Here is a 115,343-nt window from a genome sequence, read left to right on the forward strand (position 1 = left end):
TTCAATCCACGCACTCCTTACGGAGTGCGACTTGTAGATATCGTTCCTCTTTCTTAATTCTAAGAGTTTCAATCCACGCACTCCTTACGGAGTGCGACGGATGGCTTTTTTAGAAAACGTGGCCATGAGAGGAGTTTCAATCCACGCACTCCTTACGGAGTGCGACTTCCTTGTTCAACTTGGAGATACAAGTCAATATTGTTTCAATCCACGCACTCCTTACGGAGTGCGACAGCTCCTGCTATGCATTCCGCGGCCTCCGTCATGGTTTCAATCCACGCACTCCTTACGGAGTGCGACGGAGAAGCATGAGGTGTGCTGCGGTTTTACGGAGGTTTCAATCCACGCACTCCTTACGGAGTGCGACTTTAGTCGGCGTCATGATTTCACTTGTACAAATGTGTTTCAATCCACGCACTCCTTACGGAGTGCGACTCCTTACGGAGTGCGACTGCGGCCGACCTTATACATTGTTACTCAACAGAGCAAATCATACTTTGCGCCAACCTCCCTAAAAAGACCGTCATTGCACGGTTACACTTTCTGAGTATTTATCTGTCAATCTTCTATTCCCAATGCATTACACCAATCGCCGACCTGCCGGGGAATTCGTGTGAGCTTGAGGTTGACGCACAGGCCATGTTCAACAGTCTTTAAATAATCAAGGGACCGGAGATGTCATAGCTTTTCTCCTTACCCAATTGTTCTATTTTATGATGCCAATTGGACCCCATATGATAAATTCTGAGACTGTCACTCTCGTTATCAATAATCTTAAGCAGCTTGTTCCTAATGTCAACCAATTGGGCAGGAGTCAATTCACATTCAAATACGGAATTCTGCACTCTCTGTCCGACATTTTCACAGGCTCGGGCAACTTGCCGCAACCGCCGCTGCCCGGCCTTATCATCCGTAGCTACATCATACGTAATGAGAATATACATGACAACAGCTCGTTTTACTTGCCGATGAACGGAGGGTAGCAATCCAGATCTCCACGCAAATGGCGTGCCAACAAAAGGGCCTGAATATGAATCAGCAATCCCAAGGTGGTTTTTTCCTGAAGAAAAGGATGCACCAGAACGGTCTTTTTCCGTTCCTGCCAGGCATTCAATACTTTTTTACGGGAATCTTCCTTCAAAAAAACGGCTCCGGACTCTTCCTTGTCAAAATCATCTGAGGATATCTGCTTGCGGTTAATCAGGGTAAGGGCCAGGCGATCAGCGAGAGGAGCCCGGAATTCCTCCATCAGGTCCAAAGCCATTCCGGGACGTCCCGGGCGGTCACGGTGCAAAAAGCCTGCGGCGGCATCAATGCCGGAGCTTTCAAGGGCGGACCTGGCGTCATGGCACAACAAACTGTATAGAAAAGATAAAAGAGCATTAAAACAATCTTTGGGAGGACGTCTATTGCGGCTTTCAAACACCAACTCCGGATCTTCCGTCCTCTGGCAATGGGACAAGCAGGAAAAATAGGTTTCCGCTGCGGAACCTTCAATGCCCCGCAACATGTCTCCGGAATTGCATCCACGGGCCATGCGGCAAAAAGCCGCCAGACGATCGATCGCCTCCGACAAATCTTTCCCGTATGTTCTTTGCACCCTTAAAAGCAGACTGCGGCAATTCGCAATTTTGGCTCCTATCATTTCCCGGGCAACGCCAACCCATCTTGCCTCATCATCAGCCCAGCGGTATTGCTCCCGGCGCAACAGGATATTTCCCTTCATGAAGCCCTGTACGCCAGCCAGAAATTTACCGTAAGGATTGCAGAAGGAAAGCGTGATGCCGCGTTCCGCACAGGCTCCCATCAAATAAGGGGAAACTCCTATATCCCATCCCAGCGTCACAATACCCTCCAAGTTATGGAGGGGAACCCGCAGCAGACACGTTCCTTCCGCATTGACTTTTACAGTATCGCCATCCTTGGACAGCCAGCATCCTTCCAGCGTCACAAACAATATATTTAAATGCTTCTTCATAAATCATCGGCTTCACTTGTTTCCAGGCTGTCTTCAAACACACTATCCACCCGGGCTTTCATGGTCTGCCTGTGCTCCCGGCAAACGTTAGGAAGACAGTCATTGACCAAGGAACAGGATTTGCAGGCTTTGGAATACATGGGCGGCGGCGTCACTTCCCCGGTTAAGACCTCCCTGGCATTCCTGATAGCCTCGGCTGTCAGAATACGCAGCTCTTCATCAAATACCACCTCCATCCTTTTCTGGGTCTTTCCATAAAACAGAAAACCGGAGGGAATCTCCAACCCAAACATTTCTTCCAGGCACAAGGCCTGGGCGCACACCTGCACTTCATCCGCACGGTGCGGTTTGGGCTTGCCAACCTTGTACTCCACGGGCGTCATGGATACGGGAATGCCGCCTTTCTCAGCATAAACAACCTCCACGACATCCGCAATGCCGTGAATTCCCCATTGGAGGGAAGAAATATGAAGAGAACGCAGGATCCTCTTTCGCCCGCGGTTTTCCGTCATGCCGGAATCCGCCCGTTCATGAAATACATTCCCCTCCGCCGTAAATTGATTATCAGCCCACGCGCATTCCAGATGAATCAGTGCGCATTGCCTGGGACAATACAAGTAATGCTGTAATGCCGCCAGGGGCACTGAAAAAAAGGAAGAAGACATCTTGGAAATTCTGTTCAGGGTGAAACACTAAATAAAATACTAAATTAATCAATTCATATATTGCAAATGATCATATGGAACCTATGATAGTTTCACATGTATCAGGCTCGCCCCCATCAGTCTCTTTCCACTCACGAACAAGAATGTGCCCGTACGATGTCCACCCTGCTTGCTCCCTTAGGGCTATCGCAATTTGGAGCCTTGATCGGCGGCATGCACGACTTCGGCAAAATGAGTGCAGACTTTCAGCAATACATGGATGCTCTCTCTCAACATATCAGTCCTCCAATTCCAAAAGGCGGCATAGACCATTCCACTGCTGGAGCCCAGTTTGTCTGGAATCATTTTCCCATCCCGGAGAACTCTGAAGAATTTTTTATCTTCCGGCAAATCATTGCTTTATGTATTGCCTCCCATCACAACCCTGCTCTCATTGACTGCTTCCGTGGCACGATGCCCGGAGATGACGTATTCTCCAAGCGCATGAAAAAATCCGGAGAGAAAACCCATCTTGATGAAATCCTGTCCAAATTGACGTTTCAGGAGAAAGAGCATTACTACTCTCTCCTGAAAAAAACGGAACTGGCCACGGAATTCAAGAATGTTTACACCCTCCTTACCACCCTGTTTAGCCACTGTCCAAAAAAACAAGCATTCCATGCCGGACTAATCGCACGGTTCTGCTTGAGCAGCCTTATCGAAGCGGATTACACTAGTGCTTCTGGAAAAGGAAGCTACGAAAGCATTCCGGAACCGGATTGGGAAGGAATGTTAAAAAACTTGAATAAACATCTCGAACAATTCAAGGCTGATACTCCCATCAATCAAAGCCGGGCAGCCATGTCGCAGGAGTGCCTTCAAGCTGCGCCAGGACGAGTTGGCAAGTGGAACCTTACACTTCCCACCGGTGCAGGCAAAACCCTCTCAAGCCTTAGATTTGCCCTGGAACATGCACGGCGGCACCATTTGTCACGCATCATTTACATCATTCCCTATACCTCCATTCTTGACCAAACGGCCAATGCCATCCGGAAAGTACTTGGAAATGAATATAAAGACTGCATCCTGGAGCATCATTCCAATCTGGTGAAGGAAACCCTTAACAAGGAGGGAGAAATGGAACCATGGTCACCGGAAAGAAAAACCTGGTACATGGAAGCCACTCAAACATGGAACGTTCCCATTGTACTCACTACATCCGTCCAATACTTGAATGCCCTATATGCATCCGGCAAACAGCATGTGCGGCGCATGCACTCCCTGGCAAATGCCGTTTTTATTTTTGACGAAGTGCAAGCTATTCCCCCAACCTCACTACGGCTTTTTGAACATTCGCTGGATTTTCTCGCCGGCATCTGCCACAGCAGCACCATCCGCTGTACGGCTACTCCTCCGGAAACTGTCACGGAAGACGGAACGCATGCTCATCTCATCGAAACACCTATTATTCCGGACAGCCAAGCTTACTTCGATCAATTTAGCCAATTCCGTCAATGCGAGGTTGTCTGTGAACGGAAACCCTCCAATTACTGGACTGTAGAAAAAATGAGGGACTTCATCATGGAGCAAGCTTCTTCCAAAGGCCCCACCCTCGTCATCGTAAACACCAAAAAACTGGCCTCCAAACTGGCCTGCGCCTGCCGGGAGCTGAATACAGAGGCGGACGTTTTCCACCTCAGCACCAATATGTGCCCTGCCCACAGGAAAGAAATCATCACGAACCGTATTGACAAAAAATCTCTGGAAAAGGCCAGAAGGAAGGGAAAAGCCGTTGTGTGCATCAGTACCGGCCTCATTGAGGCCGGAGTGGACGTAGACTTTGACGTAATCATACGGAGCGTGGCCGGCCTGGATTCCTGCACTCAGGCGGCAGGCCGATGCAACAGGGACGCCAACCGTTCCGGGGGAAGAGTTATCCTAATTAATCCCGCAGGCAATCTGGAAAGACTGGATTTTCTACCGGAACTTGAAATCGGAAGGGAAATTGCTATGGGAATGATTTGTGATCCTGAAGAAGGAGGAATTCTGGGAAATAAATCCGTTTCGCTCTATTTTAAGGAATTCTACGGCAAGCTCACCCGCTCTCATAATCATGATCATCTGTCCTACCCGTTTATATGCTCCGACGTCGCCACCAACATGGAGGATGCGCTATCTCAAAATTTCAAACTGATGACACATCCTCGTCAACAGTCCAAATATGCTCCCCTCCGTCTTTTCCAGGCCTTTGACTCGGCAGCACGCCAATATCATCCGATCAAGGATGATACAATAGCTGTTATCACCCCTTATGGAAGAGGGGAAGAATGCAGGGAAAAGCTTTGGAATATGAATCCTCATACGGATGAAGAATGGGAACAATGGAATGAATGGCTCCAAAAAGCCAGAGCCTATTCCGTCGCGATTTCCAGCCAACTTCTTGAAAAATACTTGAATTCGGGAGACATTATGCGTATACAGGAAGGAGTGGATATTTATACAACAATACCTAATAAATATGATCCATTTCTGGGCTTTCTCACAGATCCCGGAGAGACTTCCGGGGCGCTGACCGTTTCCCAGATTTAAAAATTTCAACAGCTTTATATTCATGCTTAATCAAATCGAATTTAAGGTCTACGGGAAATATGCGCTTTTCTCCGACCCTCTCACCCGGATAGGCGGAGAAAAATGTTCTTATCAAATCCCCACCTATGAAGCCCTGAAAGGAATTGTAAAGGCGGTGTACTGGAAACCCACCCTGATCTGGTTAATTGACGAGGTGAGAATAATGCGCCCTATCCGTCTGGTTCCCAAAAATATGAAACTGATCAAATATCATGAAGCCGGGGCGGATTTATCCGTATATACCTACCTTCAAGATGTGGAATATCAAGTCAAGGCTCATTTTGAATGGAACATGTACCGTCCGGATATGTCCAAGGACCGGATCGACGGCAAGCATTATGAAATTGCCCGTCGCATGATTGACCGCGGAGGACGTAGGGACATCGCATTGGGAACCAGGGAATGCCAGGGATACGTGGAACCATGCCGGTTTGGAGAAGGAAAGGGATTCTATGATCAATATGGAGACACCTCCTTCGGACTCATGTTCCATGGTTTCAATTATCCGGATGAAACGGGAAAAGAGGAGCTTTCCATACGTTTTTGGCGTCCGGTCATGGAAAATGGAACGATCCGCTTCGTGCGCCCTGAAGCATGCAAAATTGTCAAGCATGTACGCCCCATGGTGGCATGCCCGCCAAGATCCAGCGGACTAAATGATCTGAGCCTGGGAGAATGAAAGGAAAAAGAAAACGATGAACTGGATGTACGCCTTACACGCCACCTATGAACAAAACCGTGATTATGTGGGTCGTATTGACAAAGAACCGGCCCACGGCAACAGGAAAGAACGCCTCATTACTCCTCTTCTGCCGCTGTACCACAGTATGCAGAATGCTCACATCACCATCACATTGAACAAACGGGGAGAGCTAATTAATGCATCCCTCAACAATCAGAATAGTCAACCCACCATCATCCCCGTTACGGAAGCCTCAGGAGGACGCACCAGCGGAGCCTGTGCCCACCCTCTGTGCGACAAGCTCCAATACGTGGCAGGTGATAACGCTGACTATTTCCCTCCGGAAGAATCCCCGGCCAAACGGACCAAACAACTCAAAACCCTGCAGGCATCCTACGAACAATATGAACAGCAATTATCGGAATGGGCGGCGTTTGACCCCGGGAATGTCAAACTGAACGCCGTTCTGGCCTATATTCGTAAGAAATCCCTGATCAGGGACTTGATCAAGGAGGAAATCCTACATGTGGAAGATTCCACCAACACTCTGCTTCCTGTATGGAAAGGGGATAAACAGGAAATGCCCGCTATCTTTGAAATTCTGGGAGCGTCCACCCAAGAAAATGCGTTCATAAGATGGAAGATCAACAACAAGGATGGAAGCCCTCCGGAAGTGTATGAAGACCCCGCCATGTACGAATCCTGGCGGATTTATACGGAATCCAAGGCAAACAAAGAAGGGATGTGCTATGTCCTGGGAAAAACAGCGCCTCTGGCAACCACTCACCCGGCACGCATCAGAAACGCCGGCGACAAGGCCAAACTCATTTCTTCCAATGACAGTTCCGGCTATACCTACCGCGGCAAATTCATTGAAGCGGATGAAGCGTGCGGAGTAAGTACTGAAGTCACCCAAAAAGCCCACAGCGCGCTTCGCTGGCTTATCTCTCGCCAAGGCTGGTATGATGGAGATCTTGTCGTTCTCGCCTGGTCTCCCGGTCTGTTGAAAGTTCCGTCTCCCTGCGGCAATGTGCAGGAATGGGAACACTACACGCCCGACCAGCCAACATCGAATGACCAGGTCACCCAATTGGTTAAGCAATTTAAAAAAGAACTCTCCGGAGGAGGAAAAGAGCTGTTGCGGACATCATTGAATGAAAACGATATTAAAAACCGTGTTCTTGTTCTCAGCTTGAATTCTGCGTCGCCGGGGCGCATGTCCCTCTCCAGCTTTCAAGAATTCACCGTCTCCGAATACCTTAACAACCTGCTTTCCTGGCATTCCAAAGCCAGATGGAAACAACGCCTTCCTAAAGACAAAGAAGGAAATGACCGATCTTATATTGGCGCGCCGTCTATCTCCATGATTGTCAAAGCAGCGTATGGAATAAAGGTAGACGATAAACTACGCAAACACGCCCTCTCCAGACTACTACCCTGTATTCTTCACAATCTTCCCATTCCTCCGGACCTGGAAAAGCAATGTGTTCTCCAGACATCCAAACGGCATGCCATGGAATGGTGGGAATGGGAAATGACCTTGGGAGTATCCTGTTCCGTTTATCTTTATAATCATCCACAAACAAATACTTCGTCCTCAGATACCATGAGCCTTGATCCAAAAATCACAGATCGCAGTTACCTCTTCGGTCGTCTTTTAGCCGTTGCAGAAGCCATCGAAACATCAGCATTAAATATCACGAAAACCTCCCGCCCCACCAATGCGGAAAAACTTATGCAGCGGTTCCAGCAAAGACCGTCAGAAACATGGTCCATGCTGGAAAAAAGCATTCAGCCCTATCGCAACATTTTGAAAAAAAATGAAAACACCGTTTCTTTCTTGAGAAGCTATGATGCTTACATAGACAATATCATGGAAACATTCCTCATGGGACAATTCATGGATAACGGGCCATTAACCGGAGCCTACCTCCTCGGTTACCACTGCCAGAGAGCCTTTATTTACAAAACTAAAGAAGAAAAAAATGCTGAACTGGCAAAATAAATCTTAGAATAAAACATTAATTCAACACTATAAAACCACATCATGAGCCTTAATCATAAAATCGACTTTGCCGTCATCTTTACCGTTACGAACGCTAATCCCAACGGAGACCCTCTCGATGGCAACCGGCCCAGAACCACCTTGGAAGGACTCGGAGAAATCTCCGATGTCTGTCTTAAAAGAAAAATCCGCAATAAACTGATGGACATGGGGCAAAACATCTTTGTTCAGTCAGACGACAGACGTGTAGACAACTATAAAACATTGAAAGAACGTGCTACTTCCATCCTGAAACAAAAAGGTACGTCTGCTGAACTGTCACAAAAAGCCTGTCAGGAATGGTATGATGTGAGAGCTTTTGGACAGGTCTTTGCCTTAAAAGACAAAGATGCGGCAAAAGGCACCGGCGTCTCCATAGGAATCAGAGGCCCAGTCACCATTCAACCAGCCTTTAGCAAAGATACAGTGAATATCACTAGTACACAAATTACGAAAAGTGTCAGCAATGACGGAGACGGCAGCAAAAAATCTTCCGACACCATGGGCATGAAGCACCGGGTGGACAAGGGCACCTATGTCTTCTTTGGAGCAATCAATCCACAGCTGGCAGAACTCACAGGCTTCTCGGATGAAGATGCCTCCATTTTCAAACAAGTTCTTCCTCAGATGTTTGAAGGAGACGCCTCCTCTGCACGACCGGAAGGCAGCATGTCTATTCAAAAAGTCATTTGGTGGGAACATAACTGTAAAAGTGGTCAATACTCTTCTGCGAAAGTCCACCACTCCATTGAAGTCTCCGAGGACGGAAATATTGTAAAGAAATATGATCTGCCGGGATTAACCCCGGAAATGATTGAAGGCTTCTGAGCTGTTTCTTTTCACGAATGTCAAAACACCCTTCACTAAAAATGAAGGGTGTTTTTAATGAGCTTTATAGCCAACAGCTTCTTCTTATTCCAAGGATATTAGGTCGTTCAGTCTACGACATCTAAATCCACGCACTCGTGAGAGTGCGACGCGCCTCCGCCCTGGCGGAAATGACCGACGACGTGTTTCAATCCACGCACTCGTGAGAGTGCGACATTGGCATGATTATTGCTACGAAGTAATTGACGACGTTTCAATCCACGCACTCGTGAGAGTGCGACCGAAATCGCAGCAAGTGATAGCCTCCTTCAATAATGTTTCAATCCACGCACTCGTGAGAGTGCGACCCTTGCCGCAGCGCTTCCTGCGCTATCTTCTCTTGTTTCAATCCACGCACTCGTGAGAGTGCGACCCCTTGCCGCAGCGCTTCCTGCGCTATCTTCTCTTGTTTCAATCCACGCACTCGTGAGAGTGCGACCCCTTGCCGCAGCGCTTCCTGCGCTATCTTCTCTTGTTTCAATCCACGCACTCGTGAGAGTGCGACCCCTTGCCGCAGCGCTTCCTGCGCTATCTTCTCTTGTTTCAATCCACGCACTCGTGAGAGTGCGACTTCGCGGGATGGACCTTCAACAAGACAGAGATCCGTTTCAATCCACGCACTCGTGAGAGTGCGACTTACTATCTACGGGCGATTGGCGACCTGATTGAGGTTTCAATCCACGCACTCGTGAGAGTGCGACGGCCGTGGCGGGCGCGGTCGTCGTGCAGCTGCCGGTTTCAATCCACGCACTCCTTACGGAGTGCGACTCCTGGTATTCGGCGGCCTCTCCAGGGCACACCAGTTTCAATCCACGCACTCGTGAGAGTGCGACCGGAAGACAAGTCGGCGGATCTCGCCAAAAAAATGTTTCAATCCACGCACTCGTGAGAGTGCGACCGGACTTGGGCAGACGCTCCGTGCGGACAAACTTGTTTCAATCCACGCACTCGTGAGAGTGCGACTCCTGGACGTCTATGGTTTGATTATCAACAGTGCAACGGGTGTTTTGCGCCAACCTCCCATGTGTAACGGCGCAAGATAGTTGCGATATGCGGGACAGGTTGTTGCGATATTTCGCCACTTGCGGCCAGGAAAAGCCCCTTTCCGGAAGCCTGAAAAGAGGTGAAAAAAACGCCTGAAAACGGGTGAATTTGCGTGACTTTTACCCCCGAATTTGCTATAAAAAACTCACCGGAAGGAAGGTTGATCCGTACCTTGAACCGGGGCTATTGCCGCCGCTGCCATCAGCTTTATTTTGGCGTTGCAAAGGGAGTGCATAATTTCCGCCCTGCGCTCGCGCGGCACCCCATAAGGCCGGGGGTTGCCTGTCGTCACCATCCGGAACATCCGGGCGTATAAATCAGGGGAAGCCTCGGCACTGTGCCAGCACCAGCAGGACCAGCGGGAATTCTCCGATTCCCCGCGCCGCCAGGGCACTTCAATCCGGCATGCCTCCCGTCCGTATTCTTCAATCATGGTTAAGGCATACGTTAAATCCTCCGGGGCTGAATCCGGTAAATGCCGCTCCTGAAGAACATCGGCCAAATGGACGGCCACATGGGCACGCACGGCATAGCAGCACCCATAGGTTAAATGCCGATCATCCCCGGAAGAGTACCACAGGCACTCCGGATGGTCCGTCATCCAGTGCAGCCAGTCCCCATCTAAAAGCGCCGTGTCAGCATCCAGCTTGACGAGTATATCTTCAGGGGCTGCCCCTGCCGTCATGGAGCGCAGCACTCCCACAATGGCGCCGGGGCCGCGTAAATTCCCGCCGCGCATCCAGGATGTCTGATCATAGACGGCTCCCAGCTCTTCCAAGGCCTCCACCGTTCCGGCATCCACCGGAGCGTGGCAATCATCCAGCACCCGAACCAGGGCAGACGGGCAGGCCATCCGGGCGCACCTGGCCGCCGCTACGGCTTCCGGGGCGTCTTCCTTATACGTGAATATGTGAATTCTGATCATAAAAAACTACGGTCCCCACGGATAATACGTGCCGCCCCCTACGGGAAGCTGAATGGTGCCCAGGGCATACTGGATTACCTCGTCGCCTTTAATGACGGCCAGAGGGAAGGAATAATAAAACAACCGGGACGGCCTTGCGCCGTCTATGGATGTAAGCATGAAGGGATCTACCGTCCCCGCGGAGGAAATGACGGCCATGCCCGTGATTTCCTCGTTTTCATTCAGAATCAAATTCAGCCAGACTTCCCCTTCCATCATCGGCAAATCCTTGCTTGCCGGGGCATCTCCCAGCACGCGGCCATTCAGCATGATTTTCCCGGGCGTGATGGTGGCTCCCGTCTTCTGGCCGTCTTCATCGTATTCCAGTTGAACGCGGAATCCGTAGTCGTTCGGCTCCGGCGTCGCGGATGACCAGATAACCTCGCCGCGGGGGCTAACGGTCGGGGCCTTGGGGCTGATGCGTGCGTTGGAATCGTAAGTCAGGGACAGGGCGGGATTGTCCTGCACCTGATCCTGGTTGTCCCGGCCATCCATAGCGGCCTGGTTGCTGTAAAGCTGCTGCTGTCGGTCAATCATGCTTTGCAGGCTCAAATGGTCGGGAACTCCCGTGGATATATACGTGTTGCCCGCGGATAAATCCACCGTGACGCCCTGTATGACCGTCCGCATGTCCAGCCAGGCCGGGTTGGCTCCTGCAATCGACAAGCGCCGCCCCAGCAGCAGGTCCGGGCGGATGGCCGCCAGGGCGTCCACGCTTCCGGCCCAGGGAGCCACGCGGGTCATTTGGTAATAGGCGGCCAAGACGGGCCTGTAATTTGGCCAGTCCGCTTCGCCGCTCCCGCTGCCTCCGGACGGAGGCGGGAATGCAGAACCGTCCTCCGGTCCCAGGGTGCCGTGTCGGTCCACTTTGTAAGACCGTCGGCGAACATTGGTCGTGATGCCCCGCCAAGTCAGCCAGTTATAATACCTCGTCACCTTGTCCCCGTTAATCGTCACGGTTTTTTTCCTGGGGAATATCAATTCAAACCCCTTTTTCGGAGGGGAATCTATGTAAACATATTGCTTGAAGACTACTTCGCACCACTTGATCGCCGTACAGGATTCCGATAAATCGCCAAAAGCAAGCCTGTACTTGGTGGCGCTCGTGCTATAATTTTTGGCTTCCTGCCCTTCCACGGCGGGGGTTTCCCGTTGGATCGCGCCAAATTGCGCGCCTGGCACCTTGGCTAATTCCGGAATCCAGTTAGTCCACCACTTTCGGGCATCCTCCGGCCCGGTCGGCATCTTTTCCCCCAGGACCATCATTTCCGGTTTGGCAAAATTGTATTGGGGGCCATCCACGCCATCCTCGTCGGTGTCGTCCGGGTCATCCCCCGTTCGCGGGTCGGACAGTTGCACGATCGTGCAGCCTTCCTGGTGCAAGTCCGCCCCGGCTGGGTGAACAACCGCGGACGTGGCGTACTTGCCCCGCGTCATCACCACCCCCACCGCGGGGGGCACCAGGTCCACCCGTTCCGTCAGCTGGATTTTTGACAATCTGTGCGCGATCCGGTCCAGCGTCACCGGGTCCAGGCGGTCCCCGTCCGCAATGTGCAGCACGGGGCTGGCTCCGGAATAATCAAACCAGGCCACCATGCCGGGCCGGGAACTTAGGAATTTGCGCAGCAGGGAGGCGTGCTTGTCACAGGCGACATCCGTGTCCCATATCCAGGCGGAATCATCCACATCCAGCACATAATCCGTCACCAGCGCCCCATGTTTGCGGGCGTTGTCCAGCACCGTCCGGAGGGCCGCCGCGATCTTGATGCGCCGTTTGACCGACGCCCCGGAGGATAGGCCGGAAAACGCCGCAAACGAGAAAGCAATCCTGCCCGCCCCGATGCCGGAGCCGAAAAACGTCGTGCCCTCCATCGGCTTCCAGTGGTCGCAAATTTCCACCTGCCACACGTAGCCGGACGCGGACAAGGCGGCATCACATTTGCGCACGGTGCCGTCCAGCACCGTCACGCCGTCCCACGCCACCCGCACGCGCTCTTTATAAGAGAAGGGGGCGGCATCCATCATTTCCCGGCCCAGCTGGAAAGACACCTGGGCCGCCGTAAAATTCCGCCATTGCCAGCTGCATGACTGGCTGGCCAGTCCCGTCAATTCTACTGTTCTAATGTCCATACCCCCGCTGTGAATCAATCTTGTTCAGGCGGCTTTTCAGCTCCGCCACTTCCGCGTTCAGCTTTTGCGCCGTTTCCTGGCTCCTGGAATACCTGCCTAGTATCTCCCGCACCAGCTCCACCATGCCGTGAATCGCGGGCGTTTCGTCCTGGCCGCGGTCGTTGCCAAGAAGCATTTTCAGCTGGCTGGCCAGCTGGGCACGTTCGCCCTTGTCCACCTGTCCGTCCTGTAACGCCTTGCGCACAACGTCCTCCACCTGGTAAAGGATTTCATAGTCGGAACTTCCGGCCAGATCCCCCGCTTTCTGAACAGCCCCCTCCCGGTATTTCCGCATCCATTCCGTCAGTTCCATTGCTGCCATGCTTTTGGCCTGGATGTCTTCAGGCAGGGCGGTTACTTTCCGGGCGGCTTCTTCCAGGCCCTTGATTTTCTGTTCCTGGTTTTCCTGTGTCTTTTTAGCGGTCAGGATGTCATTCATGGACTTCCAGGCTTGTTCCGCGGCTTTCACCATGCCCCGGTCGGCGTCGGAATTGTAAGCATTGCCGAATTTTTCTTTCAGGGCTTTTAAGAATTCTTCCGTCCATTTGGCGTCACTCTCGTCCCGCTTGTCCCATAACTTCTGGTCCTTGTTGCGCAAGCGGCCAATCGTGTCCCGAAACCTGGTGGCGTTCTCCTGGGCCTTTTTATTACCCTCCGCATACTTGTCCGCAAATCCAGAGAAGGAATCTAGGCTTGCTTCCAGTGTTTCCACAGCCGTGTTCATGGCCGTTTTGGTAGCGTCCAGTTCTTTCTTACGCGCTTCCGCGGCTTTGGATAGAGCTTCCGCCGCCGTCCGGGAAATTGTAGCATCCCTCCGCTGGTTATCCTGCCAGGCATCCGTCTTTTTCGTTTCCGTTTGCACGTCGGAATCTGCCTTTGCCTGGACGCCCTGCACAGTCAGAACATTATTCAGCCGTTCCTTGGCCGTCGTCACAGCTTCATCTAAAGCTTCTTGCTCTTTGAATAAATCAGCCAAAGATGCTGTTCTGTTTTTGATTACCTCTCTGGCGACTTTTAACGCATCCGCATAAGCCATATACAAGGCATCCCCGGACTTGCCGCGCACATCGCCCAGCAACCCCGTATTCTTGATGCCTTCCATCATGTTGTTCAAGGCGGCCTCCTGCTGCTGTTTTTCTGCAATCAGCCGGGCCATCATTTCTCCATTGGTGGCGGATGGCATGCTGGCATCTTTCCGCATGCCATCCATTAAAGCTTGTACATGCTTCAGGGTTTCTTCGTCCTGATTCTTTTTCTGCTGTAATCCGGCCACCAGCGGGATGCCCACGCCGCCCAGCATGGCCGCTTTAGCCATTTCTTTCGGCGCGTCTGCAATTTCCTTTTCCAGCTTCTTCTTTTTGGCTGCCAGTTCCTGCCATTGTTTCAGGGCCGCTTCCGCATTCTTGAAAGCGTCCGCCTGGCCGTAAAATTGCTTCGTGTCTAAATTCTTCACTCCCGCCGCTGCCGGGCTGGATTGGGTAAGCTCCTGCATGCGCCTGATCTGTTCCGCCTTGGCTTCGGCCAGTGCTTCGGCTTTTTTCACGGCATTTTCCGCCTGCTGCCGTTCGATAGCCCGGCGTTCTCCGGCGTCTTTGGCGTCGATGGCCGCCAGGGCGTCCCGGGCCTGGCTCTCCGTCATTTCCCCGCGAATCTGTTTTTGCCTGATGATGCTGCGGTTCTTCTCATTTTCGATGGCCAGCAGCTGGGCCTGCATTTCCAGGTTCCGGCTCGCCTTTTCGTCCAGGGCTTCGATCGTCCTTTTGCGGGCGTCGTAAGCGTCATTGATCTGTTTGACCAGGGAATGTTCCTTCTTCAGCGCCTGTTCCTGGTTCAATCTCCCCAGTTCCGCACTCATGCCCGCCTGCCAGGCTTCCACCTTCGCTTTCCCCTTCGCCAGCACGTCCGCAAGTTGCGCGGACACTTTTTTAGCGCCCAGGCCAAACGCATCATTCAGGGCATTTCCGGCAGCCCGGCCCAGCCCCCAGGCTTCCTTGCCCAGGTTGAGGACATTGGTGGCGTTTTGCAGGCCGCCTTTGAACTTGCGCCATTCCTGCATTTTATCACCCGCCCAGGTTTGAACCTGTCCGGGAAATTTGGATAAGGCGTCAATGCTGCGCTGTAGCCATCCGGACTGCTGCTTGACGGCATCCGCAGCATGGCCCACCGTTTTGTCCGCGCCCTGGACCGTTGCGCCCAGCGCGTCCAGTCCGTCAATCCTCACAGTCCAGTCATTAGGCGTTGCCGCCTGTGTCTCCGGATAAGCGGGCACGGCTCCCGTCTGCCCCCCCACGCCTCCGGATGGAAGCGCCGGAACAGACTTGACCGCCCGGGACAATTCATCCATGCCCTTGCGTACCTGGTCCAGCGTCCCCTCCGGCTTGGTAGATGCGGCCAGGCTCTTGGCCAGCGTGGCGTCCATCCTGGCCAGCAGCGCGGCAATCTGGTCCAGCCGCGCCATCATCCATTCATTCCCGCCTTCCCGGGCGGAGGGGACAGGAAGGGGGGAATGATCCGGGGCAGCAGCCCCGCGGGCCACCTCTTCCACGGCTTTGGACACCCGGGCAATTCCGGACTGCATTTCTTCCAGGGCCTTGTCCGTCCGTCCCTGGGCGGACGTTCCGTTGGCCGCCACTCCTTCCGCATGGGCGATCGTCCCGTCCAGATGGTCCAGTCCCTCCACCTGTATGGTCATCTTGCCAGGGGCGGATGCCCCGGAGAATGCCCGGGCATCCGCCACGGTTCCCACCCCTCCGGAAATAAGTTCCCGCGGCAGCCCCTTGGCTGCCGTGGAAAGATCGTCCACCCCCTTGCGCACCTGGTTAATCCCGCTCATGTCCGCCCGGGTGCCAAGCGTCAGGGATATGTCAATATTGTTGTTCATCAGTTGATTTCTCCGGTCAGGGCAAATTTGAATTCTACGGCCTGCCAGGCCGCCCCGCGCAAGTCCACCCCGTACCAGTGTTCACTGGTCAGGGGGTACGGGCGGGGAGGGTCCACGGTGGCGGCGTATTCCCTCACGCGCTGGGGGCGGCCCTGGTAATAGCAGGTCAGCCAAGTGACGCGCCCCAGCGGGTGCAGCGTGAACAATTCCTGGACGTCCAAGCCCCAGGCACGGGCCGCCGCCGCTGTCGGGAACGGATGGGCCACTGTGAAAGACAGCTGCATCAGGGCGTTGCCCCGCGCCCGCTGAAGCATCCAGGAACTGCCCAGCACGCCGTCCCGCTGCACCTGGACGGAGGCCGTAACGTCCACCGGAGCCGCCATAAGATCCCCCTGTTTGCAGAGCGTGACCGCATCCAGGCCGTCCGGACGGTAAATCACCGTGTCTGTGGATTCATAGGCCATTAGAAGGAATCAGGATTGAGTGAAATAGCGGAAAAACGCCACGGAGGCGGAATCCTTGAGAACAAAGGAAGGGTATTCAATCGCCGTGAATAATTTGCGGCCTCCCTGGGCGTTAATGGCTTCGACTGTAAGGATCACTACTTCCTTGGTCTGGTAAGATCCGGCATCACCACGCGAAAACCGTAATACCCAGTTGCGCCGCGCCCAAACCTGGGACGCCTGCCACGGTTCCGCCAGTCCCACCAGCGCGGCAACTACGGCGGCCATGGCCGGGGCCTGCTCCGCTGGTATTTCGTCCGCCGTATAGCGGGCCGGAGGGCGATAACCGCTCTTGTCCCGATAAATGGGCGTCAAAATGAATTCATCCCATTGACCCGGACGGGGGAACTGTATTTGTATTTCTGCGTCGTTCATGATTAGAGAGGTATGTTAATATCTTCAAAATCCGCTGTTTCCTCGGATTCAATGGCATTGACGGCCATTGCTTCCAATGCGTGATAGGTTGGATTGGTCAATCCATTGGCATAAAGGTGCCTGGTGCCTGTGCCCGCGTCGGCTGAAAGGGCATATGTTTTCTCATTGCGCGCGTCGATGACCAGGGTGCTTACGCCTGTTCCTGCCTCGAAAGCGATGAAGCCGCGGAGAGAAGCTATCTTGAACAGGGTATTGGCGCTGCCGCCTCCCAGCTCCATATAAAGAGCCGCCTTTTCCTCCCGCACTGTTGTACTCGGCGGCCCGCTCTGCATGTAAATAAGTCTGTTCAGCCCGTCCGGCATCAGCTCATTCGTCCCTAATGGAAGAAACACGGTTGTCGTCTTCACCTGCCAGTTCCCAACGGACGTTACATAAAAAATTTCCCTTACTCTGATTTCATACCCCTTGCGGACAGTATCGTAAGGCGTATTGATGGTAACATCGATGACTTCCCCATAGTTGACGGCCAGATTGTTCCCCGGAATTATGGAATAAGAATCCATCGTCAACCCGGTTCTGACGGTTCTTGAGCCGCGGGCCAGACCAAAAGTAAATTTAGCGAAGGCTGTCGCGTTGACCGCAAGGGAAAATCCGCACACGGAACTGTAATTAAATTGACCGTTAGGTCCTGTCAGGGGAATAACCGCTGACCCGTACGCATTGGAATCGGCAGAAGCCGCGCCCACCGAAAAATGCTGTGTCAACCCGGCAAGAGTACCGTTGGAAGATTTAGAAATGGAACCCGCGACTGTGATCGAACTGGAATTAAGGTATATAGGCTGAACCAACGCTGATACAGCACCGGCCAATCCTGACGTATAAAAGCGATTAACCGCGCCCGTATCGGTCGGCGCACCGACAGCCAGCGGAATATTGATGCCGCCATTGGCGTTAATAGCCCCCGCCGCCGTCAGACCTCCGGCCAGCGTCATGTTGCCGGATGCATCCACCTGCGGTATGGCCGCCAGAGCATTAGTCGCCGCCGTGGCGGAATTGGCCGCGGCAGTGGCAGATGTTGCGGCATCGGAGGCAGACGTGGACGCGGCAGCGGCGTTCTGGCCAGCTGTCCGCGCCGCAGCCTCGGCGGTCGCGGATGATTGTCGTACATCCCGCCCCAGACTGTTCAGCTGCCGCGCGGTGGCCAGCTCCACCCCTCCCAGGGTGATGCCGTCGTCATAGTCCACTACTACGGTCATCAGCGGGGCCATCGTGCCGTTCACGGCGGGCGGGTTGGTCACCTCCGTCACCAGGCCGCGCCCAGGGACGGACGGAGTAAGCACGGCGTGCATGCCCAGCGCGTAGGGCGTCATCTCGGTCCCTTCGCATACCTGGATGATAATGACATCTCCGCGCGTCAGGGGAACGCCCGGCGTGAATACCCACGTAGCCGTCTGGCCGCTGGTCAGGTTGGACACATAGGCGGAGGTGCCAATCAGGCTGTAATCTCCGTCCACCAGCTTCCAGACACGCAAGCAATACTGATTCAGGGCGGGGTCGGTGAAAAAATACACAGTGGAAATACTCGTCAGGCGGCAGCTGTCGGGCAGATGTCCCGCCAGAATCTCGTCTCCCCAGGTCATCGCGTAGCCTCCCACGATGGTCCAAGTGTCGGCGGCGTCCCCGCTGGACAAGGTGGATTTCCCGGTCACCGCTTCCAATTCCACGCCCGCGTCCTTGAGCGCGTCCGGCAGTTGTGCGGCCAAGGCGTCGGCTACCAGTTCGGACCAGTCGGCCAGCACCTCGTCAGGCGGCGCGTAATCCCCGGGCAGCAAGTCCGCCCGGACCGTCACCCGGATCAGGCGGGACGTGCGCTGCGCCCCATCCGGAGCCACCAGCACCACCTCGCCGATCAGGTCAATCCGGGATTGATCCCCCATGACCTCCGCCAGCTGTACCGTATTAACGGACAGGCTGCCGACATAGGCAGCGCCCAGGGCATCCTCCACATGTTCCAGCCCCGTGGCGGCCAGCACCAGGGCATCGTCCCCCAGGGATTTTTTCACGGCCAGCACGGGCACCTCGTCAGAATTCGAGGGGGTGCCGGGGCCGTCCGTCAGGACGATGCGCAGCGGCATCTTGTCGCCCCGCACCAGGGCCATGTCAGTCAGCGGCACCTGGCCCGCCGTCGTCAGGGCCAGCGTGTTAGCATCTATGTATATAATCATGATTGGAAAGATGGAAGGGGGAAAGCGGAGCCGCCGTACCCGGACGGCTCCTGGATGGGCGCAGGGTTAATCCGCCGCCAGCTTGGCCAGCGCCAGGCTCGTGAACGTAGCCAGGGGGGAATTCTTGATGGATAGCTCAAACTCGCACGTCACCGGATCGGACGCGAAATTCGGGCTGTTGGTGAGGGATAAATCCCCCATCACGCAGAAATGGGCCAGCTTTTCGGCGTTATTGCCGGAGTTGCGCAGTTCTCCATACACCCAGCAACGGATGTTGCCGGAGGATGAAAACGGCGCGGCTTCCTGGTCATCTTCCAGGTTGTCCGCCACGCCGAACGCCAGCTGGATCGCTTCGGGCGTCACCTCCTGCGTCGTGAACTTCAGCTTGGACTGCTGGGCGATCGACAAATCGCGCATTTCATAAAATCCCGCGTCGTTCACGCCTTCCACCGTCGCCGTCTTCTTCTGGCGTTCGCTGGTAGCCGTCTTGATCTTGCCCAGGGTCAGCCACGGGCCAGGCTTTTCCGGGGTGGGAGCGTCGGGCTTGGCCCCTTCTCCCACCGTGTTTCCTGCGGTGACGGTTTCCCCGAATTTTGCAATGCGGATGATCATGCCTCCGATCAAATTATCGACAAATCTTTTTTCGTATGCCATGTGCTTGGTTTGGTTAATAGTTAATTGTTAATGGTTCGTCGTTCCGGCTCCGGTCCGTTAAAATACCCGGCAGCCGGCTTTTGCCTGTTCGAGTGCCGCAGCCTGGTCGGGCGTGACGTTCACCACCACTCCGGCCAGGTAGGTCATGCCGCTGATGTTGGTGCCCGTCCTGGTCACGCGCACTTTCACCAGTTGCGGCTTGGCCTGGCTGCTGACGCCTGCTTCCCCCGCGGCGGATGCCGGGGCCGTCTGTTCTTTTTCTGTCTTTGCCATGTTGTTGCTATGGGTTCAGGGTTTCTCGGATCGAGAGGAAAATCACTCTGCCGTCCACGTTCTTCAGTTCCGGCACTTGTTCCGTGCTTAGTTCTGTAATTTCCGCCACCCAGGGGGCTGTCCCGGCCAGCTCGTCATTGTGCGGGGACCATTTGCGCAGCCGCCGCAGCACGGCGGCGGTCAGGGCGGACAAGCGGCGGATCGTGGGGTCAGCCCCCACTTGCCCGGTCGTCATGACCAGGATGGCTGCCGTGGCGACAACCACGCCGGGGTCCGGCATGTCCACACCCTTCCAGGGCGGCGGCTGGGGTGCCTGGGGCATGACCGCGATGGCCGCATCATACTGCGCCACGGCCAGGGCAAGGTTGTTCACTTGGTCGCTGGCGTCAAACGGGTCCGGAATCACGTAATTGGCCAGTTCTTTTTTTCCGGCCAGGCGGTCGATCACCGCCTGGGCAAACACGTATTCGGGGCCGTCTGGTAGTTCATCATTCATGCTTGTTCAATCGGTTGGAAATTCTAGTTGCCAGGGTGTCCACAGCGGAGGTTTTCACGGCGTCGGTCAGTTCCGCGTCCGACGGCAGCACGGTGCGGTCGGGGTCGTGCGTCACGGATTTCAAGAGCAGCCCCAGCGGCGTTATTTTCTGCTTCCGGCCCTTGTACATGCGCTTACGCTCCTGGACGCGGGCCAGGTAGGGCATGCGGCTTTTGACGCTGTACAAGACCATGATTTCCTCCTGGGGAATTCCGGCCTCGGCCAGCGTGATCCGGCGCTTGCGCAAAGGGGAATCCGGCCCGGGGACAAGCAGGCTTTTGGTGGGGCGGCCCGTCACGGGGGAGATGCGGCCAGTCGCCCGGACCGTGCCGCCCAGCAGGTGCAGGCGCACCCCCGTATGGCTCACCGTCACGCGGGCCGTGCGGCCCTCCATATGGCTTTCCGTGGCTTCCGCCGCCCCGGCCCAGTAGTTCCGCGATCCGGTCTGCTGGGATCGGTCGATAAAATGATTCTTCAGCAGGTCGCGCAAATCGTCCCCGGCGTGCCGGGTCATGGCCTGCAAATCCTCCGGCGTGACCATCCTGGCCAGGGCAACGGACATGTCCAGATTCACCTGTAAACTGATCATGCCCGGCCTCCTTCCATGATTGCCTTGTCCCCGCGGATGCTCACTTGCACATCCAGGTTGCGGCTGATCCAGTCGCGCAAATCCTGATCCACTCCTTTCATGCTCGCCTCGGCTCTGTTAAAATCTTCCCGTCCGGATGCCGCGTCCTGCAACCCGTCCGCCGATACGGACTTCACACCCATCCCACTGTTAAAGTCAAAAGGCGGGTAGCCCGTGCCCCACCGGGAAAGCAAGCTCCATATCCGGCTGGACACCAGGGCACGTTTTCCTTCAGCATCTACTCCCCGGCGTTCCGCGGGGGAAAGCTGCGCATAGGCTTCTTTCCAGCGCGTGTCCCAGTCCCGCGGTTCTTTTCTGGTTCCCACCCGAACCAGCTGCCAGGCGTGGGGCCTGTCGTCGGCCAGCAGGTTTTCTTTCCAGGCATAATTCCGTGCTTGCGCCACCGTCTGGTCAAAAATCAAATTCTGGCGTCCGGGTGTCGTCATGTCCCGGATCGTCCCCTCGGCATCCTCCGGGGCTTCGTAGTTGTAAAATTTCAGGACCGCGTTCAGGAATTCACGGGCGGAAGCGTTCAGCCATTCTCCGTTCAAAATTTTCCGGGATTCGTCCCGGATCGCCTGCACGGTCTGAAGATGGTTGCAACCAGCCGAAAAGATAGCACGCTGCGTGAATTCCCGGCCCATTTGTTCCAGCTGGGCGGAATTCAAGTTGGTCGGCATCAGCCGCTTTCCCATCAGTGTTTCTTCGGCGCTTGGCATCCTATTAACTATTCGCTTTTAACTGTTCACTGCCCGCATGCGCGGGCCTTACATCACCCCGCCGTGGCGGCTCATGCCCCACCGGATCGGCCTTCCGGAATAGTGCGGGCTGGGGGTCTTGTCGCTGGCGTCATCGGTGATCACGTAGCTGCCGGAGGATAATTCCTTCAGCACGTCATTGGCGTGCTGCCACTCCGCTTTCCGCTCGTCCGTCATGGCCAGGGCAAACCGGACCAGGACGCGGTAACGGACAATGGCCCCGGCTTCCGCCATCAGTTCCGCGGGGATGCAGTCAGGGCTTCCCTGTAACCTGGTGCGGCCTCCGGAGGCAATGCGGCTGCGGATGGTGGCCGCCGTCTCGGCCAGGATGCCGGGGATGGGATCGGGCTGCACCTGGGCGCGGTCGCGCGTTACGCTGGCCAGTTCCCCGGCGTTCAGTACCTGGTTCAGCACATCTTCAGTTAATGGGTTCCACATGGTTTTTCCTTCCGGTAAGTTCCGGGGGCGGCGTTGCGCCCCCGGAACAGTCCTCGTCAATCTGCCATTCCTGGTTACGATACTTCGATACGTGCGGCGGCTGCCGGATTGGTCACTTTCCGGTGAGTGGACCAGTACATCATGTCCACCACTTCCAGCGTCCGTTCTTCGGACAGGATTTCCGGGCCGGAAGGTTCCAGCGTGAAATCCTTGGCTGCTGACATGTCGTTGCGCGTCGGCGCGTCCTGGGAGTAGAACATGAAAATGTCCGATCCCATAATGCCCTGCATCTTGCCGGACTTCCCGCGTGCTGCGGGCTGGTAGGGCATGGATGCCAGGGACACGTCAATGTCCGGGAACACCAGCATGTTCTTCAGGATGTCCAGGCTGGCAGTCAGTTCCAACCCCTGAAGGCGATTAAGGAAGAACGGATGATTCTTCATGATCACCCAGGCTTTCAGCCCCAGGATCAAATGCGTCGGCTTGCGCCCGATAGCCGCCTGGATCGTCAGGGCCAGGTTATCCAGTTCCTGGATGATGTTGGCTTTCTGTCCGGCGGTGCTGGTCCAGTTGCCGCTTCCAGCCGTAACGGGCACCCCTGCTTTCCAGATGGTGACGGCTTCAACTTCCCTCGTGACCAGCTGGGAACTGATCAAATCCTGAAGATTGCTTTCCCGCTCATCGTCTCCTCCTCCGTCTTGTTCCATGTCGAATTTCCAACTGCCGACCTCCAATGCGTGGGGCTTGCAGTTGTAAAAATCGTCCGTGGCATTGGTGTCTATCCGCGTAGGAGAATTCCCCCTGGACAGAGCCGTTTTATAAACGCGGAACGCGTTGTCGATGTCCCGCTTCTTGTAACTTCCCACGGCGGTTTTCACCCCCACGGTTGGGAACAATTTGCGGCTGATACTGTCCGCCTCGTCCGCATAAGCGGCCTGGCACAGCTCGGTCAAATAACCGTTGTAGCTTGCAGCATTCTGAAACATATAATGTTAGTATCTATTGCTTATTGTTGGTTGTTGAGTGCGTCAGTCTCCGGCAGGGGCCGCCTGCACGGTTGGGAGGGTCAAGTAGGATTCCAACAGCTGCCCCCCGGTTCCCGGCTCGCAGGCCACGGCCACCTGGGTGCCAGTATCTCCGGCCGTAGCGGTGCCTCCGTCGTCCAGGACAAGCCTGGTTCCCTCTTCCACGCTGCCGGGGGATTCGCTCAACCGCACCCCCACGATCCCCTGATGGGCGGGCAGGATGTAATCCGTGTCTTCTCCTTCGTCTCCGCCGACGTGGACCACGCCCAGGGGGATGTCGGATTTACCGCACAAGACCAACTTGCCCGATGTGTCTTTCTTCACGAAGCAGCCTTCGCATTTGCGGAGGTCCATGCCGCTTTCCGCCCTCATGACGGCCTGTTGATGGATAATTGCCATGTTGTTTTCTGGTTATGAATAGTTAAAAGCAAATGCCAGGAGCGGTTTACTTCTGCCCCAGCCGGATCTTGGCCAGGTTCTTCGCTTTCCAAAACGAGCAAAGACGCCCGGCTGCCTTTTCTTGCGCCTGGATGTCGCGGGCCGTATTCACCAGCAGCTGGCCGCGGTCCGTCCCCATGCCTTTGCCTCCCCTGGTCGCCTGGGTTTCCCGGCGATATCCGGGCCGGGCATACTTCGGAGCGCCCCCGGACGTGCCGCCTCCCTTGCGGTTGGCCAGCAGGTTGATCATCTTGATGCCCATCTCGCGGTTGGTCAGCAGTTCTTCCTTGAGGTCCTTCTTTTCCTCGGGGGTCAAGGTCGCAAGGTCTTCGCTGTTGAGCAGCGTTTCCGCTTCCGCTTCCGCGGCTTCCTGTTCGGCGGCCATCAGGGCGTCGATTGTTGCCAGTATCTGGTCCAGCGCGGCGTCTTCCGGCAGTCCCAGCTTGGCGGCGATTTTTTTCAATTCTTCCATGTTGTTGTCTTGTTGGTTTGTGTTGTCGTTGATCGGCGCGGCCTGACTGTTGGTGATCGGGCGCTGGCCGGGGTTGTTGGGCTGGTTGGTTAGGGCCAGCCCGACGAGTTGCAGGGGGCGGAGGCGTCCGCCTCCCAGGTCCGCGCACAGCTCCACGCTGTACACGGTCGAAAAATGTTTGTAGATGCGGTCCCGGACCAGGGGGAGGCCCAGCGGCGTCCATTCAATCCGGGCGCACAGTTGCAGCCCTTCCTCCGTTGGCAGGGCGGCAAGCTCGCGCACCCAGCCGTAAGCCCGGCTATCCCGCGGCCCGGTGACGGCAACGGACACATGTTCCACGTCGGTCAGCAGCCCTTCTTCCGGGACGCCTGCTTCCACGATGGCCCGCACGGCCTCATCGTCGATGACCTGGACATATTTTTTTCCGTCCGCTGTCTGCTGGGGATGTTCCCCCCAGCGTTCGATGTTATACCAGCCGTCCCCCGGGTTTTCCCAGGGCTGCAAATCTTCCAATGTAATGGTTTTCATCCTTCTTGACTTTTTGTCTGTGTTGGTTACGGTGTTGTTACGGTGATGCGCGGCCTGGGGGCCATCCGTTAAGGCCGCGTTAGCCCGTGCGGGGAGATGGCCCTCCCGTCCGTACTTCTTTTATCTCTTGTATTTCAGGGTTCCCTTTCTCATCTTTTCGGCTCCATTCAGTCGGCGGCTGTGGAAAAAGCTTCTCACCTGGCCATCCTTGCCCGTGATAAATCCGCTCATGGCAAATTTCCCGGCGTCATCCTTGTACACGCGCAGGTAGGTCTTCTGGCCGTTGTGGGATTCCCACACTTCGTGCGGGTTTTTCACGGCACGGACTGCTTCAGATAAACGCCGCAATCTCCGGTTCTGTTCCTCGGGCGTTTTGGGGGGCTGGGTGCTTTCCCAGTGATCCAGGACACCCTTGCTGAAATGCACGTCCTGCCCGTCGATGGACCGGGCCGTAAATCCCCGCGTCAGGGCTTTCCGCGCTCTTCCCGGGTGGCTGTGGCTGCTGGCCGGGTCGGGGGTCAGGGCGGACAATTTTTCCAGTCCCAGGCTTTTGGCCGTTCCGGTTTGGCCGATGGCCTCATGCTGCCCGCGGCCCCGCTTGTCCCAGCCCTTCCTGGCCCCTTCGCTGGTGCCGTAGTTGGCCAGCAGGTTTTCCTGGTCGCCGTTTCCGGCTGAATTTGCGTTTTGCCGGGGTGCTGCCGGGGTGCTTCCTGCTTTTTCCGGGTCATTGCCCACTTCCAGCCCTGCGGCGCGTTTCATGGCCGTTTCCAGCTTCCGGGCATCATTCCGGATCATGGCCGGGTTCGGCTGTGCGTTGAGCAGCTTTTCCAGCAGGGCAAGTTCCTGGGCCGTCAGGGGGGCGTTGTTCCTGGTCTGCTCAATCTGTGCGGGGATGTGTTGCCAGTTTCCGCGGCTGTTGGCCAGCAGGGGGAAGGAGGGTTGTTCCTGGGACGGCTGCGGCGCCCGGTACGTGACCGTATAGCCGGACGCCTCGCTTACTTCTTCCTCGTCGGCAATATATCCCGCGGCGGCCAATTTCGTGATGTTGTCCACCTGCTTGCCTACGTCTTCGGCTTCTTCGTATTCCAGCGTCCAGTAGGCCAGATGCGGCCTTCCCGGGAAATGGCGGTCCAGCAGGCGGCGGCTCATTTGGCGGTTGAAGCTTTCGGAGATTTCCGCGCCTTCGCCCGCCGCCAACATGCGGAATGTTTCCTGGTGGGCGTTGCCCGCCAGCGTCCCGCTGCCGGATTCCGCCAGCACGGTCAGCTCGCCGCCCGTGCCGCGGCGCACAATCTGCTTGTCGCACCACTCGCAGCGCTGTTTGAAGGTGTCCCCTCCGCGGGCCGTCGTTTCCACAGTCTTGATGTCCCCTCCGTCCGGGTAGCCGCCGCGCCCGTCCCCGATCATCTCTTCGGCGATGCGGTCATATTCCCGTGCCTGTTCGTCAGAAGTGTTTGGCGGGTATTTGAAGAAGATGGCCGGGTTGCCGAACACGTCAATGAATCCGTCCCACCCGTCCAGGGCATGGGCCTTGGCGCAGATGGCGAACATGGCGGGCAGGTCCACGGGCCGGAGGCATTCACGGATGATCAGGCGGCTTTCATCCACGGCTTCCAGCTTGGCGCATGACCTGTCGGCGGATTCGTTGTAATACCAGGCCCCGCCCTTGACAGGCCGGGCCATCAGCCACTGGTCCACGGGTTCCATCCTGATTCTGCCGCCTCCGGCCACGGGTTCCAGGTGCGCGTACCCGCGGAAGGTAGCCGATCCCATGAACCGCACCGCATCCCTCAAGTTGTCGATCTTGCCGTAATATTCCGCCAGGCATTGCTGCTGCTCGTCGGCCAGCGTTTGCAAGTCCGGGTTGTTGCCGATGGCTTTGGCATCCACCTTAACGGCGTCAGTCATTTCCGCCAGGGCGGAGGCGCGGCGGTCCAGGACCGTGCCCAGCATGTCGTCCGTTTCTTCCAGGGCGGCCCAGCACAGCATCACGTCGGCATACTGGCCTTTCCGGTACAATTCATAGAGGGCGCGGGCTTCCTGCGGCGTCAGGAATGGCAGCGGGTTCCGGCCTTCCTTTTGAGAGCGTCGGGACAAAAAGCCGATCAGCCTGATCATGCCAGTCCGGAAATTCCCTGGCCTGCCAATCATCCTGTTCACAAATTGCGGTAAAATGTTCATCGTGTTAAAATCTCCTGGTCCTGATGCCGCCCCAGCGGCGGGTGCCGGAGGCCCGGTTACTGCTCTTCCTGCTCTTGCCCTGGCGGGACTTGTGCCGCCAGGATGACGGGCTGCATGATTCCAGCCCGGTCCCGACGTGGCCCCAGTAGGAAAGCTTGCCGCTGTCAAATGTGTCCGCGTGGTTGCCCTGCGCGTCCACATCGGCCTCGAACCGTGCGCCGTTGCGCGTCACCAGGCGGTGGTCCGTTTCCAGCCATTTGCCCGGAGGCATGGCAATGAGAGCGTCTTCCAGGGCGGAGCAATACGCGGCCCCCATTGCCGTCTTGGCGTCGGATTTTTCGCCGCAGTAGCGGACAACCTGCTGCCCGTAAAATCCCACCACCCGGACCAGGCCGGACAGGTCTTTAGCCAGTTCCCGCGCCAGGAATTTTTCATTGCTGGTGTCCACCACCAGCACGCCGCGCTGCTCGCGAGGCACGGCGCCAATGACCAGTTCCAGGATGCCCAGCATGACGGCGTAGTGCTCCGTCTTCCACCTGACCACCAGCCGCTGCCAGTATATGCGGTCCCAGTATTCCGTGGCCGTCAGGCTGGACGGGTTGGACTTCTTGCCCTCCGTGCTGGCTACGTCCAGCCCGAAACACACTTTTCCGGCGCACAGGGATTCCGCCCAGTTCGGGGAGATGGCTTCACGGATCGCGATCATGCGCACACCTCCTCCCCGGCCAGGTCCAGGCCCGTGCAATGGCCCAGGCCCATGTTTTGCGCCCGGTTCAGCCAGCCCAGCGGGATGGCTGCCGTGCCGCCCTGGATAAACTTCAGGCCATAGTTGCGATCCACCGACGCGCGGTCCAGGCTGTGCGCCCTGAATTCTTCGTAGGGCACCACCTTGCCGGACAGCGGATCATAGAGCGGCAGCCCGGCCAGTTCGGCGTCCAGGGCGTCCACGCGGTGGACCGGGTAGCCCTGTTCCGTCTTGTACCAGTTCCCGGCAGCGTTCGGCTTAAATATTCTTATGCCCGGGTTCAGCAGGTCGTAGGTGTAATGCGTATCGTCCGCGGGCGGCGTGCTGAACAGCCAGAACAGGAATTCCGGGTTGCGTGAGATGATCGGTTCCACCGCGTCCCATACGCCTTTGAAGTCCGGCCAGAAGCCGATTTCATCTCCGAACACGTCACCCGTCCAGCCCCGGGCCGTGTCGGGATTGGGGGCGAGGATCTTCGTGCGGCTGTACGCCGTCCGCGTGTGGTAAATCCTGACCTGGGCCGCCTGCTTGTCCATCAGTTCCGCCAAGTCGTCCACGTTCAAAAGTTCCTTGCTGGTCTTGTCGATGACGTTGCCGCCCAGCTGCTTGCCCAGCTTGTCCTGGCAAGCTTTCAGGGCGCCCAGGGCGTCGTGCCAGATGGTTGCCTCCTTCTCCACGATTTCCTTTCCGGTCGCAATGGATGCGCTCACAAAAAAGCAATTCCGCCAGGGCTTTTCAATCATGCGGTCGATGGCCTTGCTGGCAATCGTGTAGGACTTGCCGCCCTGCCGCCTCCACATGAAAAAGCAGATGCGGAAAGCCACGCAGAACGCGGCGTCCTGAAAGGCCAGCAGGTTGACTGCCCGGAAATTGTCAGGATGATGGGGCATCTACAAATTCGGGGGTGACTGTTTTCCGCTGGCCAAACAGCAGGGCGCGCAGCCTGGCCAGTTTGCTTTCGTTGGTTTCGTTGCTGCCGACAATCGCCTGGACTTCCGGACTGGTGGCCTTGTCCAGCAGCGCCTGGGCGGCCAGCATTTGCCATTTGTCAATGTCCAGTTTCAGCCGCTGGGCTTCCATTTGGGCCTTTTGTCCGGCCAGCACCATGCCGTAAAGGCGTTGCAAATCCGCGGCGGATTTTTTGCCCGGGCGCGTAATGACTTCGTAGCAGGTTTGCAGTACGGCGGCATGGGTGGCCTTCGTGACGTTGCCCCGCTTGATTTTGGCAAGCTGGGCGGCATTGTGGTCTTCCGCCGCCCATATCCGGGGCAGCAGGTGCAGCTTGTAGTACTCGCTGATGCTTTGCAGGGACAGCCGCACGCCTCCCTCCGCCAGAATGGCCTGTACATCCTTCAGGGTGGCGTTGGCGGCAAGGGCGTCGTCCACGGCTTGCCGCAATTCCTCCGGCAAGTTGTGGATGGTGCTGTCCGGCCTGGGCTTGCGCATGGGTGTAGGGGGGTTACTGGTTGCTAAGTTCAGCTTGTCCGGCATCCGTAATGCGCCAGCGCATTTCTCCCGTGATCTTGTTGGAGATGCCCGTGATCAGGCGCAGCGCGTCCAGTTCCTTCAGTTCGGTTTCAATTTCCGCGCGGGACGGGGACGGCACCACTTGCAGCTGCACCCGGCAGCGTATGTCATCTTCACGGCGCAGCAGTCCGGCGGGGACATGGGCCAGGTCCCTCAGGATGGCCAGTCTGATTTCGGCGGTTCGGTTCATTTCTTGTTCGGTGGGGTCAGGGTTTTCAGCATGCCGATGATTTCATGCAGGTCTCTGCCTTGTTCGTTGAGGCGGTCATATATGTCTCCCAGGTCTTCTTTCCGGTCATTTTTTATGTCTCGGATTTCTCGTTCCAGCCGGGCAATATCCTCTTTGGTGGCGTATTCGTTAGCCTTGCGGACATTGAGGGGATCATTGGACAAGGATATTTTGCGAGCCTTACCCATCACGTAGCCACCCCCGCCAATAGCGCCAGCCCCCACAAGGGTGCTTATTATCTGGCCAACCGCTCCGGCATCTATCGTGCTCGCTTCCGCCAATAGCTGCATCATCATTTCAATAATTCGGCAAGGGTGGACGTGCCCTGGGTATAGGCACGATGCAGGGCGGTTGTGGCGATTTCCCCCAGCTGGATATGGCCGGGGTCGTAGATGGCGCGGAAGTCTCCGCCCCATACCAGGCCCGCCTGGCGGGTCGCTTCGGCAAGCGGCGCGTAAATGGATTTTGGGCCTTCGCTGGGGGACCAGATGTCCTGCCCGTCCTCAAACAGGCAAAAGTCCGCGGCCAGTCCAAAATTGTGCATGCTCTGGCCGCCCCTGGCCCGGGTGACGCGGGGGCGCTTGTTATATAGCGCGTCCTGTTCATCGTAGGTCCGGACGCCGCAAATGATTTTCCAATCGGCCTGTTGCCGCATGGCTACGATCACCTGGCGTACCCGCATGGCGGCTAGCGGTTGCAAGGTCCATAGATAAGACTCGGAGCGGCTGTCCACCTGGCCGTATCTGGCTTGCAGCTGGCTGTGGCTGGTTTCCCACTGCGTAGCGGCTTCACGGGTCAACGGGCCAGTCATACCATCTAAGGCCCCACGGTAAAACCCGGCAAACTTCAGTGCTCGCTGCCAAGACAGCGTGTTCATTTTCAATTCGGCGTACTTCATGATGCTTTCCTTTCTTCACTGTTACTTATTAACTATTTTCCTTTCTGCACCACGGGCGGGGCGATCACCACTTCCGGCACGCTCTGATTCCACAGCAGCTTTCTTTCCCCCCGGTCAATCACCAGGGAGGAACCGCCGCGGACAATCACCGCCTGCCCTTCGGACAGGCTCACGCTGGTGGATGCGGGGGCCTCGCTGCTACAGGAGCCGCCCAGCAGCACCATCAGCGCGCCGATGGTCAGCAGCACGTTGCGCTTGATGGTTCCGGGCTTGGCCGGATTGGATGTCCCGGCCCCGGCTATGGACGAATTTGCCAGGTCGTTCTCGCCTGGCACCAGGGGCCGGAACTCCAATTCATTTCCGCCTCCATCGCCGGAGGCGGTATCGCTATCATCGCTGTCGGATGAAATTTGATGCTTCCCGTAAGTTACAAACCGCAGCAGGACATTCACGCCGCCCAGGGCGGTCACAAAGTCCACAGGGTTGTTTTCCAGCCACTCGCGGACGGACGGCAGGAGCAGGGACAGGAGGGCGGCAAGGTTGATCCAAAACGTCCGGGACAAGTACCAGGGCGTGGTCGTCTTTTTCGTTTGCTGGGGCGTAGTTGCCCCGGCGTCTCCCGACGCGAGGGCTTCATTCCCATGATTACCACGATTCAGTTCATCTCCGTTTTTTGTTCCGCCAAAATCTTGCTTGTTAGTCATGCGGGCACTCTAGCCCAGGCTCCGCATTCTTTATGTGGCATTTGTGGCAAATGTGCTAAAAAAAGTTGAAGGTGGATTGCATCATCTTCCCGCGCTGGATGGCTTCTGCCCGCGCTGCCGCCGCCATATCCCGCACTTGCCCCTCCCACAATAGCTTTTTTACGCCTCCGGGCACGGCAGGCCAGGCGTACAAGTCCCCCCTCAATATCATGCGCCGCACTGTTTCCCGGCTTACCTTTAATATGCGGGCAGCTTCGGCAACGCTACATTCCGGCCCATTAGCCCAGCGGCGCAAATTTTCGTCCATGTGTCCATATTACCACACGCTTAACGGTTTTTCAGGAGCAGGGACGCAAAAAGCCCCATGCTGGATTTTCAGCATGGGGCTTTGCCGGGAAAGTCTGATACTGCAAGCCTTTTGGACCGTCTGACCAGTTGTTCCGCTTCGGTTTGGTTTCAATCCGCGCATCCGCAGGGATGCGAAAAGTTACAGAGGGAATTCGTCTTCAAATGATACCGTGTCGCTCCATCCCCTGGCCGTCTTCGGTTCGGGTTCCGGGGTGACAGCCCTTCGGGCTGCTGCCTGGATGGACCTGGATACCGGGACGGCTCCCACATGATCCGCCAGCCTTCCCGGGGGAATCGTCCCCGGGATTGCGTGCGGTTCATAGGTTTCCAATCCTGTTTCTTCCGCCAGCTTTCGGGCGGCGGCCCGGCCCCGGTTGATCACTGTATAATTCAGATGGCGGATGTGTTCAGGCTTGGCATATTTCTGTAGCTGGTCATAGACATTCTTTCCCGTGCAGGGCAGATGCAGCTGGTCCCTCACCACTTCCGCCAGATAGTCCGGCCCGGTTTCAAACCGTTGCATGCTGTCCCGGAGGATGTGCAATGCCTTGTCCATTTCCGTGTAGGTGTTGTCTCTGATGGCTTCATATCCCAGGTAAGCGGCAAAACGATTGTAAATCAGCGTATAATCCTTTTGTGTTGCGCGGGTGAAAGATTCCGTGTGTCCGGTGGCTTTCCAGGTCTCGTCGTGCCGCCATTCTTACAGGGAGGCACCGGGCAGCCGTATGCTTGCAGCTGCTTGTAGGCCCGGACGGCCAGCTGCGCCAATACGGCCTTTTGCTTATTTGATAATGACTTTTCCATTGTCGCTGCGTGGTTTAATGGCTTTGATGCGTGCAGTTTCTTCATTGTATTCCCTGATCACCCGGATCAGGTTGTTTTTCCGGTCTTCCTCCATGCTGTAGATGATACTTTTTCCGCCCTCCGGCGTGATCACCGTTACGTCGTAGAGGCCGGAGGGCCGTTTCCGGCATTTGTATTTAGTCGTCACTCCTGGTGCTTCTCTCTACGTAAAACGTTTCATCCTGCTTGATCTGCATGCCCAGCTTGGCGAGTTTGTGAGGCTTGACATGCAGGCGGATCGCATCCTTGTCCGGGGTTACTTTGGTGACCAGGTAGGCCCTGCGGCGGGTGCTCTTGAGCAGGGCTACAACCTTGTCCCAGGTCCATCCCGGCGCGGGCTTGAGGGAGGGCTGCCCCAGGCGGTAGCCGTAGGTAGTCAGGGCGGTGGTGCCGGATTTACGGCCCCTGGCAAACAGCTCGTCCCTGCGGGGAGATGCCCATTGCTCGGCCATCTTGGTGAGCCGGGCAATCTCCCTGGCCAGTTCGCTGATTTTGGGATCATGCTCGGTGAGCACTTGCTGCATGGCGGTCTCCTTGGCGGCCTGCAAGGTGTCCAGTTCAACACCCTTGCGGGCGATGTCGTCCAGTGTCCGGCAGAATTCGTCCTGGTCTTTGATTACCTGCTGGTCGGTTGCTTTAGTGGTTGTGCGTATCTTTCCCATTGTTATGTTGTTTGTTGAGTTGTTTCGTCTGGCGGAGCTTGCGGACCAGCATGGCCACCACGTCCGTCCATTTCAGTCCGGGGGTATTGTGAAGCCAGGAGTAAAATTTCTCGGCGTCCACGGGCACCCACTGGACGCCCAGTTCTCCCAGTTGCACCCCGATTTCCCGGCAGCGCGGGTCATAGGTCACGTGGTAGTCATGATTCCCCGGGAACCGTCCTAGTTCCAAGTTAATCTGAAAGCAGATTGTTTCCTGTTCGATGTTATTCATGGCTGTTGGTTTCCGGTTTGTGTTCTTCCTCCATCCTGGTTCCCCAGGTGCAGCCGTCTTTCTCCGGGTCCACGTACCAGTGCCCGTCCGTCCCCAGGAGGTCGCATTCATACTGCTTCCCCGGTTGGCGGAGATGGGGCCGGGAGGGGCGGCATCGTTTACAATCCCGGCACATGGTCCAATGTTCCGCCGCACGCAGGATGTCCCCGGCGTTTTGGATGGTGTAATATGTGATTCTGCCCTGGGAGCCGTGCCACTCCCTCATGCTGGTTTCATGGCGGCGGGCGTCAGATTCGTTGGCGTAAGTGAAATACCTTGCCCCCGCACCGGGTATGATCGCCACGGATATGTACCGGGCGGCCTCCCAATAAAATGTGCTCTGCATCATTGTTGGCCCTCCCGGTTGCGATTGATGGCATCGGCCATGATTTCACCGATGGCGTCAGCGTTTCGGTTAATCACTTCTTTGAGTGTCGCAAAGACGCGGAAGGCTGGCGTTTCGTAGGCGGTTGCCCGCACGGTGTTCCAGTAAACAGCCAGTCCAAGTTTGTCGTTGTCCGTGGCAACGTCCTCAATGTGGAGGACAAAGTGGCCGCCTTTGGGGGCCGGCTTGACATTGGGGGCTTGCTGCCCCCTGTCCTGTTGATGGTTGGTGTTGGTGCTGTACATGATGGTGGTGTTGATTGTTAGTCTTGGTATCTGTCGTCTTCCAGGTCTTCAATGCCGCGTCCGGCAACCCATCTTTCCGCGTCCGGGTCATAAGCCAGGAATTCAGGTTCCCCCACCCTGGGCAGCCTGCCATAAGGCAGGCCGCCTTCGCCTTTGACAAGGTGGCGGATGATGTTATGGGCGGACAAGAGCCGTTGCGTTATGGCTGTTTTCGGGTCGCTGCCATCCGGCATGGGATTGTTCCAGAAGAGCATTCCATAGGCGCGGGACATGTCCGCATCCGCCTGGCTGATGACGTGTTGCTGGATGCCCGGGAATTGGATCATCCAGTCGTCTCCTTGCGTATAGGTGAGATACAGGCGTTCCAATTCCTCCGCCCATGTTTTTGCTTTGCCGTACCACACAGATTTGGCGGAGTAACTGTGGGGCGTGTCCATCAGGGCATGCCAGCCCAGCAGGCAGGTCATGCCGATTTCCGACAAGTCCTGTAGCAGTTGCGGATCGCGCAGGTTGTTCGGCGTTGAGGCAGTCACCCACGGGTGGTTCTGCGGTGGTGTCGTGGTATCTTGATTCATAGGATTTAGAGGGTTACACGTCATCCGGCATGTTGCCGTCTTCCATGTCTTGCAGCTTCTTGATGGCGCCCAGGTAATAATCCCAGGTCACGGGCACACCCGCGTTTTTAGCGGCTATCCGGGCCAGGTTCATGCGCTTGGTGATGACGCCGTACCCGCTGTCCTGGGCGGCGGCTTCGACGGAGGCCCGCAGGCCCGCGTCCGGTTCCGGGAATCCGTAAAATTCCCATACCTGGCGCAAGTCTTCCGTGCTGATGGCGGAGGGGAGGCGGTACACCCGGCAGGCGTTGCGTTTGGACAGCTGTTTCAGCATGTCGGACCAGACCGGGCTTTCTTCCATTGCCGCCTCAAATTCGGGGGTGGCCGTCAGCAGCAGTCCGCAGCCGGACATGTCCCGCAGTTCCCGCACCTGCTCCACGCCTTTCATTCCCATCTTGTCGCTGCGCAAAACATGGTGAATTTCGTCGATGATTAGTAAATGATCAGGGGTCAGGTAGCGCAGGATGCGGTCGATCATATCTTCCGGTTTCAGCGTCGTTCCCGCTCCGATCTGCTTGGCAATCCGGTAAAGCAGCCGCGTAGGACTGGCTGACACGGGGCAGCGCACCAGCACCACCTTGTCCGGATGCCTCCGGGCGTATTCCTTCACGGCTTCGGTCTTGCCCCACTGCGTCGGTCCGATCATCACCGCCGCGTAATGGTAGCGCCGTGTAAATTCGGCAAGATCCATCGTATAACGGGCAAGTTTTGTTTCCACAAATGGCAAATCTTCGCCCGCCTGATCTACAGTTAGCCGGGCGCGGAGTGCGGCCAGGGCCAGCAGATGCGGTTCCGCATTGGCTTCGTAGGTGCCTTTTAGTATGGAGCGCATTGTCTTGGCAGACACTCCGGCCTGGGCTGCCATATCGCCCAGGGTCCAGTTGTGTTCTGCGGCGTAGGAGATAAGCCAGGCTAATGTCTGCTTCGCTTCCTGGGGGTATGGCCCGCTGGTAACGGCAGGCAAAAAGCGCCGCGGGTCGCTGTCGTTTTTTGTATATGTTATTCTGTCCATAGTATTTATAAAAATGAAATTTTCGGATGGCTTTCTTTTTGGGGGGATGCCGTTTCCGGTATTTCCGTTTCCGGCAACAGGCTGATGCCGGGCAGTTTTTTCACGGCGGCCAGGGCGGCGGCATCCGTGCCTTCGGCGTTCAGCAACCCTTGCACCGTAATGGGCGCCCCCTTCGCCACCTGGCGGTTGTACAGGCGTGTTCCGACGATGGCCGCTTCTTTCCGGGCGTGGTGGACGCGCGTTTCCTGCAAGGTTGCCGCCGTGGCTTTCTTCTTCCTTCCCATAGCCGCCCGCACCTGGTCCTCGTCGTAGTAGGGCGCGCGTTGCTGTAGCGTGCTCATGCCCAGGCAGCGGCCTTTTTCGTCAATGATGTACAAGTGCTGATCGTCAAACATGTTGAGCATCACCCATACATCCATGCCGCTGGGCAGGATGCGCTGATACCCTTCCGGCGTGACGATGCTGGCCGGGTAGTACAGGCGGTCCATGCTTACCGCCTTGTTTTGCAGGATGATGTAGGAGCCTTTCACCACCGTTTTCACGGCCAGGTCGCGGGATAGCAAATCCACGATTTCCCATTGCGTCGCTTTCCGCAGCGGGGGCTGGTGCTGTAGTTTCAGGTTCCAGGCTTCCGCGGGGGACAGGCGACGGGAACTGACCAGCCTTTCCGGATCGCGGGCGGCCATGTTCAGCAGCGTGTGGCGGTCCGCTTCCGGTATGCTGTCCGTCAGCGTGATCCAGTCGCTGTCCGTGGACAGGCGCACCATCGGCACCACCAGCCCCATCCGTTCCCAGCCTTCCAGGGCGTGGTCGGTCCGACTGTTAAAGGCATCGTACACGCGCCAGGCTATATCGGTTGTAAGTTGTTCAAAGGTTGGCATCAGATGCCGCAGCATGGCGGCCCGGTCCGGATCCCTGATTTCCAGATAGCCCTGCTTTTTCAGCAGCGCCTTTTGCTCCTTCATCAGGCCCGCCAGCCATTCCGGCTCTGTCCGGTCATGGCCGGACGGAGCGGGCAGGCAGGAACTCCATATATTGGCCGTCAGGTTCCACACGGATTCCAGGTGCGCCTTGCCGCGGGGATTGCCGCCCTGGCGGCCTTCATACCCCCGGAGCAATGCCTGGGTTTTCCCTTCCATGCCGGAACGGTGGACCTTCACCGCGCCGTCAAACAGGTCCAGCAAGACTTGCTCCATGTGCGCCCGGATGGCTGCCGTTCCGTTTTCCACCACAAGGGTGGTTCCCCGGGACGTATTGATGCCGACATTTGCCAGCAGCCCCGCCACAAACATGCGCATGTAGCGCTCCGTCAATCCGGCGTGCGTCCCGTCCTGGCGCATCATCCTGGGCATCATGCCCCAGTGCACCATTTTTCCGGTGGCAATATCCAGGCAGCCCAGCTGCAAGGGGCGCACAATCTGCTTGCCGCAGATAACGTGCGTGTCCAGCCAGTTGTCGTCGGACACGTAGTATTCCCCGGCCTCCATGCCTACGCGGGTAGTCAGCACCATCGGCAGCAGAGGGGCCGCGGCCTTGATGCCTTCCCTCATCACCCTGGCTTCCAGGGCGGCGGGTTTAATACGCATCAGGTTTTTCTTGCTCCACCCCACGGGAATTTGAGGATGACCGGGCCAGCCTTCGTAACCGGGTATGACTTCGGATTTTTTGCGCCAGATGTCCAGCAGCAGCGGGTAAGCCTGGCCGCCGTTGCGTTGGCAGCGCGTTTGCAGTTCCGTCCAGTAAGCGACAAATCCCGGATGCTTCACCCGTGCCCGGGTGGGACGCATCCCGGCCATCCTCAAATCGGCAAGGGCCAGCAGACTGCCGCTTGTTTGCCACGCCAGGAATTTGCGTTGGACGGACTGCCAGGACATGGGATGCCCCGCGTCTTTCATTGCCTGGGCCGCCAGTTTGTAAGCGGCCATTTTGTTCGGAGCCGCCGCGATTTCACGGCAAGCCGCGTGCAGTTTGCGCACCTTCAGCCGCTCTTCCGCGGGCAGGGCCTCCCAGCCGGGCAGCCCTTCAATGGTGGATAATTCATTCATTTTCCTTCCTTGATAATCCGTTCAACGTTCTTCAGGCACAGGAGCAGGTAATCCCGGTCGGGGCCGGGCAGATACTTGTGCAATTCCTCTTTGGTGAATTCGTCCAGCATGATCACAATGTGGTGGGCGTCTTTGATAGCCACCTGCTTTTTCTGTTCCCTCAATTCCTCTTCCGGCTGCACGCCCGCCACGGCGGCCATCATGGCCTGTTCCGGGCTTACGGGGGCGGCGGCACGGCCTTTCCCCCGGTTCCGCAAGATGGTTTCGTGCTGGGCCAGACGCGCGGCTTGGGCGGCGCTCTTGCTGCCGTCTTTCACCACTTGCAGATTCAGCATCATTTGCCGGGGGGTAACGGCGTTCCCGGTGGCTTTTTTCACCAGTTCCGGCAGGGTTTCCACAGCTTCGCCGTCCAGGCCCATGTCCAGCGCGGGCCGTTCGTTCTGCCCCAGTCGTGCCGCTGCTTCCTGGTAGCAGCGCATGTAGCGGTTGGCTGTTTGTCGGTTAAAGTTCAAATGTAGCTCATGGGCTACATTTGCCTGTGTTTCAAATTGAGCGCATGAGCTCAATTTGGTATTAGATTCTTTCTTAAACAGTTGTCCCCACTCACCGTGAACGGTAGCGGCCTTCAAATCTTTCAACAGCCTGCCAAGCCGCAGCACGGCCAGCACGGCATTCTTTCCGGCTACAACGGCCATTTCCGCCTGGGCGGTGGCGTACTTGTGCAGGCGGTTCGCCTCACTCACCCCCAGGGCAATCCGGGTTGCTTCCGGGATGCTCAATTCACATTTTTTCATGGTCCGCAAATTCTTTCAATAGGGCTTCTTTCAGTTTCAGTCTTGCGCGGGCTTCAATCCCCTGGATGGTCTGCGGGGACACGTCCAGACAATCGGCTATTTGTTGCAGCGTCAGCGGCCCGGATTCGGGCAGCCCGGCCCAGCGTCGGAACTGGGGACGGCTAAGCAATGCCAGCACCACGTTTTTTTCAAGGGGCGTCAATTTTTCATCCTTCATCGGGTAATACGGGCAAAACAGCCGTTCGGGGGTCTTTTCTTCCTTCCCTTACTTGCCGGGCTTCATCGTCCAGGCAGTAAACCCCGCACCAGGCTGCCACTCCGGCCATCGCCGCTAGCACGGCAATTTCCAGCAGCCGGGCCAGGGCTTTTTTAAGGTAAGTAGTCATCATTTCCGTTGTCCGGTAAGTTGTTTTTCAGGTAAGGCTCGGAGCAACTTTGCAATAGTCTTGCTCTTCCTGTCCCCAATCAATACCCGCCGCACATGACTGGGATCCCGTCCAATCGCCTTAGCGGCCTCCGTGATGTACCAACCGCGGGCAAGCAACCACTGCGGCGTGATGCGTTCTTGTGCTGTTTTCGTTGTCATGATAGGTTTTGCTCATGGCGCGCCGTTCTAAGGCGCGCCTATGAGAAAACTCATACCACACTTCTAATGACAGGCAAGAAAAATATTAAGAAACTGTTATTTCATGACAATTTGAAATCCCTTATGAAGCAACGGGGCTTCTCACAGATGATGCTTGCTGAATCTACCGGAATATCACAAAGTGCTATTTCTCTTTATATTACAGGGAGATCAATTCCCAAGGCAGGAGAGCTGCAAAGAATGGCTGATGCTCTAGCCGTGTCTATGGATTATTTGTGGCGTAAAGTCGGCCCTGAAACGATACAAGAATCCTCATATTATGAAAAAAAGTGGAGAGAGACAGAGAAGGAACTAGTAAAATTAAGAGAAGCCTTGAAACTTCTAGTCAATAACGTCAGTCAATAAAAAATACAACACCTATAAATTGTATGAGTTATAAACAAGCAAATATTCTGATCGTACTGTTGCTTCTCATAACTGTTTTTTTAGGGATTATTGCTTTTCGCTCAAATGATCCTGCATTTCGAGCTCCCATCTATGAATACAGAGAAATAACGGCTAATGGAATTGATGAAGACTATTCCGAACATAATGCTTGGATCAAAGACGGATGGGAGCCGATCTTTCTTTTGCAAACTGATGGTGTGGATGCTCGTTACCTAATGCGTCGCCTTAAGCGTTGATTTTATGACACATCTGCATAAAATTCATGGTCAGCATTTTATGTTAGATTTTTCATAACAAATTCATCATAAATTCCTTGCGCTCCTTAAAAAGAACTGTGCATAAGTTATGCTTATGCCCCTATGACCAACACTCAAACAATGATTCAAGGGGATTGCCTACCCTTCATGAAAGCTATGCCGGATGCGTCTTTTGATGCAGTCATTACTGATCCTCCTTATGCGTCCGGGGGGCTAACAACAGCGGATCGTAAGGCTTCCCCTGTACGCAAGTATATTTCCCGCGATAGACATCCTTCTTTTGATTCCGATACCCGCGACCAACGTTCCCATTTCATGTGGTCGGTCTTATGGATGGCGGAGGCGCTACGCCTGACGCGCGAGGGCGGCTGGCTGATGGTGTGTTCCGATTGGCGGCAACTGCCGACCACCAGCGACGCCTTGCAGGTGGCGGGCTGGACATGGCGCTCCGTGGTCACTTGGGACAAGACGGAGGCATGCCGCCCCCATCAAGGCATGTTCCGCAATCAAGCCGAGTTCGTCCTGGTGGCCACCCGCGGCAGCATCGGCAAAGAGCAGGACCGTCCGCGCGTGTTCCCGGCAGGCGTTTTCCGTCATTACCTCAAACCCTCTGATAAGCACCATCTCACGGGCAAGCCCGTTGCTCTAATGGAACATCTCATGACGGTTCTGCCTGCGCAATCCAAGATTCTTGACCCGTTCGCCGGGTCAGGTTCTACGCTGGCAGCGGCACAAAATTTAGGACATGCCGCAACCGGGATTGAACTATCTCCGGAATATTATCGGATCGCCTGTAATCGGCTTGGCCTTGCTTTGGCCTCGTAATATTAACGCCCCTCTTCGGAGGGGCTTTTCATATCGCAACAACCTGTCCCGCTTCGGTAGTTTTATGTTCCTTCATCGCAACTACCCGTCTCTTCTTTCCATCGCCGTAATCCCACGCCATTGCTAGCTTTCAAGCTATTTCACCCCTAATTCACCCTATTTCAACTATACTGTCCCTTTTCACATGGGAGGTACAAAGATTCCAGGCCGTGAAAAAGAGATGATAGTTGTCAAGATTAGAACCCCAACGGATTACGAAAATCGCCGGTGTCCCGGGAATTTTCTGTGAGCTTGGGGTCGGCGGAAGGGAGACCGGGAAAGGAGCTTTTCATGCGTTAAAAAGCCCGCCTCTCCGGCAACCTAGGCCTGTACACGATGCAGGGACATCCTAGCCTGTTCCCTCTTTCCCGTCCAGAATTTTGCAGGCTTCTCCCTAGAAACCGTTTTATTCTCTTTTCCACAAAAGAAGAGGCGCCCCGGTACTGCCGTGCCCTCGAAGCGACCTGCGGAAAATATCTGCGGTTTACATGATACCTTTGCGCGTCCACCTGTTCAGGCTCAACAGCCATACCAACGCCACGGAGACAGCGGAGGCCAGACAGGCCATCAACGGAATTTTCACGGCGGAGGGCAAACCTCCCAGCCCGATGAAATTCACGAAGTCATAGGAGCACTGGACAAAGAAGAAGTGGCACAGATACACGCCGAAAGTAAGCGCCGCCGCCTTGCTTAGCCTCGGATCTGCCTTGATTTTTAGCCGGCTGACAATGACAAAGATGGCAAAGGTCATCAGGAATACATTGATTCCGGAGAAATACCAGAGCACTTCCAACTTGGAGTACTGGCCGGGGAAGTGCTTCTGCGTTTCCAGAAAGCCGAAGAACGTAACGGCAAAACCGATCAAAAAGAGGGGAATCGTAATGGCCAGCGTTTTTTTCCAGCTCCAGGCCAGCGGGTATTTGGTCAGGTAATGCGCCAGCACCATGTATCCCAGGAATCCGGAAAAGTTATAAAACATACCGTACGGATTCCAATCGCAAACACCCAGAATGCCCATATTGCCATAATTGCCCTCATAACCCAGCGCCGGAGCAAGCATCTGGATGTAGGGAAGAGTCATGCTGAATATCCAGATGCCCAGAAAGATTTTCACGTCCTGCCTTTTGGCTTGCGTCAGCCACGCGCTCATGATGGGCATGAAGAGGTACAGGCCCACCAGCATGTATACGTACCACAGGGGCGTGGTATCATAGTTGAAGTTGAAGAAGAAGGTGTACAGCTTGCCGACGGTGGCGCTCCAGGTGTAAGTGTCCATCACGATATTGGGACTGGCCGTTTGAACGCCTGCGGCAAAGTATCCGAAGTAGAGCAAGGGAAGCGCCAATGACCAGACAATGAGCGGAACCAGTACCCTTTTGAGGCGCCTGGAGTAAAAAACGCCCATTTCCAAGGTGACCGGAAAGAGCAATACTCCGGAGATCATGGCGAACAGAGGCACGCACGGCCGTACCAGACTGCCCCAGAAGACAGCGGATTTAAAGTTGAAGGAACCGTCAAAACTTCCTACGAACGGATCACAGCAATGGGCCAGGACAACGAGGAAACAGGCCAGAATACGCAGAAAGTCCACCCAGGCAATGTGGCTGCCGCAAGAATTCGGTGATTGGTTGATGTTCATGGTTACGTGGGAGAAAAAGGCGCCGCGTCATCGCAAACGTGTCTGATAATATACCCGTTTCCCGGAAACGTTCTATCATCAAATGGGAAAAAGAAATAAATTCGGAGAAGTTTATCTCTCCTTCAACAGGACACGCCGCTTCCTTCCCTGCAAGGGAAATTTTTCCGCCGTATTCCGATGAAGAACTATTCTGAAACAGAAGGGGAGCCCCATCCAAACGCCCATGTTTTCCTTTTGAATTTGTAGGGGGGGATTTTCATTCATGCTCATGGCTAAGATTCCCGGAAACCGGAATTCAGGCCCTCTCCCTCCTTCACACGCTGTCCGTCTTAAAACTGCCCGGCGGCGGGATGAGATTGCCGTAGCGGTGAACGGTTTCGGAAACAGACTGTTCCCGGAAATATCCCAGCAGTTCCAGCCGCCCATTGGCAAACACGGGACGGTCCAGCACTTCCGCATCACATGCACGGGCGGCATTGGCCAGAGCCTCGGAAACATCTGTTCCACGCAGGAATCGCACGCCTTGAATCGCTTCCGGCATCCGTCCGATCAATTCCGTTTCCGTTTCCACCGTCAGGGAAGCATAGTAGCCATTCATTTTCCGAATCCAGGGGCGCTCTTCCCCTACGCTCAGATGCAGGAGCACCCCGCACAGTTTCGCCCCCAGCAGCAGAATGGCGACGTCATCGTCGGACATGTTTTCCACACGGGCCAGAATCCCCTTCACAGGGATATAGCGGAAGGTATTATTTTCTCCGTAAATATGGGAGGGATCATGCTCCACGCCGAATTCCTCCATCCACCACTTGGCCTGGGAACCGGCCGCGGAACGGATGCGCTTGGCGCAGTCCGGCAGCTCGGAGCACAGTTTTTCCACCAGGCCGGAGATACGCTCACCCGGCGTGCGCAGCTTTTGGGGCAGCGCCTTTTCCTCCCAGCTTCCCAGCATGGTAAGGTAGTTGGGACCTCCGGCTTTGGCTCCAGGTCCCATGGAGGAATGGTTCCACCCGCCGAACGGCTGGCGGCGGACGATGGCGCCGGTGATGACACGGTTGATGTACGCGTTGCCCACCTGCACTTTAGTTTTCCACAAGGCAATTTCCCGTTCATCCAGAGACTGAAGGCCGCCGGTAAGGCCAAATTCGGAGTCGTTCTGGATGTCAATGGCTTCCTCCAGGTTTTCCGCACGGATGATGCCCAACACCGGACCGAAGCATTCCGTCTGGTGGAACCAGCTTCCCGGTTTCACGCCCAGCCGGATTCCGGGCGACCAGAGGCAAGGGTTGTCTTCCGAGGGTTCCGGCTTGAGCAGCCATTCCTCTCCGGGCTCCAGCTGCGTCAGCGCACGGAGCAGATTTCCTTCCGGCTCCCTGATGAGCGGCGTCACCACGGAGTTTACTTCCCAGGAACCGCCTACCTTCAGGCTGGCGGCGGCATCCTTCAACTGACGCAGAAAAGCAGGATTGTCATAAACGGAAGCCTCCACAATAGCCACGCTGGCGGCGGAACACTTCTGTCCGGAATGGCCGAAAGCGCTTTTCACCAAATCCTTCACAGCCTGGTCCGGGTCAGCCGTAGCGGTAATGATCATGGCATCCTTTCCGCTGGTTTCAGCCAGCACGTGCAGGTCAGGCCGCAGTTCGCGCAGCATTTTTCCGGTGCGGTAGGATCCCGTCATGATCACGCCGTTCAACCGGCGATCCATCAAAAACTTGCGGGAAATTTCATTGCGCGGCATCGGCACGAATTGAAGGACGTTTTTAGGAACACCGGCGCGCCAGAACGCCTGGGCAATCTGCCAAGCCGTATAAACGGCCAGTTCGGACGGTTTGAACACCACGGCATTTCCCGCCATCAGGGCGGCAGCTACTCCGCCCGTCGGAATGGCGAAGGGGAAATTCCAGGGAGACATCACGCAAATGATACCCAGCGGGGACATTTCCACGCCGTCGTTCATTCCGTCGCGGTCCAGGCCTTCCGCGTAATAGCGGCAGAAGTCTATGGCCTCGCTCACCTCCACATCAGCCTCCGTGGGCGCCTTTCCGGCATCCCTCACCATGGCCGCAATGGCTTCCCCCCTGATTCTGGACAGCTCCTGCGCCGCCCGGTGCAGAATTTCAGCTCGCTCGCCAATGCTCTTGGACGCCCAGGAGGAACGGGCCCTGTCCGCCGTGTCCAAGACATGTTCAACCTGCTCAAAGTCCGCATAAGCGAATTTATAGGAAACTTCATTATGACGGGACGGATCGCGCCCCACGCCCCATAGATTAGTCGTAATTTCCTCACCATCTATAACCAGAGGGATTTCCTCGCCGGATTTTTCCTTCTCCGCGGCAATCAGTCCGTTGATCCATTCCGCATTCTGCCTCAGAGACCAGTCCGTATCCCGCTCGTTGGCAAAGGCGTCCCGGTAATGTGAGGGCTGGATGGGGTCCGCAGCGCGGTTCTGCGTACGGTTGGGGCCGTACTTCACCTCATCCTTTTCCTGACAGGCCTTCAAAAACCTCTTTTTCTGAACCTCCCAGCTCCGGGACCCCGGCGTCATGCCGAAGAGATCATGCAGGAAGTTTTCCTCACTGGTATTTTCATCCAGCCTCCGCACCAGGTAGGCAATGGCGCTGTGAAAGTCTTCCTTCAGAACCACGGGGGCATAAAGGAGCAGACCGTCCGCCGCCTGGCGGATGACCCGCGCCTGATGGTTCGCCATCCCTTCCAGCATTTCGAATTCCACCTGGTCACGCACGCCTTCCCGCTCACGCAGCAGCATGGCATAACATAAATCAAACAGATTGTGGGAAGCCACGCCGAACTGCACATATCTGGCATTATCCGGCATGCAGCCGTAATGGAGCATTCTCTTGTAATTGGCATCCACCTGGGCTTTCGTGCCATACGGGGCCTGCGCCCAGCCATGCATGGAGGCCTCCACCTTCTCCATAGCCAGGTTGGCGCCTTTCACCAGGCGTATTTTGATGCGCGCCCCCCCTTGCTCCACGCGTTCCTTCGCCCAGGCGCACAGCTTCATCTGCTCCTCCCAGGAATCCGGTAAATAGGCCTGGAGCACAATTCCCGCCTCCAGATGCATGAATTCATCCTCCATCAACGTACGTTTGAACGCTTCCGCCGTCAGATGAAGATCACGGTATTCCTCCATATCCAGATTCACGAACTTGGGCTTTCTGGAACCGTCCGGCAACGTTACCGCATTGGTAATGGCCGCCCGGTACAGGATACGCAGGCGCTCCTGAATCAATTTGACGGTTTCTTCAAAGGCTACCAGATGAATCTGGCTGAAAATGGCTGAAATCTTGACGGAAATATAGTCACAGTCCTTGTCCGTCAGCCGGTCCACGACCTGCTGAAGACGGTGGTGCGCCTCGCTTTCACCCAGAATGGCCTCTCCCAGCTGGTTGATGTTCATCCGGATGCCGGCCTTGCGCCTGCGGCGCAGGTGGGGGCGCAGTTTTCCATCCTCAGCAGGAAGAATGACATTGGAGCTTTCCTTTCTCAACTGGCTGGTAATCATGGGCATGACCACACCCGGAAATTGATCGGAAAATCTCCCCCCCATCTTCATGGCGAAACGGTCCGCCGCAGACAAATAACGGGGAACGCCATATCCGTCCAGAAGATAGCGGAACAACTCCGCGCCCCGCGCCGGAGAAGAAGGACGGAACACCCGATCCGCCAGCGCCAGCGTAAACGCCTTGCCCGCAGGATCATTCATCATCCGCTCCATTTGCTGCGCCTGCCTCTTCTCCGTCCCTCTCATCCCGGAATTCGACTGCCTTAAAATGGATTCCGCCAGTTCCACAGCCTTGGCTGCCAGCTGCTGGTCAGTCCATTGGCCTCGGCGAGCCTCCGCCATCATGTCCGGGATGGATGAATCTGTCATAACGGTTCGAAGACTAGCCCCGGACATGGGCAAAATCAAGCCAATTTGCCCGGTCCTTCCTGTGGAAAGAGGAATCACGGAGGGAAACGCATCCTTTGATTCCGTGGCGGAAGCAGGGGTGCTTCCTGTCCATTTCCGGCAACTCAGGAAAGACGCATCAATCATACCGCGCAGCCGCCAGACGGGCTCTCCTCAGCTCTTCCCTGAGCTGGTGCGCCCGTCTGCCGCAAACGCTGGAACGGTTCATGTCCCGAACCTCTTCCAAAACCGCAACCGCATGGTTGAAGGCATCCTCGCTTTCCGGAGTATGGGCTTCCCGGTACAGAACCTCCTCCAGCCGCACCCAGAGGGGATGCACCATGGAGAGCAGAATTAACTGGCGCTCCTCCACGGATAAGGAGGGATCATCCGCGCAGGCACGCCACGCTTCCAGGCATGTTCGCATGGAAGAAGCTTTGCTGGCCCGGAAAGACTCGCCAAGCAATTCAGCCGTTTTCCTGTTTTTCTCCAGACGAAGGGCCGCCTCCCGGGCATTCAGAAAAGCCGGAGCCGTACAGTTCAATTTTTCCAGACGCTTCATGGTGCCCGGATAATCCCGGAACCAGGCTTCCGGAGGCACCTGTTCCAGCTCCCGGCAAATAGCGGAAGCCTCTGCCGCAGGCTCCCCGCCCTTGGGAATATCATTCACCCGCGTCACCGGCCGCACGCGTTGCGCTTTTTCCGCAAGCAGGGCCACCTTTTCCCGCAGGGAAGCTGCAGAAGCCCCTCCCTCCACCAGGTCGAACACGCGTCCCTTGGAATCAAGAAAAACCACGGAAGGCAACATGCGCACACCATGCATCGCCGCCCGGGAAAGGCTGCCGCCTTCTTCCCAATCTTTCACGGCAGGATGTCTGGGAATCGTGACAAACTGCACGTCACGCACATATTCATCCAGCGCGCGGCGTTCTTCCGAGCCCGGCTGGAGCGCTTTCAACCAACGGGCTTCCGCTGAACCGGGTTCCGCTGAACCGTACACGACCAGAACAGGGAATGGAAGTGAAGAAGCCGCAGAACAGGAGACGGCAAGAGCATCCGTTTCCGCATGTCCCGGAAACGCCAGCGCCAAAAATGCAATGGCCGCCAATGTCCTCATGAATAGACTGCCAGCCATCAGCCCCTCCTGATGGTAATGCGCTTGTAACGGCTGTCTCCGTCTTCGGACTCCGTCACAATTCCTTCCATGGACTGAAGGGCATTATGCACCAGGCGGCGGTGGTAGGCATTCAACGGCGGCATCTTCATCGGCCTGCCGCTCTCCTGGACGCGTTCGGCCAGGGAACGGGCCTTTTCCAGCAGGCGGGCTTCGTTGCGCTCCCGGTAATGGTCGCAATCCACCTTCACGCGGGGAGCATTCTCCATCTTGCGCTGGATCATGCGGTTGACCAGGTACTGAAGGTCATCCAGCCTGTCCCCGTCCCCCCCAATGATGTACTGTGAATCCGGAGAAGCAATATTCAGGCACACGATGCCGTCCGTCTCCGTTACTTCGATATCCGCGGAAAACCCCAGCGAAGCCAGAAGGTTCTTCAAACTCTGTTCAGCTATTTCTTGCACCGTCATTACTTTAAATTAACAGGAAAAAGGTTCCATACCGGAAAAACCGTCTCGCGCCGGACGGCGCGGGCCTTGTCTCCAATACCCGATTGACGTAAAAATCATAACCTATTTATTCCCCTCGTCTATGAAAATTTGTGGAAGCTCCGTTCCATTTCATGTACGCAAAGCCGTCCCTGCCCTGCCGTTCCGGCAACGCGGTTCCGTTTCTCCCTTCGGCGCCAGATGCAGGAAACACCGCTCAGAAAGGAAATCGACTGTTTTCTGCCAGCCCGCGGCCGTACCCCGGTTATCTCCGCTTCTCCCTGCCGCCAATGAAACATGGGATACAGGCATCACAGTCATGCCAATCAAAAAGGCATCTCCGCACAGCCCGTTCTTTATCCCATAAAATATTAAATACCAGTTTCTATAAAAAATTTTTCATCAGCTCCGGGGAAATACTGATGACAAAACAGGGCGGAACATCTCCGGAAAAAGGGAAGTCGAACTATTACCCACATAGAAAAATTCGATCCCTCATGAACAAGCCAATGAAAAAAAAGAAGCCGCCCATGGAAAACAACATCGCCCCTTTTCCCAACGGAAAAGAAGCCGCTCCCCATTATACGGATACGATTGATCCGGAGCTCATCAAACCCACTCCGAAACCTACGCCGCCCAATGCGGAACCTTCCGCGCCCGGTTCCATGAAAATGCCGGATAACGCTACGGAAAAAATCAGGGCGTTGGATGCCATGCGCTCCAACGGCATGGGACAGGCCCTCACAAGCAACCTGGGAATTAAAATATCCGATGATCAAAACACACTTAAAGCAGGAAGCAGAGGCCCATCTCTGCTTGAAGACTTCCACTTTCTGGAGAAAATGGCTCATTTTGACCAGGAGCGGATACCGGAACGCGTGGTTCACGCAAGAGGTTCCGGGGCACATGGTTATTTTCAGGTGTATAAATCCCTTTCCAAGTACACCAAAGCGGCTTTTCTGCAGGATCCGGGAGAAAAAACCCCGGTCTTTGTGCGTTTTTCCACCGTGCAGGGCTTCAGAGGATCTCCGGATACAGTAAGGGATATCCGCGGTTGGGCCACCAAATTCTATACCAAGGAAGGCAACTATGATCTGGTAGGCAATAACACGCCCGTCTTCTTCATTCAGGATGCCATCAAATTTCCGGATTTCGTCCATGCCGTCAAACCGGAACCCCACAATGAAATGCCCCAGGGACAGACGGCCCATGATTCTTTCTGGGACTACGTCTCCCTGCAGCCGGAAACTCTGCACAACGTCATGTGGGCCATGTCGGACCGCGGCATCCCCAGAAGCTTCCGTACGATGGAAGGGTTCGGCATTCATACGTACAAGCTGGTCAATGAAGAAGGAAAAAGCACTTTCGTCCGTTTCCACTGGAAACCGCTGTACGGGAAAAAATCCCTGGTGTGGGATGAAGCCCAGGTATTGACAGGACGCGATCCTGACTTCCACCGCAAGGATCTCTGGCAATCCATTGAAGCCGGAGATTATCCGGAATACGAGCTGGGGCTGCAGCTCATCCCGGAAGAGGACGCAGACCAGTTCGACTTCGATATTCTGGACCCTACCAAGCTCATTCCTGAAGCACTGGTTCCCGTGGAAATCGTCGGGAAAATGGTGCTGAACCGCAACCCGGACAACTTCTTTGCGGAAACGGAACAGGCAGCCTTCTGCCCCGCCAATATCGTGCCGGGCATTGACTTTTCCGACGATCCTCTGCTCCAGGGCCGTATTTTCTCTTACAGCGATACCCAGCGGCATCGGCTGGGTGGAGCCAATTTCACGGAAATTCCCATCAACCGCCCCATTTGCCCCTTCCACAACAACCAGAGGGACGGCTTTCACCGTATGCAGATAGACGCCTCTCCGGCCAACTATGATCCCAATTCCATCGGGAACAACTGGCCGAGAGAAACTCCCCCGGAGAAAGGCGGCTTCACCACCAGCCCCCAGACGGTAAGCGGTGTCAAGGAACGTCTGCGGAGCCCCTCCTTCGCGGAATACTATTCCCACCCGCGGCTGTTCTGGATGAGTCAAACTCCCGTGGAACAGGAGCATATCATCAACGCGTTCAGTCTTGAGCTGGGGAAGGTGACGCGCCCCTATATCCGGGAACGCGTGGTGGACCTTCTGACGCGCATTGATCCGGACCTGGCAAGCGGAGTGGCCCGCAACCTGGGAATTGAACTCACCAGGGAACAACTCGGCAGGGAACTGCCCAGGCCCGTCTGCGGACTGGAAAAAGATCCGTCATTGAGCTTGTACGCCCATACGGACGGCAACCTTAAAGGCCTCCGCGTCTCTTTACTGGCAGCGGACGGCGTCAGCCTGAAATCCGTGAAAGAAATCTGCGACGCCCTGCATGAAGAAGGTATCCATCCCCAAATCATTGCCCCGCACATGGGAAGCGTAACAACGGAAGAAGGGGAAATTCTGCCGGTTAATGGGACTCTGTCCGGCACTCCTTCCGTCCTGTTTGACTCCGTCATCGTCCCGGAAGGAGAACAAAGCATCGCAGCGCTCCTGAAAGACGGAGATGCCAAGTATCATTTGCGCCAGGCCTACAGGCACCTGAAAGCCATCGGACTGCCCGGCAACGCCAAAGCCATGCTTGAGGCAGCCTCCCTGCCCCAGGATATGGATGATGCCGGACTGCTCATGCCGAAGGACACCAAATCCCTGATGCCCTCCTTCATCACGGCCATGAAACAGCACCGCGTCTGGAGCCGCGAGCCTAAAACCCTTGATTTCGGCGCCTAGATTCGTTCCTTATTCAGGAACCGCTTCCCAATACAGGCTGCCCCGTCGAAAGGCGCGGCAGCCGTTTTTATTAAAAAATCCGAGGAGTTATAGCATCATAACCAACATCAAAAAGCAACTATTCATATCCCGTCATACCCTGTCACCTAACAAACTATTCATTAATTAACCCTCTAAAAAACAACGAAAAAGCCCGCACTTTCATTGTGCGGGCTTTTTATTCAAAAAGAAAGCTTTTGGTACACGGAGAGGGATTCGAACCCCCGACCAACTGTGTGTAAGACAGCCGCTCTACCACTGAGCTATCCGTGCATGAGGTGGCGGGAATATATACCGGAAAACCGGACCCGGCAAGGAGAAAATGAGAAAAATGCGTTTTCATCTCCTTGTTCTCCGTATCAGTAAACTCCGGAAAAAGAAAAGAAGGCAGGTGAAAATTTCCTGTTCCTTTCCGGGAATATGCTTGCGAATTATCTCTGAAACCTGTTTCCCTACCTGACGTCCACACGCCGGAGCGCACGGTAATGCAGGATAATGAAGAGGACGCACAGTACAGCCTCGGCCCCATAGAACATGTCTAACGCATCCCGACCGGAGGTGAACCCGTAGGAATGCAGCCCCACTCCCAGCATATTGACGCCCCACCAGGCAAAGGCAATGATAACGCCGCCCACCACATTGCTGAAGTGGAGTAGCCAGGAAGACAGCCATCCGGCTTTCCGGGCATGCAATACGGTCAATTGCCACAGAACAATCATCAACGCTCCGTTTTCCTTGGGATCCCAGCCCCAGAAACGCCCCCAGGATTCATTGCCCCAAATACCCCCAAAAACCGTTCCCACCAGCGTAAACACCAGGGAAAAACACAAGATGCCGTAAGCCATGCGGTCCAGGGATTGTTCCGTTTTTCCGCCGATCAGGCGCAGGGGGGAAGCCAGGAGGTATATATGGGAGAGCACCGCCGCCAGCAACCCGGCCGCGTACCCCAGCACAATGGTAATGACATGGGTGGAAAGCAGGAAGTTGGAGCGCAGGATGGCCACCAGGGGATCCATATGGTCCACAGCCTGGGAGGATTCATACAAAATCCCCATCTGACAGGAGAAAGCCCCAAGCAAAAGCCCCGCCGCCAATACGATTCCCTTTTTACTGAAAAGTTCCACCACAAGAGCGCAGAGCACCCCCATGCAGGCGATGAAAGCGATGGTTTCATACGTATTGCCCACCGGGGACCTCATGGTGATGAGCACGCGGATGACCAGCGCCGCAGCCAGCACTCCGGCTCCGCCCGCGCCTGTCAGCCACGCCAGGCTGAAACCTCCGGGCCGGAGAAAACGCCGCCAGAGAGGAGCGTTGGCAACCGGGCGGAAAAGCGCGCAGAGCAGCAGGCACACGAACGCCGCCACAAAGACAGCCAGGGAAACATAAAGCGGATCCAGACGATAGTAGAAAATTTCTCTTTCCAGGCCGTGCCGCTCTCCGGCGGAGGCGGCTTCATTGGGCTGAACCAGCTTTTCCAGCAGCAGGCCTTCCGCTTTCATCCGCAGTGCGGAAGCCTCCGCCCCTGCCATGCCGACTGCCTTGCGTTCCAGCAGGGACGCCATTGCCAAAAAGGCTCCGGCAGCTTTGTCCGGGGCAGCCGTCCACAGGCGTTCTCCATCACGGCCGACAGCAGGAAACCAGCGCGGGAATTCCATCCGTTCCATGGCGGCGGGGTCTTCCAGCATGATCCGGGAGCCAAGCATCCAGCCCCGTACCACGTCAAAGTTGCGGGCAAGGGACAGAATTTCCTTCTGGGCTTCTGTCAGATTCGTTTCTCCCAGCAACCGGATTTCCCGGACGGCACGGGTCATTTCCTCCCAGCGTTCCGCAAGCTGCGCATAAGAGTATTTTTTCCGCTTGTCTTTCTGGTCCGGCAGGTGCAGGCGCCTGACCACCTCTTCCCGATTGACCAGAAAAACAGGGTATTGTTCCGCCAGCTCCGGACGGAACATGCTGTCCAGCATCCATTCCACTGGGGAGAGCTTCCTTTTCCCTTCCGGCGTATCAATCACCAAGCTTCTTTTACCCAGCGTCCGGAGCAGATGGAAACCCGCATAAGTAGAAACAGGTTTCAGGCGGCCGCCGTCCTGAACGGCCATGGCCCCGGCCCGTTCCACCAAAAAGGAAGACCAGGGCACATAATGTTCCACCAGAACCGGATGGACGGCAGGCCGCGCCGCCAGCATGCCGATGCCGAAGATGGCCGCTACCAGCAGGCAAATGCCTGCCAGGCGCAGACGTTTTTTTCCGCCGGAGGCGGAAGCAGCCTGCGGTTCCTCCTTCACCTCCGGTTCGGCAGCCGCAAGCCCGGGTTTACGGCGCAGGTATCTGCCGAAAACACAGCCAAAATGCCACAGCAACCCTGCAGCGATGATGTAGGAGGACCATTTGGGCATCTGCTCCAGGGGATTATGGGAAGCGCGGAGAATGGAGATAAGCCTGCCCGGATGCAGGGAATCCTGACCCCAGCTCATCTGGTACAGCGTCCAGCCGGAAAGGCGCAGAGGCTCGTTCATGCGGATAACGGCGTCATACTGACCGTCGGATTCCGGGAAGACGGTTACCTGGGATTCATAGGATTTAGGTTTGGAAGTTCCCGGATAAAACTCCGGCACAAAGCGGTTCAGGCGCAAATCAAACGGAAGGGAAGATTCGTGCACCCGGTCCCCCTGGGGCAGTTCCACCTGTTCCACGGCCACCGTCATTTTGTTGCCCAGCATGATGCCTGCCAGCAGCAGCAAAATACCCCCATGAGCCACCAGCACGCCCGCGTGCCTCCAGGTCCACCGGATGCGGAACATCCCGCCTATGAGCAGGTTGATGAACAGTAGGACGCAGGTAATGCCCATGCCGGGCAGAGGCAGGGAAATCAGGGAGTTCTCCCCGCCCAGCGGTATCAGCACATACGCCGCCCCGAAAAAAGACTCTATGGCAGCCTCCGACCCCATGGAGGAAGACAGTCTCACCTGGTGCAGCGTTCCGGCAAAAGTCAGCGCCAGAAGAATCAGCATCAGGGCGATGCCCAACCCGTAGCTTCCGGCAACATTCCAGAGGCTGCGTCCATATTTTTCCCAAGCCGCATCCGTTCGTTCCCTGTCCATCAGCGTAAGGCGTCCGTAGTCCAAAAAGAGGGCCGATTGCACGATCAGCTCGTGAAACCGGCCTCAACCATATCTCTGGATAAAAAGTTATTAAAAATTGTCCGCCAATTCTTCAAAGAATGCCTGGGGATGCGCGCAGGCCGGACACACCTTGGGGGCAGTGGTGCCGGTATGTACATAACCGCAGTTGCGGCACTTCCACTGGATTTCCTTCTCCTTGGCAAAAACCCTGCCTTCGCGCACGTTTTCAGCCAGCTTGAGGTAACGGGCTTCATGGTGCTGCTCTACGGAGGCAATCTTGCGGAAAGTTTCCGCAATGGCGGGGAAGCCTTCCCTGTCCGCCACTTCGGCAAATGCAGGGGACATGTCGGACCATTCGTCATGCTCGCCGGCGGCTGCGGCCAGCAGACAATCCTCCGTAGATTCCAAAGGAGCCGTGCAGACGGCGTGTGTTACTTCAATGCAGGCGTCTTTCAGCAGTTTGAAAAATACCTTGGCATGTTCTTTCTCATTGTCGGCCGTTTCCAGAAAGATAGCGGCAATCTGTTCGTAACCGGCCTTCTTGGCTACGCCGGCAAAGTAGGTGTAGCGGTTGCGCGCTTCAGATTCCCCGGCAAAAGCCTTGAGAAGATTCTTTTCTGTTTCTGTCCCTTTGATGGATTTCATAAATTAGTCATCTGGTTGCGTAAACGAAAGCATCCTAATAAGACGCCGCGAAAAAACAAGCAATTATTGAATGAATCTAAAAAATGAACATATCCGGAAAAACAAAAGAGGTACCAGGAAGTGTACAAACGGCCTTACGGGTATCATTACGCCATCTGCCCGAAAAACAGCAACCTCCCGGCAGTGTATATCCATGCAGGCACGGACGGCAGCCATGACCTCGGCTACGGATTGCTTAAAGAGTTCCGGCACAGAGGCTTTGCCACGGAGGCGGCCAGGGCTGTTGTCGCCCGGTTGAAGAAAGACGGCATGCCCTACATCACGGCCACACACGATATCAGGAATCCCCGCAGCGGAGGCGTCATGAAACAGCTGGGCATGCGCTACTAGTATTCCTATGAAGAGCTGTGGCAACCCAAAAATATTCCGGTCACTTTCCGCATGTACCAGTTGAATCTGGATGGACAGGAGGACCGGGTTTATCAGGAATACTGGAACAAGTCATCCGTCCGTTTCAAGGAAACCGGTATCTGAATTCCCAATACCCGGCCTCATCCACAGGAGCGCCTTCCCGCCCTGTGAAACATGGCGGCTACCTCCGCATCCGGTCACCTTCCCGCCGGTTTTCCGGAGAAAGTCCTGCTCCACGGTTCTTCCAGCTTGTCCGGAACGCTTTCCAGCTCCCGGAGTATTTTCTCCCGCTCCCGGGAAATCCGCTCCTGATCCGCAGAAGCCGGAACAGGCTGATCCCCGGGCAGCGGCATCAGCCCGTCCGCCGTCCTGCCACCATTCGGGGCAATCGGCGGAGCAACAACCTTGCTGTCCTCATCCGGTTCCGGGCTGACCGGCTTCTGCTCATCCATCTTTCCGGAACTTTCCGGAACAGCCAGGTTCCGGTACAGGAACACCAGGTCCCCCGCCTCCACGGCGCCGCTGCGGATATCCGCAGGAATGCGCGCACGTCCCATCCGCTCCTCCGTCACGATCAGGTTGGCGACTCTGCATTTTTCCTCCCGTCCCGGAGATTGGGAGATGAGCACGGTCCCCGGTTCATAAACGTTCCCGGCCAGCGCAATCAACACATAATGATGATTGGGATACACCTGCTCCACCTTTCCCACATATACGGGGGGAGGGGCTGCTTTTTTAACGGGCTGCTGCACCTGCTGGGAACAGGAAGCGCCCAGCAGCACCAACGCCGCCAGAACCGGCAGGGAAACAATTCTCTTCATGGGGAGTTTCTTTCGTCGTTTCATTCCACCAGCACCTTGCGCGGACGGTTGGTATTATCCGCCGGGGCAATAATGCCGCGGGATTCCAGCAAATCCATCATGCGCGCCGCACGGCCGTATCCGATGCTCAAACGCCGCTGCAACAGGGAGGTGCTTACTTTACGCTCCACGACGGCCACTTCCAGACACTTGGCATAACATTCCTCCTCCGCGTCGTCCAGCGGACTGTCCGCTCCCCCCCGGGAAGGCTCGTCCAGGGATTTCTGAACCTCTTCATGGAATTTCTGCTTGGCCTGGGAAGCGCAGTGGGCCACCAGGGCTTCCACCTCATCGTCAGAGATAAAGGCACCCTGAGCCCGTTCCACCTGGGCGGAACCCGGCGGCAAATACAGAAGGTCCCCCTTGCCCACCAGTTTTTCCGCCCCCTGCCTGTCCAGAATCACGCGGCTATCCGTACCGCTCGCCACCTGGAAGGCGATGCGCGTCGGGATATTGGCCTTGATCGTCCCCGTCACCACCTGCCTTCGGGGCGTCTGCGTCGCTACAATAAGGTGGATGCCTGCGGCGCGGGCCTTTTGAGTAAGACGGCCGATATTCGTTTCTATATCCGCTCCCACTGTCTGCATCAGGTCCGCAAGTTCATCAATAATAATGACGATATAGGGGAAGCGTTCGGGGATAACTTCGTCGTCCTCCAGATCCAGTTCATCATCTTCTTCCACGGGCCATTCCCCCTGGGATTCCAGGTCTCTGGCAATGGATTCCGCCAAAGCTTCATCCCCCTGCCCGTCTTCCGGTTCCTCCGCCTCTTCCGCAGGAACATCCGGCGGGCGCTTGTTAAAAGCTTCAAAATTTCGCACGCCCACCTTGGCAAAGCAATGGTAGCGGTGCTCCATCTCATTCACGCACCAACGCAGGGCATTGGGAACTTTCTTGGGATCCGTCACCACCGGAACAATCAGATGCGGCAGCTTGGAATAAGGCTGCATTTCCACCACCTTCGGATCCACCAGGATGAGCCTCAGTTCATCCGGACGGAATTTCAAAAGCATGGAGGAAATGATGCTGTTGATGCACACGGATTTTCCGGATCCGGTGGCGCCGGCCACCAACAGGTGCGGCATAGACGCCAAATCCCCGATCACGGTGCGTCCATACACGTCCTTCCCCAGAGCCAGCGGTATCTTTTTCTTGGGGGAACAAAAGGCCGGGTCCTGCAAAAGCTCCCGCAGGGGAACAGCCACCTTCTTCCGGTTGACGATTTCAATTCCCACCGTATCCTTGCCCGGAATGGGGGCCACGATGTTCACGCTTTCCGCCTTGGTCGCCAGCGCAATATCCTTCGCATACTGGTCAAAAGTGTTTACGCGCACGCCGCGCGCGGGATAGACTTCATAACGGGTGATGGTCGGGCCGCGGGTAATATCCCCCGGCGTCACGTCCACGCGGAATGTCGTCAGGGTATCAATAATTTTCTGCTGTATTTCCAGCATCTCTTCCTTGTCTTCCGCCGTGGGGCCTTCCGGCTTTTCCTCATAATGCAGCAATTCAAAGGGGGGCAGCTCATACTCGCGGAATTCTTCCGTGGGCGGCGTGGACAATCTGGAAAAAGGCTGCTCTTTGGGCGCGGGCTTCATTTCCGCCGGTTCCGCAACGGTAATCCTGGGCCGCGGAGCCAGGGGAAGACGGCCCTGGGCGCGCGGAGCGCCGGGAGGAGGGGCAGAGTCCTTCGGCCGGGACGGAGAAGCGGCAGCCGCTTCATGATACAAACTTTCCAGATCGTCCCCGGTGCGCTGGAGACGGGGAACGGAAGCCCGGCCCTTTGTAACCGGTCTGGGGGCGGACAAAGCGGCATCCTGCATGCTGGCCCTCACGCGCGCAGCTTCCCTGGCAAGCTGGGCGGTCTGGCGCGCCAGCATTTTTTCCTTCCTGTTCATACGCCAGGCCCTCCATTCCCGCAGCATGGCCCGGCAAAACGGCCGGGGACGCATCCCTGCCGCATAAACCAGAGCCATCAAATAGCCAAATCCGGAAAGCGCCAGCACAGCGGATCTGCCGGCCAACGGGAGAAACAGACCGGTTCCCAGCAAATGGCCCGCCAATCCTCCCGCCCCCTGAATCTGGTGGCGGGCCACCCATTCGTTTCCCGGCACATGCCCGGCCGTCAGAAACAGGCATCCGAACAACAGCAGGCATAAACCTCCGTAAACCACGCTGCGGGGCAGTCTTCCATGGTGGAGCAGACGATAAAGCCCCCACCACTCCAACAGAATAACCAGCATCCAGGCCATGCCTCCCAGCGTCCAATAAAAAATCCCCGCGCCATATAATCCCACCGTTCCCAGCACATTGGACGTACCCGGAATGACCTGCCCGGAACCATTTAAATAACTCCAGCCTATTTCCCGCACATCAAACGTCAGCATGGCAGCCAGAAGAGCCGCCCCCCCCAACAGAGACACGACGCCCCATGCCATTCCAATCCAAACAGGGGAACGCCCCTCTTCATGCTCAAATGCATGATGCTCCTGCGTATCCAATGCCATACCTGTTTTTATTCTAGCGGCTCTTCGCCCTAAACTCAAGGCCAAACCGGGAAGAAGAGGATTTGCGCGAATCAACTTCCCTCAAACCTGGAAGCGCCGAGTTCCGGACCGGAAGAGCATCGCAGAAAAACGCCCTTTCCCTACCTGAGAAAATACTGGCCTTACCCCCCCAAAATCAATAAAACCGAAGCAATTTCAATGCTTATTTTTCATATCTGTTTGATTATTTATTATTAGCATAAATTTTTATTATAAAAAGACATATCGTTTGACATTTTGATGATTCATGAAACATTCAGCGGATTTCAAATCCTATTAAAAAAATAGGAATATTGTAATTTAACTCAACTTTCTAATTGTCAGAATTTTAGTGAACCAAAACACATAATTCCTACAACATTCGCCTCTTATTGTTATATTCATAGATAATAATAAGCAGTTTTTTTTGAGGGATTACTATTGACACCGAATTTGAAATCCGTTAATTAGAAATCTCCCCCCATGATACAGCAATTACAGTCTGTTAACCAGGTACAACCCTTATATGCGGGAGTGTCAGCCAATCTCTCCCCAGCACGTCCGGCGGGACCAATCCTGCCGGCCGCTTCTCATTACTGCTGATTATTCCCCTGCCTTTTTCAAACACTTTCTTATTTCGAACAAAAAAATCAAAATCATCAAATTTAACATCATGACTGAACACAAAGCGGCCTTTTTCTTTCAACCCTCCGGAAAATCGCAGCCACGGAAGGCAGCACGCCATTCCCGCAGCGCTTCCGGCACAAGAAAGAAAACCCTTTGATCCGGAATAATATCTTCCCCTGTTTTCCGCGTTCGTCTTTCCCTCCCAAAAGCAACGTTCCTCCTTCCTCACCAAATGAACACAAACAACCTCATCAATAAAGCCATTCTGTGCTCCCTGGCCATGGCCGGAGCCGCTCTCCTGCCTTCCTGCGTCAGCCCCAAGGAAGTCCTTTATATCCAGGACGTTTCTGAAAATTCCAGGGAAAACATCAAGGCAAACTACCAGACAACCATCCAGAAAGACGACCAGCTCTACATCGCGGTCAGCAGCAAACAGCCGGAGCTCACCGCACCTTTTGCCGTGTCTGAAATAGGCTCCGCCTCCGGCAGTTCCAGCAACAAACCCAAAGGATATCTGGTGGACGCCCAGGGCTACATCGTCCTGCCCGTCATCGGCAAAATGAAAGCTGCGGGCAAAACCTGCTCCCAACTGGCTTCCGACATTGCCGCGACCCTCAAGAACAATGACTACATCCGGGACGCCTCCGTCAATGTGCAAATCATGAATTTCAAATTCTCCGTTCTGGGCGAAGTTAATGCCCCCGGAACCTACACCATTGAAGGACAGCGCCTGACAATTCTGGAGGCCATCAGCCGGGCGGGAGACCTGAATATTGACGGCAACCGGGACGTCACGCTGATCCGGGAAACCAACGGAACCCGTCAAATCGCCAGCATTGATTTGCGCAGCAAGGATCTGTTCACTTCTCCCTATTATTATATCCAGCAAAACGACATCATTTACGTGACCCCCTCAGACCGCAAGGTCAACACGCGCAGCGACGCTGCCCAATGGTACGGCTGGGGACTCTCCGGGCTTGGCATTACTCTGGCCGTGGTCGCCCTGTGCCTGTAGCGGACATTCAGCCGCTTTCCCGTCCGGTTAATCATACCTGAGAACGGAAATATAGGGACGGTTCGGTTCAACCGAACCGTTTTCCTAGGGATTCAGTCTTCCCACACAACCTTCCACCTTCTTTCCTCTATGACAAAAAATACAGCTCCCACCCCTCCTGGTACGGAAAACACAGAAGAAACAGCGCTTTCCCTGGATACGGTGCTGATGATTCTGCGCCGTTACTGGTTCATCATCATTCTGGCAGCCCTCGCCGGAGGCACGGCGGCCTATTATCTGGCCGGCAAACAGAATTATATTTATCAGAAAAAAGCCAGCGTTCTGATGCGCGACTCCAAAACAGGCAGCGACGCTTCTTCCGAACGCATCATGGCGGAATTGAACATAGACCCCAACGCGGCCAACCTGGCCAATGAAAGCCTCGTGCTTAAATCCACCGCATTAATGAACAAAGTGGTGGAAGACCTCAACCTCAACACATCCTATTGGCAAAAAAAAGACTTCAGGGAGCTGGACCTCTACCATGCCAGTCCCTTATTGGTGAACTTTGAACAGATCGACAAGCAGCGCGCCTGCACTCTGCACATCACGCCGCTGGATGAAAAACGCTTCACGCTTGGCCATCCCAATAATCAGGGGGAACTCATCCTGCTGGAAGGTTTTTACGGCAAACCTCTCACGCTTCCTTTTGCCACCGTTTCCGTCCATCCTACTTCCCTGATGACCGACGCATGGAACGGAAAAACCGTCATCGTACGGCACTCTCCCGTCCTTGAAACCGCCAACGCCCTGCTCCATGGCCTGACCATTACCCGTCCGGACTCCAAGGAATCCAGCCTTCTGGAGATGACTCTGACGTCCAGCAATCCTCAGAAAGCCGAAGATACGCTCAACCACCTCATCCAGGTTTACAACCAAATCTCCAAGGACGAACGGAACAAGGCTTCCCTTAAAACGAAAATCTTCATTAGGGACCGGCTGCAAGAACTTGGAGCCTCCCTGAGCGACGTGGACAAGAAACTCACCGAATTTAAAACGAAGAGTGACATCGTTAAAGATACGGACACAACCATGAGCGCGGATTTCAGCACCTCCCAGGCGCTGGAAAAGGAAATCTTTGATCTTGAAACTCAAATAAAACTGGCGTCCACCCTTGCTGACAATCTCAAGGAAAGCGAACGCAAGCAGGGGCTGATCTCCGTAGAAACCGGTCTGCCCGACTCCGGCATCGCCCGGCAGATAGAACATTACAACGAGGCTTATCTGGAATATCAGAAAATTGCCGGAAGCGCCGGCTCCCAAAACCCGATTACCGTGAGCCTGAAGGACAGGATGAATTCCACCAGAGCGGCGGCTAACAAAGCTCTCTCCAACTACCGCAGCAATCTGGACCTCAAACTTAACCAGCTTATCGACAAAAGGAATTCCCTGACTGAACGCCTCACGGAAACTGCCATCAAGGAACAGGAAATCATTCCGCTCATCCGCGAACACAAGGTTAAGGAAGAACTGTACCTGATGCTGTTGAGCAAGGAACAGGAAAACGCCCTAGCCATGGCGGTAACGGAATCCAATGCCCGGGTTCTGGAAGCCGCCCATGGCCCCAACCTCCCAATCTCTCCTAAAACCATTAAATACGTCGCTGGAGGAACGGCGGGCGGGGCCCTGCTCAGTATCCTGGCTTTCATGGGAGTGGCCATGTTGAACAATAAGGTCAACAATAAACATGATCTCCCCTCTGTAAACAGGCAGCCGGTCATTGCCGAACTGCCCCAAATGAGCAAAAAAGAAAGCAGGAACACCAAACTTTTCATTCAGGACGAACATTCCGTCATCGCGGAATGCTTCCACATCCTGCGCAATAACGTAGATTCCATGCTTCCCAGGCCGGAACAGGGGGGGCACGTCATTCTGGTCACTTCCACCCTCCCCGGGGAAGGGAAAACCTTCACTTCCGCCAATCTGGCAGCCGCTTTCGCCTATGCCGGCAAAAAAGTCCTTCTCATTGACGGGGATTTACGCAAATCCTCCCTGACCCGGCGCCTCGGCGGCTCCGGCCGCAAAGGGCTCACCTCCATCCTGCTCCGCCAGAACCCCGACACCGCGGGCGTCATCCGCCCTGTAGGGGAAGACACCCGCGGCATGGATGTCCTTTATACCGGTCCCACGGTGCCCAATCCGGTCACCCTTCTCAGCCATCCCCTGCTGGGTCAAATCCTGAGCATTCTGAAAAAACAGTATGACGCCGTCATCATTGACGCTCCGCCCTACGGCATTCTGGCAGATACCGCCATTCTGGCATCCCTCAGCGATATCACCCTGTACACCTTGCGCAGCGGGAAAATAGACAAACGATACTTAACCCAGATCCAGCAACTGGCCGATCAGGGAAAACTGCCCAATATGGCGTACATCATCAACGGCGTCAACTTCAAGTCCGCCAGCTACAGCTACTATGGCTACGGCTACGGTTACCAGTATGGCTACGGCGCCAAAGACCCGCAGCAAACCGCCAGGAAACGGGATTAACAAGAGCAGGCCATGCATAAGCCCAAGGCTTTCTTCCCTTCTCTTTAATCTTTTTCGCAGCAACCATGTTCGGCAACCTGTTCACTCCCCGGTACACCACATCCAGCCTCTTTCCGGACGGCATGGATATGCATACCCATATTCTATGGGGAGTGGACGACGGAGCCTCCAGCCTCAAGGAAAGCCTGGGCATCATCCGCCGGCTCAAAGCCATGGGACTTAAGGGAGCCTACTGTACCCCCCATATCATGGCGCGCTATCCGGAAAACACGCCCGACTTCCTGCGCCGCCGCTTTGACCAGCTGCTTGCCGACGCCAGGAACGAACACTTCCAGCTCCGGCTTGCGGCGGAATACATGCTGGACAACCAGTTCAGCGAACAGCTGCGCCGTTATACCCCTCTGACCTACGACGGCACCCACCTGTTGGTGGAATTGCCCCAGTACTACCTTCCCGGCGCCTGGAAGGACATGATCAGCGCCGTCCGGGACAGGGGTTACATCCCTGTCCTGGCGCACCCTGAACGTTACGGTCGCATCCTGCAGCAGGAAGAGTTTCTCCAGCTGGCCCGGCAGGAAGGCGTCAAATACCAGGGCAATGTCGGCTCCCTGAAAGGGTTCTACGGCAAATCCGCCGCAGCCCTGGCACAAACGTTCCGCACCCGCCAGCTTTATGAATGGTGGGGGACGGACAGCCACAACATCGCCATGGCCAACCGCATACCTCTGAAAACCTGACTCCTCCTACCCTGTCAACACCCCCTCTCGTACAATACTCATGACAATCCCTACAACTAATGTCCGCGTCAGCAAACCGCTGCATAACAGTTTCTACCAACGCTACGGAAAACGCGCCCTGGATTTCACGGGCGCGCTCTTCGGCCTGATATGCCTGTTTCCGGTATTGGTCATTCTGACTGTTCTGCTGGCCATCATCCAGGGCACTTCACCCTTTTTCTTTCAAAAACGCATCGGGCTCGGCCTCAAACCCTTTTATATCATCAAATTCAAAACCATGAAAGACACCAGGGACAGGGAAGGCAACCTGCTCCCGGACGAAGAACGCACGACGCACCTAGGCTCCCTGCTGCGCAGCACCTCCCTGGACGAACTGCCTGAACTCATCAACGTCCTTCTGGGGGATATGAGCTTCATCGGCCCACGCCCCTGGATTCCCGATCAAATGGACATCTTCACGCCTGCCACCCGGAGAAGAAGAATGTCCCTGCGCCCGGGCATCACGGGGCTGGCCCAGATTCGCGGGCGCAATAACCTCACCTTCCGTCAACGGGTATCTTATGACCTGAGCTACCAACGCCACCTGACCTTCAGGTACGACCTGAACATCTTTCTTTACACCTTCCTCAAGGTCATTGAGAGAGAAGGCATCCAGCAGCGTCCGGACGCTCTCAGCACGCCGGTTCGGGTACTGAAACCAAGGGATATGGCTACCTCCGGTTTGAAAGAAAATACGCAGCTTATCTTGAGAACTATCCGAAAGGAACCCCTTCCCTCCTTCGGAGGGCCTGATCACACCCCCTTGGTTCCCAAAGACCTGCCGACCAGAGGCTTGAGAGCAAATACCCAGCTTATCATGAGAAGCCGCCGGAAAGACGTCCAATAAAATTCATCCACTCCCCTCCACCACCGAAAAATGAAAATTTCAGTCATTACGGTTTGTTATAACAGCATTGCAACGCTGCAAGACACGCTGGAAAGCATTCTGCGGCAAACTTACCCGGACGTGGAAAACATTGTCGTGGACGGGGCCAGCAAGGACGGGACCGTGGAATTGATTGAAAAATACAGTCCTCAATTTTCCGGCCGCATGAAATGGATATCCGAGCCGGACAAGGGGATTTATGATGCCATGAACAAAGGAATAAGCATGGCTACGGGAGATATCGTCGGCTTTCTGAACGCGGACGACTATTACCAGGACGGAGGCGTGCTGGAAACCATTGCCGAGGCGTTTGCCCGGCATGGGGCGGATGCCGTACATGGCAATCTGCACTACATCAACGGGGCAAGGGAAATCGTACGCACATGGCGCGGAACGGAGTATCGTCCCGGCTCCTTCCAGCGCGGCTGGTGCCCGGCGCACCCCACATTCTATTGTAAAAAGGACTGCTTTACCCGTTACGGCGGCTTTGACCCCGCTATCGGCAGCGCGGCGGATTTTGAGCTCATGTTGCGCTTTATAGAAAAAAACCATATTTCCACCGCCTATATCGACCGCGACATGGTCTTCATGCGCACCGGAGGCTCCAGTACGGCGGGCCTGCGGGCCATCCTGAGGAACACGCGCCAGAACAAACAGGCATTCAGGAAAAACAACCTCCCTTACCCGTGGCATTATGGAGTAACCCGGCTGATGGCCAAGGCGGGCAGCACGCGCAATCCCATCCATTACCTGTTCAAAACCCGCTGAATTTTCCCAGTCCGCACCTGTCCGTCACTCCGCCATGAACCTGATTTTCTATTTTGACCAGCCTATCCTGCCCCATGCGGGAGGAACGGAACGGGCGGCGTATCTTCTGGCGCAAGCCCTGTCGCAGCACGGCCACCGGGTTTCCTTCCTGTCGCTCCGGCAGGCGGCGGACACACCTCCCGGGGCCCCGCCTTACTTCACCCTTCCCCGGCAGGACACGCTCTTCTGCCAGGAAAACAGGGAATATGTGGAAACCCTGTGCTCCGCACAAAAGACGGACGGCATCATCAACTGCGGAGCCAATCAGGATGACTCCTTCTTTTTCAGCCATGAACACCTTGACATCCAGGCTTCCATCATTTCCTGGATTTCCTTTGACGTCCGCACAGGGCTGGATTATTTCTCCTGCCTGCTCCGGAAGGATTTCTCCACCTGGGGAAATACCATAAAAACGCTGCTGCGCCATGCGCTGCTGCCCTATAAAAAACATGCGGCCATCAACAACAAGAAGAGGAAATACAGGGACATGTTCCGCGGGTCAGACAAGGTGGTTTTTCTTTCCCGGCATTACACGGAAGACGCCCTCCAGCTGGCGGGGCTGCCGGAAAGAGCCCGTCTGTACGCCATCCCCAACCTGCTGACTTATGCCCCCGTTCAGCCCGACCTTTCCGGAAAGGAAAACGCCGTTCTTTATGTGGGGAGGCTGGCGGATTCTCCCAAAAAGGTGGATCGCCTACTGAAGGTTTGGAAAAAAGTGCAGCCGCTTCATCCGGACTGGCATCTGTACTTGGTGGGGGACGGCCCGGAACGCGGCAATCTGGAACGGATGGCGGAACGGCTGAAACTGGAAAACGTCCATTTTGAAGGGGTTCAGGAACCCGCGCCCTATTACCGCAAAGCCAGAATACTCTGCCTCACCTCCACCCACGAAGGCACGCCCATGGTGATTAACGAAGCTCTTTCCTACGGCTGCGTTCCTGTGGTTTTCAACAGTTTCCACGCTGCCGAAGACATGCTGCCGGACCGGGAGACGGGACGGCTCATCCCGCCCTTCAGCCTGCGCCTCTTCGCGCGGGAGCTGGATGAACTGATGAGCGGCCCCTACGTCCCTCCCTCCACCAGAGTATTAACGAACTATCAACCAGAAAAGGTTATTCCCCTGTGGATGGAATGCCTGCAAGACCAGTTATGAAAAACATTGTCATCTATCTTCCCAATGAGCCCCTGGGCAAACAGGGCGGCATGGAGCGGGTCACTCACCACCTGGCCGCCATGCTTGCCGGTGAAGGCCACCGGGTAACGCTCCTCTGCAGAAACAAAAACAGGCTGGGGGAAGAATACGTGCCTCCGACGGATCTCGTATTCATTCCCGCGTCCCTCAGCCGGGAGGAAGAACAGAATTTTCTGCTTAACTTGATTAAGGAAAGAGGAATTGAGACCATCATCGACCAGACGGAAGGAGGAATTGTGGGGCGGTGGGGAATTTTCCGGCGTCGCGGGCACATGAACGGGGTTTCCGTTAAACTCATTGCCGTTCAGCACAACTCCCAATATACCTACCTGAAACATTACCGGACCGTCAACCGGAAGCCCGCCGGACGCGGCCTGATCGGCAAGACACGCTCATTTTTCTATAATACGTTTATCCTGGCATTAAAAAAATGCAGGGCCGTTTTGCTTCAGCGCAGCCTGTTCCGGGAACTGGCTTCAGACTATGACCAGATAGTGACGCTCTCGGAAGGGGGCATTAAAGAATTCAAAAAACTGTATCCCTCCGTCCCCGGGAACAAGCTCTCCTGTATTCCCAATATCGTGGAACCGTCCTCTCTTCCCGGGGAAGAGAAAAAAGAACCGCGCTGCCTGTTTGTCGGCAGGCTGGATAACGCCCCGAAAGGAGTAGACAGGCTCGTGCGCATATGGGAAAAAGTGGAAAAAGCATGCCCGGGCTGGCATCTGGACATTGTGGGCGACGGACCGGATGCGGAGCTGCTTAAGGATTCCGCCCAAAAACTGGGGCTTTCCCGAATTGTCTTCCACGGCTTCCAGAATCCGGAACCTTACTATTCCAGAGCCTCCATATTCTGCATGACTTCCACGTTTGAAGGATTTGGCCTCGTTCTTGTAGAAGCCATGCAGCACGGATGCGTTCCTATTGCCTTCGACAGCTACCCTGCCGTCCGGGATATTATCTCCCACGGGGAAAACGGCATCCTCATTCCCCCCTTTCAGGAAGAAGATTACTCAAACGCTATCATGGCCCTGACGAATAATCCCGACGAGCTGAAACGATTCAGCCTCCACAGCCTCAGCATATCCCCAAAATTCAGCCCCTCAAACCTGGCATCCAGGTGGAACGCCATTTTGTAGGATCAGAAAAACGTTATCAAATCACTGGCAGAAATGAAAATTTGTTTTGTCGCATGGTCGGATTTCGGAATAGGAGGAGTTCCAAGGGTTCTGACAGGCCTGATGAATTCCTTGTCGCGCGAACATGATGTAAGCCTTTATTCTTTGAAAAACCTGCCGCAGTCAGATGCCTACGTAATAAACCGGGAACAAATTCATATTTACTGTAGAGAAATGACTCTATATGAGAAAATTCGCCGTTCGGCAGTGGATTTTCTTGTCAACAAAACTCCCCTGTTCAGCTCATCGCTGGGGTGCAGAATGTATGCGTCTGCGCGCTATACATCCAGCTTTAAAAAAGCGCTAGCTTCCCACATCAATGAGCATCAATATGATGTAGTCATCTTCGGTTCCGGTTTGGAGGACTCGCTTCTACTCTCTTTGGTTCGCCCTCACATTCCTCTCCACACAAAAACTGTTTCATGGTCTCATACTTCCTACGAAGATTACTTTAGAATCAAGGGTAATTATTTCTCCCGCTATTTCCATCATGCACTTAGAATGTTTTACCACCGCTTCGACCAAATCGTCGTGTTATCAAATGACGACCAGAAAAATTTTAAAATTCATGACCAACTGACAACGCAACGCATTTATAATCCATCAAGTTTCAAACCAAAAAAATATTCTTCTCTAACATCAAAAACGTTTGTCTTTGCAGGCGCTCTATCCTCCCATAAGGGGGCAGACATAGCCTTAAAGGCATTTGAGGAATTCAGCAAAGATAATGAAGAATGGAACCTGCACTTATATGGAGATGGTCCTTTGCGCCCATGGATAGAAAAATTCATCTGGCAACACGATCTCCAATCCCGCGTACATTTACACGGCAACCAAGGCAATATGGAACAGGAATATCCTAAACACACTATTTTCCTGTTTCCATCTCGCTATGAAGGCTTTGGTCTCGTACAAATTGAGGCTATGAGCTGTGGTCTTCCCATCATTGCAGCAAACCTCCCTATTTGCCGCGAACTCATCAAGGACAGCGGAGCGGGACATCTGTTTCCCGCAGGAGATAGTCATGCTCTGTGTAACATCATGCACTCTATGGTTGATGAGGATCTGACGCCATATGCTTTAAAAGCACGTGCGCAAGAGCAGTTTTTTACGCAGGAACGAATTACTGGTGAATGGAATAATCTTCTCAAGAGCCTGAACTCATGAAAAAACTTCTACTGCTAGAACCTATTAGAAAAGAAGGCAATTACCAATTCTTCATGCAATGGTTCGCGGACGCATGGACAACCAGCGGAGGACAAACGGTCAAGGGAATCTCCGCTCCGTGGAATCTGCGTCTGTTGATCGCCAAATCCCGGATTTCACGGAATTTCCGCCTGTTCACCAGTTCCCGCAGGGCGCTGCTGGTGCCGGGAGCCGGTTATCCGGATTCATTCGCGTGGCCGTTTGGTTATGCAAATGAAATCGTGCCCATGCTGTGGGACGTCTGGCCCCGGTACTGGCCGCGCCTCATCTCCTCCCTGAAACGCCACCATGTGCAAACATTGTTGTGCACCTCATCCCAGGTTTGCGAATACGTGGCGGAAAAACTTCCGCATATTCACGCGGTTCATGTTCCGGAAGGCATAGACCCCGCCGGCTACCGGGACGGAGGCCCCCTAGAGGGACGCCGGACGGACATTCTCCAGATCGGGCGCCTGATGCAGCCCGTGCACGAGGCCATTCTTCAAATGCGGCAGTCGTCTCCCCGCCTCAGCTATCTTTACCCGGAAGAGCCGGGCCGCCTCGTTTTTCCGGACTTTCCTTCCCTGTGCGAAGGACTGGCTTCCTCAAAAATCGTCATTTGCTACCCGCGCTGCCGAACCCACCCGGAAATGGCGGGCGATGTGGAAACGCTGACGCAGCGTTACTGGGAATGCATGCTCTCCGGAACGCTCATTGTCGGCCATGCCCCCAAAGAACTGGTTGATCTGCTGGGGTACAATCCCGTCATTGGACTGGAGACGGATGAGGACATCGGCAACCGGCTCTCCCAGATTCTGGACAACATCTCCTCCTATCAGGAACTGGCGGATAAAAACCTGGCCGCCGCCCGGGAAAACGCATCATGGGATACAAGAATGACCCGTATTCTCCAGCAACTGCGCCAACTGGGATATATGCAGTAACAGTCTTTTTCAGTTTCATTCGAATTCAGCGGATCCGGATATGGCCACACTCTGCAAATACTGGGCTTTCGCCTTCATTCTCTGCCAGCTTGGCCAGCAGCACATGTCCTTAAACGGCATTGGCTCCATGGGGTCTTTCCTCCTGCTGGGTCTGGGGGCTCTTTTGCTGCTGATCAACGCCGGACGCGTACTTGACCGGAAGACGATCGCATCATCCTCTTTCATTTATTCCTTCGTCTTCATCTTCATCCTGTACCAATTCACCTTCGGTATTTTTAACCTCAATGAGAAAACGGGGATTTATCTGCTTGCCAAGGTGGTCTGCTGCCTGATGATTGCGCTTTCCGTCCAGAAGGACCCGTCACTTTATTTGCAGCGTCTCATGCCGGTTCTGGCGACCGTCACCACCGTGCTCATCCTTATCGGCTTTGTCCACAATAACCTTGTTTTTGAGGGACGCTACACCCTGGGGTTCTGCAACGCGAATGGTCTGGGAGCCGTCTCCTCATTATGCGCGGGGGCCATGATTCTGGATTCTTCCGACCGCTCAAAGAAAAAAATCGCCATCATTCTTCTGTGCGCCCTGGCCACATTCCTCTCCGGCAGCCGGGCTTCCATAGGCATTCTCTGTTTGACCTTCATCATCAAATACGGTCTGAACATCAAATTTCTGGCGGTGCTTCTGGCCGGAATCCTCACCTGGCAAATCATCCTGCCCATGACGGGAATCTCTTCCACCGGCCTGAACCGGTTCACGGAATCCGTGGAACATATGGATTTTTCATCCTCCCGGGAAGGAGAACGGAAAGCGACCCTCATCATGATTGCAGAATCCCCCATCCTGGGAAACGGCTTTGACGTGGAACAGAGTGAAAAGGCCAAGGAGGTAAGCGGCCTGGGCTCCCATAACGGCTATCTTGATATCATGAAAATGATAGGCATTCCCTACTCCATGTTGCTGTTTGCGTTCATGGCGTATTATACCTTCACCGTCTGGCGGAAATTCCATAAATCCGCTTGCGATTATGACAGGATACACCTGTTCATCATTATCTCCGTTCTCATCGCCGCCAACTTTGAATCATATCTGTGGGGGATCAACCAGGTAGTCACAACCCTGTTGTTCACCTCCTTCGCCGTATTACAAAAACGCATGACAGACCTTAAACATGGAATCTGAAAAAACATACTTCTACCCCGTCCTCTCGGATTATGACTTCGGCTGGTTCCGTTTATCAGGACCGGGGCTTGCCAACTGCATGTTTGTGGCGGCCCGCGCCTACATACTCAGCAGGCAGGAAAACGCAGGCTATATTTCCCCCACCTGGACCAAACTCAGCCCGGGAACCTTCCTGCGCCGGGAGAAAGATAAAAGAGTCTATTTCAAAATTTTCAATGAACTGGGAATCAGCGGATTCAAAAAAATCCGACTGCTGCTTGCGGAAAAATTGCGCCCCGGCTCCCGGAGGGTGAAACAAATCCGCGGCATGGGGGAATACTTCGACGACCTCAATGAACACATGGACCTGGTGCATGAATTCATTGAAAAAATCACCAGGAAGGAAATTATTGAAAACGTGCGTCCGGAAGCCCTGAAGGACTGCATCGCCATTCACGTGCGGCTGGGAGACTATTCCCCGGAGATGCGGGTGGATATCTGCTGGTACGTGAATCTCGTCAAGGAAATCCTGTCCATCAAGCCGTCCCAGCAATTCCTCATCTTTTCCGACGGCTCGGACGAAGAGCTGAGGGAGCTGCTGGCCCTGTCCAACACCAGGCGCGCGTTCTACGGCAACGCCTACGCGGATATGTACGCCATCAGCAAGTGCAAATGGGTCATCGCTTCGGACTCCACCTTCTCCGCCTGGGGGGCATTCATGGGGGAACGCCCCATCCTGTTCAACAAAAGGCATTTCAAGCGGGTGTTCCGGGACCGCGTTCCGGAAGCCGTTCTGGGGGACAGCACCCGCATTCCGGATGAATTCAAGACGCTTCTTTAAATATGAAAAAGCAATATGACTTCATCTACCTGACCAATACGCCCTCCTTCTACAAGGCAAGGCTTTGTGAGGAACTGGCGAAAAAACACTCCGTTCTTCTGGTCCTTTACGGCTATGGGGCGGAAGCGGTCAATACCCGGCTCTCCGACAATGAGAACGGCTTTGACTACTTCTTTCTGCATGAGGGAGACGCGGGAAAAAGAAACAAGGCCCTTGTCCTGTTCAGGCTCCTGAAGCTGATGGCCCGGGTCCGGGCCCGCAGAGTGCTGTTCTCCGGCTGGATGGCGCCGGAATACAACATCTACAGCTTTCTTTCCTCAAAACGGCGCAATGCCGTCATCTGCGAATCGTCAGCCATTGATTCCGGCATGAACGGCTGGAAAGGCCTGCTTAAAAAAGCCGTCATACGCCGCATGAGCGCGGCTCTCCCTTCCGGTTCCCCCCACCGCGCCCTGTTTGAGCATATCCGCTACCCGGGCGACATCCACGTCACGGGCAGCGTCGGCATCTTTAACATGGAAGGCCGCCGCTCCCGTCCCCATTCCCCGTCCTCCCCCCTGAACTACATTTACGTCGGGCGCCTCGCGCCGGAAAAAAATCTGGAAATGCTCATCAGGGAATTCAACTCCAACGGGCGGCCTCTGACCATCGTGGGGGACGGGCCCCAAAAGGAACTTCTCAGAAACATGGCCGGGGGCAACATCCGCTTTCTGGGCCACATCCCCAATGACAGGCTCCCGGAAATCTATGAACGGCATGACGTGTTCATCCTCCCCTCGCTCTATGAGCCCTGGGGTCTGGTCGTGGAAGAAGCCCTCTTCCGGGGGCTGCCCGTCATCGCCAGCGACAAGGTGGGCAGCGCCGCCGACATGGTGACCGCTCTGGAAACGGGCGCGGTCTTTTCCCTGGCCGCTCCCGACGGCCTGCGCAACGCCATTCATGAAGTTGAAAAGAACTATGAGACCATGGCGCGCCGCGTAGCGGACATCAACTGGAACGGCCGCGTGGAAGCGCAGCTCAAGGCATATACCTCCCTTTTAGATTAATGGCTCCCATATTACAAACCATCGCATCCCTTGACTCCCGTTCGGGTGGCACCAGCACCTGCACTTATGACCTGGTCAAAGCTTTGAACGCTTCCGGCATGCCCACGGATATCCTCACCCTCCAGCCCGGCTCCCCGGAAGAACGGATGGTGGGAGAAGACAGCTTCATCCATGCCTGCCCGTTTGACGCCCGCACCCCCCTCGCCGTCTCCCGGAACATACGCCGTTTTCTGGCCGGCTCCCGATACAGCCTCTACCACACCAACGGCCTGTGGCTGGACGTCAACCACGCGACATGCGCGCACGCGCGCAAAACGGACACACCCTGCATCGTTTCCCTGCACGGCATGCTGTACCCCCAGGCGCTGGAGCGCGGCGGCTGGAAAAAGAAACTCATGCTCGCCCTGGGGCACCGGAAAGACATCGCCGGAGCCGCCTGCGTCCACGTCACCTGCGACAAGGAAATGGAATACTACAGGGACATGGGGTTTTCCAACCTCGTGGCCGTCATCCCCAATCCGGTGCGGATTCCGGAATATCTTGCGGACATCAGGCGCCCCGGGCATGACGGCTTCCGGGCAGGGTTCCTGGGCAGGCTTCATCCCATCAAAAATCTGGAGGCCCTGATCACGGCCTGGGGTCAACTGCGCCTCCCGAACGCGGAGCTTCTGCTCATCGGGGACGGAGAACCGGAATACAAGGCCCGGCTGGAAGAACTGGTCCGGGCGGAAAACATTTCCAACATCTCCTTCACGGGCTTTGTATCCGGGAGGCGGAAATATGAAATGCTCGCTTCCCTGGACGTCCTGTGCGCCCCCAGCCACCAGGAAAACTTCGGCATGAGCATTGCGGAGGCCCTGCTGGCGGGAACGCCCGTCATCGCCAGCCGGGGAACGCCGTGGGAAACGCTGAACACCCGCCGGTGCGGCTGGTGGTGCGGCAAAGATTCCTCTTCCCTGGCCGCAGCCCTGGAAAACGCCTTCAGCCTCTCCCCGCAGGAAAGGCTCGCCATGGGGGAACGCGGCCGCGCCCTCGTCATGGAAACCTGCGCCGCCCCTCACGCGGCCGACTGCATGAAACGCCTGTACCGGTATCTGCTGGGGCAGGAAGCCAAACCGGAATTTGTCTATCTCCCATGAACATCCTCTTTTTGCTTGGAAAATTCCCTTCCGTGGGCGGCGTGGAAACCGTCACCGCCATTTTGGCGAATGAATTTTCCGCCCGGGGCCACGCGGTGCACGTGGTTTCCTTTGAACAGGTGACGGAAACGCCCACCCCCGCGCTGGACGACCGGGTCACCCTGCACCGGCTGAGCTACCCCGTCTCCAGCCGGGCCAACCGGGACGCCCTGCGGGACATCCTGGTCTCCAGTCACATTGACGTCATCATCAACCAGTGGTGCCTGCCCTTCCACGTCACCAGGCTGTGCCGGAAAGCCATGAAAGGCCTTCCATGCCGCCTGCTGGCCGTCCACCACAACGCCCCGGACTGCAACGCCCGGCTGGAAGGCCTCCGGATGCGCATCGCCCGGACGGGAAACCCGTTCAACAGGGCGTGCCTGCGCCTTCTGCTGAAAGGCTGCTCCATGGCTACCGGTGCCAGCCTGCGTTACGTTTACGCTCACAGCGACCGTTACATCCTCCTTTCTGACAGTTTCCACCAGTCCTTCCGGAACATCACCGGACTGAAGGATACCGGAAAACTTCTGACGATTCCCAACCCCATTACCGTGGAAAATCCGGAATTCCGCTATGATCCGGCCCTCAAGAAAAAGGAGGTTCTCTTTGTCGGACGGCTGGAACCCAACCAGAAACGGGTCTCCCGCGTGCTGGAAACATGGGCGCTGCTGGAACCCCGCTTCCCGGACTGGACTCTCCGCCTGGTGGGAGACGGCCCGGAAAAACGCTCCCTTCAGGAATTCTGTGCGGAACACCGCCTGAAGCACGTCACCTTTGAAGGCTTCCAAAATCCGGCTCCGTATTACGAACAGGCTTCCCTGCTCTTGTTAACCTCGGAATATGAAGGATTCGGCCTGGTAATCGTGGAAGGCATGTCCTTCGGCGTCTCCCCCATCGTTTACGGAAGCTTTTCCGCCGCCTATGACCTGGTGGACCACGGCAAGGACGGCTGCATCCTGCCCGCAGCCGGAGGGTTCCAAGCGAGCCGGATGGCGGAAATGGCCGCAGGGCTGATGCAGGAACCGGCCGCCCTGCACGCCATGGCGCGGAAAGCCATAGCCAAAAGCCGGAAATTCACGCGGGAGCACATCATTCCCCAGTGGGAAAAGGCCTTCCGACCAAACGCCTCCTGAACACGCCTTCCCCCCTTTCTACATGGAACAGACCCGGAACAAAACGGACATCGCATTCACCGTCAGCGGCAGGCTCGCCGTATCCTGCGCCGTGGCCTACATGACGCTCCCGACCATCCTTTTCCTGCTGGGATGGGTCAGGCCCCTGTTTTCCGTTCCGGCCGCTGCGGCCGTAGCCGCGGCAGCCGTCCTGCTGAGCGCAACAATCCCGGCCCCCACGCTTCATTTCACCAGGCGCCAGATGGCCATTTACCTTTGCGTCCTCGCCCTTTCCCTTCTGTGGCTTCTGGCGGGCGGAATGACGGGAATCACTTCCCAGCACGCGGACTTCGTGGTCCGCAACCCCATTTATGAAACGCTCATCCGCTGCGACTGGCCGCTGGTGGACGCGGGAGGGCGGCCCTTCATCTACTACCTCGCCTTTTGGCTTCCCCCGGCCCTGGCGTGCAAATGCCTCTCCTGTTCGGACATCTTCATCATCAACTACGTCCTGACCGCCTGGACGGGGCTGGGCCTGGCGCTAACCCTCACGGTCCTCTGGAGCAAATTCCGTACGGCCACCCTGCTTTTCCTGCTCCTGCTCATCTTCCAGGGCCCGCTGGACGGCATCGTCAGGTGGGGGCTTCATTTATTCCATTTGCAAGGGCCGCTGGCCCACGAACTTTACCTGACGGTACTGGCGTTCTTCGGGGGCGTGCCCCCCACCATGCAGCTTCACTACACCTTCCATCACACCACGCTGCTGTGGCTGTTCCTGTCCATGGCGGTCGCCTGGGACATTCCGCCCAAATACCAGCTCTTCCTGGCCTCCCTGTGCCTGCTCGCCTCTCCCATCGGCTCGCTGGGCCTTCTGGTCTTCATCGCCGTCCGCACGCTGATCCTCCGCACGCCCGTCAGGCAATACTTCTCCTCCTGGACGGTGCTGGCGGGCGCCGCGCTGGTGCTGCTGGCCGGCATCTATTTCACGAGCAGCAACGGAAACAACCGCATCCGCCTGACGTGGCAGGACTCCCCCTTTGACCTGCTCCAGTACGGCAACTGGAAATTCTGGGCCGCCATGGCCGGCTCCTGGCTGCTGACGGTCGGCGTTCCGGCGGCGCTCCTGTTCCGCCGCTTCAAAAAAGACGCCCTGTTCTGGTCAGCCCTGTCCATTCTCACCCTTACCTACTTCATTTACATAGGTTCCGTGGGCGGCTACAATGAATTCTGCTACAAAGCCTCCAGCGTCAGCTTCTTCTGCCTGGCTCTCATCTTCACCCGCATCTTCTCGGAACGGATGGGGCCGCCCCGGTGGCGCCGGCTGTGCGTCTGTTACCTGATCCTGGCCGCGCTCCCCAGCCTTTCCGTCTTTGCCAAGGCCGCCCCCACGCTCGCCTTCTCGGAACCCGCGCGGCTTGCCAACATGCAGCGGGAATGGAAGGGGCACCTCCACCACCCGGAACATCCCTGGAACCGCCCGCTTTGGGGAACCGGAGAAGGACGCGCCTTCAGGAACATCTATTTCCAAAAGGCGGGCCAGTCCGCGGACGGCCCGCTGGCCCCCTTTTCCACCGGAATAAGGACGGATGCGGAACCCGCCGCTCCGCGTCCATAACCCCCCCTTCCACCTCCGCACCCTTTCGCCATGGACCTTTCCCGTTACCAGGAACATTACTCCCTCAGCTACCGCCTCAAACGGTACGGCTGGTATATTGTCAACAGGACCCTCTTCCGGATCATGGTCACCAACGCCATGAAAGTTCCCCGGAACCTTCTGCTGCGCCTGTTCGGGGCGCGCATACCGCTCGCCTCCCTCGTTTACCCCAGCAGTAAAATCTGGGCTCCCTGGAACCTCTCCGTAGGGGAATACGCCTGCATCGGCCCCGATACGGAAATTTACAACAAGGCCCCCATCACCATCGGGAACCACGCCGTCATCTCCCAGGGGGCCTTCCTCTGCACGGCCTCCCATGACATCTCGGACCCCGCCCACTCCCTCATTTCCGCCCCCATTACCGTGGAAGACCAGGCATGGGTGGCGGCGCAGGCCTTTGTGGGCATGGGGGTGACGGTTGGCAGGGGAGCCGTGGTAGGAGCCCGCAGCGCCGTATTCAGGGACGTGGCTCCCTGGACGGTTGTAGGCGGGAACCCGGCCCAATTCATCAAACAACGCACGATCCGCTGAACCATGCTTAACCTCGCCGTCATCATCCTCGCCAGAAATGAGGAGCTCCATATCCGCCGCTGTCTGGAAAACATTCTTCCCATCGCCAGGGAAGTCTTTGTCATTGACTGTTTTTCCACGGACAACACCGCCGCCATCTGCCGGGAATACCCCCGGGTGCAGGTCATCCAGCATGAATGGCCCGGCCTGTACGCCCTGCAATTCAACTGGGCTCTGGACAACTGCCCCATCACCGCAGAATGGGTCCTGAGACTGGACGCGGACGAATGGTTCATGCCGGAAGCCCTGGAAGAACTGAAAGAAAAACTGCCCTCCCTCCCCCCGGACGTCACCGGAATCATCCACAAGCGCAGGCATATTTTCCTGGGCCGTTGGATGAAGCACGGCGTTTACCCGGTCAAGCTGCTGCGCCTGTTCCGCTACGGCGCGGCCAGGTGCGAACAGCGCCATATGGACGAACACATGGAACTCAGCCGGGGCCGCTCCGTCGAATTCGAATACGACTTCGTGGACGAAAACCTGAATGACCTGGGATGGTGGGCGCACAAGCACGTGGACTATTCCGCCCGGGAAGCGGCGGATATTGAAGACATCCTCTCCTCCTCCGCGGCGGCCTCCGGCATCAGCGGTCAGGCGGCCAAAAAGCGGGCCATGAAGGAACGCTACGCCCGCCAGCCGCTTTTCTGGCGTTCCTTCGCCTACTTCTGCTACCGTTATTTCCTGAAACTGGGTTTTCTGGACGGCAGGGAAGGATTTTTGTGGCATTTCATGCAGGGATGGTGGTACAGGACCCTCGTGGATGCCCGGCAATTCGAAAAACAGAAACAAGACGCCGCCAAAACGGCACGCTGATTCCATTCCACCCCGCTTTCTCTCCATGTCCCCCCTTTTTTCCATCATCATCCCCGTTTACCGTTCCGGCCCCTTCCTCAGAGACTGCCTGGACTCCATCAGGAACCAGACCCTGACGGACTGGGAATGCATCTGCATCAATGACGGCTCCCCGGACGAGAGCGGAGCCATTCTGGACGAATATGCCCGGAAGGATTCCCGTTTCACCGCCATCCACCAGGACAACCGGGGCGTAAGCGCCGCGCGCAACGCGGGGCTCTCCGTGGCGAAGGGAAGCTGGACCGCCTTTGTGGACGGGGACGATACCGTAGAGCCGGACATGCTGGACTGCCTGCATGAGGCGGCTCTGCGCACGCCGGAAGCCTCCCTCCTCTGCTACGGAATCAGCAAAGACTTCCATACGGGGCTCCGGCTCATCCGCACGGAAACCACCCTCCCAAGCCGGGACCAGCACATCCCCGCGGAGGAAACGGGGGCCTTCCTGCGCTACCTGCTGACCAGCCTGGACATGGAATCCTCCTGCAACAAACTGTTCCGCACGGAACTCCTGAAAAAAAACGGCATCCGCTTCAATACCTCCGCCGTCGTATTTGAAGACTTCCAGTTTGTCCTGGACTACCTTTCCGCCTGCTCCCCGGACATCAGCCTGGTCAAAAAAGCCTTCTACCACTACCGCGCGCAGGAAAAGGAAAACGGAGCGGCCAAGCGCAGCCGCTTCAACCTCGTCCGGGACATAGACACGCTCACGGCCAAATTCCTGGCCTGGATCAGCACCCTTTCTCTCCCGCAGGAAGACATCCCCGTCGTCAAAGGCTACATCCTGCAAAAAATCAGCGTGATTTTCCATGCCCTCCAGCGGCAACCCTATGCCGCGCGCAGGGAAGTATTCCGGGACTTCCTTTCCAGCGGTCTGGCCGCCCGCAAGGCGGAGCTTCCCCTGTGCGGCCGCTACTACCACCTCGTCTGCCGCCTGCTGGCGGCGCGCAGATACCGGCTGGCCCACCTTCTGCTGAAAACAAGGAACATTTAACCCTCTGAGCCTCCCCATCCAAACGGCATCGCCCATACACAGCCTTTCAACAATATGACCCAGCCTCTCGTCAGCATCGTCATTCCGGTGTTCAATGTGGAACGCCATCTGCGCCAATGCCTGGATTCCGTTCTCCGCCAAACCCTGAAAGAATGGGAATGTATTTGCATAGATGACGGTTCCCCGGACGGCAGCGGAGCCATTCTGGACGAATACGGAAACAAAGACGCGCGTTTCAAAATCATCCACCAGCGGAACAGGGGCGTTTCCGCCGCACGCAATCTGGGCATCAAACTGGCCTCCGCCCCTTATTTGACATTCATTGACTCGGACGACTGGGTTGAGGACGACGCGCTGGAAAGCCTCCTTTCCGCCATGAAGGAATCCTGCGCCGATATGGTGATGTGTTCCATCTGCATCCATCAGGAAAATCATCAGGAGGTTTCCATGGAAACACCTTACCCCCCTTCCGAAAACATGCGGGACGAATACGCGGTAACTGAAAAATCCTTCTCCGGAGCGGCTCTGGTAGATGTCTCCATCTGGGCGAAACTCTTCAGCATGGAAACGATCCGCGCCCATCAAATCCACTTTGCGCCGGAACTCAAGGTATCCGAAGATATGGAATTTTCCACCCGGATGCTCTGTCACAGCCGCCGCGTCTCCATCATCCGGAAACCCCTGTACCATTACCGTGCCGGCCACGAGAGCAGCATTATGAACAACATTGTCCGCGGAAGAATGAAAACGCCGGATTTCATCAATTCCATCAATGCCATCTACCGCCTCTACCAGTGCGTCCCCTCCGGCCTGGAACGCGGGGAATGCAGGGAACGCATTACAGGCACGCTGAGAAGGGCTCTTTCCGGAAAAAACTTTTACCGGCAAATCATCCGGCAACTTGACCACAAGGATCAGGCCGCCATCGCGGCCTCAACCTCCTTCCCTTACATGAATTACCTGAAGAAGGGGAAAAAGCTTGCTTCTCTCCAGATGATTCTGCGGCACTTCAGAATGCAGTTCGGCCTCGGAACCCGTTTTCAGGCTCTCTCAAACGCCGTTAGAAATTTTTTTAAAAGCTGACGCCCAATGAAGATAGGCATTATCACCATCCATTATTCGTTCATCACCCGCAACTACGGCTCTCTGATGCAGTTATATGCCATGCAGCAGGTGTTGGAAGGAATGTCCGTTCAATCCGCCCTGATCAAGCAGCTCCCCAGACCGCTTCCCGTCCCCCCCCCTCCCACAACTCGGCAAAAACTGGACTATTACTGCCGGCATCCCTGGAATTTGCTTGCCCGCTGCGCCCGTTCCCTGAAACCGGAACGGAAAGCCCCGCGGACTGCCCCTTCATTTGAATCCTTTATTGAACAGGAGATACACTCCCTGTCCCCCATTTTCCTCCCTGGAGAACTCAACGCGCAAGAACTGGATTTTGACGCATACCTGGCGGGAAGCGACCAGATATGGACATCCTGCGAACCGGAAAAACTTCTGGATTTCGCCCCTGCCGGCAAACGCATGGCCTATGCCGCCAGCGCAGCATGGGGACAGCAGTCCCCGGAATGGCATACCCTGGCCCAGAGGGAATTCCCTAAATTCTCCGCCATTTCCGTACGGGAAAAACACGGGGTGGAAATATGCCGGAAAGCCGGCGCAGAAAAAGTTGAAGTTGTTTTGGATCCCACACTGCTCCTGGACCGCCGGGAATACTCCCGGCTGACGGAAGGGAGGCCGCCGTACTTTTCCGAACCGTGCGTCCTGGGTTATTTTCTCAACACAGGCCAGCTTTCCCGGCTTCCCTGGAAGCAGGTGAAAGAGGCCGGGAAAAAAATGCGCGCCCCACTCCGCGTCATTCCTCTCCAGGGAGCGGAATGCTGCATCCCGGAAAAATATTCCATCTCCCCGGATCCTTATGAATTCCTGCAGGCCTTCCAGGAAGCCCTCTGCATCATCACCAATTCCTTCCATGGCACAGTATTCGCGCTTATCATGCGCAAGCCCTTTATAACCATTCTTCAAAAAGGAGAAACAGCCGTCCAGAACACGCGTATTTTCTCCCTGCTGGAATCCCTGGGGCTGGAAGACAGGATCTACCATCCGGAAAAAGGCTCCATGGCCGAACAACTGGACCGTCCCATTAACTGGACGGCCGTCGAACGGAACTGGGAGGCTCTGCGCATTCATTCCATGGAGTTCCTGAAAAACGCCATTCAACAATGCACCTCCGCTACCCGCCATGGCTGAAGAAAACAGCAACAAACGCATTGCCCGCAACACCATACTGCTTTACACCCGTTCGTTGATCAATCTGGTCATCGGGCTGTACACGTCGCGCCTTACCCTGGACGCGCTGGGAATACCGGATTACGGGATTTACAACGTCGTCGGCAGTCTGGTGGCGCTCTTCGGCCTGTTCAACGGCAGTCTGAACACGGCGATCAGCCGGTTCATCACCTATGAACTGGGAAGGAACAACAACCAAAGGCTGAACAAGGTTTTTTCCTCCTCCCTGAGCATCCTCTTCATTTTTGCCCTGGTGATATTCATCCTGGGAGAAACCGTGGGGCTGTGGGCAATTAATTGCCGCATGGTTTTTCCCGCGGACCGAATGAATGCCGTCAACTGGGTCTATCAGATTTCCCTGATGACATTCCTGGTAAGCCTGCTCAACGTGGCGTACACCGCTACGCTGGCTGCGCATGAAAATTTCCGGGTGCTGGCGACAGTAGAAATCCTGTTGACAGGGGTCAAAGTAATATGCGTCATCCTGCTGTATTACGTTCCCATGGACAGGCTGATTTACTTCGCCGGGTACAGCTTCCTGCTTACGCTGGCTTCGAGCGGCTTTTACGTCTTTTATTGCATGCGGCATTACCCCATCTGCCGCTACCGGGCCATCCTGGACAAGCCATTCCTCAAGGAAATGGGAGCATTTTATTCATGGAACCTCTTCGGCTCCATCGCCTGGCTGCTGAAAGGTTCCGGCATCAACGTGGTCATCAACCTCTTTTTCGGCGTACTCATCAACGCCGCGCAGGCCGTGGCGTCCCAGGTATCTGCCGGGGTCACGGCCCTGATGGGAAGTTTTTCCAGCGCCATGCAGCCGCAAATCACGAAAAGCTACGCGGCGGGAGACTACGAACACATGTGGAAACTTGTCTTCAACGGAACGCGCTACAGCTTCTTTCTGCTGGCCGTCTTCATTCTCCCCCTGTGCTTCAACATTGATTTCATCCTATCTCTCTGGCTCAAGGAAATTCCCGAGTACACCAACATCTTCGTTATCCTTTTCCTGGCCAATGTGCTGGCGGAAAGCTACTCCACCTATTTGATCACCGTTCTCCTTGCTACAGGGAAAATCGCTTTCTACCAGGCCAGCGTGGGAACAATCCTCCTGTTGAACGTCCCGTTAAGCTATCTGGCCTTCCAATGGGGATATCCACCCGTTTCTTTCCTTGTAGTATCCATTATTCTGACGTTCGCTGCGTCTGCCCTGAGACTTTTCCTGCTAAAGAAAAGATTTTCCTTCTCCATTACTCTCTTTCTTCGTTCCGTCTTTCTCAAAACGCTTCTTACTATTCTCCTGGTCAGCGCGTTGAATTTCATGTTGCTGCATCTTCGCTCACTCCTCCCATATGGGAATATCCTCGTGCTTCTCTTCTCCTGTCTTATTTCCATGGGAGGCATTTACATCCTAGGCCTCAACCCGGAAGAACGCCGCATTGTCATCGTGCAGGCAAAAAAATACCTTCACCGTTAACTCTTCATTCACGAACATGATCATTTTGGAAAACAAATACGATTGTTGCGGCTGCCACGCCTGCGTGACAATCTGCCCCCGGAAATGCATTTCCATGCATCCGGATCAGGAAGGCTTCCTTTATCCGTCAACTGATCAAAACCTCTGCGTGGACTGCCATCTGTGCGAGAACGTCTGCCCCATGATTTCACAGAAGGAAGAAAGAAAAAACGCCGCGGGAGAGGCAGACAGAGAACCAATCAAAGCGTATGCCGCACGCAGCGGAGATAGCCTAACGGCGCAGAACAGCGCTTCCGGAGGAATATTTCCCATTTTGGCAGAGAAGGTATTGAATGAGGGAGGAGTCGTTTTTGGAGCCAGGTGGGACGAGGATTTCATGGGAGTCCGGCACGATTTCATCACAGACAAAAAAGACCTGTATCTTTTCCAAGGCAGCAAATATGTCCAATCCACCATAGGAAACGCATTCTTTCAGGTCCGTGATTTTCTGAAATCAAACCGTAAAGTCCTTTTTTCCGGAACTCCGTGCCAAATTCAAGGGCTGAAAAAAGTCATCCGGAAAAACTCCGAACTTTTAATTACCGTTGATGTTGCCTGCCATAGCGTACCGTCTCCGAAAGTTTGGAAGTCCTTTTTCCGCAATCTGATCGCCAAGAACAGGATTTCCGATGTTTCCGGCGTTTTCATGAGAAAAAAGACTTTCTCTCCTGCGCGGGGCTGGAGATGTGATTCCTTCGTGGTGGAATCAACCAACACCCCACCCCTTGAAGATTCCATTTATGAAACCGCCTACGGACGCGGTTTTTTGGAAGGCATGTTTTCCCGCCCGTCATGTGAAAAATGCCCTGCCAAAAATATGGAAAGCGGCAGCGACATCACGCTTGGAGATTTTTGGGGAGTGGAAAACTATTTTCCGGATCTGGTCATGCAAGAGGGGCTTTCCATCATTATCTGCAAGACGCCCAGGGCTCACGCATTGTTGGAATCTGTGCGCGGCTCTCTGTCCGTTTTACGTCCTGCCGAATATAAATGGGCGGCAGCGCATAATGAGGGATTACGTTTTGATCCCCGGAAAAACCCTCATCGGGACTCCTTTTTCCGGAAGCTGGCCAAATGCCGTTCCGATCAGGCGGCGGTCAATCTGATGGAATCATATTTCCGCCCTAAGCTTCTTGCAAAGATAAAGACGAAATTAAAATCCGTGTTGAAATGTATTCTTTGCCGCTCGCTGTTCTCTTCCGGCAGAAAAGAAAAAAACCACTCTGAAAAGCCTTAACAGCTGCCTGAACAAACTGATTATCAACTACCTGCATAGCAATCATCTGAAATGCGACACCTTTCAGATTGACACACGTTCCGATCAATATGAATAAACATACAGGAGAGAAAACAGGAAGGCTGAGATACTTTGACGCCCTCCGGGGCTTTTCCATGATTTTCGTCGTATTCAGTCATGTAGTACTTTTCTCCATGGGCCTGACCGACGTGAAGGACAGTACTGTAAACTGGGTGATCATGACTTTCCGGATGCCTCTGTTCTTTTTTGTCAGCGGCTTCTTCGCCTACAGGGTTTGCACGAAATGGACCGCCTCCCTTGTGGGTGACGTCATCAAAAGGAAGATTCAGGCACAGGTAATTGGAACGATTGTGTTTTGTTCCCTGTTCCTGTTTTGTCAGGGTCAGGGAATCTTTACATGGCTGCACACGGGTTTCCAGGGATATTGGTTTACCATCACCCTGTTTCAGATGTTTTTAATCTTCCTGGCTCTGTCTCTGTTATCCAGGTTATGTTGCACGGAGCGCATGCTGGACATCGGGCTCCTGCTCGTTTCTTCCATCTATTTCCTCTCTTTCGGGGTGCCGGCAATAAGAGAATTCTGGGATTCCCCGCTGGGAGGCATATTGTGCGAGTATGAGGTAACCCGCTATTTCCAGTTTTTTGCATTGGGAATCTTTTGCCGCAAGTACTGGAACCAGTTTGCACGGTTATTAACAAAGGATTGGTTTAAAACCCTTTTCATAGTTATTTTTGTGGCGTGTCTTTGTTTTATGAATCTAATTGAAAAATCCCAAATATTTCCACCCCCCCCCAATTCAGCCAAAATAATCGGCATTCTTGTACGATATGCCGGTTTAATAGTCGTAGTTTCATTCTTCTTCAGCAAGGAGAGATACTTCAACGAAGGCAATATCTCTGGTAATCTCCTGGAATACATCGGCCGGCGCACATTGGACATCTACCTGCTCCATTACTTTTTCCTTCCCAATCTGAAATTCTTACAGCCATTTTTAACCACAGGCAATACGGTCATCATTCAACTGTTTATCGGCATCACCGTATCAGCAGCCATCATCACCCTCTGTCTATTGATAAGCAATGTACTTCGTTCCAGCAACTTTCTCGCGTCCTGGCTATTTGGCGTCAAACCGCCTCCAAAGTGAAGAAATCCACGGCGCTCCATGCCTGACAGCCCCATGGATGGTTCTTGAATAAAGAAGAAAAGACCTAGTTTCATAAACGTCAAACGCAGGACATATTTGAGATTTTCTAAAATTCCATCCATATCATATATGAAGCAAATCACTTCACTCAGAGGGCTGGCGATTATTCTGATCATTCTTTTTCATCTCAATCCGGAGCATTTCCCCTACGGCTACTTCGGCGTAGAAGTATTTCTGGTGATTTCAGGCTACCTGCTTATGAAATCCTTCCAGAAACAGCAGATGCAAATCCGTCTGGGGGAATTTGCCCGTAAAAAAGTGTTAAGGCTGTTTACCCCGGTTGCCGTCATCATTCCGCTTACCCTCCTGGCCGGCATGTTCTTTCTGGACTACACGGACCTGGCGACAGCCAGTTCCACAGGCGGATACACGCTGATAGGAGCCGCAAACAGATTCCTGGCCATCATCCAGTCCGATTATTTCGCGCAGGATTCCGCCGGCAATCCATTCCTGCACATGTGGTACCTGGCGGTGACGGTGCAAATTTATCTTTTGTTTGCCGCGGGATGCGTCCTGTACCGTTACCTTCCCAAACGGGCAGCGGCCTCTCTTTTCTGGATCGCCGGCATCGGGTCCTTTCTCTGGGCCTATTCCTATCCCATTCACAACCTGTTGCAGGAAATCGGCGTGCCCGTCTGGGAGCAGATTCACGCTCCCTCCCATTACATGACGCTGCCCCGTTTATGGGAGGTTTGCGCGGGGATTTTGTTAGCAATCTACCCCCCCCCCTTAAGTTCAACACGTTGCGCAAACCTGTGGAAAAACGATCTCCTTTTTCTCCTTGGAGTATTATGTATCCTCGTTCCCGCTCTTTCCCATGGAAAGAACGTTTCCCTCTGTTCGGCAGCCGTAGTTTTGGGGACATGCCTGGTGATCCGGTATGCGGAATACGGCAGGCTGCATCAATACTTCAACAATAAACTGCTGCTGTGGATTGGAGGAATTTCATTCTCCCTTTACCTGGTGCATATGCCTCTCATCGCGTTCTATCATTCATGGTTTCTCCATGCTCCCGGATGGCACGGCATGCTTGCCATCGGAGCGGCGTCCGCAGTCCTGGGAAGCCTCCTGTACCTTACAGTAGAAAAAAAGCGCATGAAGATGAAATGGTTTATCCCCTTATACCTTTTCGCGTTGCTTCTATGCGCAGCTGGAAGGCAGACGGAAGGATTCCGGTACTACATCAACAAGGAAATCAACTCCATTTCCAGCCCCCAGATGCATGGCGCATCAGAAATCAAATCTCCTGAAGCCGCCAGGGGATTTGATAAGGGAGCCATCAGATTCAACAGCAACATCTTTGCCTTCGTCAGCAGAGCCGATTTCAAGGGAAGTGCGGAACCCAGCCTGCTGCAGCTGGGTTCTCCTTCCGGAACTCCATCCGTGGTCCTGTTTGGAGACAGCCATGCCTCTGCGGCCTTTTGCGGGCTGGACGCCGCATGCTGGGAACTGGGCATCTCCGGGATTTACGTTTCTTCCGTCATTTCCCCATTCTGGAACCGGGAATTGCCCGCGCTGCCGTTTGATGAAAGCTATTATTGCGACGAGAAAAAAATAAAAGCCCTCATGGCATGGCTGAACGTCCACCCGGAAATTAACCATGTGGTCATAGCCCAGCACTGGAGCGCCCGTTACGACAGTAAAAATATACTGGACTGGAAGCTGAAGCCGCTTCCCGCCGGCGAACCTGCCTATTCAGCCTCCCTCCGCGCATTTATCTCCGAACTGCGGGCGATGGACAAGCAAGTCATCCTGCTGGCCCCCACTCCGCTCATTAAGCAAAATAATGTGGATAAATACATCAGGAACCTGGCACGCAGGGGGAAAACGGGAAAAGGCCAGGAAAGCCTTACATGCACGCGGCAAAAATACAGGGAAGATCACGCCGCCGTACTTTCCATCCTTGACCGGCTTGAACAGGAAGGGCTCTGCACCGTCCTGCGCATCCTTCCCCATATATCGGAAAACAGGCCGTTCAACGCCTATGAACACGGGGAAATCCTGTACAAGGATGGCGACCACATGTCCAGCAAGGGCTCCATCAGGCTCTTCCAATACCTGAAACCCCAGTTAAAAAAAGCGCTGGAAAAAAAATCCGCGGCATCATCAGTTTCACAAAAGCCATCCCCGTGAATGCGTCTGCCGCAGAAAACGTTTAAATAAATCCGACTTCTGTGTAAGCAATAGAGTTTTCCTTGAGAAAAATGCCCTTGCATGATGAATAATGAGCCAAATGTTTAACACTTTTTGTCATACATTGAACATATTTTCATATTTCTTTTCTGGTATTGAAGATACTCTTGCTAAAAATAAAAATATTGTTATCATATTTTCCCCATATAATTATGCAACGTAAAACCATTATTGCAACGTGTGCTGCCATGGCCGCTTTTTCCGGCATGGCAGCTGCCGATATCCAGCTTCCCCTGGATGTTTTAAACGCCAATAACGGAGGCAAGGCCTTCTCCGCCCAGCTGGGAGCAGGCTACGCTACCAAATATATCAGCCGCGGCCTGGCTTTCCAGAATTCCGCCAGCGATCATGTCATTCCTTTGGAAGCCGTCGGCGCTTATCAATTGAACAATCAATATTCCCTGATAGGCGGATTGAAATATCAGTGGCTGACAGATAATGGTCTGGAACATAATGATTCCGGGATTTGCGACGAAGGATCGGCCATTTTAGGCGTCAGCCGCAAATTCGGAAAATCGACTATCGCGGCTCTGAGCTACCAGTTTGTTCACGGCGGCATCCCCGGAAGTTTCAATATCCACAATACAGGCAACAACTCCGGCATCCCCATTTTCAGTCACAATAGGCCGGAAGAACACAGCTTCGTTCTGGACATTCACCATGACTTCGGCAAAGGACTGGAAAACTTCTTCTGGGACTGCCGTGTGCAATACACGTTCCGCTGGATGACAGGCTGGTGGTTTACCAATACCCTGGGGTACAAGTATGACGTCAACAAATCCACCTCCGTCATCGTGGCGGGCACCTGGAACGCCACGGCCGGTTATTTTGACAGCAATTCCCTGAACGCCAATGGGACACAGGGCATTTCCCTGACGGTTTCCGCCCCTGTCAAAGCTACGAAAGACCTGACCGTGACTCCGTTTGTTGGAACGGTCTGGCTCGGCAACGGCGGCCTGGCGGCCAACCATCGCGGCGCTTCCTCCCGCTTCCCCTACAGGGAACCATCCAAGGTTTACCGCAATTTCACCTTCGTCGCCGGGGTAGGAGTTGCCTATTCCTTCTAAAAATCTGACTGTCACTCACTCAACCAACGCAGGCTCCGGCATGTGCCATCAATCATGCCGGAGCCTTTCTTTAACTTTTCATATCCCCCGTTTTTTTCATACCGCCCCCGTTCAGGAACAAGTGGCCGCCCTGAGCGACGCGTTTGCCATCGCAGGCAACTTCCTCCATTGCGAAACCATTAACAGCGGCCACATCAACATGACCTTCCGGGCTACCTGCCTGGAGCCGGACGGCACCACCCGCCGCTACATTTTCCAGCGCGTGAATGATGCCGTATTCCCATGCCCCAGGGACGTCATGCACAACGTGGAAAAGGTAACCAACCACATCCGCTGGAAAATGCTCCGGGTACTGAAAACGCCCTTCCGCCAGACGCTGAACCTGTACTCCGCCCGGGGGGGCCGCAAATATCTGGAAATTCCCGGTTCCGGTTTCTGGCGATGCTACAACTGCATTGAAAACACCCACACGTTCGACGTGGCGGACCATCCCCGCCAGGCTTACGAAGCAGCCCGGGCTTTCGGCGCTTTCCAACAGCTCCTGTGCGATATGAATCCGGAGGACATTCATGAAACCATTCCATTCTTCCACCACACCCGCAGACGCTTTGACCATTTGGAAAAAGCAGCGGCGGCGGACTCCCACGGACGGCTGAACACCTGCCGCAACGAGCTGGACTTCATCCGCCGCCGCGAACGCTGCGTGGACGTGCTGCTGGATCTCCAGAAACGGGGGGAGCTTCCCGTCAGAATCGTCCACAACGACACGAAAATCAACAACGTGATGCTGGACAGGGAGACGGACGAGGCTGTTTGCGTCATTGACCTGGATACCGTCATGCCCGGGAGCGTCCTGTACGACTTCGGAGACATGGTGCGCACCATGACCTCCCCCGCGGCGGAAGATGAAGAAAATCTGGATAAAACTTGCCTGCGCATGCCCATGTTTGAGGCCGTCGTCAAGGGATATCTGGAAACCGCCAGGGACTTCATCACGCCGCAGGAAGTCTCCAAACTCGCTTTTTCCGGTCTGCTCATCACGCTGGAAACGGGAATCCGCTTCCTGACGGACTACCTGGAAGGGGACGTTTATTTCAAAACGAAAAAAGAACGGCACAACCTGCACCGTGCCCGCACCCAGCTCAGGCTGGTGGAAAGCATGGAAGAGCAAATGCCCGAAATGGAAGAATGCGTCCGGAAATGCTTCCAGACTGTTAACGGCTGAGAGGGCATGACCGGCATTACCCCAATTTTATGATAGTACCGGAACGCGGGCTGGTGCTATACTGCGGGGCATGTTAAAAAATATTTCTCCCCTCATCAGCCCTTCCCTGCTGAAAATTCTCGCGGAAATGGGGCATGGAGACGAAATTGTCTTTTCAGACGCCCACTTTCCCGCCCATACCTTCAACCCTACGGTGCTGAGGGCGGACGGCCTGGGGGCGGACGCCCTGCTGGCCGCCGTCATTCCCCTGTTGGAACTGGACGCCTACGCCACCCCTGTCATCATGATGGCCCCGGTTCCGGGGGACTCCCTGGACCCTGCGGTAGAGGCCAAATACCGCAAGGCCCTGAATTATGACGGGGAGATTGAGCAAATGGAGCGCTACGCCTTTTACGAACGGGCTAAAAAGGCCTATGCCGTCGTCATCACCGGGGAAACGGCCAAATACGGCAACATCATCCTGAAAAAAGGCGTTACCCCTCTTTCCTGACCATTGCCCGCCAGACAGCCCCTTCCATGCAGTACGACTTTGACGAAGTAATCGACCGCCGCGGCACCGGAGCCCTGAAATATGAAGCCCTGCTGCCCCGCTGGGGCCGGGACGACCTGATCCCCCTGTGGGTGGCGGACATGGACTTCAGGACGCCCCCCTTCATCATGGAAGCCATCCGCCGCCGCTGCGAACACGAAGTCCTGGGATATACCGTCAAGCCCCGCGCTTTCTTTGAAGCCATCCGGGACTGGGTGGGACGCCGCCACGGGTGGAAGGTGAACGCCTCGGAAATAGGCTTCGCTCCGGGCATTGTTCCCGGCATTTCCAGCGCCATCCAGTGTTTTACGGACCCGGGGGACAAAATCATGATCCAGCCTCCGGTATACCATCCCTTCGCCATGATTATCCGGGAAAACGGCCGGGAAACCGTCAACAATCCCCTCATTCTGGAAAACGGCCGCTACCGCATGGACTTCAACCACATGCAGGAAGCCGTGCGCGGCTGCCGCATGTTCATCCTGTGCAATCCCCACAATCCCGGAGGCCGCGTATGGAGTCCGGAGGAGCTGCGCCGCGTGGCTGAAATCTGCACGGCAAGCGGCACGCTGGTTGTTTCCGATGAAATCCATGCGGACCTGACCCTCCCCGGCCGCAGGCACACCGTATTCGCCACCGTTTCCGAACAGGCCCGCATGAACTCCGTCACCTACATGGCGCCCAGCAAAACCTTCAACGTGCCCGGCCTGGGCAGCTCCTACATGATTTGCCAGAATCCGGACCTGTTCGCGAAATACCAGGACTTCGTCAGCGGGAGGGAGCTTGCGGAAGGGCACGTCTTCGCGTACGAAGGGCTCATCAGCGCCTATTCCGGCCCGGCGGGGGAGGAATGGCTGGCCCAGGCGCTGGACTACATTCAGGAAAACATCCGCTTCATTGACCGGGAACTGCGCCGCCGCATGCCCAAAATCAAGGCCATCATGCCGGATGCCTCCTACCTGGTCTTTCTGGACTGCCGGGAACTGAACCTTTCCCAGAAGGAGCTGGTGGAGTTTTTTGTGGACGGCGCGCGCCTGGCTCTCAACGACGGTTCCATCTTCGGCAAGGAAGGGGAAGGCTTCATGCGCCTGAACGCGGGCTGTCCCCGCTCCATCCTGGAACGGGCGCTCAACCAGCTGGAGGAAGCTTACCAAAACCGCGGGTTCCGGCGGCAACAGGCCCAGGGTTAAAAACAGGTTGCACGCTCTCCGGCAATGGAGTCCATTCCCGGAACCATGCATTGGGGAAACTTTTCCGGGGACATCCGGCCCCGCCGGATTTTCTCCTGTTGGGTCTCCGTGCGGAAAAGGTCACGGCGCGGCGGAAAGGGAATATCCGCACATCCTCTTCCGCCGTTTCACCCACGGCAGCGCCTTATTCTCCCCTCCCATGCCGGGAAACGCTCCCGGGACGCCGCCATGACTTTGCTTGCAAAATAAAAGGAAAGGAGTATCGTTCCCCGCATGTACTATATCACCACGGCCATTGACTACACCAACGGACCGCCCCACATCGGGCACGCTTATGAAAAAGTCCTGGCGGACGTTCTCGCGCGCTGGCACCGGATGAAGGGGGAGGAAGTCTATTTCCTGACCGGGGTGGACCAGCACGGGCAGAAAGTGCAGCAGACGGCGGAAAAGCTGGGCATTACGCCGCAGGAACATGTCAACAACATCACCGCCCAGTTCCAGGCGCTGTGGGACCGCCTGGGCATCAGCAATGACGGATGGGCCTCCACGACGGACCCGCGCCACAAGGCCTGCGTGCAGAAAATCCTGACGGACCTGAAAGACAAGGGCCAGCTTTACAAAAAATCCTACAAGGGGTTCTATTCCGTGCGCCAGGAACAGTTCCTGACGGACAAGGAACGGGATGCGGAAGGCAACTTCGGACCGGAATGGGGGGAAGTGGTGGAACTGGAGGAAGAAAACTGGTATTTCCGCCTGACCGACCATGTGGAATGGATGAAGCAGTTCGTGGAAAAGAGCGGCGATTTCGTTCTTCCGGCCTTCCGCAAGGCGGAAGTGCTCAACGCCATTGACTTTGACTCGGACCTCTGCATTTCCCGCCCCAAGAGCCGCCTTTCCTGGGGAATCGAGTTCCCGTTCGACCCCGAATTCGTCACCTACGTCTGGTTTGACGCCCTGATCAACTACATTTCCTTCGCCGGCTATCTGGCGGAGCCGGACAGCGGCCTGCCGGATTTCTCCAAACTCTGGCCCGCGGACTGCGAAGTCATCGGCAAGGACATCCTGGTGCCCGCCCACGGCGTGTACTGGCCCGCCATGCTGCATGCCATGGGCTTCTCCGACGAGGAAATGCCCACCCTGCTCGTGCACGGCTGGTGGAACATCAACGGGGAAAAAATGTCCAAGTCCATCGGCAACGTGGTGGACCCCAACCTGCTGGCGGAACAGTTCGGCCCGGAACCCGTGCGCTATTACCTGGTGCGGGACATCACCACCGGGAAGGACGCCAACTTTGACGCGGACCGCCTGGTCATGCTGTACAATACGGAGCTGGCCAACGACCTCGGCAACCTGTGCAACCGCTCCATCAACATGACGCGCCGCTATTGCGACTCCGTTATCTCCGGCGCGGAGGCATATGATGACGAAGCCTCCAGGGCCCTGCGCGCCACCATGGACCAGGCCGTCACCCTGTTTTCCAAATACATGGACGACAACATGGTCTCCGACGCCCTGGCGGCCCTGAACGCCCAGGTTTCCGCCTGCAACGCGTACATTGAGCAGCAGCAGCCCTGGCAGCTGGCCAAGGATGAAGCCTCCGCCCCGCGCCTCCGCTGCGTGCTGCGCCATTTGCTGGAATGCTGCGCCCAGACGGGCTATCTCATCGGCTGCGTCCTGCCGGACGCCTCCGCCCGCATTCTGGACCAGCTCAATGCCGGGGACCTGTTCCGGGAACTCACGCCGGCCGCGCTGGAATGGGGAATCCTCCCCGCAGGGCACCGCATCAATGATCCCGCCCCCGTCTTTCCCCGCATTCTTTCGGATGAGGAAAAGGCCAAACTGGCTGAAAAAGCGGCCAGGGCGGCAAAAAAACAAGGCTGATTCCCGTGAGCTCCCCCGCATCCTTCGTCAAATCCCTGCTGGCCCAATGCTGCCTGGGCGGCATTTGCGAGTGGGTGGTCTGCCCCGGCGCGCGCAATATGGCGCTGCTCCAGGTGCTGGCCGCCGCGGAGGATCTGGTGAAATGGACTCACTTTGACGAACGGTCCGCCGCCTTCTTTGCGCTGGGCCGCATTCAGGATATGGGGCTGCCCGTGGCCGTGGTCACCACCTCCGGAACGGCGGCGGCGGAACTGCTCCCCGCCGTGGTGGAGGCCTACTACCAGCGCCGTCCCCTGCTCCTGCTTACGGCGGACCGCCCGGCGGCCTGCCGGGGTTCCGCCGCTCCCCAGGCCATTGAACAGGCGGATCTGTTCGGCATTTACGCACCCACGATTGACCTGGAAACGCCGGAAAACCTGCCGGAAGACATTTTGCAAGACTGGGATTACGCCTCCCCGCTCCACATCAACGTGTGCCTGCCGGACCCGGACCCTGCCTGGAATCCCGGCAGCTGCGACCTTTACCCGGCGGAACCTCCGGAGGAAAACGGCTTCCGGGGCTCCCTGGCGGAGCTGGCCCGGGCCCTGCGCTTCACATCGCGCGACGGGCTGGTAGTCATGATCGGCGGCCTGGACCCCACGGAACAGGCCCCGGCCCGGTGGCTGGCCAACGAACTGAAAGCTCCCGTGGTGGCGGACGCCACCTCCGGACTCCGGGAAGAGCTGGCCCATCTGGCCCTGACGGACGCGGACGCCCTGCTGCGGGAACACCCGCCCGCCGTCCTGCTCAGATTAGGGGACGTGCCCGTGGCCCGCTTCTGGCGCGACCTGGAGGACATTCCGGCCACGGAAGTCTTTTCCGTCACCCGCACCGGCTTCTCCGGGCTGGCCCGCCCCTCCACCGTCGTCACCGGAGATCTGGAGGCTATTCTGCACGCGCTGGGGGATATAGATACCGTGGGCGACGTCAACGGTCTGCGCGCCATGAACAAACGCAGAAAAGCCCTGATGGAGGAATTGCTCATCACCTGCCCGGAAAGCGAACAGGCCATGGTGCGCTCCTTCTCCTGCTTTGCCGCGGACAGCGACTGCATTTACCTGGGCAACTCCATGCCCGTGCGGTACTGGAACAGCTTCGCCCAGACGGCCATCCCCACGGAAAACGTCCGCGCCAACCGGGGAGCCAACGGCATTGACGGGCAAATCTCCGGTTTTCTGGGGGTCTCCGCCAGGTGCTCCCGCTCCTGGGCCCTCGTGGGCGACCTGACCGCCATGTATGATTCCAATGCCCTGGCGCTCCTTCCCCAACTGGACAAGGGCACACGCGTCCTCGGCGTCATCAATAACGGGGGCGGCGGCATCTTCCGAGCCCTGCCCGGGGCGGACGGACATTCCGAAGCCATGAGGAAACTGCTGGTGCAACCCCACGCCCATTCCTTCAAGGCCATTGCGGAACAATGGGGCATGAGCTACCTGGCGATCCGCACGGCGGAGGACTTCGACCAGCTTGATTCCCTGGAGGAAAACAGCCAGACGCTTGTAGAACTTATCCCGGACAGGGAACAGACGGAACAGATGCGCCTCCGGCTGGCTAACGCCTAAATGAAGGCAAGCCTTTACCAAAGACCGGAGCGAAGACGATCCTCCGCCCGGCCATATCTTGCGGTTCTCTCCACATGGCTTGAAAGTACCAGATAAAAATAACATTTCCTCCATCTGACCATAGGGGAATTTCTTTCTTGCCTGACGAAGAGAAGAAAACAGCCTCACCATGGTGGTATTCACCAAGCCGCATTCAACAGGGAAACGCCGGGCAACAGCATGTCCGCCTTAATTCATACGGAAGGAAGCGCCGCGCCGCAATCCCTCTTTCCGCCTCCAGAATGCTCTGATGCAGTATCCCCGCTATAAAAACACCTCCCTGTATGGGCATGCAAAAACCGGGCGGAACATCAATCCACCCGGCTTTTGCAGCCGCCCGGCGCGAACGCCGGAGGCATGGGTTTTCCGGCTTCCCGCCGGGAACCCCGTTAAAGGTAGCTGCGCACCACGCCGGCGACGCGTTCACGAGCCGCGGCAATGCGCTTGCGCAATTCCAGCGTGTAGGCCTCCATATCCCGGATGGGGGACTGGGCCACGCCGGAAATCATGGCCGCCTGGGCCACCGCCGGGCATTCCCATTCAATGATGCGGGGATCAATGGGCTTGGGAATCACGTAATCGATGCCGAAGCTGAGCGGGGCGCCCCCGTAAAGGTCAATCACCTCCTGAGGGACGGGTTCCTTCGCCAAATCAGCCAGGGCGCGGGCGGCGGCGATTTTCATCTGTTCATTGATGACGGAGGCGCGCACATCCAGGGCGGCACGGAAAATAAAGGGGAAGCAGGAAACATTGTTCACCTGGTTGGGCCAGTCGGAACGTCCGGATCCCATGATGCAGTCAGGCCGCGCTTTTTTGGCATCCTGGTAAGTGATTTCCGGGTCCGGATTCGCACAGGCGAAAATGATGGGGGAAGGAGCCATCAGCTTGACCATGTCCTGCGTGAGCAATCCCTTGGTGGAAAGCCCCAGGAACACGTCCGCTCCGGTGAGGGCCTCCTCCAGGGAACAGTCTTCCGACTGGGAGAACTGGGCTTTCGTGGCGTGCAGGTCAATGCGCCCGGTATGAATCAGCCCCTTGGAGTCAAACATATAGATATGTTCGCGGCGCACTCCCAGCGTCATGTAGAACTTGGCGCAGGAAATGCCGGCGGCCCCGGCCCCGACGACGACGACCTTCATATCCTCCAGCTTGCGGCCCGTCAACTCGGCTGCGTTCAAAAGGGCGGCGCCGGAGATCACCGCCGTTCCATGCTGGTCGTCATGGAACACGGGAATATTCATCTCCTGGCGGAGGCGTTCCTCCACCATGAAGCATTCCGGAGCCTTGATGTCCTCCAGATTGATGGCGCCGAAGGTGGGCTCCATGGTCTTGATCGTTTCAATCAGCTTTTCCGGCTCCTTCACGTTCAGCTCAATGTCAAAAACATCAATGTCCGCGAATACCTTGAACAAAACGCCCTTGCCTTCCATCACCGGCTTGGCCGCATCCGGGCCGATATTGCCCAGCCCCAGAACGGCGGTGCCGTTGGTGATCACGCCCACCAGATTGGAACGCCCGGTATACAGGGCGCTCTGGGAAGGATCTTCTTGAATGCGGAGACAGGGTTCGGCTACGCCCGGGGAATAGGCAAGCGTCAAATCCCGTTGTGAAAAGCAGGGCTTGCAGGGAAGCGTTTCCACCTTGCCGGGGCGGGGCTGGGAATGATACTGCAAGGCGTCTAATCTAATATCGGAACTCATGATTGTAATGGAAAAACAAAAAAGCGAGCCTTGCTTGCACCACATAATCGCCATGCATTCAAGCAAATAATCAATTAATCGCGTCACACGCTCCGGCCCCAGAAAACCTCTTTTTACATTGATAGAAGCCTCCGGATATGCTAACAGGCAGTCGGATAATCACCTGTCATGTGACCATGGAACATACGCCTCCCCTCCCTTCCGGATTTAATATCAACGGTTATCTTATCCAATCCCTGAAGCAGACGGATTCCCTCTGCCATGTGTATTACGCTTCGGACGCCGACCATGTTCAATACCTGCTCCGCGAATTCTGTCCCCAGGGGCTCGCTGTGCGCGACCCGGAAAGCGGGAAACTGCGTTATCCGGAAAACACGGATATTGAACGGGAAGTTCTTCCGCTGAAGAATGATTTCGAAGCGCAGTTCCGCACGGGCTCCCTGGGGGAAATCCCCGCTCTGGGCACCCTGTACCTGGCTTATGCCATTCCCGGCGGCCATGCCGCCGCGCAGCCCCCTGCGGCATCCCGCCTCCAGCGCGATCAGCGGACCCTGGCCGCTCCCGGAACCGCCGGGGCGGCGCCCGTTCATGCGGGCTCCCTTCCCCAGCCGCGGAAAAAGAAGAACTCCGCCGGCATATGGATTCTCACCCTGCTCCTGCTGGGAGGCGCATGCGGAACCTATTATTTCACCCGGAACCCCGCGGAAAAACCCGTCTCTGCTCAGGAGCCGGACGTTCCCCACTCCAACAGGGAAAAGAAGGAAGCCGCCAAACCGGAAAAGAAAGCCGCCCCGCCCGCCGTAAGTGGGGAAGCCTCCCCCGAACAGGAAAACGCCGCGGGCCTCTCCCCGTCCGGACCGGCGGAGCAGCCGGAAAAAACGCCGCCGGCCACTTCCTCCGGGGAACGGAATGAAGACGCCCCGGGCGCTTTGGAGGAAAAATCCGCAGACGCTCCTGCACAGCCTGACGAAAGCTCCTCCGCCCCGGCAGACGACGCTGCGGATGGAAAACAGCCGGAACCGCAACAGCCCGCCAACCGGAAGGAATCACAGGAGGGACAGACTGCCGCCAAACCTGCACCCGTAGTGCGTCCGCGTGGGAAAGCCGCCAGGCAAACAACCAATATGGGGGATGTGAACGCCTATGTGAAAAAATTCGCCAAGCCCATGCCGCTGAACCAGTGGAGAAAACAATACGCCGAGCTGTACACGAGCTGGTTCGGCAATTCCGAGGAAGTAGCCAAAGGCTGGATCACCACCTTCGGTCCTCTGGGCTTCCGCGCCCGCGGCCTGGACGCCTCCTGGCCGGACACGAACTTCCGCGGCTTCTTCCCAAAAACCATGCTGGACCCCAACGGGGAACCCGTGGCGAACCTTTACACGGTCACCCAGGTGATTGAAGGTTCCCCTGCCGAAAAATACGTCAAGGAAGGTGACCTGATCCTGGGCATTGACGGACACCTCTTCAAAACGTCGCAAAGCCTGGACGTGCTTTACGGCCCTTATCAGCATCAGAACCGGCGCGGCCTGGACATGCACGCGGGCCTTCTGGTGGACAAGGCGGAAGGCGCCGGAAAAATCACCCTGAACCTTATTCCCGCGGAAAGCGTGGAAAAAATCCAGGGCATCCAGCCCCTCTGGAAGGAAGCCTTCCGGGAGGAACGGGCTAAAAAGCCCGTTTCCCTTTCCATTCCGGTAAAGGGCGGCCAGCAGGTGCGCCTGCGTGTGGATGACGGCGGCAACGGCATCGGCAGTGACGGCTTCGAATGGTCGGAACTGAGGCTGGAAGGCCCCGGCGGAACCGTTCCGCTGACCAAGGCCCAGCAATACACCGTGGGTTACGGAGAAGCCAGGTACGACGCCAAAAGCAAGGTATGGCAGGCGCACGCCGTCTCTTCTCTGGTCTTTGATATCCCCAAGGGAGACTGGAATCTTAAAGGAACGGGAACCCCCAGGTGGTCCGCCTCCGTGGGCGTGACCGTACAGGTGGGCGGCTCCGCTGCCCTGCCGGACGCAGTGAAAAAATACGTGAAAAACGTCACCTTCAAAATCCCCCAGCTGGGTTCTTATGCCCTCGGCTTCCCCAAAAATTGCGCCAAGAGCAAGGCGGTCGTCCATATGATGAGCGAATGGCTGGCGGCCCAGCAGCGCGAAGACGGCTCCTGGGAACGCCCGGGCGGCTACTGCGGCAACCATTATGATACAGGCTGGGCCGGCCTGGCCCTGATGGCCACGGGCAACCCGAAGTATGACCCCGTCATTAAAAAAGCGGCTCAGTACATCGCCTTCTCCGGCTCCCAGTGCTGGTGGGCCGTCCCCCAGGCCTCCGCGGGCATTTTCCTGTGCGAATACTGGCTGCGCTACCGGGACAACTCCGTGCTTCCGGCCATCCGCAACGGCGTGCAGCGCATGAAAAATGAAGTCCTTTATGGGGACTTCGTCACCGGCCACGGCATTCACCCGGGCTACCGGGGAACAGGCGTCAGCATCGGCGGCTCCCACATGTGCCTGTTCCTGGCGCTGGCCAGCAAAACGCCGGCGCGCACGGAAGACGGCGTACTGGACAAAATGATGGACCATGCCCAGTCCATCTGCCCCACCGGCATGGGACCCTATGGCCGCATGACGGAAACCTTCACCTTTGAACCCGACCGTGAATGCGGGGGGACCTACTCCGGACGCCACGGCCCGTACTACATCGCCTCCCTCATCTGCGGCGGACCGGAGCTGTACACGAAAAACAGCCGCATCATGTATGGGGAAGGCCCCATCGGCGGCTGTGACCAGGGCCACTCCTCCGAGACGCTCTCCATCATGTGGGCCCTCCCCGCCTACTGGCGAACCAATCCGGAAGCATACTACAAAAACATGGAGGCTTTCCGGTGGAAACTGACGCTGCTGCGCCCCTTTGACGGCGGCATGATGCAGAACCCCAACCGCCTGGAACTGATGACGGCGGACTCCGTCATCGGCACCTACATCCGCACCAGCATCTGGATCACGGCCCTCTGCGCGGAACGCCAGAACCTGGCAATTACGGGCAAGCCTGAATTCCAGGCCAAAACGTTCCGGAAGGTTCCCCCCATCATTGACACGGAATCCCGCTTCCTGAACACCTACGTGCGCAACTGGTCCATGGTAAACGCTGCGCTTGGAACCAAGGCCCCCGCCTCCCTGAAATCCGCCATCCGGGAATTGAAAAATATTCCGGTGGAACAGGGCTGCCGCTTTAAGCTTATCAATGTCGTCAACAACCGCGCCCTCCCCATCGCCAAGGCCATCATGGAGATTCCCGGGGTGGACCAGCTCACCAGGGCCACTTGCGCGGAAATGATTTTGGGCATGGATGTGCGCATTTTCTTTGAACCCAAGCGCAACGACGGCAACCCCCAGCCCGGGGAATATTCTCTGAACGTGGACGTCCAGCAACCACTGGGCGGCCGCGCCCTGGGGCTCCACCGCGACAAGGAGCAGGAAGGGAAAGCCAACTCCGCCTACAAATATGATTTTGCCGGCACGGTGCAATTCAGCGACACGACCACCTTCTCCCCCATGGAAACCATTTCCTGGACGCCCAATTCCAAATTCGGCGGCCAATGGAACGTCTACTCCTACAAGAAGGAACTCAGCGGCCCCACCCAGCCGGGCGTGCAAAAAATGAACGCCAAAATCAAATGGCGCGTCAATGACCTGGAGGTGGAATACGACCGCCCCATCGCCGTGGGCGGCTTTGAAGTGGGATGTGCAGAAAAGGCCCTCTCAGTCACCAACTGCAACCATCTGTGGGTGCCGGGCATCCTGATCCGGGATCACGGCAACTGGGGCTGCTCCTTCCATCTGCCGGACGGGACCTACATTTCCGCGGCCTCTCAGGGCAATCAGATAGAGGTGTACGACAAAACGGATAAAAAGAAGGAAAAAACCTGGGTTTCCCCGAATGACTCCTGCCTGACTCAGGGTTCCCGCTGCCTGTTCCACGTTTCCACGGACTGGCACGGCCTGGAATGCCGCGTGCATGAACTGAAACTGCTGGGAAGTTCCACGGAGGAAGTGGAGGACTACAAGCTGAAAGCCTCCACAGGAGGCCGTGTGGACACGGCCAAACTGACGGACCGGGACGCCACCACCATTGAGGAGCTGGACGCTTCCCCCACGGAAGACGAGCCCCTGGTGCTGGAACTCACCCTGAAATCCCCTGCCGCCCTGCGCGCCGTGGACATCAAGATTGAAAAGGGCCACAACCGCCTCATCATTGAAGCCTACAAGGGCGGCAAGTGGGTTCCCGTCCACTGGGGCTCCCTGGGAGCCTCCACCGCCGGCGTCAGCGATGCGCAGAAAGCCATGTACGCCAATGAACCGGAAGTGCTGCGCATGCTTCAGCTTCCGGGCAACGGATTCATCAAATGCATGCGGACGTTTGACCCCGTCACCACCAACAGGCTGCGCGTCAAGCTCTTCCAGAAGGGCGGAAAAGTCCGCCTTGCGGAACTGCACGTGTACAAGGCGAACGCTGCCAAAAATATGGCTCTCCGGTCTTAAGCTGCGGCCGCCCGCAGCTGGAAATAACAAAAAAGCCTTGTGACAAGAGAATTCCGGCAGGGGCGCCAATCGCTGCGCCCCTGCCGGAAAAACCGGGAGGTCCCTCTTAAGGACGGCGGGAATTTCCTGCTCCATGCCGGGGCCGCCTGCCAATTTTTTGTCTATTGACACCCAGCGGCGCCCGCTCTATATTTTCTCATGATGTTCATCAGAACGGCGCTCCTTTTTCCTCTTCTCTTTCTCTCACTTTCAGCATCTTCCGTCATGGCGGCGACTCCCTGGGCATCCGACAGGAACTGGGAACTCGTTTTTGAAGACGACTTTGACGGATCATCTCTGAACGAACACAACTGGAGCCGCATTGATTACGTAGGCTATAACGCCCCGGACTGGCGCAAGTACCAATCCCGGGAGGAAAGCCTTGTGGAATTCCGGGAAAAGGACGGCAACTCCACCATGACCCTGTGGGGAAAATACGGGGACTACACTACTCAAACCAACCAGACCGCACCGGCCAAAACATACGCCTGCGGAGGGGTATATTCCCTGAAAACCTTCTCCTTCCAATACGGCTACGTAGAAGTCCGCGCCAGATTCGACTGCGTGCAGGGCGTCTGGCCGGCCATCTGGATGATGCCCAAATCCGACAGCATAGGCTGGCCTGTCGGAGGGGAAATTGACATCATGGAACACCTGAATTACGAGGGCCGCGTTTACCAGACAATCCACTGGTCGCAAAACGGCGTTCCCAATCAGGATAAATCCCAGGGGGTCACCCCCGGCTGGAGCGACGGCGCCGCAAAAACGAGCTGGCACACCTACGGGATGGAATGGACGGAAGAAGGCATCACCTTTTATGTGGACGGAAAAGCAACCGGTTCATTCAAAAAGCCCAATAACGCAAACTGGCCCTTTGACAAGGACGGGAATGAATTCTACCTGATCATCGACCAGCAGATTGGAGGCAACTGGGTGGAAAACGCAGGAGTCAATAAAGGAATTGACCAAAATACGCTGGCCAATTCCGGAGCCGCATTCGACATCGACTATGTCAAAGTTTATGCCTCAAGCATCTACAACCACCTCGTTCCGGAACCCGCCGCGGCTTCCCTGGGCTTGCTTGGCGCGGCCCTGCTGGCGGCTCGCCGCAAAAGAAGCTGATCAGCCAGCACTCTTGTTATTCCCCCTGCCGCGGAAATAAACTTTCCGGGACATCTCCGGCATGCGCTTTCAGGCAAAAGCCGTCATCGGGCCTGCCTCAATACTCCTGAACGGGGGATGAAGGCAGGTTTTCCCCGCCGCCTTCCTCTCCCAGGCGGCACAGGGCTTCCGCACGGCGGAGGCAGGAATCCCACAGGGAAGCCTTTTCCGGAAACGGGAAACACAGGGAGTCGCTCAGCTTTTCCACCCGTTTGAAAGAATCCTCCCGGTCATAGGCGTTCAGACCCTCCAGGCGGCAAGCCAGCCCATCCAGCCAGGGAAGAGGGTCATGGCAAATCAGGGGCAGATCGCATCCGGCCCGCAGGGACAGGAAAGCGGCGTCATCCGGGGAATACTGCGCCGCAATCGCCCCCATGCACAAATCATCCGTAAACACCACGCCCCGGAAGCCAAGGCGGTCGCGCAGAAGCCCCCGGATCACCCGTTCGGACAAGGTGGCGGGATAATCGGGATCAATCTGAGGCAACATGATATGGGCGGACATGATGGAGGATAATGCCGGGCACAGAGCCAGAAAAGGCAGCAAATCCGTCTTGAACAACTCCCGTTCATCCAGGTCAACCACAGGAAGGCTGAAATGGGGATCCGCCTGGGCACGGCCCATGCCGGGAAAATGTTTGCCACAGCTCTGCACGCCGCCCCGGCGCAGATTGGAGGCATAAACGCCGCCGCGTGAAATGACGTCCTGCGCATTATCTCCCCAGCAGCGGCCGGGAAGCGCGTTGGCCGCGGACGGATCATGGCAGATATCCAGCACCGGGGCAAAATTCAGGTTCACCCCCAGGTAGCGGAGAGCCAGGGCCGTCACCGCGGCCAGTTCCACCATGCCGCCAACCGAACCGAGCCGGGCCAGCGAAGCCGGGGAGGGCAGATTCAGGCCCAGGGAAGCGGTGCGCACCACCCGGCCTCCCTCCTGGTCCACGGCAATGACAGGATGGTGGAGGCAAAGTTTCCGCAGTGTCTCCGTCAGCCCGCGCACCTGCTCCACGGAATCAATATTCCTGGAAAACAGAATAAAACCCGCCGGCTGCCAACGCCGGATGGCAGCCTCTTCCTCCGCGCCCACTTCATGGCCGCTTATGCCGATCAGGGCCGGGAGCATGAAAGGAAAAGGATTAACGGCCCAACAGGGAAGTCCTGGTGTACAGCGGGTAAACGGGAATGCCGCGTTCCTCAATCGCCTGGCGTCCGCCTTCCTCGCGGTCCAGCAGCACCAGGGCGGCGGCAACCCTGCCCCCTTCCGCCTCAATGGCGTCAATAGCCTTCAATGTGGAGCCGCCCGTCGTGATGACGTCATCCACCACGACCACGGTATCCCCGGCCTGGAAATTGCCTTCAATGCGGCGGCCGCGTCCATGGTCCTTCGGCTCCTTGCGCACGGTGAACACCTGAAGCTTCTTTTCCGCCCCTTCCAGAGCGCTGGTCATGCCGACGGCCAGGGAAATAGGGTCCGCCCCCATGGTCATGCCGCCGATGGCCGCCACCTCCGGGAAACGGGGCAGAATATCCTCCTTCACCAGCTTCCAGCCCAGAGCGCCCACCAGGGTGGCCCCTACGGGGTCCAAGGCTGTCATGCGGCAGTCCACATACAAGTCGGACACCTTGCCGGAAGCCAGCGTAAAGGTTCCCGTACGCACGGATTTTTCCAGAAGAATGCTTTTAAGAAGATCGTATTGTTCGCTCATGAAAATAGGGATGAATGAAGTGGTCCGCCGTATATAACAGATACCCTTGGAATAAGCAACGGATAACAGCATGCAAATCTTGACAAAAAGGAGGACAGGCCCCATAACCTGCCTGTCATTTTTCCGTTCCCATGAAATCCGGCATATTGACGCTAGTTTCTATCAGTTCCGCTCTTGTTTCCTGCACATCGTACGAGAGGCCCCCGCTGTTTGACCAAATCGCCGGAAAAATCCAGGGCGTGTCCGGGCGGAACGATTACCTGTCCGGGGTGGGTTCTACCTCCGGCGTCAACACGGACCTGCCTCCGGAAGCCCGTCTGGGCCAGGGATATTGGGACCTGCCGGCGGGCACCCAGGGGGAAAAGCACATCATCATTGACCTCAAGCAGCAGAAAGTCTTCTACTACGTGGGAACCACGCTCGTGGGCGTTTCCCCCATGTCTTCCGGCAAGGAAGGCTACGGCACTCCCAGGGGAACGTACAAAATCATCCAGAAAGACGCCAACTACAAATCCGGCACCTACGGCGTTCTGCGCAGCAAGGCTACCGGAGCCGTCGTCAACGGGGATTACAACGCCAGGTCTGGCGGAGCGCCGGCAGGCACCTACTTCGACCCCGCCCCCATGCCCTACTGGATGCGGATTACGGGGGGCTACGGCATGCACGTGGGGTTTGTCACCGGATATCCGGTCAGCCACGGATGCGTGCGCCTGCCTGAGGACATGGCCAAGACCTTCTTTGAGCATACCCCCGTCGGCACCAGGGTCACCATCCGTTAGCCGCTTCCCGTGCGGCGTCACGCCGCAGGAAGGCCCTGTTCTTACGGGACCCGGCATGTTTCGTATTCCCGCCGTCCGGAAGCTTCCCGGGGTGGTAGCCTCCCCCGTCTCATGGCGCAGCTTCCTCACTCCGGCATTGACAAACGGCCCCGAACCTTTTTGAATATACGGGATCTTTGACCTCTTGATTCGTCATGACAATCCCTCCTCCCCCTGCCCTCCCGCCACATTTCAACATAGGCGGCTACAGCATCACGGCGCTTGTAGAAAGCGGCCCGGACTATCATCTGTACCAGGCTCTTTCCCCGGAAGGCCATACGGTCCTGATACGCGAATTCTGCCCACGGGGCCTCGTCACGCGCGATCTGGCCAGCGGGGAACTGTCTGTCTCTCCGGGATATGAAGCCCAATACTCCCAGGCCTGGGAAGCTTTTGAAACCCAATACGCAGCCAATGCGCAAGGCAAATTCGGAGGGTTAGGCACCGTCCTGTTTCTTTACCCGCTTTCTCCGGCGCAGCCCCAGCCGGCTGTAGCGCATGCCCAGGCTCTCCGCCCCGCCCAAAAACCTCAGCAACCGCAACTGCGGAAACCCGTAGCCGGCGCCCCCATCCCCGGAGCGCCGCTGCCGCGGGTAAAGCGCTCCGGAGGGTTCCCGGTCATCACAGTGATTGTGACCGGGATGCTTGCCCTCTTTGGATTTCTGGGCTACCAGATACTCAAGGATAAAAAGGAACCCGTCGCCAAATCCGTTACCGTGCCGGCAGCGGCTCCGCCCAAGCCCAAACCCAAGCCCGCTCCTCCTGCTCCGGAGCCCGTGGTGGTCGCTCCCGAACCGGAACCCGTAGTGGTCGCCCCCGAACCTGAACCGGAACCCGAACCGGAACCGCCTGCTCCCGACCTTTCCCCCTCCCCGGAAGTCATTGCCATGGAAAAGGCTTTACGGGAGGAAGCTATCGCGTCCAAGGGGAAATTTTCTGAAAAACTGCTGAACAAATATCCCCATTACGCGGAAGCCTACGTGCGCGACTACGTAAAAAAACGCGGAGGCAGTTTTTCTCCGGATTTTGAAAAATGGCTGAAAAACACGAAAAACAACCGTGAAGTCTTCGCCATGTTCTTCCCGCCGGACCCCAGCGTCGCCACCAATGTGGCGTTCATGATTGATGAACTGGGCCTGGAAATGACGGAAAAATATGACCAGCTCGTTCTGGCGTTCGCGGTAGGACGCCGCGAATTCGGCATGGGGGCCTTCGACCTCACCCATCAGGGCCGCTACGTTGACGCCCTGGGCAAGCTGGAAGGCCTCAGATCCTCCGGAGTCATGCCCCCGCCAGCGGACCTGTACTGCGCCGGGAAACCGCCCGTCAACTGGTATGGGAACGCCCCCCGCACCGTGGATGAGGAATGCTACAAAAAGGTGGAAGCTTATCTGGACCGCAAAAAAATCACCCCCAAGCAGGCCTGGCTCAAAAAATACCCCACCGTATCGGAAATCGGGGATTCCGCCATTACGGAAGACAACCTGGCCGGATTTCTGCATGAATACATGTACCGCCACGGCCAGCTGAGGCGCAAGAGGGACCCCTTCCCCACCCCGGTGGAATTCTTCTCCTACCTGGTGGATAAATATGAACATTGCGGCGATTTGCGCGACGTGGACCGCAAGCGTGTGGAATGGACCGGCGTTTCCCTGGAAGGAACGCCCTGGCCGGCCATGATGGCCCTTTCGGAAACGCGCCCCCTGCGTGAGTGCGACAGCGTGTGGGAACGCTACATGGGACAGCGTGGGCCGACCCGCCTGTGGCTGTACGGCCCCTACCGGTCGGATGACGATAAAGAGCCGCCCATCCTGTTCAGCTTTGACCCGGATCCGGAATGGTCCCGGGAATCCAACGAACGCAAGCTTCATGAAGGCGGCGTGTGCGGCACCATGTCCCTTATCTCCCGCAATTCCCAGATCGCCCGCGGCATCCCCGCCGCCCCCGCCGGACAACCCGGCCACGGCAACCTGATGACCACCCACTTCACCGGCAACGGCTGCTGGCTGAGCGTGGGCCAGAGCGTGGACACCCTGAAAGCCACCACGGGATTCTGGTACTTCCGGGATTCCAGCGCGCCGCGCACCGGAAATGCGGAATACCATTCCGGACTGGCCCTGTCCATGAACCTCGACTATGAAAAGTTCATTGACAGCCGCTTCGCCATGAACATTTACAAACTGGCGGGCGCCGGCTCCTCCCCGGAAGAGGCGGCCGACCCCTCCGGCACGCTGCCCAAGGCATTCACGCAGACCGCCATGAGGACTGTGCTCAAAGCCAACCCGTTCTATACGGAAGCCTGGTACACCCTCTTCAAGCAGGAGCCCCAGGACCTCATGGGAGCCACCAAGATGGTGGATGAAGTGAGGGAGGCCCTGCCGGACGGCATGGGCATCAGGAAACTCTGGAAAACGCGCAAATACGTTCCCTCCGTAGGCCGTGGCGACAAAAACGGCAAAGACATGCTGGCCAACCACACCAAGGAATACGTCAACGTACTCTGCTCCGTGATTCTTGAAAACGCCCTGAAGCAGGAATATGATTACAAAACCTTCCAGTGGACCGAACTCATGTCCTGGCTCAAATCCGAATCCAAGCGCAACTCCTACCCGGAACCCCAGGCCGCCTATCAGATCGCGTACGCCAAGGCGCAGGGCACGGACAGGCTTAAAAGGACGGTGGACAGAGGGTTCAAGAAGGCCGCCAGCTTCTACCGGGATGAAAACAATGCGCTGAACGCGCCCAAGGATGTGGACCAGGAAGAAATGTCCTTCTCCCTGGACGCCCTGTGCCAGGCCCTGCCCAAGGAAGAACTGATCCCGTGGATGAAAAACATGGTGGACACCTGCCCGGACGGCTTCAAGTATAAGCCCAAGAATAAAAAGGAAACGAAAATCCACCCCTTCTACGACACCCTGACGAAAAACTACATGTCCCTGGCTGACGAATCGGAAAAATCCCGCGTCAAGACGGAGATGAAAGACGCTTCCGACAGGATTCTGGAGCTTTCCCAGAAAAAGAAGGGAGACGGGGAATCATCCTCTGGACGCCGCCGGAGACGCTAATCCCCCCGCCGCCCCAGTTGCACCTTTACGTCCACATTCCCTTCTGTCACCGCATCTGTCCGTACTGTGCCTTCTTCAAGCACACCCCGGCGTCCACGGACATGAAACTTTTCATCCGTGCGCTGGGGCGGGAAGCGGAATCCCGCGCCGCGGCCCTGTCCATGAGCCGCGGAGGGGAAACAGCCACCCTTTACTTTGGAGGAGGGACGCCCTCCATGCTCTCGGACACGCATCTGGGGCGTCTCATGGAAACCCTGAACCGTCTCGTGCCCGTGGACAGGCTGGATGAATTCTCCTTTGAGGCCAACCCCGCCACCTTTACGGAAAAAAAAGTGCGCTTCTGGCGCAGCCTGGGCATGAACCGGGTTTCCCTGGGCGTGCAGTCCCTGGATTCCGGCATCCTGCGTCTGCTGGGGCGCGAACATACCCCGTCCCAGGCGCTGCGCTCCGTGGAAATGCTGAAAAATGCGGGAATGCCCCATATCAACATGGATCTCATGTTCGCCATTCCGGGGCAAACCCTCTCCATATGGGAAGCCACCCTGAAAGAGGCTGTCCGCGCCGGCACGGACCATATCTCCGCCTACAACCTCACCTATGAAGAAGACACGGAATTCTTCCGGAGCCTGCTTCGGGGGGAAAAAAGGCAGGATCCGGATGAAGACGCCGCCTTCTTTGAACTGGCGGAACATGTGCTGGAGGCGGCGGGCATGCGCCACTATGAAACGTCCAACTACGCCCGGGAAGGCTGCCAATCCCCTCACAATATGGCCTACTGGAAGGGAGAGGACTATGTGGGCATAGGCCCCGGCGCAGTCAGCACCATCAACGGCATGCGGTACTCCAACACGCGGGACACGGACGCCTACATACGCAGCACGCTGGAAAACGGCCTCCCCCTTTCCGAACAGGAACCCGTCACCGCGGAAGACTACCGCCTGGAACGCATTGCCCTGATGCTCCGGACGGATGAAGGATTGCCGCTGAAATACATTCTGCCGGAATCCCGCCCTCTGCTGGAACAATACCGGGAACTGGGCCTGGCGGACATTTCACCGGAACAAAGGCTCATCCTGAAAGGCCGCGGCCGCCTGCTCGTGGACGCCATCGCGGCAGAACTGTGCTGAAAGCAAATTTTCCCTCCTTTAGAGTTTAGCTGCCTCCGGAATCCGGCAGGAACCGGGCGCAGAAACAGCCGGGCACGGGCCATCTACAGACATCCCTGTGGAACGTAATACACAATAACAGCCGCGTATTTAATCAATCTGGAACTGGTGCGCCATTTTTTTCAACCACCAGTCCCGGTGCCGCATTTCATCCCTGCTGCGCTCCAGTTCCCGGAGTTCGCTGCCCCGCAGCCCTCCCTTCATGTACCGTTCATCCAGCTTGCGCGCCTCCATCCGCGTATCCTTCCTCAGGGCCTTGTAAAACTGGGCCCCCGTGACCAGGCCGCCGGCGGCTCCGCTCCGGCCCACCAGATTCATGTAAAGTTTCCTCAACCTGTTGTAATCCTCCACCACCCGGTTGTATTGCAAGGCGGCGTACTGGTAGCGTTCCTTCCAGTCCTCCGCCCCCGGATTGATTAGCCGGTCCTCTACGGAGCCGGGTTCCGGCGCGGGTTCGGGAGGAGCCTGGCCGCCGGAAGGCAGCGGCGTAAGCGGCGGAGGCTGGGGAACGGGCCTGCGGCTTGTCCTGGGGACACCGCCAACCGTCACGGAAAGGGGGGACCGTTCCTTCAGCAGGGCATCCACGCGCGCCTGCTCCAGCGTTTCCAGCAGATGGGCGCGCTCTTTCTGCAGGGAGGCATTAGAATCACGCTCTTCAGAAAGGGATTGTTTCAGCGACCGCATGCCGCCGGACATTTCCGAGTAAACCAGCGCATACGCCCCAATGCACCCCAGCAGAAAACCCAGGCCCAGCAAGATTCCCCTTTCCCGCCACGGTCCGGGGCTGCGTTCCGGAGCCGGTTCCGGAACATCCGGCTCCGGCCCATGGGAAACAGTCAGGTAGTGTTCCAGGGGGCCCTCGTCAGGCATGGGCTGATTCAGGGTTGGGACGGGAGAAACGTCGGTTCAGGCCTGTTCCGGACGGATGCAGTCCGCGCCGAAATACGGCACAAGCGCTTCCGGAATCCGGATGGAGCCGTCCGGCTGCTGGTAGGTTTCCAGAAGGGCCACGTACAGCCGCGGCAGAGCCGTTCCGGAACCGTTCAGGGTGTGGCAGAACTGGTTCCTGCCGTCGGCATCCTTGTAACGCAGGCGCATGCGGCGCGCCTGGTAGTCCGTAAAGCAGGAGCAGGAGGAAACTTCCAGATACTGACCCTGTCCCGGAGCCCATACTTCAATATCATACGTCTTGGCGGAGGAAAAGCCGAGGTCGCCCGTGCAAAGTTCAATCACGCGGTAGTGAAGCCCCAGCTTCTGAAGAATGGATTCCGCATGGCCGCGGAGCACTTCCAGCTCCCGGAAAGAGTCTTCCGGCTTCAATATCTGCACCAGTTCCACCTTGTCAAACTGGTGGACGCGGATCATGCCGCGGTTGATGCGGCCGGCGCTTCCGGCTTCCCGGCGGAAGCAGGGCGTGTACGCGGCCATCTTGATGGGCAGGTCGCTTTCCTGTAAAATGGTATCCCGGTACAGGTTGGTGACCGGAACTTCCGCCGTGGGAATCAGGAACATCTGCTGGTCTTCCGTGCCGTACATGTCTTCCTCAAATTTAGGAAGCTGGCCGGTGCCTTCCATGCACTCCCTCTTCACCACAAACGGAACGCCCACTTCCTGATAACCGTTTTCCACGGTCTGCGTATTCAGCAGGAAGTTGATCAGGGCGCGTTCCAGACGGGCGCCCGCCCCGCGGTACACCACAAAACCGGAGCCCGTAATCCGCGCGCCGTCTTCAAAGGAAATCATGCCCAGATTCGCGGCCAGTTCCACATGGTCCTTCGGGTTTTCAATAGCGGGCTTTTCTCCCCACAGCTTGATTTCCGGGTTGGCCGTTTCATCCGCGCCCACAGGGCATTCCAGATGCGGCAGGTTGGGAATGTTCATCAGCAGGGAGTTGAGCTGGGCCGCATTTTCCTCCGCGACACGGTCCAGTTCCCGGATGCGGTCCCCGATTTCGCGCACGCGCGCTTCAATGGAGGACGTGTCTTCCCCCTTCTTTTTGAGCATGCCGATCTGCTTGGAGGTGGCATTGCGCTCGGACTGCAAGGCCTGCTTTTCCGTTTCGGCATTGCGGCGCGCTTCATCGCAAGCCAGAACGTCATCAACAAGCTTCCACGCGTCGCCGCTGCGGGGCTTTAACCGCGCTTTCACTTCTTCCGGATTTTCTCGTATTACACGGATGTCGAGCATAACGCGCACAGATTGCACTCCATCCCCCCGCCACGCAAGCCAAATGAACGGCCCTTCATGGAAAAACTGCACCTGCCATAACGTGCCTTTGGGGTCGGAGCGCCGCGGTTATTGTGGAAAATTCAGATGAAAGGCATCAAGATTGCCGTCATCTGTGACTGGCCGGGAAACTCTTCCTCTCTTCCCAAGCCGCCGTTTTTGAAAAACGGCGGCTTTTTTACGCCATCTTTCCCCGTAAGAAAAACGTCCCGGACCTGCGCCCGCTGCCGCTCCAAGGATTCCTCGGAATACATCAACCGGGCAGAGGGGCGGGGCAGGTTCACCTGCCCCAGCGTTCCGTAATGCCGCCGTAGGAGTCTATGCGGCGGTCGCGGAAGAAGGGCCAGATGCGGCGGTGGTCTTCCAGAGCGTCCAGATCCAGGTCCGCGTACAGGATGGTTTCATCGCTGACGGGGGCCTTCGCGATTACCTGTCCATAATAGTCCGCCACAAAGGACTGCCCCCAGAATTCGCTTTCCCCTTCCGTCCCCACGCGGTTGACGGCGCAGACGTAACAGCCGTTGGCCACGGCGTGGCCGCGCTGCACGGTTTCCCAAGCGCAGTGCTGCTGTTCCCCCAGCAAGGGCTTTTCCTCCGGCAGCCAGCCGATGGCCGTGGGGTAGAAAATGATTTCCGCCCCCTGCATGGCCGTCAGACGGGCGGCTTCCGGGTACCACTGGTCCCAGCAGATGAGCACGCCGATGCGGCCGAATCTGGTGTCGAACGCCTTGTAGCCCAGGTCGCCGGGGGTGAAGTAGAATTTTTCTTCAAAACCGGGGTCCTGCGGAATGTGCATTTTGCGGTACATGCCCAGAAACGAGCCGTCCGCATCCACCACCCAGGCGGTATTATGGTAAAGCCCGGTAGCGCGCTTTTCAAAGCCGGAGGCCACAATCACCACGCCCAGTTCCTCCGCCAGTTTCCGGTGGGCTTCCGTCAATTCCCCGGGTACAGGTTCCGCCAGGTTAAATAAATCGCATTCCTCCGTCCTGCAAAAGTATTCCGTAGTAAAAAGTTCCTGGGTGCAAACGATCTGCGCGCCGTTGGCGGCGGCTTCACGGATGGCGGCTTCCGTCTTCTCCTTGTTTACGGAAGGCCGGGCATCTGCGGACAGTTGAATGAGTGCAATTTTCGGCATGCCCCTTCCTTACCCCGTTTCCCTGCCCATTCCAAGCAGGGAAAATGAACGCGGCGCGATTATTTGGTGGAAAACGGCCCGGAAAGTGCTATGAAATTGCAATATGGAACCCGCCACCCCCACTCTGCCCGACGACGACGTAGCCGCCATTGACCGCCTCGGCGCCATTTACAAGGAGCTTTCCTCGGAATTGAGCAAAATGATCATTGGCCAGCAGCGCGTCGTGGAGCTGCTGAGCATCGCCCTGTTTTCCCGCGGCCATGCCCTCCTGATGGGCGTTCCGGGCCTGGCGAAGACGCTGCTGGTCAGCTCCGTGGCAAAAACGCTGGACCTCAGTTTCAACCGCATCCAGTTCACGCCGGACCTGATGCCCGCGGACATTACCGGCACGGACATCATTCAGGACGATTCCGCCGGCGGCAAGCGCCAGTTCGAGTTCATCAAGGGCCCCGTGTTCGCCAACATCGTGCTGGCGGACGAAATCAACCGCGCCCCCGCCAAAACCCAGTCCGCCCTGCTGGAGGCCATGCAGGAGCGCCGCGTCACCGTCATGGGCCGCACCTTCACCCTGCTGCCTCCCTTCTTCGTGCTCGCCACCCAGAACCCCATTGAGCAGGAAGGCACCTACCCCCTGCCGGAAGCCCAGCTGGACCGCTTCATGTTCCTGATTGAAGTGGATTACCCCACGGAAGAGGAGGAAATGCGCATCGCCCGGGAAACCACCGGAACCAGGAGCGAGGAGCTCAGGCACATCCTTTCCGGGGAGGAAATCCTCTTTTACCAGGATCTGGTGCGCCGCGTTCCCGTTCCGGAGCATATTTACGAGTATGCCGTGAAACTGGTGCGCGCCACCCGCCCCACCCTGGCAACTTCCCCGGAATGGGTAAAGCAGTATGTGGCCTGGGGCGCAGGCCCCCGCGCCGTCCAGTTCCTGATTCTCGGGGCCAAGACCCGCGCCGCTCTCCAGGGCAGCTACATCGTCCGCAGGGAAGACATAGACGCCATTGTGGAACCCGTGCTGATGCACCGCGTGGTCACCAACTTCGCCGCGGAATCCCAAGGCATCACGCCCCGTAAGGCCGTGGCGCGCCTGGCGGCGGAAATCTGACCGCCGTCCCGGCATCCTCCATTCCCTTTCCCTGCCCCATGAAATACCTGAATCACAACCTGCTCAGCCGCCTGGGGAACCTTCCCCTGGAAGCGCGCCACAGCATGACGGGGAACGTATCCGGCCGCCACAGAAGCGCCAGCCGCGGCTCCTCCGTGGAGTTTGCGGAGTACCGCAAATACGTGGCCGGAGACGATACGCGCCGTCTGGACTGGAAAGCGTATGCCCGGTCGGACAGGTATTACATCAAGGAGTTTGAAGCGGATACCAACCTGCGCGCCTACATCGTCATGGATCTTTCCGGCTCCATGAATTATCATCCGGAGCAGGTGGAAACCAAGTATATGCGCGCGTGCAGGCTGGCGGCCAACCTGGCTTACATCGCCATCCGGCAGGGAGACGCGGTGGGGCTGAGTTTTGCCCGGCAGACGAAGGACGACGCCACGCTGCACATCCCCGCCTCCCGCCGCCCCGCCCACCTGAACGTGCTCATCAGCCAGATGGACACGCATTACCCTAAAGGGGAAACCGTCCTTCCCGATACCCTGCATGAACTGGCGGAACGCGTCGGCCGCCGCGCCCTGGTGCTGATTTTTTCAGACCTGTTCACAGATACGGCGGAGCTTAAAAACGCCCTCCGCCACCTCCATTTCCGCAAGCATGACGTCGCCGTCTTCCATCTGGTGGACCAGCAGGAAATAGATTTTGACTTTGACCGCCCCATCCGCTTCGTGGACATGGAAGGGGGAGGCTCCCTGATTACGGAGCCGGACCTTATCGCGGACGAGTACCGGGCGATCGTGGCCAATTATCTGGAGGAAACGCGCCGGATCTGCACGGATATCAACGCGGACTACCGCCTGGTCAGAACCGGAGATTCCCTGGAAGACGTGCTGACCGGCTTCCTGATGGGACGGCAGAAAAAGAAAACGGCCGGATAAAAGCCCGGCTGTCTCACGGAACGGTTGATTGCCCCGCGGAACGGATGCAGGATGCCCGTGCGCTCCCCGGATTTGCAGGCAGCGTCCGTTTTCATCTCTTTCCCTCTTTTTTCCATCGTGGACGTACCCGTTAAAATGATTGTGGGCCTGGGCAACCCGGGCAGAACCTATGAAGACACCCGCCATAACGCGGGGTTCATGGTGCTTGACCGCCTGGCCGCCCGGTGGGGCGCCGCGTTCAAGGCGGACAGGCAGCGCAAGTGCGAGGCGGCGGCCGGCCCCGGCGTTCTGCTGGTGAAGCCCTCCACATTCATGAATGAATCCGGCCTGTGCGTGGGCCCCATGATGCGGTTCTTCAAACTGGACCCCCGCAGCGTGTTCGTCATCCATGATGAAGTGGATTTCCCCCTGGGCGTGATGAAACTGCGGGAAAAAGGCTCCGCAGGCGGCCACAACGGCATGAAATCCCTCATCGCCCACATGGGCACCCAGGAATTCCCTCGCCTCCGTTTCGGCATCGGCCAGCCCCGGGGCAAAGGGGAAATGACAGGGCACGTGCTGGGCAAGTTCCGCCCGGAGGAACGCGAGCTTCTGGACGTGACGCTTGCCAAGGCGGCGGACGCCGTCCTGTACGCCATGGAACACGGCATCACCAGGGCAGGCAACATTTTCAACGCCGTTCAAGGGTGACCGCCGCATGAAAGGCCGCCCCCGCCCGCGCCATGGCGCATGCCTTCTTTTTTCGCCCGCCCTTCATGTACGGTATTGCTAAACAAACGGGAATCCGTTAGGATTTTCGCACGTTTTCCCTTTCCTCGGGATTAATCCTGCTTCATCTTCATGGCTGAATTAAGTTCACAAGCTCCCCGCAGGCACATGCAGGCCAACAAAAGGCGGAACCCCAAGGCAAAGCCCAGGGAACGATTCTGGAGCTTTATCCGGAAGCTGGTTCTGTGGTGCCTGGTGATGGCGGTTATTGGCGCGGCCGTGGGATACTTCGGGTTCATGATGGCCTGGAAACGCTATGACAACTGGGCGGCGGAATTTGACCTGGAACGCATCAATGACCTGGAAAAGCCCAGCATTATTTATGACCGGAACGGGGAGGAAATAGGCCGCATTTATGTGGAAAACCGCAGCTACGTCACGCTGGACAAAATCTCCCCCGCCATGATTAATGCGCTGATTGCCCAAGAAGATTCCCGCTTCCGGGAACATCCGGGCTATGACTT

General features: G+C 56.5%; 101 protein-coding genes, 1 tRNA gene, 1 pseudogene and 2 CRISPR repeat arrays (1 of these 105 running past the window's edge). Of the genes and pseudogenes, 48 read left to right on the forward strand and 55 right to left on the reverse strand.

Features of this window, described 5'->3' with window-relative positions:
* The first annotated feature begins 65 nt into the window (after positions 1 to 65).
* Positions 66 to 435: direct repeats of the CRISPR family, unit length 33 nt; unit sequence GTTTCAATCCACGCACTCCTTACGGAGTGCGAC.
* Positions 436 to 653: 218 nt separating this feature from the next.
* From cas2 to cas4, 3 genes are read right to left on the reverse strand one after another with little or no spacing between them, the layout of a single operon-like run.
* A complete protein-coding gene (gene cas2, locus CI070_RS03790) occupies positions 654 to 944 on the reverse strand; it encodes a CRISPR-associated endonuclease Cas2 (RefSeq protein ID WP_094136088.1) in 291 nt (96 codons plus the stop codon).
* Positions 945 to 958: 14 nt separating this feature from the next.
* A complete protein-coding gene (gene cas1c, locus CI070_RS03795; RefSeq protein ID WP_094136089.1) occupies positions 959 to 1,978 on the reverse strand; it encodes a type I-C CRISPR-associated endonuclease Cas1c in 1,020 nt (339 codons plus the stop codon).
* Positions 1,975 to 2,643, reverse strand: a complete 669-nt coding sequence (gene cas4 / locus CI070_RS03800) for a CRISPR-associated protein Cas4 (RefSeq protein WP_094136090.1) — start codon at positions 2,641 to 2,643, stop codon at positions 1,975 to 1,977. Before cas4 ends, cas1c begins: the two co-directional genes overlap by 4 nt.
* 96 nt (positions 2,644 to 2,739) lie before the next feature.
* Here cas4 and CI070_RS03805 point away from each other — a divergent pair, with 96 nt between their 5' ends.
* Genes CI070_RS03805 through cas7c form a run of 4 tightly spaced genes read left to right on the forward strand, consistent with a single transcriptional unit; the run spans position 2,740 to position 8,804 of the window.
* Entirely contained in the window at positions 2,740 to 5,211 is a 2,472-nt protein-coding gene (locus tag CI070_RS03805; RefSeq protein WP_094136091.1) for a CRISPR-associated helicase/endonuclease Cas3, read from the forward strand.
* 22 nt (positions 5,212 to 5,233) lie between these two features.
* Entirely contained in the window at positions 5,234 to 5,929 is a 696-nt protein-coding gene (cas5c, locus tag CI070_RS03810) for a type I-C CRISPR-associated protein Cas5c (protein ID WP_094136092.1), read from the forward strand.
* A gap of 25 nt (positions 5,930 to 5,954) precedes the next feature.
* Positions 5,955 to 7,937, forward strand: coding sequence for a type I-C CRISPR-associated protein Cas8c/Csd1 (gene cas8c / locus CI070_RS03815; protein WP_179218357.1), 1,983 nt, complete (start codon positions 5,955 to 5,957; stop codon positions 7,935 to 7,937).
* Positions 7,938 to 7,979: 42 nt separating this feature from the next.
* Positions 7,980 to 8,804, forward strand: a complete 825-nt coding sequence (cas7c, locus tag CI070_RS03820) for a type I-C CRISPR-associated protein Cas7/Csd2 (RefSeq protein WP_094136094.1) — start codon at positions 7,980 to 7,982, stop codon at positions 8,802 to 8,804.
* A gap of 119 nt (positions 8,805 to 8,923) precedes the next feature.
* Positions 8,924 to 9,545: a CRISPR direct-repeat array (repeat unit 31 nt; unit sequence GTTTCAATCCACGCACTCGTGAGAGTGCGAC).
* A 487-nt stretch (positions 9,546 to 10,032) separates the two neighbouring features.
* On the opposite strand, the gene CI070_RS03825 is transcribed toward cas7c, so the two are convergent.
* The 37 genes from CI070_RS03825 to CI070_RS13460 form a co-directional block, all read right to left on the reverse strand.
* Entirely contained in the window at positions 10,033 to 10,812 is a 780-nt protein-coding gene (locus tag CI070_RS03825; protein ID WP_094136095.1) for a hypothetical protein, read from the reverse strand.
* 6 nt (positions 10,813 to 10,818) lie between these two features.
* Entirely contained in the window at positions 10,819 to 12,981 is a 2,163-nt protein-coding gene (locus CI070_RS03830) for a hypothetical protein (protein WP_094136096.1), read from the reverse strand.
* The gene (locus CI070_RS03835) at positions 12,971 to 15,901 is read right to left on the reverse strand and encodes a hypothetical protein (RefSeq protein ID WP_094136097.1); all 2,931 of its coding nucleotides are present in this window, start codon (positions 15,899 to 15,901) and stop codon (positions 12,971 to 12,973) included. Before CI070_RS03835 ends, CI070_RS03830 begins: the two co-directional genes overlap by 11 nt.
* Positions 15,901 to 16,365: a hypothetical protein gene (locus CI070_RS03840; RefSeq protein WP_094136098.1), complete on the reverse strand. Its 465-nt coding sequence runs from the start codon at positions 16,363 to 16,365 to the stop codon at positions 15,901 to 15,903. The genes CI070_RS03835 and CI070_RS03840 overlap by 1 nt, the downstream gene beginning before the upstream one ends.
* Positions 16,366 to 16,374: 9 nt before the next feature.
* Positions 16,375 to 16,779: a hypothetical protein gene (locus CI070_RS03845; RefSeq protein WP_094136099.1), complete on the reverse strand. Its 405-nt coding sequence runs from the start codon at positions 16,777 to 16,779 to the stop codon at positions 16,375 to 16,377.
* A 2-nt stretch (positions 16,780 to 16,781) separates the two neighbouring features.
* On the reverse strand, positions 16,782 to 19,004 hold the full coding sequence (locus CI070_RS03850; RefSeq protein WP_094136100.1) for a hypothetical protein: 2,223 nt from the start codon (positions 19,002 to 19,004) through the stop codon (positions 16,782 to 16,784).
* Positions 19,005 to 19,070: 66 nt separating this feature from the next.
* Positions 19,071 to 19,658 (reverse strand): hypothetical protein, encoded by a 588-nt coding sequence (locus CI070_RS03855; protein ID WP_094167838.1) that lies wholly within the window; start codon positions 19,656 to 19,658, stop codon positions 19,071 to 19,073.
* Between the two features lie 57 nt (positions 19,659 to 19,715).
* Positions 19,716 to 19,931: a hypothetical protein gene (locus CI070_RS03860; protein ID WP_094136102.1), complete on the reverse strand. Its 216-nt coding sequence runs from the start codon at positions 19,929 to 19,931 to the stop codon at positions 19,716 to 19,718.
* 7 nt (positions 19,932 to 19,938) lie between these two features.
* Positions 19,939 to 20,427 (reverse strand): hypothetical protein, encoded by a 489-nt coding sequence (locus CI070_RS03865; protein WP_094136103.1) that lies wholly within the window; start codon positions 20,425 to 20,427, stop codon positions 19,939 to 19,941.
* Positions 20,420 to 21,055, reverse strand: coding sequence for a hypothetical protein (locus CI070_RS03870; RefSeq protein ID WP_094136104.1), 636 nt, complete (start codon positions 21,053 to 21,055; stop codon positions 20,420 to 20,422). Before CI070_RS03870 ends, CI070_RS03865 begins: the two co-directional genes overlap by 8 nt.
* Positions 21,052 to 21,813: a hypothetical protein gene (locus tag CI070_RS03875; protein ID WP_094136105.1), complete on the reverse strand. Its 762-nt coding sequence runs from the start codon at positions 21,811 to 21,813 to the stop codon at positions 21,052 to 21,054. Before CI070_RS03875 ends, CI070_RS03870 begins: the two co-directional genes overlap by 4 nt.
* Before the next feature lie 48 nt (positions 21,814 to 21,861).
* Positions 21,862 to 22,290, reverse strand: a complete 429-nt coding sequence (locus CI070_RS03880) for a hypothetical protein (RefSeq protein ID WP_094136106.1) — start codon at positions 22,288 to 22,290, stop codon at positions 21,862 to 21,864.
* 74 nt (positions 22,291 to 22,364) lie between these two features.
* Complete coding sequence (locus tag CI070_RS03885; protein ID WP_094136107.1) at positions 22,365 to 23,276, reverse strand: hypothetical protein; 912 nt, start codon at positions 23,274 to 23,276, stop codon at positions 22,365 to 22,367.
* A 42-nt stretch (positions 23,277 to 23,318) separates the two neighbouring features.
* The gene (locus CI070_RS03890) at positions 23,319 to 23,714 is read right to left on the reverse strand and encodes a hypothetical protein (protein ID WP_094136108.1); all 396 of its coding nucleotides are present in this window, start codon (positions 23,712 to 23,714) and stop codon (positions 23,319 to 23,321) included.
* Between the two features lie 46 nt (positions 23,715 to 23,760).
* Positions 23,761 to 24,753, reverse strand: coding sequence for a phage protease (locus CI070_RS03895; RefSeq protein ID WP_094136109.1), 993 nt, complete (start codon positions 24,751 to 24,753; stop codon positions 23,761 to 23,763).
* A 120-nt stretch (positions 24,754 to 24,873) separates the two neighbouring features.
* Entirely contained in the window at positions 24,874 to 26,871 is a 1,998-nt protein-coding gene (locus tag CI070_RS03900; RefSeq protein WP_179218358.1) for a phage portal protein family protein, read from the reverse strand.
* 67 nt (positions 26,872 to 26,938) lie between these two features.
* Positions 26,939 to 27,640 (reverse strand): hypothetical protein, encoded by a 702-nt coding sequence (locus CI070_RS13455; RefSeq protein WP_165477134.1) that lies wholly within the window; start codon positions 27,638 to 27,640, stop codon positions 26,939 to 26,941.
* Entirely contained in the window at positions 27,637 to 28,569 is a 933-nt protein-coding gene (locus CI070_RS03905; protein WP_094136111.1) for a terminase large subunit domain-containing protein, read from the reverse strand. Before CI070_RS03905 ends, CI070_RS13455 begins: the two co-directional genes overlap by 4 nt.
* A complete protein-coding gene (locus tag CI070_RS03910; protein WP_094136112.1) occupies positions 28,553 to 29,125 on the reverse strand; it encodes a hypothetical protein in 573 nt (190 codons plus the stop codon). The genes CI070_RS03905 and CI070_RS03910 overlap by 17 nt, the downstream gene beginning before the upstream one ends.
* A gap of 13 nt (positions 29,126 to 29,138) precedes the next feature.
* Positions 29,139 to 29,396: a hypothetical protein gene (locus CI070_RS03915; protein WP_094136113.1), complete on the reverse strand. Its 258-nt coding sequence runs from the start codon at positions 29,394 to 29,396 to the stop codon at positions 29,139 to 29,141.
* Entirely contained in the window at positions 29,393 to 29,731 is a 339-nt protein-coding gene (locus CI070_RS03920) for a hypothetical protein (RefSeq protein WP_143246896.1), read from the reverse strand. Before CI070_RS03920 ends, CI070_RS03915 begins: the two co-directional genes overlap by 4 nt.
* Positions 29,728 to 30,246 carry a M15 family metallopeptidase gene (locus CI070_RS03925; protein ID WP_179218359.1) on the reverse strand — a complete coding sequence of 173 codons (519 nt, stop codon included), beginning with the start codon at positions 30,244 to 30,246 and terminating at the stop codon, positions 29,728 to 29,730. Before CI070_RS03925 ends, CI070_RS03920 begins: the two co-directional genes overlap by 4 nt.
* 119 nt (positions 30,247 to 30,365) lie before the next feature.
* Positions 30,366 to 31,037, reverse strand: a complete 672-nt coding sequence (locus CI070_RS03930) for a hypothetical protein (protein WP_143245575.1) — start codon at positions 31,035 to 31,037, stop codon at positions 30,366 to 30,368.
* A gap of 55 nt (positions 31,038 to 31,092) precedes the next feature.
* A complete protein-coding gene (locus tag CI070_RS14535; RefSeq protein WP_094136117.1) occupies positions 31,093 to 31,344 on the reverse strand; it encodes a helix-turn-helix domain-containing protein in 252 nt (83 codons plus the stop codon).
* Between the two features lie 180 nt (positions 31,345 to 31,524).
* Positions 31,525 to 31,941 (reverse strand): hypothetical protein, encoded by a 417-nt coding sequence (locus CI070_RS03940; RefSeq protein WP_094136118.1) that lies wholly within the window; start codon positions 31,939 to 31,941, stop codon positions 31,525 to 31,527.
* Positions 31,942 to 32,166: 225 nt separating this feature from the next.
* Positions 32,167 to 32,376, reverse strand: coding sequence for a hypothetical protein (locus CI070_RS03945; RefSeq protein ID WP_094136119.1), 210 nt, complete (start codon positions 32,374 to 32,376; stop codon positions 32,167 to 32,169).
* On the reverse strand, positions 32,366 to 32,890 hold the full coding sequence (locus CI070_RS03950) for a host-nuclease inhibitor Gam family protein (RefSeq protein ID WP_094136120.1): 525 nt from the start codon (positions 32,888 to 32,890) through the stop codon (positions 32,366 to 32,368). The genes CI070_RS03945 and CI070_RS03950 overlap by 11 nt, the downstream gene beginning before the upstream one ends.
* The gene (locus tag CI070_RS03955) at positions 32,865 to 33,161 is read right to left on the reverse strand and encodes a hypothetical protein (RefSeq protein ID WP_094136121.1); all 297 of its coding nucleotides are present in this window, start codon (positions 33,159 to 33,161) and stop codon (positions 32,865 to 32,867) included. The genes CI070_RS03950 and CI070_RS03955 overlap by 26 nt, the downstream gene beginning before the upstream one ends.
* Entirely contained in the window at positions 33,154 to 33,504 is a 351-nt protein-coding gene (locus CI070_RS03960) for a hypothetical protein (RefSeq protein ID WP_143246897.1), read from the reverse strand. The genes CI070_RS03955 and CI070_RS03960 overlap by 8 nt, the downstream gene beginning before the upstream one ends.
* Before the next feature lie 41 nt (positions 33,505 to 33,545).
* Positions 33,546 to 33,830: a hypothetical protein gene (locus CI070_RS03965; RefSeq protein ID WP_094136123.1), complete on the reverse strand. Its 285-nt coding sequence runs from the start codon at positions 33,828 to 33,830 to the stop codon at positions 33,546 to 33,548.
* Between the two features lie 17 nt (positions 33,831 to 33,847).
* Entirely contained in the window at positions 33,848 to 34,405 is a 558-nt protein-coding gene (locus CI070_RS03970; protein ID WP_143245576.1) for a hypothetical protein, read from the reverse strand.
* Between the two features lie 13 nt (positions 34,406 to 34,418).
* Positions 34,419 to 35,456: an ATP-binding protein gene (locus CI070_RS03975; protein ID WP_094136125.1), complete on the reverse strand. Its 1,038-nt coding sequence runs from the start codon at positions 35,454 to 35,456 to the stop codon at positions 34,419 to 34,421.
* 5 nt (positions 35,457 to 35,461) lie between these two features.
* The gene (locus tag CI070_RS03980) at positions 35,462 to 37,501 is read right to left on the reverse strand and encodes a hypothetical protein (protein ID WP_094136126.1); all 2,040 of its coding nucleotides are present in this window, start codon (positions 37,499 to 37,501) and stop codon (positions 35,462 to 35,464) included.
* The gene (locus CI070_RS03985) at positions 37,498 to 38,295 is read right to left on the reverse strand and encodes a hypothetical protein (protein WP_094136127.1); all 798 of its coding nucleotides are present in this window, start codon (positions 38,293 to 38,295) and stop codon (positions 37,498 to 37,500) included. Before CI070_RS03985 ends, CI070_RS03980 begins: the two co-directional genes overlap by 4 nt.
* Positions 38,282 to 38,512 (reverse strand): sigma factor-like helix-turn-helix DNA-binding protein, encoded by a 231-nt coding sequence (locus tag CI070_RS03990; RefSeq protein WP_094136128.1) that lies wholly within the window; start codon positions 38,510 to 38,512, stop codon positions 38,282 to 38,284. Before CI070_RS03990 ends, CI070_RS03985 begins: the two co-directional genes overlap by 14 nt.
* Positions 38,502 to 38,684, reverse strand: coding sequence for a hypothetical protein (locus CI070_RS03995; RefSeq protein ID WP_094136129.1), 183 nt, complete (start codon positions 38,682 to 38,684; stop codon positions 38,502 to 38,504). The genes CI070_RS03990 and CI070_RS03995 overlap by 11 nt, the downstream gene beginning before the upstream one ends.
* Positions 38,681 to 38,881 (reverse strand): hypothetical protein, encoded by a 201-nt coding sequence (locus tag CI070_RS13460; protein ID WP_179219347.1) that lies wholly within the window; start codon positions 38,879 to 38,881, stop codon positions 38,681 to 38,683. The genes CI070_RS03995 and CI070_RS13460 overlap by 4 nt, the downstream gene beginning before the upstream one ends.
* Before the next feature lie 66 nt (positions 38,882 to 38,947).
* On the opposite strand from CI070_RS13460, the gene CI070_RS04000 reads away from it, so the two are divergent.
* The 3 genes from CI070_RS04000 to CI070_RS04010 all read left to right on the forward strand — a co-directional run bounded on the left by CI070_RS04000 (position 38,948) and on the right by CI070_RS04010 (position 40,410).
* Positions 38,948 to 39,286: a helix-turn-helix domain-containing protein gene (locus CI070_RS04000; protein ID WP_179218360.1), complete on the forward strand. Its 339-nt coding sequence runs from the start codon at positions 38,948 to 38,950 to the stop codon at positions 39,284 to 39,286.
* Between the two features lie 23 nt (positions 39,287 to 39,309).
* Positions 39,310 to 39,564 carry a hypothetical protein gene (locus CI070_RS04005; RefSeq protein ID WP_094136131.1) on the forward strand — a complete coding sequence of 85 codons (255 nt, stop codon included), beginning with the start codon at positions 39,310 to 39,312 and terminating at the stop codon, positions 39,562 to 39,564.
* 123 nt (positions 39,565 to 39,687) lie between these two features.
* Positions 39,688 to 40,410: a DNA-methyltransferase gene (locus CI070_RS04010; RefSeq protein WP_094136132.1), complete on the forward strand. Its 723-nt coding sequence runs from the start codon at positions 39,688 to 39,690 to the stop codon at positions 40,408 to 40,410.
* A gap of 523 nt (positions 40,411 to 40,933) precedes the next feature.
* Here CI070_RS04010 and CI070_RS04015 read toward each other — a convergent pair.
* The 4 genes from CI070_RS04015 to CI070_RS04030 all read right to left on the reverse strand — a co-directional run bounded on the left by CI070_RS04015 (position 40,934) and on the right by CI070_RS04030 (position 47,585).
* The gene (locus tag CI070_RS04015; protein ID WP_094136133.1) at positions 40,934 to 42,088 is read right to left on the reverse strand and encodes an acyltransferase; all 1,155 of its coding nucleotides are present in this window, start codon (positions 42,086 to 42,088) and stop codon (positions 40,934 to 40,936) included.
* Between the two features lie 313 nt (positions 42,089 to 42,401).
* A complete protein-coding gene (locus CI070_RS04020) occupies positions 42,402 to 45,983 on the reverse strand; it encodes a bifunctional proline dehydrogenase/L-glutamate gamma-semialdehyde dehydrogenase (RefSeq protein ID WP_179218361.1) in 3,582 nt (1,193 codons plus the stop codon).
* 157 nt (positions 45,984 to 46,140) lie between these two features.
* On the reverse strand, positions 46,141 to 47,136 hold the full coding sequence (locus CI070_RS04025; RefSeq protein WP_143245577.1) for a TlpA family protein disulfide reductase: 996 nt from the start codon (positions 47,134 to 47,136) through the stop codon (positions 46,141 to 46,143).
* Positions 47,136 to 47,585: a Jag family protein gene (locus tag CI070_RS04030; protein ID WP_094136136.1), complete on the reverse strand. Its 450-nt coding sequence runs from the start codon at positions 47,583 to 47,585 to the stop codon at positions 47,136 to 47,138. The genes CI070_RS04025 and CI070_RS04030 overlap by 1 nt, the downstream gene beginning before the upstream one ends.
* A gap of 515 nt (positions 47,586 to 48,100) precedes the next feature.
* Between CI070_RS04030 and katE the strand changes: the two genes are divergently transcribed.
* Positions 48,101 to 50,368: a catalase HPII gene (gene katE, locus CI070_RS04040; protein ID WP_256943541.1), complete on the forward strand. Its 2,268-nt coding sequence runs from the start codon at positions 48,101 to 48,103 to the stop codon at positions 50,366 to 50,368.
* Between the two features lie 237 nt (positions 50,369 to 50,605).
* On the opposite strand, the gene CI070_RS04045 is transcribed toward katE, so the two are convergent.
* The 3 genes from CI070_RS04045 to rbr all read right to left on the reverse strand — a co-directional run bounded on the left by CI070_RS04045 (position 50,606) and on the right by rbr (position 54,177).
* A tRNA-Val gene (locus CI070_RS04045) sits at positions 50,606 to 50,680 on the reverse strand.
* Positions 50,681 to 50,859: 179 nt separating this feature from the next.
* A complete protein-coding gene (ccsA, locus tag CI070_RS04050; RefSeq protein ID WP_143245578.1) occupies positions 50,860 to 53,553 on the reverse strand; it encodes a cytochrome c biogenesis protein CcsA in 2,694 nt (897 codons plus the stop codon).
* A gap of 48 nt (positions 53,554 to 53,601) precedes the next feature.
* Complete coding sequence (rbr, locus tag CI070_RS04055; RefSeq protein ID WP_094136140.1) at positions 53,602 to 54,177, reverse strand: rubrerythrin; 576 nt, start codon at positions 54,175 to 54,177, stop codon at positions 53,602 to 53,604.
* A 102-nt stretch (positions 54,178 to 54,279) separates the two neighbouring features.
* On the opposite strand from rbr, the pseudogene CI070_RS13875 reads away from it, so the two are divergent.
* Positions 54,280 to 54,711, forward strand: a pseudogene (locus tag CI070_RS13875) (GNAT family N-acetyltransferase); the annotation flags it as partial.
* A gap of 74 nt (positions 54,712 to 54,785) precedes the next feature.
* Here CI070_RS13875 and CI070_RS04065 read toward each other — a convergent pair.
* Positions 54,786 to 55,409: a hypothetical protein gene (locus CI070_RS04065; protein ID WP_094136141.1), complete on the reverse strand. Its 624-nt coding sequence runs from the start codon at positions 55,407 to 55,409 to the stop codon at positions 54,786 to 54,788.
* A 20-nt stretch (positions 55,410 to 55,429) separates the two neighbouring features.
* Positions 55,430 to 57,955 (reverse strand): FtsK/SpoIIIE family DNA translocase, encoded by a 2,526-nt coding sequence (locus tag CI070_RS04070; protein ID WP_094136142.1) that lies wholly within the window; start codon positions 57,953 to 57,955, stop codon positions 55,430 to 55,432.
* Positions 57,956 to 58,832: 877 nt separating this feature from the next.
* Between CI070_RS04070 and CI070_RS04080 the strand changes: the two genes are divergently transcribed.
* From CI070_RS04080 to menD, 30 genes are all read left to right on the forward strand, one after another.
* Positions 58,833 to 59,615, forward strand: a complete 783-nt coding sequence (locus tag CI070_RS04080; RefSeq protein WP_094136144.1) for a polysaccharide biosynthesis/export family protein — start codon at positions 58,833 to 58,835, stop codon at positions 59,613 to 59,615.
* Positions 59,616 to 59,744: 129 nt separating this feature from the next.
* Positions 59,745 to 62,144, forward strand: a complete 2,400-nt coding sequence (locus CI070_RS04085; RefSeq protein WP_094136145.1) for a GumC family protein — start codon at positions 59,745 to 59,747, stop codon at positions 62,142 to 62,144.
* A gap of 65 nt (positions 62,145 to 62,209) precedes the next feature.
* Entirely contained in the window at positions 62,210 to 62,881 is a 672-nt protein-coding gene (locus tag CI070_RS04090) for a tyrosine-protein phosphatase (RefSeq protein WP_094136146.1), read from the forward strand.
* A gap of 40 nt (positions 62,882 to 62,921) precedes the next feature.
* Positions 62,922 to 63,767: a sugar transferase gene (locus CI070_RS04095; RefSeq protein WP_094136147.1), complete on the forward strand. Its 846-nt coding sequence runs from the start codon at positions 62,922 to 62,924 to the stop codon at positions 63,765 to 63,767.
* A gap of 30 nt (positions 63,768 to 63,797) precedes the next feature.
* A complete protein-coding gene (locus CI070_RS04100; RefSeq protein ID WP_094136148.1) occupies positions 63,798 to 64,574 on the forward strand; it encodes a glycosyltransferase family 2 protein in 777 nt (258 codons plus the stop codon).
* A gap of 34 nt (positions 64,575 to 64,608) precedes the next feature.
* Entirely contained in the window at positions 64,609 to 65,766 is a 1,158-nt protein-coding gene (locus CI070_RS04105; RefSeq protein WP_094136149.1) for a glycosyltransferase, read from the forward strand.
* On the forward strand, positions 65,763 to 66,941 hold the full coding sequence (locus CI070_RS04110) for a glycosyltransferase (RefSeq protein WP_179218362.1): 1,179 nt from the start codon (positions 65,763 to 65,765) through the stop codon (positions 66,939 to 66,941). Before CI070_RS04105 ends, CI070_RS04110 begins: the two co-directional genes overlap by 4 nt.
* Positions 66,942 to 66,974: 33 nt before the next feature.
* Positions 66,975 to 68,147: a glycosyltransferase gene (locus CI070_RS04115; protein ID WP_094136151.1), complete on the forward strand. Its 1,173-nt coding sequence runs from the start codon at positions 66,975 to 66,977 to the stop codon at positions 68,145 to 68,147.
* Positions 68,144 to 69,109: a glycosyltransferase gene (locus CI070_RS04120; RefSeq protein WP_094136152.1), complete on the forward strand. Its 966-nt coding sequence runs from the start codon at positions 68,144 to 68,146 to the stop codon at positions 69,107 to 69,109. The genes CI070_RS04115 and CI070_RS04120 overlap by 4 nt, the downstream gene beginning before the upstream one ends.
* Positions 69,110 to 69,149: 40 nt before the next feature.
* Positions 69,150 to 70,289, forward strand: coding sequence for an O-antigen ligase family protein (locus tag CI070_RS04125; protein ID WP_094136153.1), 1,140 nt, complete (start codon positions 69,150 to 69,152; stop codon positions 70,287 to 70,289).
* A complete protein-coding gene (locus tag CI070_RS04130) occupies positions 70,279 to 71,109 on the forward strand; it encodes an alpha-1,2-fucosyltransferase (RefSeq protein ID WP_094136154.1) in 831 nt (276 codons plus the stop codon). Before CI070_RS04125 ends, CI070_RS04130 begins: the two co-directional genes overlap by 11 nt.
* A gap of 2 nt (positions 71,110 to 71,111) precedes the next feature.
* Positions 71,112 to 72,155: a glycosyltransferase gene (locus CI070_RS04135; protein WP_094136155.1), complete on the forward strand. Its 1,044-nt coding sequence runs from the start codon at positions 71,112 to 71,114 to the stop codon at positions 72,153 to 72,155.
* Complete coding sequence (locus CI070_RS04140; protein ID WP_094136156.1) at positions 72,155 to 73,294, forward strand: glycosyltransferase; 1,140 nt, start codon at positions 72,155 to 72,157, stop codon at positions 73,292 to 73,294. The genes CI070_RS04135 and CI070_RS04140 overlap by 1 nt, the downstream gene beginning before the upstream one ends.
* Entirely contained in the window at positions 73,291 to 74,466 is a 1,176-nt protein-coding gene (locus tag CI070_RS04145; RefSeq protein ID WP_094136157.1) for a glycosyltransferase, read from the forward strand. Before CI070_RS04140 ends, CI070_RS04145 begins: the two co-directional genes overlap by 4 nt.
* A 22-nt stretch (positions 74,467 to 74,488) precedes the next feature.
* Entirely contained in the window at positions 74,489 to 76,060 is a 1,572-nt protein-coding gene (locus CI070_RS04150; protein ID WP_094136158.1) for a hypothetical protein, read from the forward strand.
* A 30-nt stretch (positions 76,061 to 76,090) separates the two neighbouring features.
* On the forward strand, positions 76,091 to 76,630 hold the full coding sequence (locus CI070_RS04155) for a putative colanic acid biosynthesis acetyltransferase (protein ID WP_094136159.1): 540 nt from the start codon (positions 76,091 to 76,093) through the stop codon (positions 76,628 to 76,630).
* A 3-nt stretch (positions 76,631 to 76,633) separates the two neighbouring features.
* On the forward strand, positions 76,634 to 77,482 hold the full coding sequence (locus tag CI070_RS04160; RefSeq protein WP_094136160.1) for a glycosyltransferase family 2 protein: 849 nt from the start codon (positions 76,634 to 76,636) through the stop codon (positions 77,480 to 77,482).
* A 25-nt stretch (positions 77,483 to 77,507) separates the two neighbouring features.
* Entirely contained in the window at positions 77,508 to 78,512 is a 1,005-nt protein-coding gene (locus CI070_RS04165; protein WP_179218363.1) for a glycosyltransferase family 2 protein, read from the forward strand.
* Between the two features lie 54 nt (positions 78,513 to 78,566).
* Entirely contained in the window at positions 78,567 to 79,595 is a 1,029-nt protein-coding gene (locus CI070_RS04170; RefSeq protein WP_094136162.1) for a glycosyltransferase family 2 protein, read from the forward strand.
* A 6-nt stretch (positions 79,596 to 79,601) separates the two neighbouring features.
* Complete coding sequence (locus CI070_RS04175) at positions 79,602 to 80,762, forward strand: polysaccharide pyruvyl transferase family protein (RefSeq protein ID WP_094136163.1); 1,161 nt, start codon at positions 79,602 to 79,604, stop codon at positions 80,760 to 80,762.
* The gene (locus CI070_RS04180) at positions 80,755 to 82,278 is read left to right on the forward strand and encodes a hypothetical protein (protein WP_094136164.1); all 1,524 of its coding nucleotides are present in this window, start codon (positions 80,755 to 80,757) and stop codon (positions 82,276 to 82,278) included. Before CI070_RS04175 ends, CI070_RS04180 begins: the two co-directional genes overlap by 8 nt.
* 16 nt (positions 82,279 to 82,294) lie before the next feature.
* The gene (locus tag CI070_RS04185) at positions 82,295 to 83,554 is read left to right on the forward strand and encodes a Coenzyme F420 hydrogenase/dehydrogenase, beta subunit C-terminal domain (RefSeq protein ID WP_094136165.1); all 1,260 of its coding nucleotides are present in this window, start codon (positions 82,295 to 82,297) and stop codon (positions 83,552 to 83,554) included.
* Between the two features lie 89 nt (positions 83,555 to 83,643).
* Positions 83,644 to 84,720 carry an acyltransferase family protein gene (locus CI070_RS04190; protein WP_143245579.1) on the forward strand — a complete coding sequence of 359 codons (1,077 nt, stop codon included), beginning with the start codon at positions 83,644 to 83,646 and terminating at the stop codon, positions 84,718 to 84,720.
* Positions 84,721 to 84,849: 129 nt separating this feature from the next.
* Positions 84,850 to 86,913, forward strand: a complete 2,064-nt coding sequence (locus CI070_RS04195) for an acyltransferase family protein (RefSeq protein WP_094136167.1) — start codon at positions 84,850 to 84,852, stop codon at positions 86,911 to 86,913.
* A 212-nt stretch (positions 86,914 to 87,125) separates the two neighbouring features.
* Complete coding sequence (locus CI070_RS04200) at positions 87,126 to 88,040, forward strand: hypothetical protein (RefSeq protein ID WP_143245580.1); 915 nt, start codon at positions 87,126 to 87,128, stop codon at positions 88,038 to 88,040.
* Positions 88,041 to 88,080: 40 nt separating this feature from the next.
* Positions 88,081 to 89,265, forward strand: a complete 1,185-nt coding sequence (locus CI070_RS04205) for a phosphotransferase enzyme family protein (protein WP_094136169.1) — start codon at positions 88,081 to 88,083, stop codon at positions 89,263 to 89,265.
* A gap of 70 nt (positions 89,266 to 89,335) precedes the next feature.
* Complete coding sequence (fucU, locus tag CI070_RS04210) at positions 89,336 to 89,755, forward strand: L-fucose mutarotase (RefSeq protein ID WP_094136170.1); 420 nt, start codon at positions 89,336 to 89,338, stop codon at positions 89,753 to 89,755.
* 26 nt (positions 89,756 to 89,781) lie between these two features.
* Positions 89,782 to 90,984, forward strand: coding sequence for a MalY/PatB family protein (locus CI070_RS04215; RefSeq protein ID WP_094136171.1), 1,203 nt, complete (start codon positions 89,782 to 89,784; stop codon positions 90,982 to 90,984).
* Positions 90,985 to 91,257: 273 nt separating this feature from the next.
* A complete protein-coding gene (locus CI070_RS04225) occupies positions 91,258 to 92,865 on the forward strand; it encodes a class I tRNA ligase family protein (RefSeq protein ID WP_094136173.1) in 1,608 nt (535 codons plus the stop codon).
* A gap of 5 nt (positions 92,866 to 92,870) precedes the next feature.
* Positions 92,871 to 94,466, forward strand: a complete 1,596-nt coding sequence (gene menD / locus CI070_RS04230; protein WP_179218365.1) for a 2-succinyl-5-enolpyruvyl-6-hydroxy-3-cyclohexene-1-carboxylic-acid synthase — start codon at positions 92,871 to 92,873, stop codon at positions 94,464 to 94,466.
* A 428-nt stretch (positions 94,467 to 94,894) separates the two neighbouring features.
* Here the strand turns inward: menD and CI070_RS04235 are convergent, their stop codons facing one another.
* A complete protein-coding gene (locus CI070_RS04235; protein ID WP_094136215.1) occupies positions 94,895 to 96,205 on the reverse strand; it encodes a malic enzyme-like NAD(P)-binding protein in 1,311 nt (436 codons plus the stop codon).
* A 176-nt stretch (positions 96,206 to 96,381) separates the two neighbouring features.
* Between CI070_RS04235 and CI070_RS04240 the strand changes: the two genes are divergently transcribed.
* Both CI070_RS04240 and CI070_RS04245 read left to right on the forward strand, forming a co-directional pair.
* Positions 96,382 to 100,743, forward strand: coding sequence for a DUF6288 domain-containing protein (locus tag CI070_RS04240; RefSeq protein WP_094136175.1), 4,362 nt, complete (start codon positions 96,382 to 96,384; stop codon positions 100,741 to 100,743).
* Positions 100,744 to 101,007: 264 nt separating this feature from the next.
* On the forward strand, positions 101,008 to 101,904 hold the full coding sequence (locus CI070_RS04245; RefSeq protein WP_179218366.1) for a glycoside hydrolase family 16 protein: 897 nt from the start codon (positions 101,008 to 101,010) through the stop codon (positions 101,902 to 101,904).
* A gap of 97 nt (positions 101,905 to 102,001) precedes the next feature.
* Here the strand turns inward: CI070_RS04245 and nagZ are convergent, their stop codons facing one another.
* Together nagZ and pyrE are read right to left on the reverse strand one after the other, a co-directional pair.
* Entirely contained in the window at positions 102,002 to 103,066 is a 1,065-nt protein-coding gene (gene nagZ / locus CI070_RS04250; RefSeq protein ID WP_094136177.1) for a beta-N-acetylhexosaminidase, read from the reverse strand.
* Positions 103,067 to 103,079: 13 nt separating this feature from the next.
* Entirely contained in the window at positions 103,080 to 103,649 is a 570-nt protein-coding gene (gene pyrE, locus CI070_RS04255) for an orotate phosphoribosyltransferase (protein ID WP_022197655.1), read from the reverse strand.
* A 131-nt stretch (positions 103,650 to 103,780) separates the two neighbouring features.
* Between pyrE and CI070_RS04260 the strand changes: the two genes are divergently transcribed.
* The 3 genes from CI070_RS04260 to hemW all read left to right on the forward strand — a co-directional run bounded on the left by CI070_RS04260 (position 103,781) and on the right by hemW (position 108,659).
* Positions 103,781 to 104,428, forward strand: coding sequence for a L,D-transpeptidase (locus CI070_RS04260; RefSeq protein WP_094136178.1), 648 nt, complete (start codon positions 103,781 to 103,783; stop codon positions 104,426 to 104,428).
* A gap of 194 nt (positions 104,429 to 104,622) precedes the next feature.
* The gene (locus tag CI070_RS13465; RefSeq protein ID WP_179218367.1) at positions 104,623 to 107,532 is read left to right on the forward strand and encodes a hypothetical protein; all 2,910 of its coding nucleotides are present in this window, start codon (positions 104,623 to 104,625) and stop codon (positions 107,530 to 107,532) included.
* Positions 107,533 to 107,549: 17 nt separating this feature from the next.
* On the forward strand, positions 107,550 to 108,659 hold the full coding sequence (gene hemW, locus CI070_RS04270) for a radical SAM family heme chaperone HemW (protein WP_179218368.1): 1,110 nt from the start codon (positions 107,550 to 107,552) through the stop codon (positions 108,657 to 108,659).
* A 129-nt stretch (positions 108,660 to 108,788) separates the two neighbouring features.
* On the opposite strand, the gene CI070_RS04275 is transcribed toward hemW, so the two are convergent.
* From CI070_RS04275 to CI070_RS04290, 3 genes are all read right to left on the reverse strand, one after another.
* On the reverse strand, positions 108,789 to 109,568 hold the full coding sequence (locus CI070_RS04275) for a hypothetical protein (RefSeq protein ID WP_094136180.1): 780 nt from the start codon (positions 109,566 to 109,568) through the stop codon (positions 108,789 to 108,791).
* 36 nt (positions 109,569 to 109,604) lie between these two features.
* Positions 109,605 to 110,885 carry a serine--tRNA ligase gene (serS, locus tag CI070_RS04280; protein WP_094136181.1) on the reverse strand — a complete coding sequence of 427 codons (1,281 nt, stop codon included), beginning with the start codon at positions 110,883 to 110,885 and terminating at the stop codon, positions 109,605 to 109,607.
* Between the two features lie 319 nt (positions 110,886 to 111,204).
* The gene (locus CI070_RS04290) at positions 111,205 to 112,062 is read right to left on the reverse strand and encodes a carbon-nitrogen hydrolase (protein WP_094136183.1); all 858 of its coding nucleotides are present in this window, start codon (positions 112,060 to 112,062) and stop codon (positions 111,205 to 111,207) included.
* A gap of 103 nt (positions 112,063 to 112,165) precedes the next feature.
* Here CI070_RS04290 and CI070_RS04295 point away from each other — a divergent pair, with 103 nt between their 5' ends.
* The 4 genes from CI070_RS04295 to CI070_RS04310 all read left to right on the forward strand — a co-directional run.
* On the forward strand, positions 112,166 to 113,170 hold the full coding sequence (locus CI070_RS04295) for an AAA family ATPase (RefSeq protein ID WP_094136184.1): 1,005 nt from the start codon (positions 112,166 to 112,168) through the stop codon (positions 113,168 to 113,170).
* 38 nt (positions 113,171 to 113,208) lie between these two features.
* Positions 113,209 to 114,111 carry a DUF58 domain-containing protein gene (locus CI070_RS04300; RefSeq protein WP_094136185.1) on the forward strand — a complete coding sequence of 301 codons (903 nt, stop codon included), beginning with the start codon at positions 113,209 to 113,211 and terminating at the stop codon, positions 114,109 to 114,111.
* A 117-nt stretch (positions 114,112 to 114,228) separates the two neighbouring features.
* On the forward strand, positions 114,229 to 114,801 hold the full coding sequence (gene pth / locus CI070_RS04305; protein WP_094136216.1) for an aminoacyl-tRNA hydrolase: 573 nt from the start codon (positions 114,229 to 114,231) through the stop codon (positions 114,799 to 114,801).
* Positions 114,802 to 114,951: 150 nt separating this feature from the next.
* On the forward strand, positions 114,952 to 115,343 hold the 5' end (the start) of the coding sequence (locus CI070_RS04310; protein WP_094136186.1) for a transglycosylase domain-containing protein. 2,134 nt of this gene lie beyond the right edge of the window; the window shows 392 of its 2,526 coding nt (coding positions 1–392); it begins with the start codon at positions 114,952 to 114,954; the stop codon falls past the right edge of the window.

This window comes from Akkermansia muciniphila (genome assembly GCF_900184965.1).
GTDB classification, from domain to species: domain Bacteria; phylum Verrucomicrobiota; class Verrucomicrobiia; order Verrucomicrobiales; family Akkermansiaceae; genus Akkermansia; species Akkermansia muciniphila_A.

Excerpts from the sequence above, each read along its gene's own strand:
- CI070_RS03890 (WP_094136108.1), bottom strand. The coding sequence starts at position 23,714 with ATGGCAATTATCCATCAACAGGCCGTCATGAGGGCGGAAAGCGGCATG.
- CI070_RS13460 (WP_179219347.1), bottom strand. The coding sequence starts at position 38,881 with ATGACAACGAAAACAGCACAAGAACGCATCACGCCGCAGTGGTTGCTT.
- CI070_RS04100 (WP_094136148.1), top strand. The coding sequence starts at position 63,798 with ATGAAAATTTCAGTCATTACGGTTTGTTATAACAGCATTGCAACGCTG.
- CI070_RS03805 (WP_094136091.1), top strand. The coding sequence starts at position 2,740 with ATGTATCAGGCTCGCCCCCATCAGTCTCTTTCCACTCACGAACAAGAA.
- pyrE (WP_022197655.1), bottom strand. The coding sequence starts at position 103,649 with ATGAGCGAACAATACGATCTTCTTAAAAGCATTCTTCTGGAAAAATCC.
- CI070_RS04160 (WP_094136160.1), top strand. The coding sequence starts at position 76,634 with ATGCTTAACCTCGCCGTCATCATCCTCGCCAGAAATGAGGAGCTCCAT.
- CI070_RS14535 (WP_094136117.1), bottom strand. The coding sequence starts at position 31,344 with ATGGACGAAAATTTGCGCCGCTGGGCTAATGGGCCGGAATGTAGCGTT.
- CI070_RS03975 (WP_094136125.1), bottom strand. The coding sequence starts at position 35,456 with ATGGACAGAATAACATATACAAAAAACGACAGCGACCCGCGGCGCTTT.
- CI070_RS04295 (WP_094136184.1), top strand. The coding sequence starts at position 112,166 with ATGGAACCCGCCACCCCCACTCTGCCCGACGACGACGTAGCCGCCATT.
- CI070_RS04245 (WP_179218366.1), top strand. The coding sequence starts at position 101,008 with ATGGCGGCGACTCCCTGGGCATCCGACAGGAACTGGGAACTCGTTTTT.
- CI070_RS03915 (WP_094136113.1), bottom strand. The coding sequence starts at position 29,396 with ATGAACCGAACCGCCGAAATCAGACTGGCCATCCTGAGGGACCTGGCC.
- CI070_RS04030 (WP_094136136.1), bottom strand. The coding sequence starts at position 47,585 with ATGACGGTGCAAGAAATAGCTGAACAGAGTTTGAAGAACCTTCTGGCT.
- CI070_RS03895 (WP_094136109.1), bottom strand. The coding sequence starts at position 24,753 with ATGAAAACCATTACATTGGAAGATTTGCAGCCCTGGGAAAACCCGGGG.
- CI070_RS04025 (WP_143245577.1), bottom strand. The coding sequence starts at position 47,136 with ATGGCTGGCAGTCTATTCATGAGGACATTGGCGGCCATTGCATTTTTG.
- cas5c (WP_094136092.1), top strand. The coding sequence starts at position 5,234 with ATGCTTAATCAAATCGAATTTAAGGTCTACGGGAAATATGCGCTTTTC.
- CI070_RS04150 (WP_094136158.1), top strand. The coding sequence starts at position 74,489 with ATGGAACAGACCCGGAACAAAACGGACATCGCATTCACCGTCAGCGGC.
- CI070_RS03965 (WP_094136123.1), bottom strand. The coding sequence starts at position 33,830 with ATGTACAGCACCAACACCAACCATCAACAGGACAGGGGGCAGCAAGCC.
- CI070_RS04000 (WP_179218360.1), top strand. The coding sequence starts at position 38,948 with ATGACAGGCAAGAAAAATATTAAGAAACTGTTATTTCATGACAATTTG.
- cas1c (WP_094136089.1), bottom strand. The coding sequence starts at position 1,978 with ATGAAGAAGCATTTAAATATATTGTTTGTGACGCTGGAAGGATGCTGG.
- CI070_RS04200 (WP_143245580.1), top strand. The coding sequence starts at position 87,126 with ATGCAACGTAAAACCATTATTGCAACGTGTGCTGCCATGGCCGCTTTT.
- CI070_RS03870 (WP_094136104.1), bottom strand. The coding sequence starts at position 21,055 with ATGATCAGTTTACAGGTGAATCTGGACATGTCCGTTGCCCTGGCCAGG.
- CI070_RS13455 (WP_165477134.1), bottom strand. The coding sequence starts at position 27,640 with ATGATCGCGATCCGTGAAGCCATCTCCCCGAACTGGGCGGAATCCCTG.
- CI070_RS03875 (WP_094136105.1), bottom strand. The coding sequence starts at position 21,813 with ATGCCAAGCGCCGAAGAAACACTGATGGGAAAGCGGCTGATGCCGACC.
- rbr (WP_094136140.1), bottom strand. The coding sequence starts at position 54,177 with ATGAAATCCATCAAAGGGACAGAAACAGAAAAGAATCTTCTCAAGGCT.
- CI070_RS04275 (WP_094136180.1), bottom strand. The coding sequence starts at position 109,568 with ATGCCTGACGAGGGCCCCCTGGAACACTACCTGACTGTTTCCCATGGG.
- CI070_RS04080 (WP_094136144.1), top strand. The coding sequence starts at position 58,833 with ATGAACACAAACAACCTCATCAATAAAGCCATTCTGTGCTCCCTGGCC.
- fucU (WP_094136170.1), top strand. The coding sequence starts at position 89,336 with ATGTTAAAAAATATTTCTCCCCTCATCAGCCCTTCCCTGCTGAAAATT.
- CI070_RS04020 (WP_179218361.1), bottom strand. The coding sequence starts at position 45,983 with ATGACAGATTCATCCATCCCGGACATGATGGCGGAGGCTCGCCGAGGC.
- CI070_RS04235 (WP_094136215.1), bottom strand. The coding sequence starts at position 96,205 with ATGAGTTCCGATATTAGATTAGACGCCTTGCAGTATCATTCCCAGCCC.
- CI070_RS03900 (WP_179218358.1), bottom strand. The coding sequence starts at position 26,871 with ATGATCAGGCTGATCGGCTTTTTGTCCCGACGCTCTCAAAAGGAAGGC.
- CI070_RS03995 (WP_094136129.1), bottom strand. The coding sequence starts at position 38,684 with ATGATGACTACTTACCTTAAAAAAGCCCTGGCCCGGCTGCTGGAAATT.
- CI070_RS03860 (WP_094136102.1), bottom strand. The coding sequence starts at position 19,931 with ATGGCAAAGACAGAAAAAGAACAGACGGCCCCGGCATCCGCCGCGGGG.
- CI070_RS03925 (WP_179218359.1), bottom strand. The coding sequence starts at position 30,246 with ATGACTGGCCCGTTGACCCGTGAAGCCGCTACGCAGTGGGAAACCAGC.
- CI070_RS04215 (WP_094136171.1), top strand. The coding sequence starts at position 89,782 with ATGCAGTACGACTTTGACGAAGTAATCGACCGCCGCGGCACCGGAGCC.
- CI070_RS03980 (WP_094136126.1), bottom strand. The coding sequence starts at position 37,501 with ATGAATGAATTATCCACCATTGAAGGGCTGCCCGGCTGGGAGGCCCTG.
- CI070_RS03885 (WP_094136107.1), bottom strand. The coding sequence starts at position 23,276 with ATGTTTCAGAATGCTGCAAGCTACAACGGTTATTTGACCGAGCTGTGC.
- CI070_RS03850 (WP_094136100.1), bottom strand. The coding sequence starts at position 19,004 with ATGATTATATACATAGATGCTAACACGCTGGCCCTGACGACGGCGGGC.
- CI070_RS03940 (WP_094136118.1), bottom strand. The coding sequence starts at position 31,941 with ATGGACAAGGCATTGCACATCCTCCGGGACAGCATGCAACGGTTTGAA.
- CI070_RS04090 (WP_094136146.1), top strand. The coding sequence starts at position 62,210 with ATGTTCGGCAACCTGTTCACTCCCCGGTACACCACATCCAGCCTCTTT.
- CI070_RS03920 (WP_143246896.1), bottom strand. The coding sequence starts at position 29,731 with ATGATGATGCAGCTATTGGCGGAAGCGAGCACGATAGATGCCGGAGCG.
- CI070_RS03825 (WP_094136095.1), bottom strand. The coding sequence starts at position 10,812 with ATGATCAGAATTCACATATTCACGTATAAGGAAGACGCCCCGGAAGCC.
- CI070_RS04165 (WP_179218363.1), top strand. The coding sequence starts at position 77,508 with ATGTCCCCCCTTTTTTCCATCATCATCCCCGTTTACCGTTCCGGCCCC.
- CI070_RS13465 (WP_179218367.1), top strand. The coding sequence starts at position 104,623 with ATGACAATCCCTCCTCCCCCTGCCCTCCCGCCACATTTCAACATAGGC.
- CI070_RS04170 (WP_094136162.1), top strand. The coding sequence starts at position 78,567 with ATGACCCAGCCTCTCGTCAGCATCGTCATTCCGGTGTTCAATGTGGAA.
- CI070_RS04130 (WP_094136154.1), top strand. The coding sequence starts at position 70,279 with ATGGAATCTGAAAAAACATACTTCTACCCCGTCCTCTCGGATTATGAC.
- CI070_RS04070 (WP_094136142.1), bottom strand. The coding sequence starts at position 57,955 with ATGGCATTGGATACGCAGGAGCATCATGCATTTGAGCATGAAGAGGGG.
- CI070_RS04205 (WP_094136169.1), top strand. The coding sequence starts at position 88,081 with ATGTGCCATCAATCATGCCGGAGCCTTTCTTTAACTTTTCATATCCCC.
- CI070_RS04010 (WP_094136132.1), top strand. The coding sequence starts at position 39,688 with ATGACCAACACTCAAACAATGATTCAAGGGGATTGCCTACCCTTCATG.
- CI070_RS03835 (WP_094136097.1), bottom strand. The coding sequence starts at position 15,901 with ATGAACAACAATATTGACATATCCCTGACGCTTGGCACCCGGGCGGAC.
- cas2 (WP_094136088.1), bottom strand. The coding sequence starts at position 944 with ATGTATATTCTCATTACGTATGATGTAGCTACGGATGATAAGGCCGGG.
- CI070_RS03950 (WP_094136120.1), bottom strand. The coding sequence starts at position 32,890 with ATGGGAAAGATACGCACAACCACTAAAGCAACCGACCAGCAGGTAATC.
- CI070_RS04105 (WP_094136149.1), top strand. The coding sequence starts at position 64,609 with ATGAACCTGATTTTCTATTTTGACCAGCCTATCCTGCCCCATGCGGGA.
- CI070_RS04260 (WP_094136178.1), top strand. The coding sequence starts at position 103,781 with ATGAAATCCGGCATATTGACGCTAGTTTCTATCAGTTCCGCTCTTGTT.
- CI070_RS04115 (WP_094136151.1), top strand. The coding sequence starts at position 66,975 with ATGAAAATTTGTTTTGTCGCATGGTCGGATTTCGGAATAGGAGGAGTT.
- CI070_RS03955 (WP_094136121.1), bottom strand. The coding sequence starts at position 33,161 with ATGAATAACATCGAACAGGAAACAATCTGCTTTCAGATTAACTTGGAA.
- CI070_RS04240 (WP_094136175.1), top strand. The coding sequence starts at position 96,382 with ATGGAACATACGCCTCCCCTCCCTTCCGGATTTAATATCAACGGTTAT.
- CI070_RS03880 (WP_094136106.1), bottom strand. The coding sequence starts at position 22,290 with ATGTGGAACCCATTAACTGAAGATGTGCTGAACCAGGTACTGAACGCC.
- CI070_RS03970 (WP_143245576.1), bottom strand. The coding sequence starts at position 34,405 with ATGAATCAAGATACCACGACACCACCGCAGAACCACCCGTGGGTGACT.
- CI070_RS04065 (WP_094136141.1), bottom strand. The coding sequence starts at position 55,409 with ATGAAGAGAATTGTTTCCCTGCCGGTTCTGGCGGCGTTGGTGCTGCTG.
- CI070_RS03910 (WP_094136112.1), bottom strand. The coding sequence starts at position 29,125 with ATGCGCAAGCCCAGGCCGGACAGCACCATCCACAACTTGCCGGAGGAA.
- CI070_RS04145 (WP_094136157.1), top strand. The coding sequence starts at position 73,291 with ATGAACATCCTCTTTTTGCTTGGAAAATTCCCTTCCGTGGGCGGCGTG.
- CI070_RS04085 (WP_094136145.1), top strand. The coding sequence starts at position 59,745 with ATGACAAAAAATACAGCTCCCACCCCTCCTGGTACGGAAAACACAGAA.
- katE (WP_256943541.1), top strand. The coding sequence starts at position 48,101 with ATGAACAAGCCAATGAAAAAAAAGAAGCCGCCCATGGAAAACAACATC.
- cas8c (WP_179218357.1), top strand. The coding sequence starts at position 5,955 with ATGTACGCCTTACACGCCACCTATGAACAAAACCGTGATTATGTGGGT.
- CI070_RS04095 (WP_094136147.1), top strand. The coding sequence starts at position 62,922 with ATGACAATCCCTACAACTAATGTCCGCGTCAGCAAACCGCTGCATAAC.
- CI070_RS04140 (WP_094136156.1), top strand. The coding sequence starts at position 72,155 with ATGGCTCCCATATTACAAACCATCGCATCCCTTGACTCCCGTTCGGGT.
- CI070_RS04120 (WP_094136152.1), top strand. The coding sequence starts at position 68,144 with ATGAAAAAACTTCTACTGCTAGAACCTATTAGAAAAGAAGGCAATTAC.
- CI070_RS04110 (WP_179218362.1), top strand. The coding sequence starts at position 65,763 with ATGAAAAACATTGTCATCTATCTTCCCAATGAGCCCCTGGGCAAACAG.
- CI070_RS04190 (WP_143245579.1), top strand. The coding sequence starts at position 83,644 with ATGAATAAACATACAGGAGAGAAAACAGGAAGGCTGAGATACTTTGAC.
- CI070_RS03865 (WP_094136103.1), bottom strand. The coding sequence starts at position 20,427 with ATGAATGATGAACTACCAGACGGCCCCGAATACGTGTTTGCCCAGGCG.
- CI070_RS04180 (WP_094136164.1), top strand. The coding sequence starts at position 80,755 with ATGGCTGAAGAAAACAGCAACAAACGCATTGCCCGCAACACCATACTG.
- serS (WP_094136181.1), bottom strand. The coding sequence starts at position 110,885 with ATGCTCGACATCCGTGTAATACGAGAAAATCCGGAAGAAGTGAAAGCG.
- CI070_RS04195 (WP_094136167.1), top strand. The coding sequence starts at position 84,850 with ATGAAGCAAATCACTTCACTCAGAGGGCTGGCGATTATTCTGATCATT.
- CI070_RS04005 (WP_094136131.1), top strand. The coding sequence starts at position 39,310 with ATGAGTTATAAACAAGCAAATATTCTGATCGTACTGTTGCTTCTCATA.
- CI070_RS04175 (WP_094136163.1), top strand. The coding sequence starts at position 79,602 with ATGAAGATAGGCATTATCACCATCCATTATTCGTTCATCACCCGCAAC.
- CI070_RS03830 (WP_094136096.1), bottom strand. The coding sequence starts at position 12,981 with ATGGACATTAGAACAGTAGAATTGACGGGACTGGCCAGCCAGTCATGC.
- CI070_RS03840 (WP_094136098.1), bottom strand. The coding sequence starts at position 16,365 with ATGGCCTATGAATCCACAGACACGGTGATTTACCGTCCGGACGGCCTG.
- CI070_RS04185 (WP_094136165.1), top strand. The coding sequence starts at position 82,295 with ATGATCATTTTGGAAAACAAATACGATTGTTGCGGCTGCCACGCCTGC.
- CI070_RS04290 (WP_094136183.1), bottom strand. The coding sequence starts at position 112,062 with ATGCCGAAAATTGCACTCATTCAACTGTCCGCAGATGCCCGGCCTTCC.
- CI070_RS04125 (WP_094136153.1), top strand. The coding sequence starts at position 69,150 with ATGGCCACACTCTGCAAATACTGGGCTTTCGCCTTCATTCTCTGCCAG.
- CI070_RS04225 (WP_094136173.1), top strand. The coding sequence starts at position 91,258 with ATGTACTATATCACCACGGCCATTGACTACACCAACGGACCGCCCCAC.
- CI070_RS03905 (WP_094136111.1), bottom strand. The coding sequence starts at position 28,569 with ATGCCCCATCATCCTGACAATTTCCGGGCAGTCAACCTGCTGGCCTTT.
- CI070_RS04135 (WP_094136155.1), top strand. The coding sequence starts at position 71,112 with ATGAAAAAGCAATATGACTTCATCTACCTGACCAATACGCCCTCCTTC.
- CI070_RS04155 (WP_094136159.1), top strand. The coding sequence starts at position 76,091 with ATGGACCTTTCCCGTTACCAGGAACATTACTCCCTCAGCTACCGCCTC.
- CI070_RS03985 (WP_094136127.1), bottom strand. The coding sequence starts at position 38,295 with ATGAAAAAATGTGAATTGAGCATCCCGGAAGCAACCCGGATTGCCCTG.
- CI070_RS04300 (WP_094136185.1), top strand. The coding sequence starts at position 113,209 with ATGAAATACCTGAATCACAACCTGCTCAGCCGCCTGGGGAACCTTCCC.
- CI070_RS04015 (WP_094136133.1), bottom strand. The coding sequence starts at position 42,088 with ATGAACATCAACCAATCACCGAATTCTTGCGGCAGCCACATTGCCTGG.
- cas4 (WP_094136090.1), bottom strand. The coding sequence starts at position 2,643 with ATGTCTTCTTCCTTTTTTTCAGTGCCCCTGGCGGCATTACAGCATTAC.
- CI070_RS03930 (WP_143245575.1), bottom strand. The coding sequence starts at position 31,037 with ATGACTAACAAGCAAGATTTTGGCGGAACAAAAAACGGAGATGAACTG.
- CI070_RS03845 (WP_094136099.1), bottom strand. The coding sequence starts at position 16,779 with ATGAACGACGCAGAAATACAAATACAGTTCCCCCGTCCGGGTCAATGG.
- cas7c (WP_094136094.1), top strand. The coding sequence starts at position 7,980 with ATGAGCCTTAATCATAAAATCGACTTTGCCGTCATCTTTACCGTTACG.
- CI070_RS03990 (WP_094136128.1), bottom strand. The coding sequence starts at position 38,512 with ATGAAGGATGAAAAATTGACGCCCCTTGAAAAAAACGTGGTGCTGGCA.
- nagZ (WP_094136177.1), bottom strand. The coding sequence starts at position 103,066 with ATGCTCCCGGCCCTGATCGGCATAAGCGGCCATGAAGTGGGCGCGGAG.
- CI070_RS03855 (WP_094167838.1), bottom strand. The coding sequence starts at position 19,658 with ATGGCATACGAAAAAAGATTTGTCGATAATTTGATCGGAGGCATGATC.